This window comes from Brachybacterium massiliense (assembly GCF_900184245.1).
Classification (GTDB): domain Bacteria; phylum Actinomycetota; class Actinomycetes; order Actinomycetales; family Dermabacteraceae; genus Brachybacterium; species Brachybacterium massiliense.
The window spans coordinates 1-114144 of record NZ_FXXB01000003.1 but is presented as its reverse complement, the minus strand read 5'-3'; the positions used below and the strand labels follow the sequence as shown (position 1 = coordinate 114144).

General features: G+C 71.6%; 100 protein-coding genes, 2 pseudogenes and 2 riboswitches (1 of these 104 only partly in view). Of the genes and pseudogenes, 50 read left to right on the top strand and 52 right to left on the bottom strand.

Annotation, left to right across the window (positions count from 1 at the left end; translation table 11 throughout):
- Positions 1-318, top strand: partial view of an OsmC family protein gene (locus tag BN4251_RS00845; RefSeq protein WP_087483410.1) — the 3' portion only. 240 nt of this gene lie to the left of the window's left edge; only the last 318 of its 558 coding nucleotides appear in the window; its start codon lies beyond the left edge, outside the window; the stop codon is at positions 316-318.
- 357 nt (positions 319-675) lie between these two features.
- On the opposite strand, the gene BN4251_RS00840 is transcribed toward BN4251_RS00845, so the two are convergent.
- On the bottom strand, positions 676-1374 hold the full coding sequence (locus BN4251_RS00840) for a DNA alkylation repair protein (RefSeq protein WP_087483288.1): 699 nt from the start codon (positions 1372-1374) through the stop codon (positions 676-678).
- A 64-nt stretch (positions 1375-1438) separates the two neighbouring features.
- Here BN4251_RS00840 and BN4251_RS00835 point away from each other — a divergent pair, with 64 nt between their 5' ends.
- Positions 1439-1789, top strand: coding sequence for an HIT domain-containing protein (locus BN4251_RS00835; protein WP_087483287.1), 351 nt, complete (start codon positions 1439-1441; stop codon positions 1787-1789).
- 7 nt (positions 1790-1796) lie between these two features.
- On the opposite strand, the gene BN4251_RS00830 is transcribed toward BN4251_RS00835, so the two are convergent.
- Complete coding sequence (locus BN4251_RS00830; RefSeq protein ID WP_087483286.1) at positions 1797-2270, bottom strand: GNAT family N-acetyltransferase; 474 nt, start codon at positions 2268-2270, stop codon at positions 1797-1799.
- Positions 2271-2325: 55 nt separating this feature from the next.
- On the opposite strand from BN4251_RS00830, the gene BN4251_RS00825 reads away from it, so the two are divergent.
- The 8 genes from BN4251_RS00825 (at position 2326) to ilvD (ending at position 11345) form a co-directional block, all read left to right on the top strand.
- Positions 2326-3165 carry a spermidine synthase gene (locus tag BN4251_RS00825; protein ID WP_087483285.1) on the top strand — a complete coding sequence of 280 codons (840 nt, stop codon included), beginning with the start codon at positions 2326-2328 and terminating at the stop codon, positions 3163-3165.
- Positions 3166-3235: 70 nt separating this feature from the next.
- Positions 3236-3880 (top strand): DUF6318 family protein, encoded by a 645-nt coding sequence (locus tag BN4251_RS00820; RefSeq protein ID WP_087483284.1) that lies wholly within the window; start codon positions 3236-3238, stop codon positions 3878-3880.
- Positions 3870-4922, top strand: a complete 1053-nt coding sequence (locus BN4251_RS18550; protein ID WP_245810140.1) for a PKD domain-containing protein — start codon at positions 3870-3872, stop codon at positions 4920-4922. The genes BN4251_RS00820 and BN4251_RS18550 overlap by 11 nt, the downstream gene beginning before the upstream one ends.
- A 114-nt stretch (positions 4923-5036) precedes the next feature.
- Positions 5037-5744, top strand: coding sequence for a GntR family transcriptional regulator (locus BN4251_RS00810; RefSeq protein WP_087483283.1), 708 nt, complete (start codon positions 5037-5039; stop codon positions 5742-5744).
- Complete coding sequence (locus BN4251_RS00805; protein ID WP_087483282.1) at positions 5741-7258, top strand: MmgE/PrpD family protein; 1518 nt, start codon at positions 5741-5743, stop codon at positions 7256-7258. Before BN4251_RS00810 ends, BN4251_RS00805 begins: the two co-directional genes overlap by 4 nt.
- Positions 7258-8205 carry a methylisocitrate lyase gene (prpB, locus tag BN4251_RS00800; protein ID WP_087483281.1) on the top strand — a complete coding sequence of 316 codons (948 nt, stop codon included), beginning with the start codon at positions 7258-7260 and terminating at the stop codon, positions 8203-8205. The genes BN4251_RS00805 and prpB overlap by 1 nt, the downstream gene beginning before the upstream one ends.
- 3 nt (positions 8206-8208) lie before the next feature.
- Positions 8209-9375 (top strand): bifunctional 2-methylcitrate synthase/citrate synthase, encoded by a 1167-nt coding sequence (locus BN4251_RS00795; RefSeq protein WP_087483280.1) that lies wholly within the window; start codon positions 8209-8211, stop codon positions 9373-9375.
- Between the two features lie 218 nt (positions 9376-9593).
- Positions 9594-11345, top strand: a complete 1752-nt coding sequence (gene ilvD / locus BN4251_RS00790; RefSeq protein WP_087483279.1) for a dihydroxy-acid dehydratase — start codon at positions 9594-9596, stop codon at positions 11343-11345.
- 108 nt (positions 11346-11453) lie between these two features.
- Here ilvD and BN4251_RS00785 read toward each other — a convergent pair whose 3' ends face one another.
- From BN4251_RS00785 to BN4251_RS00775, 3 genes are all read right to left on the bottom strand, one after another.
- Entirely contained in the window at positions 11454-11831 is a 378-nt protein-coding gene (locus tag BN4251_RS00785) for a hypothetical protein (RefSeq protein WP_140398353.1), read from the bottom strand.
- 74 nt (positions 11832-11905) lie between these two features.
- Positions 11906-12487: an AAA family ATPase gene (locus tag BN4251_RS00780; RefSeq protein ID WP_087483277.1), complete on the bottom strand. Its 582-nt coding sequence runs from the start codon at positions 12485-12487 to the stop codon at positions 11906-11908.
- 29 nt (positions 12488-12516) lie between these two features.
- Positions 12517-13107: a class I SAM-dependent DNA methyltransferase gene (locus BN4251_RS00775; protein WP_087483276.1), complete on the bottom strand. Its 591-nt coding sequence runs from the start codon at positions 13105-13107 to the stop codon at positions 12517-12519.
- A gap of 34 nt (positions 13108-13141) precedes the next feature.
- Between BN4251_RS00775 and BN4251_RS00770 the strand changes: the two genes are divergently transcribed.
- Positions 13142-13909 (top strand): phosphotransferase, encoded by a 768-nt coding sequence (locus BN4251_RS00770; RefSeq protein ID WP_087483275.1) that lies wholly within the window; start codon positions 13142-13144, stop codon positions 13907-13909.
- 56 nt (positions 13910-13965) lie between these two features.
- On the opposite strand, the gene fmdA is transcribed toward BN4251_RS00770, so the two are convergent.
- On the bottom strand, positions 13966-15222 hold the full coding sequence (fmdA, locus tag BN4251_RS00765) for a formamidase (protein ID WP_087483274.1): 1257 nt from the start codon (positions 15220-15222) through the stop codon (positions 13966-13968).
- 415 nt (positions 15223-15637) lie between these two features.
- Between fmdA and BN4251_RS00755 the strand changes: the two genes are divergently transcribed.
- The 4 genes from BN4251_RS00755 (at position 15638) to BN4251_RS00740 (ending at position 18438) form a co-directional block, all read left to right on the top strand.
- Positions 15638-15958: a hypothetical protein gene (locus BN4251_RS00755; RefSeq protein WP_087483273.1), complete on the top strand. Its 321-nt coding sequence runs from the start codon at positions 15638-15640 to the stop codon at positions 15956-15958.
- A gap of 48 nt (positions 15959-16006) precedes the next feature.
- Positions 16007-16411: an SRPBCC family protein gene (locus BN4251_RS00750; protein WP_087483272.1), complete on the top strand. Its 405-nt coding sequence runs from the start codon at positions 16007-16009 to the stop codon at positions 16409-16411.
- Positions 16412-16489: 78 nt separating this feature from the next.
- Positions 16490-17809 carry a sensor histidine kinase gene (locus BN4251_RS00745; protein WP_087483271.1) on the top strand — a complete coding sequence of 440 codons (1320 nt, stop codon included), beginning with the start codon at positions 16490-16492 and terminating at the stop codon, positions 17807-17809.
- Positions 17797-18438, top strand: coding sequence for a response regulator transcription factor (locus tag BN4251_RS00740; protein ID WP_087483270.1), 642 nt, complete (start codon positions 17797-17799; stop codon positions 18436-18438). Before BN4251_RS00745 ends, BN4251_RS00740 begins: the two co-directional genes overlap by 13 nt.
- 31 nt (positions 18439-18469) lie before the next feature.
- On the opposite strand, the gene BN4251_RS00735 is transcribed toward BN4251_RS00740, so the two are convergent.
- On the bottom strand, positions 18470-19069 hold the full coding sequence (locus BN4251_RS00735) for a class I SAM-dependent methyltransferase (RefSeq protein ID WP_087483269.1): 600 nt from the start codon (positions 19067-19069) through the stop codon (positions 18470-18472).
- 174 nt (positions 19070-19243) lie between these two features.
- On the opposite strand from BN4251_RS00735, the gene BN4251_RS00730 reads away from it, so the two are divergent.
- Positions 19244-20467 (top strand): glycosyltransferase, encoded by a 1224-nt coding sequence (locus BN4251_RS00730; RefSeq protein ID WP_087483268.1) that lies wholly within the window; start codon positions 19244-19246, stop codon positions 20465-20467.
- Positions 20464-21255 carry a PIG-L family deacetylase gene (locus BN4251_RS00725; RefSeq protein ID WP_087483267.1) on the top strand — a complete coding sequence of 264 codons (792 nt, stop codon included), beginning with the start codon at positions 20464-20466 and terminating at the stop codon, positions 21253-21255. The genes BN4251_RS00730 and BN4251_RS00725 overlap by 4 nt, the downstream gene beginning before the upstream one ends.
- A gap of 61 nt (positions 21256-21316) precedes the next feature.
- Here BN4251_RS00725 and BN4251_RS00720 read toward each other — a convergent pair whose 3' ends face one another.
- Together BN4251_RS00720 and BN4251_RS00715 are read right to left on the bottom strand one after the other, a co-directional pair.
- Positions 21317-22060: an endonuclease/exonuclease/phosphatase family protein gene (locus tag BN4251_RS00720; RefSeq protein WP_087483266.1), complete on the bottom strand. Its 744-nt coding sequence runs from the start codon at positions 22058-22060 to the stop codon at positions 21317-21319.
- Complete coding sequence (locus tag BN4251_RS00715; protein WP_245810139.1) at positions 22057-23121, bottom strand: ADP-ribosylglycohydrolase family protein; 1065 nt, start codon at positions 23119-23121, stop codon at positions 22057-22059. Before BN4251_RS00715 ends, BN4251_RS00720 begins: the two co-directional genes overlap by 4 nt.
- A gap of 81 nt (positions 23122-23202) precedes the next feature.
- Between BN4251_RS00715 and BN4251_RS00710 the strand changes: the two genes are divergently transcribed.
- From BN4251_RS00710 to BN4251_RS00690, 5 genes are all read left to right on the top strand, one after another.
- A complete protein-coding gene (locus BN4251_RS00710) occupies positions 23203-23997 on the top strand; it encodes a hypothetical protein (protein ID WP_087483264.1) in 795 nt (264 codons plus the stop codon).
- Positions 23998-24074: 77 nt separating this feature from the next.
- A complete protein-coding gene (locus BN4251_RS00705; protein WP_087483263.1) occupies positions 24075-26099 on the top strand; it encodes a M13 family metallopeptidase in 2025 nt (674 codons plus the stop codon).
- A complete protein-coding gene (locus tag BN4251_RS00700) occupies positions 26096-26662 on the top strand; it encodes a hypothetical protein (RefSeq protein WP_087483262.1) in 567 nt (188 codons plus the stop codon). The genes BN4251_RS00705 and BN4251_RS00700 overlap by 4 nt, the downstream gene beginning before the upstream one ends.
- A gap of 51 nt (positions 26663-26713) precedes the next feature.
- A riboswitch (TPP riboswitch) is annotated at positions 26714-26819 on the top strand.
- 45 nt (positions 26820-26864) lie between these two features.
- Entirely contained in the window at positions 26865-27503 is a 639-nt protein-coding gene (locus BN4251_RS00695) for an ECF transporter S component (protein ID WP_087483261.1), read from the top strand.
- Positions 27500-29572: an ATP-binding cassette domain-containing protein gene (locus BN4251_RS00690; protein WP_087483260.1), complete on the top strand. Its 2073-nt coding sequence runs from the start codon at positions 27500-27502 to the stop codon at positions 29570-29572. The genes BN4251_RS00695 and BN4251_RS00690 overlap by 4 nt, the downstream gene beginning before the upstream one ends.
- A 287-nt stretch (positions 29573-29859) precedes the next feature.
- Here BN4251_RS00690 and BN4251_RS00685 read toward each other — a convergent pair whose 3' ends face one another.
- The gene (locus BN4251_RS00685; protein ID WP_087483259.1) at positions 29860-30384 is read right to left on the bottom strand and encodes a GNAT family N-acetyltransferase; all 525 of its coding nucleotides are present in this window, start codon (positions 30382-30384) and stop codon (positions 29860-29862) included.
- Between the two features lie 133 nt (positions 30385-30517).
- On the opposite strand from BN4251_RS00685, the gene BN4251_RS00680 reads away from it, so the two are divergent.
- Positions 30518-30922 (top strand): ankyrin repeat domain-containing protein, encoded by a 405-nt coding sequence (locus BN4251_RS00680; protein ID WP_087483258.1) that lies wholly within the window; start codon positions 30518-30520, stop codon positions 30920-30922.
- 70 nt (positions 30923-30992) lie between these two features.
- Here BN4251_RS00680 and BN4251_RS00675 read toward each other — a convergent pair whose 3' ends face one another.
- From BN4251_RS00675 to BN4251_RS00660, 4 genes are all read right to left on the bottom strand, one after another.
- A complete protein-coding gene (locus tag BN4251_RS00675; protein ID WP_087483257.1) occupies positions 30993-32036 on the bottom strand; it encodes an alpha/beta fold hydrolase in 1044 nt (347 codons plus the stop codon).
- A gap of 12 nt (positions 32037-32048) precedes the next feature.
- A complete protein-coding gene (locus BN4251_RS00670) occupies positions 32049-33107 on the bottom strand; it encodes an Fpg/Nei family DNA glycosylase (RefSeq protein ID WP_087483256.1) in 1059 nt (352 codons plus the stop codon).
- On the bottom strand, positions 33107-33589 hold the full coding sequence (locus BN4251_RS00665; RefSeq protein WP_087483255.1) for a ribose-5-phosphate isomerase: 483 nt from the start codon (positions 33587-33589) through the stop codon (positions 33107-33109). Before BN4251_RS00665 ends, BN4251_RS00670 begins: the two co-directional genes overlap by 1 nt.
- 74 nt (positions 33590-33663) lie before the next feature.
- Entirely contained in the window at positions 33664-34284 is a 621-nt protein-coding gene (locus BN4251_RS00660; protein ID WP_087483254.1) for a mycothiol-dependent nitroreductase Rv2466c family protein, read from the bottom strand.
- Between the two features lie 161 nt (positions 34285-34445).
- Between BN4251_RS00660 and BN4251_RS00655 the strand changes: the two genes are divergently transcribed.
- Together BN4251_RS00655 and BN4251_RS00650 are read left to right on the top strand one after the other, a co-directional pair.
- Positions 34446-36215, top strand: a complete 1770-nt coding sequence (locus BN4251_RS00655) for an ABC transporter transmembrane domain-containing protein (protein ID WP_087483253.1) — start codon at positions 34446-34448, stop codon at positions 36213-36215.
- Entirely contained in the window at positions 36212-38044 is a 1833-nt protein-coding gene (locus BN4251_RS00650; RefSeq protein ID WP_087483252.1) for an ABC transporter ATP-binding protein, read from the top strand. Before BN4251_RS00655 ends, BN4251_RS00650 begins: the two co-directional genes overlap by 4 nt.
- A 14-nt stretch (positions 38045-38058) precedes the next feature.
- Here BN4251_RS00650 and BN4251_RS00645 read toward each other — a convergent pair whose 3' ends face one another.
- The gene (locus BN4251_RS00645; protein ID WP_170931762.1) at positions 38059-39399 is read right to left on the bottom strand and encodes a hypothetical protein; all 1341 of its coding nucleotides are present in this window, start codon (positions 39397-39399) and stop codon (positions 38059-38061) included.
- Positions 39400-39409: 10 nt separating this feature from the next.
- Here BN4251_RS00645 and BN4251_RS00640 point away from each other — a divergent pair, with 10 nt between their 5' ends.
- The 5 genes from BN4251_RS00640 (at position 39410) to BN4251_RS00620 (ending at position 45787) form a co-directional block, all read left to right on the top strand.
- The gene (locus tag BN4251_RS00640) at positions 39410-40696 is read left to right on the top strand and encodes a serine/threonine-protein kinase (RefSeq protein ID WP_170931761.1); all 1287 of its coding nucleotides are present in this window, start codon (positions 39410-39412) and stop codon (positions 40694-40696) included.
- A gap of 281 nt (positions 40697-40977) precedes the next feature.
- Positions 40978-41631 carry a ribonuclease FAU-1 family protein gene (locus BN4251_RS00635; RefSeq protein WP_170931760.1) on the top strand — a complete coding sequence of 218 codons (654 nt, stop codon included), beginning with the start codon at positions 40978-40980 and terminating at the stop codon, positions 41629-41631.
- Positions 41632-41681: 50 nt separating this feature from the next.
- Positions 41682-44231 carry an aminopeptidase N gene (gene pepN, locus BN4251_RS00630; RefSeq protein WP_087483248.1) on the top strand — a complete coding sequence of 850 codons (2550 nt, stop codon included), beginning with the start codon at positions 41682-41684 and terminating at the stop codon, positions 44229-44231.
- A gap of 115 nt (positions 44232-44346) precedes the next feature.
- Positions 44347-45297: a mechanosensitive ion channel family protein gene (locus BN4251_RS00625; protein WP_087483247.1), complete on the top strand. Its 951-nt coding sequence runs from the start codon at positions 44347-44349 to the stop codon at positions 45295-45297.
- A 40-nt stretch (positions 45298-45337) separates the two neighbouring features.
- On the top strand, positions 45338-45787 hold the full coding sequence (locus BN4251_RS00620) for a globin (RefSeq protein ID WP_087483246.1): 450 nt from the start codon (positions 45338-45340) through the stop codon (positions 45785-45787).
- Between the two features lie 15 nt (positions 45788-45802).
- Here the strand turns inward: BN4251_RS00620 and BN4251_RS00615 are convergent, their stop codons facing one another.
- Entirely contained in the window at positions 45803-46333 is a 531-nt protein-coding gene (locus BN4251_RS00615) for an acyl-CoA thioesterase (RefSeq protein ID WP_087483245.1), read from the bottom strand.
- 40 nt (positions 46334-46373) lie between these two features.
- Between BN4251_RS00615 and BN4251_RS00610 the strand changes: the two genes are divergently transcribed.
- A complete protein-coding gene (locus tag BN4251_RS00610) occupies positions 46374-47303 on the top strand; it encodes an acyl-CoA thioesterase (RefSeq protein WP_087483244.1) in 930 nt (309 codons plus the stop codon).
- Positions 47304-47315: 12 nt separating this feature from the next.
- Here BN4251_RS00610 and BN4251_RS00605 read toward each other — a convergent pair whose 3' ends face one another.
- From BN4251_RS00605 to glgP, 6 genes are all read right to left on the bottom strand, one after another.
- A complete protein-coding gene (locus tag BN4251_RS00605; protein ID WP_087483243.1) occupies positions 47316-47972 on the bottom strand; it encodes a thiamine phosphate synthase in 657 nt (218 codons plus the stop codon).
- Complete coding sequence (gene thiM, locus BN4251_RS00600; RefSeq protein ID WP_087483242.1) at positions 47969-48745, bottom strand: hydroxyethylthiazole kinase; 777 nt, start codon at positions 48743-48745, stop codon at positions 47969-47971. Before thiM ends, BN4251_RS00605 begins: the two co-directional genes overlap by 4 nt.
- Positions 48742-50139 carry an MFS transporter gene (locus tag BN4251_RS00595; RefSeq protein ID WP_245810138.1) on the bottom strand — a complete coding sequence of 466 codons (1398 nt, stop codon included), beginning with the start codon at positions 50137-50139 and terminating at the stop codon, positions 48742-48744. The genes thiM and BN4251_RS00595 overlap by 4 nt, the downstream gene beginning before the upstream one ends.
- Positions 50136-51749 (bottom strand): bifunctional hydroxymethylpyrimidine kinase/phosphomethylpyrimidine kinase, encoded by a 1614-nt coding sequence (locus tag BN4251_RS00590; RefSeq protein WP_245810137.1) that lies wholly within the window; start codon positions 51747-51749, stop codon positions 50136-50138. The genes BN4251_RS00595 and BN4251_RS00590 overlap by 4 nt, the downstream gene beginning before the upstream one ends.
- Before the next feature lie 23 nt (positions 51750-51772).
- A riboswitch (TPP riboswitch) is annotated at positions 51773-51866 on the bottom strand.
- 54 nt (positions 51867-51920) lie between these two features.
- Positions 51921-53240 (bottom strand): ABC transporter substrate-binding protein, encoded by a 1320-nt coding sequence (locus BN4251_RS00585; RefSeq protein ID WP_245810136.1) that lies wholly within the window; start codon positions 53238-53240, stop codon positions 51921-51923.
- Positions 53241-53278: 38 nt separating this feature from the next.
- Complete coding sequence (gene glgP / locus BN4251_RS00580) at positions 53279-55843, bottom strand: alpha-glucan family phosphorylase (protein ID WP_087483239.1); 2565 nt, start codon at positions 55841-55843, stop codon at positions 53279-53281.
- A 310-nt stretch (positions 55844-56153) separates the two neighbouring features.
- Between glgP and BN4251_RS00575 the strand changes: the two genes are divergently transcribed.
- The gene (locus BN4251_RS00575; protein ID WP_087483238.1) at positions 56154-57704 is read left to right on the top strand and encodes a hypothetical protein; all 1551 of its coding nucleotides are present in this window, start codon (positions 56154-56156) and stop codon (positions 57702-57704) included.
- A gap of 81 nt (positions 57705-57785) precedes the next feature.
- On the opposite strand, the gene ettA is transcribed toward BN4251_RS00575, so the two are convergent.
- The 3 genes from ettA to BN4251_RS00560 form a co-directional block, all read right to left on the bottom strand.
- On the bottom strand, positions 57786-59468 hold the full coding sequence (gene ettA / locus BN4251_RS00570; protein WP_087483237.1) for an energy-dependent translational throttle protein EttA: 1683 nt from the start codon (positions 59466-59468) through the stop codon (positions 57786-57788).
- A gap of 116 nt (positions 59469-59584) precedes the next feature.
- Positions 59585-60280: an HAD family hydrolase gene (locus BN4251_RS00565; RefSeq protein ID WP_087483236.1), complete on the bottom strand. Its 696-nt coding sequence runs from the start codon at positions 60278-60280 to the stop codon at positions 59585-59587.
- Positions 60277-61410: a YlbL family protein gene (locus BN4251_RS00560; protein WP_245810135.1), complete on the bottom strand. Its 1134-nt coding sequence runs from the start codon at positions 61408-61410 to the stop codon at positions 60277-60279. The genes BN4251_RS00565 and BN4251_RS00560 overlap by 4 nt, the downstream gene beginning before the upstream one ends.
- 117 nt (positions 61411-61527) lie before the next feature.
- On the opposite strand from BN4251_RS00560, the gene BN4251_RS00555 reads away from it, so the two are divergent.
- Together BN4251_RS00555 and BN4251_RS00550 are read left to right on the top strand one after the other, a co-directional pair.
- Positions 61528-63066 carry a zinc-dependent metalloprotease gene (locus tag BN4251_RS00555; protein WP_087483407.1) on the top strand — a complete coding sequence of 513 codons (1539 nt, stop codon included), beginning with the start codon at positions 61528-61530 and terminating at the stop codon, positions 63064-63066.
- On the top strand, positions 63056-63733 hold the full coding sequence (locus tag BN4251_RS00550; protein ID WP_087483234.1) for an NUDIX hydrolase: 678 nt from the start codon (positions 63056-63058) through the stop codon (positions 63731-63733). The genes BN4251_RS00555 and BN4251_RS00550 overlap by 11 nt, the downstream gene beginning before the upstream one ends.
- Here the strand turns inward: BN4251_RS00550 and BN4251_RS00545 are convergent.
- Positions 63691-64302, bottom strand: a complete 612-nt coding sequence (locus tag BN4251_RS00545; protein WP_087483233.1) for a M48 metallopeptidase family protein — start codon at positions 64300-64302, stop codon at positions 63691-63693. The genes BN4251_RS00550 and BN4251_RS00545 overlap by 43 nt on opposite strands.
- A gap of 536 nt (positions 64303-64838) precedes the next feature.
- Here BN4251_RS00545 and BN4251_RS00540 point away from each other — a divergent pair.
- Positions 64839-64997 carry a DUF5679 domain-containing protein gene (locus BN4251_RS00540; RefSeq protein WP_010551122.1) on the top strand — a complete coding sequence of 53 codons (159 nt, stop codon included), beginning with the start codon at positions 64839-64841 and terminating at the stop codon, positions 64995-64997.
- Between the two features lie 116 nt (positions 64998-65113).
- Here BN4251_RS00540 and BN4251_RS00535 read toward each other — a convergent pair whose 3' ends face one another.
- The 3 genes from BN4251_RS00535 to nudC all read right to left on the bottom strand — a co-directional run bounded on the left by BN4251_RS00535 (position 65114) and on the right by nudC (position 68964).
- Positions 65114-65407 carry a WhiB family transcriptional regulator gene (locus BN4251_RS00535; RefSeq protein WP_087483232.1) on the bottom strand — a complete coding sequence of 98 codons (294 nt, stop codon included), beginning with the start codon at positions 65405-65407 and terminating at the stop codon, positions 65114-65116.
- Between the two features lie 320 nt (positions 65408-65727).
- Positions 65728-67854 carry an ATP-dependent DNA helicase UvrD2 gene (locus BN4251_RS00530; protein WP_087483231.1) on the bottom strand — a complete coding sequence of 709 codons (2127 nt, stop codon included), beginning with the start codon at positions 67852-67854 and terminating at the stop codon, positions 65728-65730.
- A gap of 192 nt (positions 67855-68046) precedes the next feature.
- A complete protein-coding gene (gene nudC, locus BN4251_RS00525; protein WP_087483230.1) occupies positions 68047-68964 on the bottom strand; it encodes an NAD(+) diphosphatase in 918 nt (305 codons plus the stop codon).
- 49 nt (positions 68965-69013) lie between these two features.
- Between nudC and BN4251_RS00520 the strand changes: the two genes are divergently transcribed.
- Positions 69014-69973 (top strand): phosphotransferase, encoded by a 960-nt coding sequence (locus tag BN4251_RS00520; protein ID WP_087483229.1) that lies wholly within the window; start codon positions 69014-69016, stop codon positions 69971-69973.
- A 22-nt stretch (positions 69974-69995) separates the two neighbouring features.
- Here the strand turns inward: BN4251_RS00520 and BN4251_RS00515 are convergent, their stop codons facing one another.
- The 3 genes from BN4251_RS00515 to BN4251_RS18540 form a co-directional block, all read right to left on the bottom strand.
- Positions 69996-73229 (bottom strand): ATP-dependent helicase, encoded by a 3234-nt coding sequence (locus BN4251_RS00515; protein ID WP_087483228.1) that lies wholly within the window; start codon positions 73227-73229, stop codon positions 69996-69998.
- A 30-nt stretch (positions 73230-73259) separates the two neighbouring features.
- On the bottom strand, positions 73260-73955 hold the full coding sequence (locus BN4251_RS19025; RefSeq protein WP_483861825.1) for a RecB family exonuclease: 696 nt from the start codon (positions 73953-73955) through the stop codon (positions 73260-73262).
- Positions 73956-75481: 1526 nt separating this feature from the next.
- Positions 75482-76318, bottom strand: a complete 837-nt coding sequence (locus tag BN4251_RS18540; protein WP_245810133.1) for a DEAD/DEAH box helicase — start codon at positions 76316-76318, stop codon at positions 75482-75484.
- Between the two features lie 153 nt (positions 76319-76471).
- Here BN4251_RS18540 and BN4251_RS00505 point away from each other — a divergent pair, with 153 nt between their 5' ends.
- From BN4251_RS00505 to BN4251_RS00490, 4 genes are all read left to right on the top strand, one after another.
- Positions 76472-77134, top strand: coding sequence for a TetR/AcrR family transcriptional regulator (locus BN4251_RS00505; RefSeq protein WP_087483227.1), 663 nt, complete (start codon positions 76472-76474; stop codon positions 77132-77134).
- Positions 77135-77192: 58 nt separating this feature from the next.
- A complete protein-coding gene (locus BN4251_RS00500) occupies positions 77193-77414 on the top strand; it encodes a DUF3107 domain-containing protein (protein WP_087483226.1) in 222 nt (73 codons plus the stop codon).
- Between the two features lie 6 nt (positions 77415-77420).
- Positions 77421-79133, top strand: coding sequence for a metallophosphoesterase family protein (locus tag BN4251_RS00495; RefSeq protein WP_087483225.1), 1713 nt, complete (start codon positions 77421-77423; stop codon positions 79131-79133).
- Positions 79134-79216: 83 nt separating this feature from the next.
- The gene (locus BN4251_RS00490) at positions 79217-80971 is read left to right on the top strand and encodes a DEAD/DEAH box helicase (RefSeq protein WP_087483224.1); all 1755 of its coding nucleotides are present in this window, start codon (positions 79217-79219) and stop codon (positions 80969-80971) included.
- 87 nt (positions 80972-81058) lie between these two features.
- Here the strand turns inward: BN4251_RS00490 and BN4251_RS00485 are convergent, their stop codons facing one another.
- Positions 81059-81943: a PHP domain-containing protein gene (locus tag BN4251_RS00485; protein WP_087483223.1), complete on the bottom strand. Its 885-nt coding sequence runs from the start codon at positions 81941-81943 to the stop codon at positions 81059-81061.
- A gap of 37 nt (positions 81944-81980) precedes the next feature.
- Here BN4251_RS00485 and BN4251_RS00480 point away from each other — a divergent pair, with 37 nt between their 5' ends.
- The 4 genes from BN4251_RS00480 to BN4251_RS00465 are packed head-to-tail and all read left to right on the top strand — an operon-like array spanning position 81981 to position 86630.
- Entirely contained in the window at positions 81981-83522 is a 1542-nt protein-coding gene (locus BN4251_RS00480) for an aminopeptidase P family protein (protein WP_087483222.1), read from the top strand.
- Positions 83519-84871: a magnesium transporter MgtE N-terminal domain-containing protein gene (locus BN4251_RS00475; protein WP_170931758.1), complete on the top strand. Its 1353-nt coding sequence runs from the start codon at positions 83519-83521 to the stop codon at positions 84869-84871. Before BN4251_RS00480 ends, BN4251_RS00475 begins: the two co-directional genes overlap by 4 nt.
- Positions 84872-84873: 2 nt before the next feature.
- Positions 84874-85476 carry a DUF1003 domain-containing protein gene (locus BN4251_RS00470; protein ID WP_087483220.1) on the top strand — a complete coding sequence of 201 codons (603 nt, stop codon included), beginning with the start codon at positions 84874-84876 and terminating at the stop codon, positions 85474-85476.
- Positions 85473-86630 carry a P-loop NTPase gene (locus BN4251_RS00465; protein WP_087483219.1) on the top strand — a complete coding sequence of 386 codons (1158 nt, stop codon included), beginning with the start codon at positions 85473-85475 and terminating at the stop codon, positions 86628-86630. Before BN4251_RS00470 ends, BN4251_RS00465 begins: the two co-directional genes overlap by 4 nt.
- A gap of 73 nt (positions 86631-86703) precedes the next feature.
- Here BN4251_RS00465 and BN4251_RS00460 read toward each other — a convergent pair whose 3' ends face one another.
- Positions 86704-87117 (bottom strand): twin-arginine translocase TatA/TatE family subunit, encoded by a 414-nt coding sequence (locus tag BN4251_RS00460; protein WP_087483218.1) that lies wholly within the window; start codon positions 87115-87117, stop codon positions 86704-86706.
- A 131-nt stretch (positions 87118-87248) separates the two neighbouring features.
- Here BN4251_RS00460 and BN4251_RS00455 point away from each other — a divergent pair, with 131 nt between their 5' ends.
- A complete protein-coding gene (locus BN4251_RS00455) occupies positions 87249-87902 on the top strand; it encodes an O-methyltransferase (protein WP_087483217.1) in 654 nt (217 codons plus the stop codon).
- A 66-nt stretch (positions 87903-87968) separates the two neighbouring features.
- Here the strand turns inward: BN4251_RS00455 and BN4251_RS00450 are convergent, their stop codons facing one another.
- The 4 genes from BN4251_RS00450 to BN4251_RS00430 form a co-directional block, all read right to left on the bottom strand.
- On the bottom strand, positions 87969-88136 hold the full coding sequence (locus tag BN4251_RS00450; protein WP_087483216.1) for a DUF3117 domain-containing protein: 168 nt from the start codon (positions 88134-88136) through the stop codon (positions 87969-87971).
- Positions 88137-88406: 270 nt separating this feature from the next.
- Positions 88407-89234: an LOG family protein gene (locus BN4251_RS00440; protein ID WP_087483214.1), complete on the bottom strand. Its 828-nt coding sequence runs from the start codon at positions 89232-89234 to the stop codon at positions 88407-88409.
- A gap of 16 nt (positions 89235-89250) precedes the next feature.
- Positions 89251-90363 (bottom strand): succinyl-diaminopimelate desuccinylase, encoded by a 1113-nt coding sequence (dapE, locus tag BN4251_RS00435; RefSeq protein ID WP_087483213.1) that lies wholly within the window; start codon positions 90361-90363, stop codon positions 89251-89253.
- Positions 90360-92129 (bottom strand): FAD/NAD(P)-binding protein, encoded by a 1770-nt coding sequence (locus BN4251_RS00430; protein WP_087483212.1) that lies wholly within the window; start codon positions 92127-92129, stop codon positions 90360-90362. Before BN4251_RS00430 ends, dapE begins: the two co-directional genes overlap by 4 nt.
- Positions 92130-92264: 135 nt before the next feature.
- Here BN4251_RS00430 and BN4251_RS00425 point away from each other — a divergent pair, with 135 nt between their 5' ends.
- The 3 genes from BN4251_RS00425 (at position 92265) to BN4251_RS00415 (ending at position 95246) form a co-directional block, all read left to right on the top strand.
- Positions 92265-93155 (top strand): hypothetical protein, encoded by an 891-nt coding sequence (locus BN4251_RS00425; RefSeq protein WP_087483211.1) that lies wholly within the window; start codon positions 92265-92267, stop codon positions 93153-93155.
- A gap of 117 nt (positions 93156-93272) precedes the next feature.
- Positions 93273-94256: a 2,3,4,5-tetrahydropyridine-2,6-dicarboxylate N-succinyltransferase gene (gene dapD, locus BN4251_RS00420; RefSeq protein ID WP_087483210.1), complete on the top strand. Its 984-nt coding sequence runs from the start codon at positions 93273-93275 to the stop codon at positions 94254-94256.
- A gap of 105 nt (positions 94257-94361) precedes the next feature.
- Positions 94362-95246 (top strand): hypothetical protein, encoded by an 885-nt coding sequence (locus tag BN4251_RS00415; RefSeq protein WP_245810132.1) that lies wholly within the window; start codon positions 94362-94364, stop codon positions 95244-95246.
- 42 nt (positions 95247-95288) lie between these two features.
- Here the strand turns inward: BN4251_RS00415 and pflA are convergent, their stop codons facing one another.
- The 6 genes and pseudogenes from pflA to fdxA form a co-directional block, all read right to left on the bottom strand.
- Positions 95289-96140 carry a pyruvate formate-lyase-activating protein gene (gene pflA, locus BN4251_RS00410; protein WP_087483208.1) on the bottom strand — a complete coding sequence of 284 codons (852 nt, stop codon included), beginning with the start codon at positions 96138-96140 and terminating at the stop codon, positions 95289-95291.
- Positions 96141-96144: 4 nt separating this feature from the next.
- Positions 96145-96327, bottom strand: a pseudogene (locus BN4251_RS18835) (glycine radical domain-containing protein); the annotation flags it as partial.
- A gap of 116 nt (positions 96328-96443) precedes the next feature.
- Positions 96444-98558 (bottom strand): pyruvate formate lyase family protein, encoded by a 2115-nt coding sequence (locus tag BN4251_RS00400; RefSeq protein ID WP_087483206.1) that lies wholly within the window; start codon positions 98556-98558, stop codon positions 96444-96446.
- A gap of 189 nt (positions 98559-98747) precedes the next feature.
- Entirely contained in the window at positions 98748-100100 is a 1353-nt protein-coding gene (locus tag BN4251_RS00395; protein WP_087483205.1) for a citrate synthase, read from the bottom strand.
- Positions 100101-100152: 52 nt separating this feature from the next.
- Complete coding sequence (gene dapC, locus BN4251_RS00390) at positions 100153-101307, bottom strand: succinyldiaminopimelate transaminase (protein ID WP_170931757.1); 1155 nt, start codon at positions 101305-101307, stop codon at positions 100153-100155.
- A gap of 9 nt (positions 101308-101316) precedes the next feature.
- Positions 101317-101646 (bottom strand): ferredoxin, encoded by a 330-nt coding sequence (fdxA, locus tag BN4251_RS00385; protein WP_087483203.1) that lies wholly within the window; start codon positions 101644-101646, stop codon positions 101317-101319.
- Positions 101647-101773: 127 nt separating this feature from the next.
- Here fdxA and BN4251_RS00380 point away from each other — a divergent pair, with 127 nt between their 5' ends.
- Positions 101774-102046, top strand: a complete 273-nt coding sequence (locus BN4251_RS00380) for a putative acetyltransferase (protein ID WP_087483202.1) — start codon at positions 101774-101776, stop codon at positions 102044-102046.
- Here BN4251_RS00380 and BN4251_RS00375 read toward each other — a convergent pair.
- The 7 genes and pseudogenes from BN4251_RS00375 to BN4251_RS00345 all read right to left on the bottom strand — a co-directional run bounded on the left by BN4251_RS00375 (position 101985) and on the right by BN4251_RS00345 (position 110710).
- Positions 101985-102566 (bottom strand): CDP-alcohol phosphatidyltransferase family protein, encoded by a 582-nt coding sequence (locus BN4251_RS00375; RefSeq protein WP_087483201.1) that lies wholly within the window; start codon positions 102564-102566, stop codon positions 101985-101987. The two genes, BN4251_RS00380 and BN4251_RS00375, sit on opposite strands and share 62 nt — an antisense overlap.
- Positions 102567-102570: 4 nt before the next feature.
- On the bottom strand, positions 102571-103020 hold the full coding sequence (locus tag BN4251_RS00370) for a hypothetical protein (protein ID WP_245810131.1): 450 nt from the start codon (positions 103018-103020) through the stop codon (positions 102571-102573).
- Between the two features lie 4 nt (positions 103021-103024).
- Entirely contained in the window at positions 103025-104947 is a 1923-nt protein-coding gene (gene typA / locus BN4251_RS00365) for a translational GTPase TypA (RefSeq protein WP_087483200.1), read from the bottom strand.
- A gap of 239 nt (positions 104948-105186) precedes the next feature.
- Positions 105187-107064: a dipeptide ABC transporter ATP-binding protein gene (locus tag BN4251_RS00360; protein WP_087483199.1), complete on the bottom strand. Its 1878-nt coding sequence runs from the start codon at positions 107062-107064 to the stop codon at positions 105187-105189.
- Complete coding sequence (locus tag BN4251_RS00355; protein ID WP_087483198.1) at positions 107061-108017, bottom strand: ABC transporter permease; 957 nt, start codon at positions 108015-108017, stop codon at positions 107061-107063. Before BN4251_RS00355 ends, BN4251_RS00360 begins: the two co-directional genes overlap by 4 nt.
- Entirely contained in the window at positions 108007-108936 is a 930-nt protein-coding gene (locus tag BN4251_RS00350; RefSeq protein WP_087483197.1) for an ABC transporter permease, read from the bottom strand. The genes BN4251_RS00355 and BN4251_RS00350 overlap by 11 nt, the downstream gene beginning before the upstream one ends.
- A gap of 121 nt (positions 108937-109057) precedes the next feature.
- Positions 109058-110710 (bottom strand): annotated as a pseudogene (locus BN4251_RS00345) (peptide ABC transporter substrate-binding protein).
- A 245-nt stretch (positions 110711-110955) separates the two neighbouring features.
- Between BN4251_RS00345 and pgi the strand changes: the two are divergent.
- A complete protein-coding gene (pgi, locus tag BN4251_RS00340; RefSeq protein WP_087483196.1) occupies positions 110956-112650 on the top strand; it encodes a glucose-6-phosphate isomerase in 1695 nt (564 codons plus the stop codon).
- A gap of 120 nt (positions 112651-112770) precedes the next feature.
- Here pgi and BN4251_RS00335 read toward each other — a convergent pair.
- Positions 112771-114144 (bottom strand): MFS transporter (locus BN4251_RS00335; protein ID WP_245810130.1); only part of this gene is annotated, 1374 nt, incomplete at its 5' end.

Sequence of the window (114144 nt, the reverse complement as noted above, 5' to 3'; positions counted from 1 at the left end):
ACCAGCCCGGTGGAGTACGCGCTCGGCGCCCTGGCCGGCTGCCAAGTCGTCGTCTACCGCCTCTATGCCCAGCAGCTCGGCATCACGTTCGACGAGATCACCATCAAGGCCGAGGCCGATCTCGATGCGGCACGACTGTTCGGCGCGGACGAGTCCGTGCGCGCCGGCTTCTCCGAGGTACGGCTGGACATCCAGCTCTCAGGCCCGGAGACCGACGAGCGCTACGAGGAGCTGCGCCAGGCGGTCGACGCCCACTGCCCGGTGCTCGACATCGTCCAGAACCCGACCCCGGTGAAGACCACCGTCACCCGCGCCTGAGCCTCGCCGACGGCGCGGTGGCGCAGCGATCGCCGTCGGCCCCTACCGGTCACGCACCCAGGCGCTGGAACGCCTCCCGCAGGGCGTCATCCAGTTGCATCTCGGAGAGCGGCAGGATGACGCCCTGACGGAATGTGGAGGAGTTGCCGATGGGGGAGGTTGTCGAGGTGGAAGATCCAGTTCTCGCCGACGTGCACGTCTCCGCCCTCTGCGATCCGCACGGGCGTGCCGTGGGCGGCGAAGGCGCGACTCAGGAGGTCTCTGACCCGCTTCCCGTCGGCAGCAGAGAGGAGAGGTTAGTCCGGGTCGGTGTCGCTCTGTGCCATGCCGCGAGTCCCACAGGATTTCGGGCTGCTGTCATCCGGCGTTGGCTCGGCGCACCATCTCGTCGATCCAGAGCGGTGCGAAGGGCGAGGTGCAGCCCGGTGAGGTCGGGTAATCCTTGAGCACTTCCAGGCGCACGCCGATGCCGCGCGCCCGCTCCCGCAGCTGCGGGTTCGTGATGCCGATCTGGGCGAGGCAGGTGTTCATCGCCCATTGCAGGCGTTCCGGCGCCTGCTGCATCTCGCTCTCGATCTGGTCCAGCAGCCCGGACTGGTCGATCCCTTCGGGCCGCTTCACGACCCGGTCGCTGGTCAGGGCCCAGCCGGCGCTGGCGACCACCGGATCCGGATCCGCGAACCACATCTCGCGCAGAGCCTCGCGGTGCGGGCTCTTGAGCACCAGGTAGTTGATCAGCCAGTCGTGGACCTTGGGCGTGCCGGCCGAGCGCAGCATTGCATCGAGCTCATCCTGCGAGTAGTTGCGGGGGCGGGAGATCAGGATCGCGAGCAGCTTCGCGGCAGCGCTCTCCTCCTCCCACAGCGCGCGGGCGAGATCCGGCTGGGCCTTCAGGCGCTTGGCTATGGCGCGGAGCTTGGTGAGGTTCACGGCGTGGGTGTCACCGTGCTTCTGGTTGACCGCGAGGATCTTCGGGTCCTCGAGCGCTTCGAGCTCGGCGAGCACCTCGCGCTTCGCCGTCGCGATCTCCTCTGGGCTCTGCTCGCTGCTCGTCATCGTGTCTCCTCTGTGGTGCTGTCGCTCAGAGCGTACGCCGCGGGCGTGCTGGATGATGTTGTTCATGACCGCACAGGCCACCAGCTACTCGGGCACGGATTTCTACTGCGATGTCGCGATCCCGGATCCGGGCGCGCTCGAGGTGGTGCATGAGGACGGCCTGGTCCTCGCCTATCACCACACCCGGCCGTTCTGGCAGCTGCACATCGTGGTGGTGCCAAAGCGCCACATCGCCTCGTTCACCGCGGCGACAGCGGCCGACGAGCCGGACCTGCGCGCCCTGCTGGAAGTGGTGCAACAGGTGGCACGCGAGGTGGAGCTCGAGCACGGCGCCGCAGCGGTGCTGACGAACCTGGGCACCTACCAGGATTCCAAGCACCTCCACGTGCACGTGCACTCGGGACCGCAGCGCTGAGGCGGGCTCACAGAGGCCGTTTGAGTCCGACGTGGCTGGGGGCGTAGCCGAGTCCGTCGTAGAAGCGCTGGGCGTCGGTGCGGGCGGCATCGGTGGTCAGCTGCGCGAGCTGCGCGCCGTGCTCCCTCCCCCACTGATGGGCCCACTCGAACAGGGCCGTGCCCAGACCGCTGCCCCGCGTCGAGGCGGCGACGCGCACCGCCTCGATCTGGAGCCTGGTGGCCCCGCCCCGGGACAGGGAGGGCAGCAGGGTGAGCTGCATCGTCGCCACGATCTGCTCGGTCTCGTCACGGACGGCGATCAGCAACTGGTTCTCGTCCCGATCGATCCGCTCGAACGCTTGCTCATAGGGTGCGAGGTCTGCGCTCTCGCGCTCACGACCCAGCACGTCGTCCGCCAGCAGCACCACCAGCTGCGGGACATCCTGCGCCTGTGCCCGCAAGATGGTGAAGGTGCGGGTGCCGAGCGTGAGGGTGTGCATGGCTCCATTGTCTGCCCTGGAGGGGTAGGGACCAGGGATGGCACACAATGGCCTCATGACCTCCCGAAACCTTGTACCTGGTGCGCAGCGCAGCGCGCAGCTGAGCTTCTCCGATCAGCCGGCGTGGATCGTGATGGACGAGGTGTCCGGGGGCTGGGCGCTGCAGATCGGCGGTGTGGAGCAGTCCCATGTGGATCTGGAGGATCCGACGCGGATCGTGCACGAGTACCTGCGACGGATGGCCAACGTGCTCGACGAGGCCTGGCCCCACGGCCAGCCCCTGCGGGTCGCGCATCTGGGCGCCGGTGCGCTGACGCTGGCGCGCTACGTGCAGGCGACCCGGCCAGGCTCTGCACAGGTGGTGATCGAGATCGAGCGGGAGCTGCCCACGCTGGTGATGACCGCGCTGCCGATGCCGGGAGGCACCGATCTCGAAGTGGTGATCGGCGATGCCCGTGAGGAGCTCGCCGCGATGGAGGGCCGACGCTTCGACGCGATCGTGCTGGATGTGTTCTCCGGGGAGGAGTCCCCGGCGCATCTGGCCGCGAAGGACTTCTATCTGGAGGCGTTCTCGCACCTGGAGGGCGACGGCATGCTGCTCGTCAATGTGGGGGACGATGCCGGGCAGCGATTCCTCGCCGCGCAGGTGCGGGAGCTCGAGGAGGCGGCCGCGCAGGCCGGCCATTCGGGGGTGTGGACGCTCACCCATGCCTCATTGCTGAGCACTCCGGCCGACGGGAACATGGTGCTGCTGGCCGGTGGGGCGCTCTCCTCACCGCAGATCGAGCAGTGGCGTTCTGCCTGGCTGCAAGCCGGTCCGCACCCCGCAGCAGTGCTGGATCCCGCCGAGACGATCGAGGCGTTCGAGGGCCGCGGTTGTCCACAATCGGGGTGAGCGCGTGGCGACCCTGGGAGTTCCTGGGTAGCGTAACCGTGATCTGACGCACTCCCGGAAGGCACTCCCCATGCCCCGTCGCCTCCTCAGCGCCGCCGCTGCAGGCGCCCTCCTCCTCGTTCTCACCGCATGCGGCGAGGGTGAAGAAGGACCTGTCACCACGGCCCCTCCCGAGATTGGCGTCAACGGTCCCAGCGACGGCGGCGGAGACACGGACCCCAGCGACGGAGGTGGGGACCAGACCGAAGAGCCGACGGCCGACGCACCCGACATCCCGCCACCGGACCCCGCGGACTATGCAGGGATGGACGAGAACACCGAAGACGGCGCAACCCAGGCCTTCCGGTACTACATCGCGATGTCCATGTGGGCGCACCAGACGGGTGACGATTCGATGCTCATGCAACTGCAATCCGATTCATGCAACGGTTGCGGAGTATTGAATGAAGAGTTGCCCGAACTCAAAGAATCAGGCACCTATTGGAGCCCCTTCGAGGTAACAAGTGTAGAAATTACACCTCACCCTTCGAAGAACTTCGACTTCGAGATTGGGTATTCGTTCACGGTTCCTGAACACACGCGACCGGACCCGGAGAGCGGGGAGCCTGTCGAATTTAACCCAATCGAGTACAACACCGTGGGCGGGATGACGTGGGCGACCGAAGGGTGGGTCGTGGGGGGACTCAACTCAAAGTGGGGCCCGGATGTCCACTAAGAAAAACATCGGAAAGTACCGACTAAGCTCTACCACCCTCGCAACCCTTGCCGCAATACTACTGATCGCTTTTCCTTCCGCCGCTATCGCAGGGAAGAGTTACTCAGGCGAATACAATGGCGACGGCCTGGGCGTAGGCGCCGACGACCCACACAGAAAACCCTCCCCGCCAAAAGAACGACCAGAAGATCCCTCGAAGCACCGCGACACCAGCCCAGCGACCTATTACACCTCCCGCATCGTCCCCGTTGGCACTGCCTCAAACTGCACGGAGACCGCCTCCGGCACGACGAACTGCGTGACTGACGAGAATTCGTGCGGATCGACCACGAACTATCAGGTCGGCAACGATGTCGTTGTCGATCCGACAGCCCAGTCAACGTGGGAGAGCGAGGACGACATGGTTCTCGTGCAGACGATCCTCGTGGACACTGAAGCGGAGACCGAAACCCCCCAGGGATACCGTTGCGTCTCCCGCAGCGAGGTGGGAGAGATGACGGAGGAGCCCGTCACCATCACCGTGACCTTGAGCGACTTCAAGTCCATGCCCGTGCAGCCTCTCCAGGCCAACGCCGGCCCCGCCGAAGGCTGGCTTCCGGTGCACATGACGAACGTTCTTCACACAAACCCGGAGACGCAGGAGCTCAACACAGAGCTGCTCGACACTCCGGTCGCCATTCGTGCAACCCCGGTGTCGTTCCACTGGGATCTCGGCGACGGGAACACGATCACCACCACGAACCCGGGCGAGCCCTACCCGTCAGAGCAGGTCTCTGCGACCTACTCCCACGAGGGCTGGTACGACATCACCCTCACCACGACATTCTCCGGTCAGTTCTCCGTCGCGGGCGGAGAGTGGCAGGACATCGACGGCACCATCGAGATCACCTCCGACCCGGTGCCGATCTACTCGAAGTCCCTCGAGTCCAACCTCGTGAACACCGACTCCCCTGTCGATGAGCACGGTGACCCGTGGAAGCCGGAGCGCACCCCGGAGACCGAGGGGCCCAAGGACCCCGACGCACGCCACCGGACGATCTGACAGAACACAGCCTCACCCGTCACTGACATCCGTTCTGTATACGCACCTACGCAGAATCTGCCGAAAGCGCGCGATCCTAAGCACGAACTCCTCGCTTCTGTATACACTCACCTCATGCGTGCCAGTGACCGGGCCTACCGGGCCCTCCGCCAGGAGATCGTCGAAGGCGCCCTTCCTCCAGGAGCAGTGCTCGGGGAGGTCGAGCAGTCCGCACGGCTCGGCCTGTCCCGCACCCCGCTGCGCGAAGCACTCTCCCGGCTCGTCGCCGACGGGCTCGCGGCCCCTGCGACCGGCCGCGGAGTAGTCGTCACCGCGGTCTCCCTCGACGAAGCCCCGCAGCTGTTCGATCTGCGCATCGCCCTGGAGACGCTCGCCGCACGGCGCGCCGCCGAGCAGATCGCTGATCCCGTCGACGGCGACACGACGGGCGAATGCTTCTCAGAGCTCGCCGCCCGCTTCGAACAGGCCACCGCAAAGCTCTCCCAAGGCGAGGACCCCACCGCCTACTACGCGCTGACGGCTCAGCTCGATGCGGCACTCGATGCCGCGAGCGGCAACAGCTACCTCGCCGAATCACTGCGCGGGCTGCGCCTGCACCTGGGACGCCTGCGTCGGCTCGCCCGCAACTCGCCCGCGCGTCTGGCCGCCTCCGCCCAGGAGCATGCCGCGATCGCCCGTGCCATCGCCGCCGGCGACCCTGAGCTCGCCGCGGCCAGCACCGTCGTCCACCTGCATCAGGCTCTCGCTCACCTCCGCAGCGGAGCCCCCGACTCCCCCGACACCACCGACCCTGCCTCGACCCTCCAGGAGAGACCAGCATGAGAGACCACGCAGTCCGCGTCCACCGCTCCGACGAGAACCTGCCCCGCGAGGGCCAGCTGGCCTGGAAGATGGCCCAGGTCGCCATCGATCCGGTCGAGGTCGACGCCGATGTGGAGGAGATGATCATCAACCGGATCATCGACAACGCCTCGGTCGCGGTCGCCTCCCTGAACCGTGCCCCGATCGTCTCGGCCCGTGCTCAGGCGCTCAGCCACCCCGTCTCCACCGGCGGCAAGGGCGGCAGCGTTTTCGGGATCCCTCAGAGCACCTCGCCCGAGTGGGCTGCCTGGGCCAACGGCGTGGCCGTGCGCGAGCTGGACTATCACGACACCTTCCTGGCCGCCGACTACTCCCACCCCGGGGACAACATCCCGCCGATCCTCGCCGTGGCCGAGCACACCGGACGCTCCGGCCGTGACCTGATCCGCGGCATCGCCACCGGCTATGAGCTGCAGGTCGACCTGGTGCGCGCGATCTGCCTACACAAGCACAAGATCGACCACGTTGCCCATCTGGGCCCGTCGGCCGCCGCCGGCATCGGCACCCTGCTGGGCCTGGACGCCGAGATCATCTTCCAGGCGATCGGGCAGGCGCTGCACACCACCACCGCCACCCGCCAGTCCCGCAAGGGCGAGATCTCCACCTGGAAGGCCCACGCCCCCGCCTTCGCCGGGAAGATGGCGGTCGAGGCCGCCGATCGCGCCCTGCGCGGGCAGACCTCCCCCGTCCCGATCTATGAGGGCGAGGACGGCGTGATCGCCTGGCTGCTGGACGGACCGGACGCCCGCTACACGGTGCCGCTGCCGGAGGCCGGCGAGGCCAAGCGCTCCATCCTGGACACCTACACCAAGGAGCACTCCGCGGAGTACCAGGCCCAGGCCTGGATCGACCTGGCCCGCAAGCTGCACCACGAGCACCCCGAGGTCACCGATCCGCGCAACGTCGCCTCGATCCTGATCCGCACCTCCCACCACACCCACTACGTGATCGGCTCTGGCGCGAACGATCCGCAGAAGTACGATCCGACCGCCTCGCGAGAGACTCTGGACCACTCGATCCCGTACATCTTCACCGTCGCCCTGCAGGACGGCGCCTGGCACCACGTGGACTCCTACGCCCCCGAGCGCGCCGCGCGCGAGGACACCGTGGCGCTGTGGCACAAGGTCACCACCGAGGAGGATCCGGAGTGGACGCGCCGCTACCACTCGCTGGATCTCACCGAGAAGGCGTTCGGCGGCGCCGTGGTGATCACGCTGAGCGACGGCACCGTCATCGAGGACGAGATCGCGGTGGCCGACGCCCACCCGCAGGGCGCACGCCCCTTCGCCCGCGAGCAGTACATCGGCAAGTTCCGCAGCCTCGCCGAAGGCCTGGTCGAGCCCGCCGAGATCGACCGCTTCCTCGAGGCCGCCGCGAACCTCTCCGCGCTGCCGGCCGGTGAGCTGGGCCAGCTGAACATCCAGGCCGCGCCCGGCGTGATTGATGTGTCGGCCGGACCGAAGGGCCTGTTCTGATGCTGTCGGCCACCACCACGCCCGCGCAGAAGCGCCAGCAGCTGCGTGCCCTGCTCACCCCGGGGGCGGCGCAGCCGTTCCCCGGGGCGTTCACGCCGCTGTCGGCGAAGCTCATCCAGGAGAAGGGCTTCCCCGGCGTCTACATCTCCGGGGCGGTGATCGCCAACGAGCTGGCGCTGCCCGACGTCGGGCTGACCACGCTCAGCGAGGTCGCCGCCCGGGGCGGGCAGATCGCGCGCTCCACCGATCTCCCCTGTCTGATCGACGCCGATACCGGCTTCGGCGAGCCGATGAACGTGGCCCGCACGATCCAGGAGCTCGAGGATGCGGGCCTTGCCGGCTGCCACATCGAGGACCAGGTCAATCCCAAGCGCTGCGGCCACCTGGACGGTAAGGCGATGGTGGACATCGACACCGCCATCAAGCGGATCCGCGCCGCGGCCGATGGACGGCGCGATGAGAGCTTCCTGGTGATGGCCCGTACCGATCTGCGCGCCACCGACGGGCTCGACGCCGCGATCGACCGGATGAAGGCGCTGGTCGATGCCGGGGCGGATGCGATCTTCCCCGAGGCGCTGAAGGACCTGGGCGAGTTCGAGCAGGTCTGCAACGCCCTGGATGTGCCGGTGCTGGCGAATATGACCGAGTTCGGGAAGTCCGAGCTGTTCACGCGGGAGCAGCTCGCCTCCACCGGCGTGGCGATGGTGATCTACCCGGTCACGCTGCTGCGCAGCGCGATGGGTGCCGCCGAGCGGGTGCTCGAGACGATCCTCGCCGAGGGTACCCAGCAGCCGCGCGTTCCCGAGATGCTCACTCGCGCTCGGCTCTACGAACTGGTGGACTACGAGGGATACAACCGATTCGACGCCTCGGTGTTCAATTTCGAGGTCCCCGCCGCCCATCGCACGCCGCACACGCCCGACACCGACGTCGACCCCCAGGAGTGAGACATGAGCGAGAACAACACCAGCACCGAGATCCGCAAGGGCCTGAACGGGGTCGTCGCTGACGAGTCCGCCATCTCGAAGGTCAACCCCGAGACCAACTCGCTGCTGTACCGCGGCTACCCGGTCCCGCAGCTAGCCGCCACCCAGCCGTTCGAAGCGGTCGCGCACCTGCTGTGGACCGGAGAGCTGCCCGATGAGCAGGAGCTCGCCGCGGCCACCCGTCACGAGCGCAGCCATCGCCAGCTCGCCCCGGAGGTGAAGGCGGCGCTGGACTCGCTGCCGGTCACCTGCCATCCGATGGACTCGGTGCGCACCGCCGTCTCGATCCTCGGGGCGCTGGACCCCACAGCGGAGGACTCATCCCCTGAGGCGGAGCTGGAGAAGGCGAGGTGCCTGTTCGCTCAGCTGCCGGCCGTGGTCGCCTACGAGCAGCGGCGTCGACGCGCCGGTGGCCCCACCGAGCCGATCACCCCGCGCGAGGAGCTCGACTACTCCCAGAACTTCCTGTGGATGACCTTCGGCGAGGAGGCCGCCCCCGAGGTGGTCGATGCCTTCCGCATCTCGATGGTGCTGTACGCCGAGCATTCCTTCAACGCCTCCACCTTCACCGCCCGGGTGATCACCTCGACCCTGTCGGATCTGCACTCGGCCGTGGTCGGGGCGATCGGGGCGCTCAAGGGCTCCCTGCACGGCGGCGCGAACGAGGCCGTGATGCACACCTTCGACGAGCTGGGGATCCGACCTGAGGAGAGCGAGGCCGAGGCGAAGGACCGTGCGAAGGCGTGGATGGAGGACGCGCTCGCGCAGAAGAAGAAGGTGATGGGCTTCGGGCACCGCGTCTACAAGCAGGGCGATTCCCGCGTGCCCACGATGAAGCAGGCGATGGACGCGATGATCGCCCACTTCGAGCGGCCCGAGATCCTGGGGCTGTACCACGGCCTCGAGCAGGCGATGGACGAGGCCAAGGGCATCAAGCCCAACCTCGACTATCCCGCCGGGCCCACTTACCACCTGATGGGCTTCGACACCGAGCTGTTCACGCCGCTGTTCATCGCCGCCCGGGTCACCGGCTGGACCGCGCACGTGATGGAGCAGCGCGCGAGCAACGCTCTGATCCGCCCGCTGTCGCAGTACAACGGGGTCGATGAGCGGCAGGTGCCCGGAGCCTGAGTCCGCACACCCAGGTGCTCCCCTGCCGAGCGCACCGTGAAGAGGACCGATCACGATGAGCCCTCGTCCGTTCACTCAGGTGGCCGTCCACGACGGGGTCCACGGCCGCCACGACCTGAAGTCGGTGCCGTTCGCGCAGACCTGACCCCCGCCGCGTCCGCGGACGTGGCCGGGGTCGGCTCCTTCCCCGGATCGGGGCACGGGCATAGGGTCGGGACATGGACCACGACGACGCACTCGGCACCACGGACCCCGCCCCCGCTGACGCCACCTTCGCCTCACCGGACATCAAGCCCCGCAGCCGCCAGGTCACCGACGGCCTGGGCGCCACCGTCTCGCGCGGCATGCTGCGCGCTGTGGGGATGGGCGATGAGGACTGGGCCAAGCCCCAGATCGGCATCGCCTCCTCCTGGAACGAGATCACGCCCTGCAACCTGTCGCTGGACCGTCTCGCCCAGGCCTCGAAGGAGGGCGTGCACGCCGGCGGCGGCTACCCGCTCCAGTTCGGCACCATCTCCGTCTCCGACGGCATCTCGATGGGGCACGACGGGATGCACTACTCGCTGGTATCCCGCGATCTGATCGCGGACAGCGTCGAGACCGTGATGAGCGCCGAGCGGCTCGACGGCTCGGTGCCCCTGGCCGGCTGCGACAAGTCCCTGCCCGGCATGCTGATGGCCGCCGCACGCCTGGATCTCGCGAGCGTGTTCGTCTACGCCGGCACGATCATGCCCGGCCGCGTGAACCTCTCCACCGGCGAGGAGAAGGACGTGACGATCATCGACGGCTTCGAGGCGATCGGCGCCTGCGCCCGCGGCCTGATGAGCCGTGAGGACGTGGACCGGATCGAGCGCTCGATCTGCCCGGGCGAGGGCGCCTGCGGCGGCTACTACACCGCGAACACCATGTCCACGGTCGCTGAGGCGATCGGGATGTCGATCCCGGGCTCGGCCACTCCGCCGTCGGCCGATCGTCGCCGCGATGCCGATGCCCGCCGCGCCGGAGAGGCCGTGGTGGGGATGCTGCGCCGCGGTCACACCTCCCGCGACATCATGACCAAGGCCGCGTTCGAGAACGCGATCGCGGTGGTGCAGGCCTTCGGCGGCTCCACCAACGCGGTGCTGCACCTGCTGGCGATCGCGCACGAGGCCGACGTCGACCTGACCCTCGAGGACTTCAAGCGGATCGGCGCGAAGGTGCCGCATCTGGCGGATCTGAAGCCCTATGGCCGGTACGTGATGAACGACGTCGACCATGTGGGCGGGATCCAGGTGGTGATGAAGACGCTGCTGGACGAGGGCCTGCTGGACGGCGACTGCCTGACCGTCACCGGCTCCACGATCGCGGAGAACCTCGAGGTGCTCGCCCCGCGCCCGGCCGACGGGAAGGTGCTGCGCCCGGCGAGCGCGCCGATCGCCCCGACCGGCGGGATCACTATCCTGCGCGGCTCTCTCGCCCCGGAGGGCGCGGTGGTGAAGTCCGCCGGGTTCGAGGAGGACGTGTTCGAAGGCACCGCCCGCGTGTTCGAGCGGGAGCAGCACGCGCTCGATGCCCTGAGCGACGGCACCATCACCCACGGGGACGTGGTGGTGATCCGCTACGAGGGGCCCAAGGGCGGGCCGGGCATGCGCGAGATGCTCGCGATCACCGGTGCGATCAAGGGCGCGGGCCTGGGCAAGGACGTGCTGCTGATGACCGATGGTCGCTTCTCCGGAGGCACCACCGGGCTGTGCGTGGGCCACATCGCCCCGGAGGCGGTGGACGGCGGTCCGATCGCCTTCGTGCGGGATGGGGACCGGATCCGTCTGGACGTCTCCACCGGGGCGCTGGACCTGCTGGTCGATGAGGCGGAGCTCGCGCAGCGCCGTGAGGGCTGGGAGCCGCTGCCTCCGAAGTTCACCAAGGGTGTGCTGGGCAAGTACGTCAAGCTCGTGAAGTCCGCCTCGACGGGCGCGATCCTCGGGGACTGAGGGACCTCCCGAGGCCGCGTCCACGCCCGCACTCATCCACGGTGCCGGGGACGTGGGCCGGTCCCGGCATCTGGCGGCGAACACGCTGCGGGCGCTCGGCGATCAAGGTCAAGCGTCCTCCCACTGAGGGTCGTACCAGTACTGGAATCCGATGCTGCCGGGGAAGTTCAGCATCGTCAGCACCGCGGTGATGAGCCCCAGAGCCACACCGCCGGCGGCGAGCCCGCGATGCTCCGGATGCCTCCAGAGGGCATAGCAGCCGATGCCGCACGCCAGGATCGCCAGGACGATCCCCGGCGTGACCGAGAGCGCGTGCACGAAGGGCTGATCCGCCATCGGATGTCCGGCGTTCCAGTCACCCGCTTGCTTCCTCGCCGCGAGCAGCTGACCGCCCACGGAGAGGGCGGCCGCGAGGAGGCCCGCGAGGAAGGAGAGAGCTCCGGACGAGCTGCGCGCCTGCACGGGTCTCGAAGGGGTCGCTTCCATCCATACAGGGTAGAGGGCGGAGCTCCGTTCCACCGAGCTCGGCGCAGAGCACCGTGGCAGACGCATCCACTCTCTCAGCGGGCGAGCAGCGCACGCACAGCAGCGAGGGTCTGCTCGATGCTCCCGCTCGCATCGACCCGTCGAGCCGCAGGCCTCAGCGCGAGCACCTCCTCGATCGAGCGGATCAGCTCCCCCGCCTGCCCGGGGCTCACGAAGCGGTCGTTGCGGGCCTGCTCGGGACGGTCAGGGCGCTCCCGTCGGCGCTGCAATCGCTGGGCGAGAGTGTGCTCGTCGAGGAGCAGAGCCAACTCCACGAACCTGGCCTCGCGTGCGGCGGCGAGCTGCTCGAGCTCGTCCAGGAACGGGATGCGGGCGAGGTACTGGCCGAGCACCACGTCATGGCCGTCGGCCAGGTGCTGGCCGATCATCGCCGTCGCGAGGCGGCGCGCCTGGAGTCCTGAACGCGTCAGGTCCTCGTCCCAGCCGCCGAGTGCGTGCTTGATCGCATCGATGTCCAGCGCGAGGGCGAGGGGGCGCTCCTCGGCGAGCAGGGCGGCGAGGGTGGATTTCCCGCTGCCCGGGGCACCGTTCAGGAGCGTCAGCGTGGGTGCGCGTCTCCTGCGCTCCGTCCGCCGGCTGTTCTCGTTCTCCTCCATGGCAGCTCTCTCCTCTCACCGACGCCGTCTCAGCGCCGCACCGCGCTGATCGACGCATGGGGCCGGGCACCGGGGTCCTGGCGACGTTCCAGGTCGATAATCGTGAACCCCGCCCGCTCGAGCAGCTCCACCATCTGCTCCGCAGGCCAGAACTGCGCGGTGGCCACCGCGTGGTCGAAGGACTCCTGACGGGCGCCGTCGAAGAATCCCAGCAAGAAGCGGCCGGTGGGACGCAGCGCCCCGTGGAGCAGGGCGAGCACGCTGGGAACTTCTTCGGGCGGCAGGTGGATCAGCGAGTACCAGGCCAGGATCCCGCCAAAGGCGCCGTGCTCCTCCTGCAGATCCGCGAAGGATCCCAGCCGGTACTCGGTGCCGGGGTGCTCGCGGCGGGCGATCTGCACGAAGGCGGGCACGGGGTCCACGCCGCAGGCCTCGTGCCCGAGCGCGCTCAGGTGCGCGGTCCAGTGGCCTGGCCCGCACCCGGCATCGAGGATCGGGCCGTCCACCCCTCCACCCCAGGATTCGATGCGCCGGACGTCCTGCAGCGCCATCGCGTCGAGTCTCCCCAACGCGGAGGCGTACTCCTGGGCGCGGTCGCTGTAGGCGTCGAGAGCGGTCATCTCCCGCACCCTACGGCCCGCATATCGTGGGCGTATGGACATCCAGGAGGAACAGCCCCTCGAGGGCGGCAATGCGAGCGGCGCCGTGGTGCGGGTGGGAGCGACCGTGCGCAAGTCCTGGGGGCCGACGACCCCTGCCGTGCACGAGCTGATGCGCACGGTCGCCGCGGCCGGGATCGATGTGCCGGCTCCTCTGGGCCGTGACGAACGGGGCCGACAGATCCTCGAGCACGTCCCCGGGAAGCTCGCGATGGACTCCCCCGCGCTCACGCCGCCGCAGCTCGCGCGGGTGGGCGGACTCATCCGGTCGATCCACGACGCGTGCGAGGGATTCGCGCCGTCGGCCACCGCCCGGTGGGAGCCGTTGCTGCCGGTGCCCGACGGGGCGCCAGATCTGCTCTGCCACGGGGACCTGACCCCGTGGAACCTGGTGCTCGGCGAGCGCTGGGTGTTCATCGACTGGGACGGCGCCGCCCCGAGCACCAGGCTCTGGGATCTCGCCTACTCCGCCCAGGCCTTCACCCTCAACGATCCCGAGGAGGAGCCGCAGCGCTCTGCGCCGCGGCTGCGAGCCTTCGTGGACGGCTACGGCGCCGACGACGCCCTGCGCGCCCGCCTCCCCGCAGCCATGGCCCAGCGTGCCGAGGCGATGCACGAGCTGCTGCAGCGCTCCCATGCCGAGGGCCGGGAGCCGTGGGGCTCGATGTACGTCCAGGGGCACGGCGCGCACTGGCGCGGCGTCGCGGACCATGTCGCCGCGCATCGTGAGGTCTGGGCGCACGCGCTCTCGACGTCCCGCTGATCGCCCGGGGCCCCGCGATGCTCGGCATCACGGGGCCCCGGGCGGCGAAGGACGGTTCAGCTCGCGCTGGCCCGCGGAGCGCCGATGCCCGGATCGATTCTCGGCACCTCCCCCGTGCCGGGGCGGATGTCGATGTCGAAGATGTCCAGCGGGAGGTACACGGTGGCGCAGGCATTGGGGATGTCCACCACTCCCGAGAACCTCCCCTCGATCGGTGCGGCGCCCAGCAGCAGGTAGGCCTGCTCCTTCGACCAGCCGAAGGTCGAGAGGTAGTCGATCGCGTGCAGGCAGGCCCGCTGGTACGCGAGGTGGGAATCCAGGTAGCGCTGCTCGCCGTCGAGGGTCACCGAGGTGCCGGAGAAGGACAGCCACCGGCTGTGCTGGGGCTGGGTGTTGCCCGGCATGAAGATGGCGTTCTCGCTCACGCCGTACTTCTCCATCCCGCCGGGGATGATGTCGACGTGGAGGTCCACGAAGCCGCCCATCTCGATGCCGCCGCAGAAGGTGATCTCACCATCGCCTTGGGAGAAGTGCAGATCGCCCACGGAGAAGTTCGCTCCGTCCACGAACACCGGGTAGAAGATCCGGGTGCCGCGGGTGAGGTTCTTGATGTCCTGGTTGCCGCCGTTCTCGCGCGGCGGGGCGGTGCGGGCGCCTTCTCCGGCGACCCGCTCGTGCTCCTGCTCGGGCAGGCCGCCGAGGATCGCGCCGTGCGGCTCGGGCGGCAGGGCCAGGGGCGGGACGCGCTCGGGATCGGTGGCGATCAGCGCGGCCTCGCGCTGATTCCACCTCTTCAGCAGCTCGGGTGAGGGAGCGGTCCCCATCAGGCCGGGGTGGATCATGCCGGTGAACTCGACGCCGGGCACGTGGCGAGAGGTGGCCTTCTCGCCGTGGAAGTCCCATACGGCCTTGTACGCATCGGGGAACTGGTCGGTGAGGAAGCTGCCGCCGTTGCGCTTGGCGAAGATGCCGGTGTAGCCCCAGCCCTGCCCAGCCAGCGGACCCTCGTCCTCCTGCGGGATGGGTCCCACGTCCAGCAGGTCCACCACGAGCAGGTCACCGGGCTTGGCGCCCTCGATCCGGAACGGGCCGGAGAGGGTGTGCACGGTGTGCATGGGCGCGGTGGCGATGTCCTCGGCGGAGTCGTCGTTCTTGATGTAGCCGTCGAACCATTCGCGGCAGTCCACGCGGAAGGTGTCCCCCGGCCGCACGCTCACCGCGGGCGGGATGTCGGGGTGCCACCGGTTGTGGCCGAGGATCTTCTGATCGGTGAAGGGCTTGGTGGAATCCAGCGGGAACACGTTCGCGGGCATGATCTCTCCTTCCACAGCGATGGCCCCGAGGATCGGGGCGGTCGTGCGTGACGCGGGCGGGGCGGGCGGCGCCGGAGGTGGGCACGCGGTCCACGACGGCGGGTGCGTGGGCGCTGGCCTCGGTGCTCTCGATGAGCTGAGCACGCGCGGAGCCTAGGCGTCCCAGGGCCGGGGAGCTGATCAGCCGGGTGGAGGCTCCTCCGCATTCGGGGCAGGTGGCGCTGCGGTCCGCGGCGGACATCGGCAGCATCAGCTCATGCAGGTGAGAGCTCTCGCAGCGGAACTCGTACAGCGGCACACGAACCTCCGGGTGATCGGTCTCACAACTCCTCTCACCCTAGGCTCTCGTCGGCGGTTCCGCGCAGGGTTCGGGCGAACCGGCTCGACTGTCGCACCCCGTCCCTAGGTTCGCGCCATGGTCTTCTCCGGTCCGACGCTCACGCACCCCGCCTCCGGCGGCACCGCCCTGCACGAGAGGGAGCAGATCCGTGCCCTGCTGCTCGAGCAGCGCCCGGATCTCGAGCAGCGGATGCTGGTGGGTCCGAGCGGAGCGCTGGTGATCCCGCTGCCCGCCGGGGGCAGCATCGAGATCGGCCGGATGCGCCGTCGGGGCAGGGTGCGCTGGGTGGTGGTCTCTCCCTCGGCCGACGGCGCCTCGCTGCGCGAGCCGATAGGTCCCGGCGGGGTGGTGCGCACGGCGCTCGGAGTTCTGCGGGAGAGCGAGGTGCACAGCTGAGCGTGCGGGGCCTCGTCTGCGTGGGTCGCCCCTGCTAGCGTCGCCGTCATGACTGACACCCCTTCCCGCCACCTCTCCATCGTCATCGAGCGCCCCTGGCGCGAGGTGTACGAGTATGCGAGCGATCCTCGGAACCTGCCCCACTGGGCGGCCGGTCTCGCCGGCAGCGAGGTGCAGCGGGAGGTGACGCAGTGGTCGATGAACTCCCCCATGGGCCGGGTGCTGGTCAGCTTCGTGCCCGAGAACGAGTACGGGGTCATGGACCACACCGTCACCCTCCCCAGCGGCGAGTCCACCCTCAACCCGCTGCGCGCGCTGCCGCTCGAGGAGGGACGCTGCGAGGTGGTGTTCACCCTGCGACGCAGCACCATGAGCGAGCAGGAGCTCGAGGAGGACGCCGCCGCCGTCGCCGAGGACCTCGCCCAGCTCAAGGAGATCTGCGAGCAGCGGTGAGAGCTGTCGGGCCAGCCCGACAGCTGCTGGCCCGGTGACCGGATCCTCCGAGCGCGTCTGCGCCGCCACAGTAGGGACATGACCACGATGAGCATGGCGCAGACCGTCGACTCCCCTCCCGCGCAGCGCTGGCCCGTCGGCCGCTGGGCCGCCCGGATCGGGCGCTTCCTCGCCTACGGACTGATCGCCCTGCTGCTGGGCGCGATCGGCTTCTCTCTGGTGATCGCCCTGCTCAGCGCGGGCGCCTCGACGGTGGTGGTCTGGGTGGGCCTGCCGATCCTGGTGCTCGGAGTGCTCACCGCCCGCGGATTCGCGATGGCCGAGCGCGCCCTGCAGTCCTCGATCCTGGGCACCGAGCTGCCCACCCCGGATCCCAAGCCCGTCCCCTCGGGCGCCGGGTGGATGCGGCGCCTGCTGCATCCGCTCACCGATCCGCAGCGCTGGCTGGACTCGCTGTGGGTGCTGGTGAACTTCCTGCTGGTTCTGGTCACCTTCCCGCTCGCACTGGCCTGGACGGTCGGGTCGATCGCGATCATCGGCGGTCCGGCGGCCACCCTGATCCTCGAGCAGGTGCTCCCGGACTCGCAGAACAACGGGCTGGGCGAGCTGCTGGGCGTGCCCGCGGCGCTCGAGCTCCCGGTCGACATCGGCCTGCAGGTCCTGGCGGGGCTCCTGTTCCTGCTCACCGTCGGCCCTGTGGTGCGCGGCCTGACCGCGCTGCACCAGGGCGTGGCGCGCGGCCTGCTCAGCTCCCGCTACGAGGAGCAGCAGCGCCTGGCCCGCACCGAGGAGTCCCGTGCCGCGGGCCGCTCCGCCGAGTCCACGGCGCTGCGCCGCCTCGAGCGGGACCTGCACGACGGACCGCAGCAGCGCCTGGTGCGCGCCTCGATGGATCTCGCCCGCGCCGAAGCCCTCGCCGCGAAGGATCCCGAGCGGGCGATGACCGTCCTGCGTGAGACGCGCGAGCAGCTGGGGGCGACCCTGGATGACCTGCGCCGCCTCTCCCGCGGCATCGCCCCGCCGATCCTGGTGGACCGCGGCCTGACTGCCGCCCTCGCCGAGCTCGCTGCCATCTCCCCCATCCCCGCCACCGTCGACAGTCCCGAGCTGGAGCTGCCCGAGCACGTGGAGATCGGCATCTATTACGTCGTCTCCGAATCGCTCGCCAACGCCGCCAAGCACTCCGGCGCCGAACAGATCCATATCGAGGTGGACCGCATCGGGGATGATGCACGGGTGAGGATCGATGATGACGGGCGCGGCGGCGCCGAGCTGCGCACCGGCGGTGGGCTGGCCGGGCTGGCCGGGCGCGTCGCCTCCCTCGAAGGACGCTTCACGGTGGACTCCCCCGCCGGCCACGGCACCCGGATCGAGGCGGTGCTCCCATGCGCGTCCTGATCGCCGACGACTCGGCGCTGATCCGCGAGGGCCTGCGCCTGGTGCTCGAGGAGGCCGACCACGAGGTGGTGGGCACCGCCGCCACCGGCACCGAGCTCGTGGTGCGGGCCCTCGAGCTGCGGCCGGACCTCGTCATCTCGGACATCCGGATGCCCCCGAGCCACACCGATGAGGGGCTGCGCGCCGCGCAGGAGATCCGCCGCAGCTGGCCCGAGGCGCCGATCGTGCTGCTGAGCCAGTACGTGGTGGTCGGCTACGCGACCGAGCTGATCGAATCCGGGGAGCAGGCCACTGGCTATCTGCTCAAGGACCGTGTGTTCGACATCCGCTCGTTCCTGGAGTCGATCGAGCGGGTCGCCGCCGGGGGCGTGGCGATCGACCCGGACGTGGTGGGCCAGGTGATCTCCTCCCGCAAGCGCACCCCGCTGGACGAGCTCACCCCGCGCGAGCGCGAGGTGCTCGAGCTGATGGGCGAGGGTCTGACCAACGCCGGGATCTCGCAGCGGCTGTTCATCAGCGGCGGCGCGGTCGAGAAGCACACCCAGCGCCTGTTCGCGAAGCTCGGACTGAGCGAGAGTGCGAGCGTGCACCGCCGCGTGACCGCGGTGCTGACGCTGCTGGGGCGCTAGAGGCTCCGCACCCCGAAGGCGCGGTCCGGGCTCAGCGGAGCTTGCGAGCGAGGGTGGTGATGACGTGCCAGCGCTTCTTGTCCGCCAGGAAGCGGCCGTCCTCGTCGCGGACGGAGCGGTCGATCACCTGGAAGCCGCGGAACATCGCGTCGATCTGCTCGAGCGGCAGGGTCGCGACGTCCGGGCGCTCGGCCCAGGAGTCGTTGGTGCCGAAGAAGTCCACCGCCATCACTCCTCCGCGCGGCAGCGCGGCCACCAGCTTCTCCCACACCTGGAGCAGCGCCTCGGGGCCCAGCAGGCCGAGGGTGTAGGTGGAGTAGACGATCTGCGCGGCGGGGAAGCTCTCCACCGCGGCGATGTCGGTGTGGTGGAAGTGCACCGAGCCGGTCATCCGCTCGTTCTCGACGAGGCGGGCGGCCAGGGTGTCATCGCTGTCGTAGGCGTGCACGGTCCAGCCGTGGCGCGCGAACTGAAGGGAGTCGGCGCCGGCGCCGGCGCCGAGGTCGAGGACGGTGCCCGGTTGGCGGGAACCACCGGCCGCTGCGATCGCCTTGGTCACCAGTCGGCGGGCAGGGCGGCCCGCCGCGTGGGCGTTCAATGCAGCCCAGTCCACTTTCTCCGCCGTCTCCATGCATTTCAGGCTCCATCATGTTGATGCCCGTTTCAACTTCCCGTGACGCAGGCCGCGTGAAGTTTCGTCGCGGGCGAACACCGCGGCACCCCGTCGCACTGCGCCATGTGGCAGGGCCCGGGCACGGCAGGCCGCTTGATCGTCCGCATCGCCGGCCCGCCTAGGATGGCGGTCATGGCCTCCACCTCCCTGCGCATCGCCGCGATCTCCCTGCACACCTCCCCGCTCGAGGAGCCGGGAGGTGCGGACGCGGGCGGGATGAACGTGGTGGTGCTCGAGCAGTCGCTCGCGCTCGCCCGGCTCGGCCATCGCGTGGATCTGTTCACCCGCCGCAGCGACTCCGCGGCCCCCGAGGTGGTGCAGATCGCCGACGGGGTGCGGCTGTTCCACCTCGAGGCGGGCCCGGCGACGCCGCTGGCGAAGAGCGCGATGGAGCAGGCGATCTCCCCGTTCCGCGCCTCCCTGCACGCGGTGCTCACCGCGCAGGCGCAGGCAGGCGAGGGCTACCACCTCCTCCACTCCCATCACTGGTTCAGCGGTGTCGCGTCGCTGCCGATCGCACGCGAGCTCGGCATCCCCCACCTGCAGTCCTTCCATTCCGTCGCCGCGCCGGAGGGTGCGAGCACCCTGGATGCCGGAGAGCCCGCGGAGTCCGCCGGGCGCATCCCCGGAGAGCAGTTCGCGGCGACCGGCTCGGATCTGGTGATCGCCGTCTCGGAGGCGGAGGCGCGCACGATCGGTGAGCGCTACGGGGTGCCCGGTGCGCGGCTGACGGTGGTGCGTCCCGGAGTGGACGTGGACCGTTTCCGCCCCTGCCCGGATCTCGCCGAGCGACGTGTGCGCCCCACCTTGCTGTTCACCGCACGTCTGCAGCCGCTCAAGGGCCCGGACCTCGCGCTCGAGGTGCTCGCGCATCTGGATCCGGCGCTCGATGCCCGCCTGATGCTGGCCGGCGGCGTCTCCCAGGACTTCGCGGACTACGCCGAGCAGCTGCGCCAGCTCGCCCGCGAGCTGGGGGTCGAGGACCGGGTCGACGTGGTGGGCTCTCTGGGTCGCGACGAGCTCGCCGAGGCGATGCGCTGCGCCGGGGCGCTGCTGCTGACCAGCTGGTCGGAGACCTTCGGTCTGGTGGCGCTCGAGGCGCAGGCCTCCGGCACCCCGGTACTCTCCTGGCGCTGCGCGGGAGGGGTGCAGGAGGCCGTCGATCCGGGCGGGCTGGTGCTCGAGAGCCGTGACCCCGATGTGTGGGCGGAGGCGCTGCAGTCGTTGCTGGGCGACGCCGACCGTTACGGCGAGGCGGTGCGCTCGGCCCGTGAGTTCGCCTCCTCCCGCACCTGGGAGGCGACCGCCGAGACCCTCGCCGCTCAGTACGCCCGCCTGCTCGAGGAGACCGCATGAGCACCCCCACCGATCCCTGGCAGCTGCTGGAGAGCTCCCGGACCGTGCTCGCGGTCCACGCCCACCCCGATGACGAATCGCTCTCCACCGGAGCGCTGCTGGCCTCCCTCGTGGCGGCTGGAACGCGCGTGGAGCTGGTGACCGCGACCCGCGGCGAGGAGGGAGAGATCGTCCAGGGAGCGATCGGCGCCGAGGATCCGCGCAGCCTCGAGGAGATCCGGGAGACGGAGATCGAGGCGGCCACCGCCGCGCTCGGCCTCGCCGCCAGGCACTGGCTGGGCACGGCGCCCGCCCTCGCACCGGGCGCCGAGCCGCGCCGCTACCGCGACTCGGGCATGCAGTGGGTGCGGGAGGGGCTGGCCGGCCCCTCCGAGTCCGCTGGGCCGGACAGCTTCTCCCGCCGCCCCCTCGAGCAGGCCGCCGGGGACCTGGTCGCGCTGATCGAGCAGGTGCGGCCGGACGTCGTGATCGGCTACGACGACGAGGGCACCTACGGGCATCCGGACCATGTGCGTGCCCATCACGTCACCGCCGAGGCCTGCGCCCGCACCGGCGTGCCGATGCTGGAGGTGGCGAGCGCCGTCCCGCAGGAGCCGGGCGCGACAGAGGACGGGGGCTTCGCGTGGCGAGAGCATCCCGGCGTCGCGCCGACGGTGCTGCAGGCGGTGGACTCCTATCGCACGCAGCTGACCGTGGTGGGTGAGGTGCCGGGCGGGATCGCGATCCGCCACGTGGGCGGCCAGGACGATGTGGTCGCCCTGCGCACGGGGCTGCGGCTGCGACGCTGACCACTGAGCCGCTGACGGCTGCACCGATCGGGCGCTCGATGGCGCGGGGCGCCGCGAGATATCAGAGGGTGACGTCGAGAAGCGTCGGCAGATGATCCGAGGCGCTGGCGAGGCGCTCCTCGGAGACCCGCTGCGTGGAGCGCACCGCATGGGCTCCGCGCACGTGGACGCCCTCGGAGACCAGGATCGCGTCGATCCGCCGATCCGGAGAGGCGGCGGGGAAGGTGTGCTCGGTCTGCGCGGCCGGATCGGTCAGCAGCGGGGACAGCAGGCGCCGGGCGCTGCCCTGCGCGGTCTCGTTGAGGTCGCCGCCCACGATCACCGGGGCGCCGGCGCCGCGCGCGAGCGCCGAGAGGTGCTCGGCGTGCCGCAGGCGGTTGTCCTCCTGCAGCGCGAGGTGGGTCGAGGAGAGCACCGCCGCACCGCCGCCGGGCACCGAGACCCGCACCGCCGCGACACCGCGCGGGTAGGTGGAGTTCAGGTCGCTGAGCTGCTGCGTGACAGGGTGCATGCCGCGCCGGATCACCTGCGCGGCGACCTGCTCGGTGGCGAGGATCGCCAGACCCCGTCCGCCTCGGCCGCCCACCAGGATCCGCCGGTCGATCTGCCGGGCGAACCAGCGCAGCCGGGCGCTGGGCAGCACGAAGCGGGGCGCCTCCTGCAGCAGGAGCACATCCGGCCGCAGGTCCTGGACGGTCTCGATCAGCGCGGCAAGATCACCGCGCAGCTCCCAGACATTCCAGGCCAGGATCCGCAGCTGCCAGCCCTCCTGGCCCGCCGGAGACTGTGCGGGGGCGGCGCTCACGCGCCGACCCCCTCGTCGGCCATCTCGATCATCGGGGCGATCACGCGCTCTACCAGACCCTTGAGCTCGGCGAGGTCATAGCCCGGCCATCCGAACAGGGCGCGGCGCCACTCCGGCGGCACCGCCTTGTAGCCGAGCGCCGCACCGAGCAGCGAACCGGTGATGCAGGTGACGGTGTCGGTGTCGTACCCGGCGCGGGCCGCGGCCTCGAGCGCGGCCACCAGGGCGTCGCGCTGGGCGAACTTCCCCTCCGGGATCGGGGTGATCTGCGAGACCGCCGACCAGGCCGCCTGGAAGGCGCCCACCACCCAGCCGTTGCGCCGGAACATCACGGGCGTGGACTCCTCCGCCTCCGCGATCCTCTCGCCCCACAGCCCGCGCCGCTCCTCGGGCAGGTGCGGCAGTCCCACCCGCACATCGACCTCGCCGGTGACGATCGCGTGGCGCACGGCCAGACCCCACAGAATGCTGGCCTCGATGGTGTCCGGATGCACGTGTGTCAAGCGGCACACCGCCTCGATCGCCTCGACCGCATGCTCCTCGGGAGAGAGCAGGTACGGCAGCACCGAGGCGTGCACGCGCATCAGCGAACCGTTCCCGGCAGAGGCCGGCAGCTCCTCGTGCGCGGAGGCCGCAGCGGCCCGGAAATCCTTGGCGCGCGGGGCGTAGTGGCCGTCCTCGCGGGCCAGCGCCGCGGCGGTGCGCACCACCTGGGAAGTGAGCGTGCCGATGTCCGGAGTACCCAGGGACCACGAGTACCACTCGCGGGCGATGTGGTCCTGCGCGGTCTCGATCCGCAGGTCATGGTCGCCTGCGGAGGCGAGGGAGGCCTCGAGCACCACGATCGCCATCGCGGTCTCGTCGGTCCACTCCCCCGGCTGCCAGTCCAGGACCCCGCCGCCGATCATGTCGATCTCCTCGGAGTCGAGCACCGGCGGCTGGAACTCGTAGGGGGCGCCCAGCGCGTCACCGGCGGCGGCCGCGATGACGGCGCCCAGGGCGCGCTGACGCTGTGCAGCCGACAGGCCCGCGCCGCTGGTGTTCATCGCATCGGTCCTCACGGGACCATGGTTCCACATCAGCGCCGCTCAGCCTCGCTCCGTCCACCCCCGCTACCCTGGTGGGGACCACGAAGGAGCCCCATGACCGACTCGCCCGCGGCGGCCGCGCCGCACCATGACGACCCCCACGACCACACCGGCCACGACCATCCGCCCACCGGCGCGGATCTGGTGAGGGACCTCGTCAAGGGACTGTCGATCCAAGCTCTGCTGATCCCGGTGCTCGGCGTGGTGCTGATCATCGCGATCCTGCCGTTCGCGCCGCTGACCCCGCTGCCGCTGCTGCTGGGCATCGGCCTCGGAGCCGTCCAGCTGATCTCGCTCGTGGCGACCAGCCTGTTCGTCGCCCGCACCCGCAAGCAGCTGGCCGTGAACCCGGGCCTGCTGGCCGTGCGCAGCGTGGTGGACGAGCTGCTGCGCGTCGCCGCGGTGCTGCTGGCACTGCTGATGTGGCCGGCGGATATCCAGTCGCATCTGGGCGTGTGGGTCGGTGCCGGCTGCGCGCTGGTGTGGCTGATCCTCGCCACCGCCCAGACCGTCACCACCCGTCAGCAGATCGCCCGCCCCGGCGAGTGGTCCAAGGAGGCGATCTCCACCCTGCTCTCGCAGCGGGTGGGCGCCCGCTCCACCGTGGTGATGCGTCTGCTCGACGTGGCGGGCACCGTCATGTTCCAGGTCGGCGCGACCGTCCTGGTGGTGTTCTCCCCGGTGCTCGTGGTCGGCACGGCCGTGCTGTCGATCGGCATCGGCCTGTCCACACTCGTGCTGCACCGCCGCCCGCCCGCGGACCGCGCCCGCAGCCCCTGGGCGTACGCACCCTTCGGCCTGGGCCTGCTCACGCTGGCGCTGGCTGTGATGGGTCTGCTCGCCCTCTGACACCGGACCGATCAGCGCAGAGCCGATCTCCCGCCGGATCCCCGGCACCCCCACCGCACACCTCGCAGGAGCCGATGATGACCACTGCCCCCTCCGCACGCCCCTCGGGCCTCTCCCTCGACCAGGTCGACGAGTCCGTCCGGATCCAGGACGACCTGTTCGGCCACGTCAACGGGCGCTGGCTGCGCGAGCATGAGATGCCCGCCGACCGCTCGAGCGACGGCGCCTTCCACGCCCTGCGCGACCTCTCCGAGGAGCGGGTGCGGGAGATCATCGAGGAGGCCGCGGCGGATGCGGCGGATGTCGCCTCGCACAGCGAGCAGGCCCCCACCACCGACCACGGGCGGGTGGGCGCGCTCTACACGATGTTCATGGACACCGAGGCGATCGAGCAGGCCGGCCTCGGCGTGCTCGAGGATCTGCTGGGCACCATTTCGGCGGCCGCAGATCTCCCCTCGATCGTGCGCACCATGGCCGCCCCGGACTCGGGCGCCTCGGCGCTGCTGTCCTACGTCTGGACCGATGATCGCGACTCCACGAACTATCAGGTCAAGATCCACCAGGGCGGGCTGGGGCTGCCGGATGAGTCCTATTACCGCGAGGAGCATTACGCGGAGATCCGCGAGGCCTACATCGCGCACCTGGGCAACCTCGCTCGCCTCGCCGAGCTGCCCGGCCGTGCGGGGCTGCTGTCCGGCAGCGCCGAGGACCTCGCCGCGGCGGTGATGGACTTCGAGACCCGCCTGGCGGCCCGCCACGTGGACGTGGTGCGCCTGCGCGACCGCGAGAAGTCCTACAACCCGATGGATGCCGAGCAGCGACGCGAGCTCGCGCCCTCGTTCCCCTGGGACGCCTTCATCGAGGGCACCGGTGCGCCCGCGCGCGCCTTCGAGGTGGTCTCGGTGGGCCAGCCCGAGTACGTCTCCGCCGCCGCCGAGCTGCTGGCCGGCGAGGACCTCGAGGTGCTGCGCAGCTGGCTCGCGCTGCACGCCGTCTCCTCCTACGCCCCCTACGGTCCGGCCGCCCTGGTCGAGGAGGACTTCGCGTTCTCCGGCCGCGTGCTCTCCGGCGCCGAGGAGCTGCGCGAGCGCTGGAAGCGCGGTGTCGCCTTCGTCGAGGGCACCGTCGGCTTCGCCGTCGGCCGCGAGTATGTGACCCGCCACTTCCCCGCCTCCCACAAGGAGCGCATGACCGTGCTGGTCGAGGCGCTGATGGACGCCTACCGGGAGTCGATCCGGAACCTGCCGTGGATGACTCCCGCCACGCGTCAGAAGGCGCTGGCCAAGCTCGAGAAGTTCACTCCTAAGATCGGGTACCCCGAGGTGTGGCGAGACTACGAGGGCTTCGAGATCGTGCCCGGCGACCTGGTGGCCACCGCCCGCGCCTCGCGCCGCTTCGAGGCGGCCTTCGAGTACGCGAAGGTGGGCGGCCCGATCGACGAGCACGAATGGCACATGACCCCGCAGACGGTCAACGCCTACTACAACCCCGGCCGCAACGAGATCGTGTTCCCCGCTGCGATCCTGCAGCCGCCGTTCTTCGACGCGGAGGCCGACGACGCCGTGAACTTCGGAGGGATCGGCGCGGTGATCGGCCACGAGGTCGGGCACGGATTCGACGACCAGGGCTCGAAGTACGACGGCGACGGCAACCTGGTCTCCTGGTGGACGCCCGAGGACCGTGAGGCCTTTGACGCCCGCGCCGCCCAGCTGATCACCCAGTACTCCGAGCTCTCGCCCCGCGATCTCGATGACACCCACCGCGTCAACGGCGCCCTGACCATCGGCGAGAACATCGGTGACCTGGGCGGTCTGTCGATCGCGGTGAAGGCCTACCTCGCCAGCCACGACGCCGAGGAGGTCGCCGCCGAGATCGACGGCTTCACCGGTCTGCAGCGGGTGTTCTGGTCGTGGGCGACGGTGTGGCGCGGGAAGAACCGCGGTCAGGAGGCGGTGCGCCGCCTGGCCGTGGACCCGCATGCTCCGATGGAGTTCCGCTGCAACACCGTGGTGGGCCACCTCGAGGAGTTCCATGAGGCCTTCGGCGTCGTCGAGGGGGATGCGATGTACCGCGCGCCCGGGGAGCGGGTGACGATCTGGTGAGGCCCGATCCTCCGTTCTACGTGGGGCATACGCGTCCCTCCTCGATCGGCTGGACCCGGATCGGGATCACCGTGCTCAGCGGCGTGGTGCTGGTGGTGCTCATGCATCAGCGTGCCGGCATGCCGGGCGCGGTGGTGCTCGCGGGGCTGTTCGCGGTGCTGACCCTGTGGACCTGGATGGGCCAGTGGACGCGCTTCATCGTGGACGAGCGCGGGCTGACGGTGAGTCTGGGCGGATTCCTGCCGCGCAGGGCCTGGCCGCTCGAGGACTTCCGCACCGTGCAGCTGCGCACTATCCCCCGCTCGCGGGCCGGGGTGACGCTGGGCGGGTTCGGCTGGCGCCGCTCGACGGTGATGGCGGCGAGCCCGGAGGAGCTCACCCCGGTGGGCAAGCGGAAGATCTACACCCTCAGCGATCTGCGTGCCCCGTACCGGGTGCTGGCCACGGGGCCCGGCGAGATGGTGGAGATCATCGGCAAGGGCTCGCGCCACTACCTGATCTCCCCGGTGGATCCGAGGGCGACGGCGGAGGCCGTGGACCAGGCGATCCGGGCGCGCCGCTGAGACGCACGGCACGGCAGGACCTGTTCGCACACGGTAGGCTCTGAGCTCGTCATCCACTGACAGGTGAGCACCGCGTGGTGCTGAGAGTGCGCATCGGGCGCAGACCCTCGAACCTGATCCGGTTTGCACCGGCGTAGGGAGTCGGGATTTCCGCACAGCACCACCGGTGCCGTGTGCCCCTTCCGCTAGGGAAGGAGAAGTGATGACTCGTTTCCGCACCGTGGACCTGCTGGTCACCGTGACGATCGGGGCCGCCTTCGGCGTCGCGTTCCTGGGGTACGGCCAGCTGTACACGCTGATCGGCCCGCTCACCACAGCGTTCAAGCCCGCCGAGGGCCTGCTGGCCGGAGTCTGGTTCCTGCCCGCGCTGCTGGCCGCGCTGATCGTGCGCAAGCCCGGCGCCGCACTGCTGGCCGAGATGATCGCGGCCGTGCTGTCGATGCTGCTGGGCAGCCAGTGGGGCTGGGGCACCGCGATCTCCGGCCTGATGCAGGGCGGCGGCGTCGAGCTGGCCTTCCTGTTGTTCCGCTACCGTCGCTTCACGCTGCCGGTGGCGATCCTGGGCGGCCTGTTCTCGGCCGTGCTCGAGTGGGGCTGGGAGAAGTTCGCCTACTACCAGGAGATGAGCTGGGCCTTCTCCTTCGCGATGCTGGGCTTCTTCCTGCTCTCCGGAGCGCTGCTGTGCGGCGTGCTGGGCTGGGCCGCCACCCGGGCCCTCGCCGCGACCGGGGCGCTGGACGCGATGCCCGTGGGCCGGGAACGGGCTCAGCAGGCTCGGGCCACCGCGACCGGATCCGCTGCGCACTCGGCACCCACGGCGAAGGATGACGCCCGGGCGTGAGCGCTCTGTCCCTGGGCGGGCTCACCTGGCATCCGTACTCCCGCAGCGAGCCCACCCTCCATCATCTCGATCTGGAGATCCCCGCCGGGCAGCGCGTGCTGCTGGCCGGGGCCAGCGGCAGCGGGAAATCCACCGTGCTGCGGGCCCTGGCCGGTCTCCTGGACGAGGAGACCGGGGAGCTGATCGGCACCGCGCCCGGCCCTTCCCGGCCCGGTGAGCGGGGCCTGCTGCTGCAGAACCCCACCGATGCCCTGGTCGCCGCGACTGTCGGCCGGGAGGCGGCCTTCGGGCCGGAGAACGCCGCCCTCCGCCGTGAGGAGATCCAGGCCCGCGTCACCGCCGCGCTCGAGGCGGCGCTGGTGGATCTGGACGCGGACAGGGCCCCGCTCGAGGCCTCCGGCGGCCAGCAGCAGCGGCTCGCGCTCGCGGGCTCCCTCGCGCTCGAGCCCTCGGCGCTGCTGCTGGATGAGCCGACGTCGATGCTGGATGAGGACACTGCGAGCGCGGTGCGCGCCTCGATCCTGGCCGCCGCGCAGGGCCGCACCCTGGTGGTCGCCGAGCACCGCCTGACCCCGTGGCTCGAGCACGTGGATCGACTGGTCGTGCTCGGCGCGCAGGGACGTATCATCGCCGACGGGCCGCCCCGCGAGACCGTGGCCGCCCTCGTGGGCGACCCCGCCGCACCCGCCGGGCAGCATGCCGCGGGTCCTGCCGGGCCGGTGGTCGCCGCACTGCACGCGGTGAGCGCGGAGCGGGGCGGCAGGCCAGTGCTCGAGGGCGTGGACCTCGCGCTGCGCGGCGGGGAGCTGACCGTGATCACCGGGCCGAGCGGCAGCGGCAAGACCACGCTGCTGCGCACACTGCTCGGACTGACCGCCCCCACCGCCGGGAGCGTCGAGCGCCCCGAGCCGGCGCAGATCGCCTTCGTGCCCCAGAACCCCGAGCACTCCTTCGTCGCATCCAGCGTGCGCGCGGAGGTCCTCGCCTCGCCCTGGGCGAGCGATGAGCAGCTCGCCGATCTGCTGCTCGAGCGCGCCGGCCTGACCGCTCTCGCCGGCGCCAACCCCCACACCCTCTCCGGCGGGGAGCAGCGGCGCCTGGCGATCATCGCGGCGCTCGCCCAGGAGCCGAGCCTGCTGGTGCTCGACGAGCCCACGGTGGGTCTGGATACCGCACGTCATGCGGCGGTGCTGGAGCTGCTGGAGGGCGCCCGCCGCGAGGGCCGCGCGATCCTCGCGGCCACCCACGATGCGGTGCTGATCGCCCACGCCGATCGCGAGCATGCGCTCGCGGGCCCCGCCGTGCGGTCCGCCCAGCGCAGCCCCTCACCCGATCGCACCATCGGACCGGTCCCCCGCTCCCGAACAATCCCGGCCGACGCGCTGAACCCGCTGGTGCTGTGCCTGATCGGGATCCTCGCCGCGATCGGTTCCTTCGCGGTCCAGACCTGGCAGGGCGGGCTGCTGGCGCTGCTGCCGATCGTGCTGCTGGCGCCGCTGGCGATCCGTTCCCTGCGCGGCGGCCTGCTGCGGCTGGCACCGATCCTGCTCTCGGCCGCAGGGCTCGCGTGGACCACCGCCCTGCTCGGGGATGCCCCCTCCCTCTCCGGCGAGGCGTGGCTGCTCGGCGCGAAGGAGGCCGCGCGGATCACCGTGTTCGTCGCGCCCGGTGTGCTGGCCCTGGGCAGCGTGGACCCCACCGCGCTGGGCGATGCCCTCGGCGGCCGGCTGCGAGCCCCGGCTCGTGTGGTCGCGGCGTCGGTCGCCGGGCTGATCCGCGCGGGTCACCTGGGCCGGCAGTGGGAGATCATCACCCACGCCCGGATGCTGCGGGGCCTGGGCTCGCGCACCTCCCCACGGATGCTGGCCGGTGCCACCCTGGCCCTGCTGGTCGATGCGCTGCGGGGTGCTCAGCAGCAGGCCCTGGCGATGGATTCGCGCGGCTTCGCGACCGCGAGGACCCGCACCTGGGCCCTGCCCAGCCCGTTGCGCCGCGCGGATCTGCTGGGCGTGGCGATCGCGCTCGGGCTCGCGGTGTGGCCGTGGCTCGCGCAGCTGCTGGTGGGCTGAGCGAGAGGTCCCGCTCCTCGAGATCGCGGATGATCTTGGAGACATCGGGGACGGTCATCCCGTTGACCTCCAGCAGCCCCGGGTAGTCGGACCGCTCCACCCGGTTCAGATGGGCGAGGGTGACGGAGCGCTTGGGGGTCAGCAGATACGCCTCCAGATCCTGATATCCCATGACGCTAATCAGCGACGGATCAGCAGCCACGCCTCCGGGGCCGGACCCGCCAGGGTCAGGATCTCCGGGAACGGGATTCATCTCGCCGTGACGAGCACCGCCGTGGCGAGCACGCTCAGATGGTCCCGTGCGCCGAGGGGGCGCCGTGGCCGGGGCGCAGCACCATCGCCACGTGCTCGATCCCTGCCTCCATGAACAGCCCGCCCACGGTCTCGAAGCCCATCGATCCGTACCACTGCTCGAGGTGAGCCTGGGCGTCGATGCGCACCTCGGCGCCCGGCGCGCTCTCGCGGGCATGCGCGAGGGCCTCCCCCATCAATCGGCGCCCGTATCCGCCACGACGGTGCGCGCCGTCCACGGCGACCCGGCCGATCCGCACGGCGCCGTCGTCCTCGGCGAGCACCCGCAGGTGCGCCACCGGCAGTCCCGGCACGCCCAGCGACGCGGCCTCCGCCCCGGGCAGCTCGAGCCACATCAGGGTGGTGGTGGGGTCGAGGTCCCGGCCGTCCAGATCGGGGTCGGTGGCCCGCTGCTCGAGGGTGAAGACGTCCTGACGGAGCTTGGCGAGCAGGTAGAGGGTGCGGGGGTCGATGTCAGCGAGCGCGGCGCGGCGCACGGCGACGGCGGTGGGTGCAGGCATGGCCGACAGAGTACTGCCGACGCAGCACTGCCGGTGTGCGGGCTCGCGCCCCGCGTGCGCTGTGCACCACTTGGTCGACGTGGGTCGAGGCACGCTGTCCGCGAGCCTGCCCGGCCGGCAGTAGTCTCGTGCCATGAACGAGAACGGGACCACCGCCGCTGACGACGACGCGATCGCGCTGGCCAATTCGATGCTGGATGCCGCGCGCGGCGGCGACAGCGCTCCCCTGCTCGCCCTGATCGAACAGGGCGCCCCCGTGGACCTGCGCGATGCCGCTGGCAACAGCCCGCTGATGCTCGCCGCCTATCACGGCCATGCCGAGCTGGTGGGCGAGCTCGTCGCGCGCGGCGCCGATGTGGACCTCGCCAACGATCGCGGCCAGTCCCCGTTGGCTGGCGTCGCCTTCAAGGGCTTCACCGAGGTGGCCCGGGTGCTGCTGGAGGCCGGGGCGGATCCGGATCTGGGCACGCCCAGCGCCCTGGAGACCGCGAAGTACTTCGAGCGGGCAGAGATCGTCGCGCTCATCGAGTCGCGCTGAGCGAGCTGCGCGAACGCCGAGCGCGCCGCACGAGCGATGAGACGCAGCGGCCAGCCCGGCCGCTGTCAGGTCACTGCCGGCGGCCGAGCACTGCGTCGACCATCCGGGTGACGGCCCGGCACCAGTGCTCGGCCATCACAGGGCCGCCGTGGCCCTCCTCCTCGACGATGACCAGCTCGCTGCCGGGCCAGGCCCGGTGCAGCTCCCAGGCGGTCAGCGCCGGCCCGGAGACGTCCCGTCGGCCGTGGATCAGCACGCCGGGGATCCCGTCCAGCCGGCCCATCCCGCCGAGCAGGCCGCTGCCGGGCGGGGCATCCCAGCGCGTCGCCCAGTCGGCGACGAATCCGTCCTGCGCCCAGTAGTGGGTGACCAGCCGGGCGAAGGCCCGCTCGTGCTCGGTGATCTCCTGCCCTTCGGGCACGGCATGCGCCTGGGCTGGCCCGCCGCCCCCGATGCTGATGTGCGCGTCCTCCCAGGCCATCCAGGCGCGGGCGGCGAGGTCCACGAGGTCCGGGTCCGTGGAGGTGAGCATCCGCCGGTAGGCCTCGACGATCCGGAGCCTGGTCTCGGAGCTGTCGGCGCGGTCGAAGCCCGCGTGCTGCTCGGCGATGCTCGCGAAGGCGTCCCACGCCTCGGGGTAGACCGCCCCGATGCCCTCAGTGATCCAGTCCACCTCGCGGCGCGAGGTGGAGGTGACGGCGAACAGCACCACTCCGAGCACCCGCTCGGGATAGGCCTGGGCGTAGGCGAGGGCGAGCGTGCTGCCCCAGGAGACGCCTTGGACGATCCAGGCCTCGATCCCGAGATGCTCGCGCAGCAGCTCGAGATCCTCGACGAGATGCGCCCTGCTCTGGCCCTCCAGAGCGACCGGGCCCGGCGCACCGACGCCGGGCGTGGAGCGACCTGTTCCGCGCTGGGACATGCCGATGATCCGCGCCCGATCGGCCGGGGAGTTCCTGCGGTAGCCGGGGGTGAGGCGGCCGCCCGGCCCACCATGGAGGTAGAGGGTGGGCACTCCGTCGCGGGTGCCGCTCTCCTCCCAGAAGATCTCGTGCCCCTGCCCGACGGCGAGCATCCCGCTGTGTGTCACCTCGGGTGCCGAGCTGCTGCTCATCCGCGGCCCTTCTCAGGAGGCGAGCGCCCAGGGCGCTGCGGGGTGCTGCCGGGTCCAGTCCGCCCGGCGGCGGCGCGGGGTCTGGCAGCGGGGGCACCAGAACACGGTGCGGGCGGCGAGATCGGCCGAGCGCACGGCGGTGCCGCACAGGCGGCAGGGCAGGGTCTGGCGGTGGTAGACGTAGAAGGAGCGTTCGCGGGAGACGACGTCCGGGTCCTCGTCCCCGTTCTGCCGGGTGCCGCGCGAGCGCTCGACGATCCTCGCCTCGATGTCGCGGTGGGCGGGCTGGGTGGTGACGATCCTGCCGGTGCGGGCGCCGTAGGTCATCAGCGCCACCAGGTCCTCCCACATCTCCTCGAGCATCCCGGTGGACAGCTCGTTGCCGGGTACGAAGGGGTCCAGGCGGGCCCGGAACAGCAGCTCGGCGCGATAGATGTTCCCGATCCCGGCGACGATCTTCTGGTTCATCAGCAGCGCGCCGATCGTGGTGCGGGAGCGGCGCACCGCGTCCACGAAGCGTCGCGGATCCGCATCGGGGCGCAACGGGTCCGGGCCCAGACGGTCCAGCACATCCTGACGGCCTTGGGCGTCGAGGATCTCGCAGGCCGTGGGACCGGTGAGATCCGCGAGCCCGCGCGGCCCGGCCACCCGCAGCCGCACCGTCGGCCGCGGCACGATCCGGCGCCAGTCCGGCGTGCCGGAGCCGCCCTGCGCCGTCTCGTCGTCCCCCTCGGCCTCGAGCGTCTCCTCCTGCTCACCGATGCGCAGGCGCGGTGCGCCGATGGCATGGGCGTCGGCGAAGCCGGGCTCGCCGGCGAAGGTCCAGGAGCCGTACAGGCCCAGATGGATGTGCACGTGCCGCACCACGGGCGAGCCGCGGTCCACGTCATCGGACGGCGCGAAGGGGAGGAACAGGTGCTTGCCGACGGCCTCGGCGCCCAGCAGCACCATGCCGTCCAGCTCGGCTGCTTCCGAGAAGCGTCCCTGCGGGCTCGAGGTCCGCACCCTCTGCCCGCCGAATGCCTGCTCGAAGGCAGCCGCGAGCCGATGGACGGTATGACCCTCGGGCATTACTCGGCAGAGGGAGCGCCGGACTGGTCGTACCCGCCGGTGCGCTCGTACAGGCCCACCAGGTCGATGCGGCGCTGGTGGCGCTCCTCGCCCGAGAAGGGCTCGGCGAGGAAGATGTCGATCAGCGACTCGAGCTCCTCCTCGGTGTGCTGGCGCGCACCGACGGAGATGACGTTGGCGTCGTTGTGCTCGCGGGCGAGGCGTGCGGTGTCCTCGTTCCACACCAGGGCGGCGCGCACACCGGCGACCTTGTTCGCCGCGATCTGCTCACCGTTACCGGAGCCGCCGATCACGATGCCGAGAGACTCCGGATCTGCGACCACGGCCTCGCCCACGTCGGTGCAGAACGGCGGGTAGTCGTCCAGGGCGTCGTACTCGTGGGCGCCGTGGTCGGTGACCTCGTGTCCCTTGCTCTCCAGGACCGCCACCAGGCGGTTCTTCAGCTCGAAGCCGGCGTGGTCGGTGCCGATGTGCACGCGCATGATGTGGGGTCTCGCTTTCGGGCGTTCAGGGATGGGAGGGGCACCGGCTGAGGGCCGGTGGGACTGCAGAGTGCTCAGCTGAGGTCGATGCCGCCGCTGCGCGAGCGCTTGATCTCATAGAAGCCCTCGATCGTGGACAGCGCCTCCATCGCATCCAGCAGCTTCCCGGCGTCCTCACCGCGCGGGGCGGGAGAGATGACGGGGCCGAAATAGGCGGTGCCGGTGCCGAAGGTGATCACGGGGGTGCCCACGTCATCGCCCACCAGGGAGATCGCCCGCTCATGGGAGGCGCGCAGGGCCGTGTCTATCTCGTCGCCGGGGACGTGGTCGTACTTCTCGATCAGGGAGGCGGGCAGCTCGGCATCGGCGAGCGCGAGCTCGGCGGTGCGGCGGCGGTCGGACTTGTCATCGCCCACGTGGAAGCGCTCGCCCCAGGCGGTGTACCAGCGGGAGAAGGCCTCGTTCCCCTCGGCCTCGTCGATCGCGATCGCGAGCCGGGCAGCGCCCCAGGAGTCGTCGATGCTCCGGCGGTAGCCGGGATCCAGATCGCGGCCCTCGTTGAGCACGGACAGCGACATCACCGAGAAGCGGGGAGTGAAGGTGCGCACCTCGGCGGCGTGGTGCAGCCAGCGGCTGGCCATCCAGGCGAAGGGGCAGGCGGGGTCGACGAACAGCTCAGCGGTGCGCTCACTCATGGGGTCTCCTCGACTCGGGGGTGATACCGCCATTCTGTCACCGGTGCGTCCTCGGCGGGCGGCCGTCTGAGAGGCAGTCGGGCGATGTGGTGACCGGGCCGACACCTGTGCTCGGGCTAAAAGCGTTGCGCCGGGCAGGGCGGGAGGGTTGGATCGGTCGAGTGCTTCTCTCCTCCTCCGCGGCCGCCGCGGCTCCCTCCTCCTCTCCGGTCCGTGCTCCGGGGGTGATGCGCTCGATCCTGCGCGGGCATCGGCGGATGCTGGCTGTCGTGCTGCCGCTGGCGACCCTGTCCGAGGGCGTCGAGCTGCTGATGCCGATCGTGCTGGGGCTGATCATCGATCAGGGCATCATGGCCGGCGATCTGCGCCTGACCGTGCTCGGGGCGCTCGGGCTGATCCTGATGCGGATCGTGGGCGCGCTGCTGTGGGTGTTCACCTTCCTGCAGACGCAGAAGGCGTGCATGTTCGAGCGGCACCGCCTGCGGGTGGGGCTCACCGGTGCGGTGCTGGATCCCCGCTCGCGCCGCATCGAGCGGCCCGCCGGGGAGGTGCTCTCGATCGCCACCTCCGATGCGGACAAGGCCTCCGACCTGCTGGACATGCTCACCTGGGTGGTGCCCTCGCTGATCGCGATCCTCGCCGCCGCCGTGTACCTCGCCGCGGCGGATCTCTGGCTGGGCCTGACGATGCTGCTCGGGATCGCGGTGATGGTGGTGGTGATCCGGGTGATCACCCCGACGCTGTCGGCCCGCTACGACGATCAGCAGTCCCAGGCCGCCGAGGCCGCCGCCACCGCGACCGATCTGGTGCACGGGCTGCGGGTGCTGCAGGGCCTCGGGGTGCAGTCCCGCGCCCGGGCCACCTACCGCCGGCGCTCCCGCATCGCGCTGCAGGCCGCTCTCGTCAACGCCCGCTACTCGGGGATCTCCTCCGGGCTGACCACGCTGGTGACCGGGTCGATGCTCGCCGCCGTGGTGGTGCTGGCCGCGCTGCGCACCCTCGACGGCGCCCTCACCCTCGGCGTGCTGATCGCAGTGGTGGGCGTGGCCCGGTACGTGATGGGCATGATGCAGGGCCTGGCCGGCGCCCCCGTGTGGTGGGCGGGCATGTCCACCTCTGCGCGCCGCGTGCGAGATCTGTACACGGATCTGGGACGCGCCGTCGATGACCCCGAGCTCGGCCTGGACGTGCTGACCACTCAGCGCGATGACCGGGGCGAGGGCCGCGGCGCCGCCCAGGGCCGACGCGGCGCGGCCGGCGGCCTGCACCTGCCGCAGCTCAGCGTCGCCGACGGGGAGATCGTCGCGCTCGCCTGCGCCGATGCGGCTGATGCCGAGGCCGTGATCGATGCGGTCAGCGGGCAGGTCGACGGCGGAGCCCGGGTGGGCGAGCAGCCCATCACCCCCGCCGACCGCCTCACTCTGCGCTCCGAGCTGCTGGTCGAACCGCACGTGGTGGACCTCTTCGACGGCACGCTGCGCGCGCAGCTGGCCACCCGCGCGCCGGCCGGCATCGCGCAGGGCGAGGACGATGCCTGGGCCGATCAGGCCCTGCACGCCGCCGGCGCCGATGACCTGCTGCGGATCCTGCCCGAGGGCTATGACACCCGCATCCTGGACCGCGGGGCGAACCTCTCGGGCGGTCAGCGTCAGCGCATCGCCCTGGCCCGGGCCGTGGCGGCCGACGCCCCGGTGCTGGTGCTGCACGACCCGACCACCGCCGTCGACGCGGTCACCGAGCAGAACATCGCCGAGGCGCTGGCCGCGGCACGCCGACGCACCGACCGAGCGACCCTGCTGGTCACCCGTGCCCCGGCGCTGCTGCAGGCAGCCGATCGCGTGGTGTTCGTGCAGGCGGGCGAGATCCGCGGCGAGGGCGTGCACGCGGACCTGATGGAGAACGAGGAGTACTGGGAGGTGGTGCGGCGATGAGCGATCTGGACTGGAAGCGTCCGCTCGAGGACGTGCTGGGCGATGACTCCACCGCCCGCGAGCAGCTGGCCGAGCACGCCCAGCTGCTGCCGATCGCCGACGCCCGCACCTCGCTGCGGTTCATGGGAGCGCGGCTGCGGGAGCACTGGCTCTCGACGCTCGCGACGCTGCTGATCACGGTCGCCGGAGCGGTCGCCGCGGCGATCCTGCCGCGGCTGATCGGCTCGGCCGTGGACGTGGTCGCCGAGGACGGCACGAGCGCCCAGGTGTGGACGCTCGGCGGGCAGATCCTCGCCGTCGGCCTCCTGCAGGCGGTGCTGATGGCGCTGGGCTGGTCGATGATCTCGGCGCTGGGCCAGCGGATCCTCGCCGGGATGCGCGAGGACGTGATCGACCGGGCGCTGGATCTGCCGGCGCAGACCATGGAGCGCACCGGCATCGGTGACGCCCTCTCCCGGGTGGCCGATGACGTGGATGTCGCCGCGCGCGCCGTGAACAACCTGGTGCCGAACCTGATCCAGCTGGGCTTCCTGGTGGTGATCACCCTGGTGGGGATGGCGACCCTGTCCCCCTGGCTGCTGCTGATGGTGGTGATCATCGTGCCGATGTACGTGATCGCCGCGGTGATGTATCTGCGGCGCACCGCCCCCATCTACCGCCGCGAGCGGATCGCGATGGGCGCCCGCGCACAGGGCCTGCTCTCCGCGATCCACGGCATCCCCACCGTGCACGCCTACGGCATCGAGCGCCGCGAGACCCGCCATGTGGCGGTGCTGTCCGAGACCGCCTCGCTGCTGAACATGCGGGTGATGTACCTGGTGGGTCGCCTGGTGGTGGGCCTGAACGTGCCGGAGAACCTGGCGCTGGCGATGGTGCTGCTGCTGGGCTTCGTGATGGTGCAGGTGGGCGGTGCGCCGGTGGGTCTGGTGGCCGCGGCCGGGGTCTACCTGGTCACCCTGTTCTGGCCGATGATGGCGGTCATCTTCAACCTCGACGAGGTGCAGTCGGCGCTCGCGAGCCTGGCGCGGATGGTCGGGGTGATCACCTCGATCGATCCTGCCGCCTCCCCCGGCACCGAGCGCCCCGCCGATGCCTCGATCCGGCTCGAGCAGGTCTCCCACGCCTACACCACCGACGAGGACGGCAACGCGCGGATCATCCTGCATCCGCTGGACCTCGAGATCGCACCCGGAGAGACAGTCTCCCTGGTGGGAGCCTCCGGGGCCGGCAAGTCCACTCTCGCCGCGATCCTCGCCGGCACGCTCGAGCCGCGCCACGGACGGGTGCTGCACGGCGGGGCGGATCTCGCCCATGCCGATCTCGAGGCGGTGCGCTCGCACGCCTCGATCGTGAGCCAGGACGTCCACGTGTTCCGCGGGACGCTGCGCGAGGACCTGCAGCTCGCCGCGCCCCGCGCGGACGATCACGCGCTGCGTGCGGCGCTTCGCCGGGTCGATGCGCTGGCCTGGGTGGACCGCCTGCCCAAGGGCCTGGACACCGAGGTGGGCGAGAAGGGTGCCCGGCTCACCGCCGAGCAGTCCCAGCAGCTGGCCCTGGCCCGGGTCGTGCTGCAGGACCCGTCCGTGCTGATCCTCGACGAGGCCACGGCCGACGAGGGCTCCTCGGGGGCTCGCGTGCTCGAGCGGGCAGCGCTCGAGGTGGCGCGGGGGCGCACCACGATCATCGTCGCGCACCGGCTCTCGCAGGCGAAGGTCGCCGACCGGATCCTGGTGATGGCCGACGGCGCGGTGGTGGAGCAGGGCACGCATGAGCAGCTGGTCGCCCTCGGCGGCCGGTACGCGCAGCTGTGGGAGGCGTGGACGGGCTGAGCCCGCCGGGCCGCTCAGCGGCGGCGCAGCACCAGCACGCCCGCTGCGGCAAGGACCACCGCGAACAGGCCCAGCGCCGCGGCGGCGATCAGCAGCACGGTGCGTGCCACGGGGCTCTCGGCGCTCCAGAGGCCGCCGCCGCTCTGACCCAGCTCGAGCACCGTGCCCTCGGCGGCGTCCTCGGCGGCCTCCCCTTCGAGCTCGAGAGTGAGGATCAGGGTGAGCGGGGCCTCGCCCGCGGGGTCGGCGCCGCTCGCGCGCTGGAGGCGCTGGAGCTGGATCACGTGGGTGCCGGGCAGCCAGGCGCTGCGCACCGAGTCGTGCTCGGAGCCGCGGTTACCGACGTCCACCGGGGCGCGCATCCCGCCGCCGGAGACGGTGCCCGCGCTGCCCGGGCTCCAGGAGCCGCCGCCCACGGTCACCTGGGAGCGGGCCGGGTCGAAGGCCCGCAGCGCGATCGCTCCGGGCTGCTCCTCGGGCACCGAGGTGATCTCGGTGCGCCAGCGCAGTCGCTGCCCCTCGGCCACGTCGATCGCGACCAGCCCGGTCTCGCCCGGCACCAGCTCGATCACGTAGGAGCCGGGCTCCACCTCGGCCGCGCCCTGGAAGGAGCGGCCCAGCTCGAGCGGTTCCGAGCTCTCCGGGGCGGTGGGGGCCGCGGCATCCTCCTCGAGCGGCTCCTCGACCGAGGGTGCGCCACCGCCGATCCCGGCGGGCTGGATCGCGATCTGCACCTCGACCGGCAGGGCGGCGCCCGCCGCCCGGGTGCCCTCGCGGGCCACGCGCACGAACAGCTCGCTGCCGGTGCAGCCGTCGGGGCCGAGCACCTCGGAGACGGCGGCGGTGGTGATCGGCCCGTCCCCGGTGTGGGACTCGCCGATGTCGGTGACGCGCTCGCCGTCGCAGGCGTCGCCGCCGGCGGTGAGGAAGGAGACGTTCACGGCAAGCGGGCTGCGCTCCTCGGGCAGCCCGCCGGGCACGGGCGGTGCGGCGATCGTCGCCGCGGCATGGACCCGCTGACCGTCCTGGACCGCGACCCGGTAGTACTTCACGGTGCCCTCCTGCGAGGGCTCCTCGCCGGCGAGGGCGAAGGAGTCGCGATGGATGCCGGGCTCGACCGACGGCGCCTGGGCGAGCGAGGCCCCGCCCTCGATCTCCAGGCCCTGGGCGCTGTAGGCGTGGGCGGGCGGTGCGATCTCGTCCTCGGGAGCGGCGAGCGCCGCCGGCGCCGCACCCCACAGCGTCAGCGCCACCAGCAGTGCGACGGCGAGCACCGCCGATGGTCCGCGCGGGGTGCGCGTCTCGGCGCGGTCCGTGCGTGCACGGCGAGCCGGTGCGTGGCGGTGTCCTAGCATGACGTCCATCATGTCCGATGTCATCGCCGGCCGCATCGAGCTGCTCGAACCACTCGCCCGAGGAGCCTCGGGCTCGCTGTGGCGCGCCGTGGATCGGCGCTACGGCGCCGTGTGCGCCGCGAAGGTGATGCGCCAGCGCGACGGGGCCGACGTGCTGCGCTTCGTGCGCGAGCAGTCCGTGGGCACCGCGCAGGACCTCGGCCGGCACCCCCATCTGCTGCCGCCCTACACCTGGGTCGCCGAGGACGACACGATCGTGCTGGTGATGCCGCTGGTGCATGGCGGCACCCTGGCCGAGGCGGTCGCGCGCCAGGGGGCGCTGTCCCCCTCCCTCACCGCTCAGCTGCTGCGCCAGCTGCTCGACGCTCTCGCGGCGATGCACGCCTCCCGCTGGGTGCACCGGGATGTGAAGCCCGCGAACCTGCTGCTGGACAGCACCGGTGAGGCCCATCCTCATCTGCTGCTGGCGGACTTCGGGATCGCGCTGCACGAGACGGATGTGCGCCTGACCGAGACCGGTTTCGTGCACGGCACGCCCGGATTCATGGCTCCCGAGGCGCTCGAGGGGGCGGCGCTCTCCTTCGCCCAGGATGTCTGGGCCGCGGCGGCCTGCGCGGTCGAGGCGCTCGCCCCGTCCAGGCCCCGCGAGCGCCCCGCACCGCATGAGCTCGCCGAGCGCGCCGCCCAGGCGATGGCCGGCAGCCCGGACCCGGCCGCGTCCGGCCTGGAGCACCTGCTGCGGGCGATGCTGGACGCCGATCCCCAGCGCCGGCCCGGTGCCGCCGAGGCGCGGGAGGCGATCCCTCTGCTCTCCTCCCCCGCCTCGGACTGGTCCCTCACCGCGCATGGGGAGATGTTCGAGGTGCCGGACCGGATCGGATCCGGCGACGGACGACGCGAGGTGCCGCTGGAGGGCCCGTCGGCGCTCGCGGGACTCGCCCCCGGGCTGCACGAGCGGCTCGACGCGCTGAGCGCGGCGCATCAGGGCCTCTCGCCCGCGCCGCAGCCCTCCGCCGCGAGTGCCGATACCCAGGACACCCAGCCCTCCGCCGCGTCGGCCTCCTCGGCGGCCCCAGTGGTCCCGGCGGTCCCGGGCCCAACCGAGCGCTTCGTCCACCTCCCCACACGCCGTGCCCCGCAGTCCCATGCACCGGCCACTGCGTCGGGCGGGAGCCCCGCCCGGCAGCCTGTCTCCCCCGCACCGGCCGCGCACTCGCACCCCTCTCCCTCTCCCGCCGCGCCCCCGTCGGAGCGACGGAGCCGCAGCCCGCACCCCGCCGCCGCGCCCGCACCCTGACCGGGACGGGCCTGCTGGTCCTGTCCGTGCTGGCCGCTGCCGGGTCCACCTCCCTGTTCTGGCTCGTGCTCAGCTGAACGCAGCGGGCTCCGCCGCCCCTCGCGGGACCGGCGGGGCCGAGCGCGCAGGCCCGCGCACCGGTCGGCGCGCCGCGCACCGTCCGTCGAGGGAGGCGGTATGGTCGCCCCATACGCCTACCCCTTCACGGGCAGAGCAGCCCCGGCCCGGTGGCCGGTCGGTACGGGGCGTCCGTGGAGGCCGATCCGGCCGGGAACCCCACCATGTCTTCCACCCCGCGCTGGTCGCCCGGCGACCAGGTGACCTGGACCTACTACACCCCTCAGCACCCCACCCGCACCGTCCGCCCCGGCACCGTCGTGCTGGACGATGACCGCGGAGTGGTGGTCTGGATCGCGCCCGGCACCGAGGTGCTGCTGCCTGTGCTCGAATCCGGTGCGGCGCTGCGCCGCGCCGGTGACGAGGGCATGTTCACCGCCCCGCGCGTGCAGTCCAAGCAGCTGTGGACCGGCAACGGCATCCTCATGATCGGCCTGCCGGACAAGCCCTACTCGATCTGGCTGTTCTACAAGGACGACGGCTCGCTGGGCTGCTACTACGTCAACCTCGAGACCCCCTACGAGCGCACCGAGGAGGGGGTGCGCACCCGGGATCTGGTGCTCGACCTGGTGGTGCTGCCGCGGCGAGACTGGCACTACAAGGACGAGGACGAGCTCGAGGGCGCCGAGCGCACCGGCTACTTCTCCTCCGAGGAGGTCGAGGGCATCCGCGCCGCCGGCCTCGAGGCCGAGCAGCACATCGCGTCCTGGACCTACCCCTTCTCCGCCGGGTACGAGTACTTCTTCCCGGATCCGAAGTGGCCCGTGCCCGCGCTGCCGGATCATTACAGCTGGGACCTGGACCTCACCAAGCGCTGATCGGGCCCGCATCGCCCGAAAGGTGGGAGGCGGGTGGCAGGATGGAGCCCATGTCCTCCGAGAACCTCACGCGTGACGAGGCCCGCAGCCGTGCCTCGTTCCTCAGCACCGATTCCTACGAGATCCGCCTGGATCTGACCACCGACGAGCGCACCTTCCTCACCGAGACCACGCTGCGCTTCTCCGCCGCCGAGGCCCGGCCCACCTTCGTGGACCTGATCGCCGAGTCCGTGCAGGAGATCGAGCTCAACGGCGAGCTGCTGCCCGATCCCGCCTCCCGCTTCGACGGCGCCCGGGTGCAGCTGCCCGCCCTCGCCGAGGGCGAGAACTCCCTGCGGATCCTGGCGACGGGCCGCTACATGAACACCGGCGAGGGCCTGCACCGCTTCGTCGATCCGGTCGACGACGAGGTGTACCTCTACACCCAGTTCGAGGTCTCCGACGCCCGCCGCATGTTCGCCTGCTTCGAGCAGCCCGATCTCAAAGCCACATATGCGCTGAACGTGACCGCGCCCGCGCACTGGCGGGTCATCTCCAACGCCCCCACCCCTGCTCCGACCCCGGCCGGCGAGGGCACGGCCACCTGGGACTTCGCGCCCACCGAGCGGATGTCCACCTACCTCGTCGCGCTGATCGCCGGGAACTACCAGGGCGGCACCGGCGAGGTCACCACCCGGGACGGCCGCACCATCCCGATGGGCGTGTTCGCGCGCGCCTCCCTCGCCGAGCACGTCGACGCCCAGAACGTCATCGACGTGACCCGCGCCGGCATCGACTTCTACGAGGAGGCCTTCGACCAGGACTTCCCGTTCCGCAAGTACGACCAGGTGTTCGTGCCGGAGTACAACATGGGCGCGATGGAGAACCCCGGCGCCATCACCTATGTCGAAGCGTACGTGTTCCGGTCCGACGTCTCCGATGCGGTGCGCGAGCGCCGCGACCTGACGATCCTCCACGAGCTGGCGCACATGTGGTTCGGTGACCTGGTCACCATGCGCTGGTGGGACGACCTGTGGCTGAACGAGTCCTTCGCCGAGTACGCCTCGACGCTCGCGAGCGCCGAGGCCACCCGCTGGAGCGACTCCTGGACCACCTTCGCGCTCTCCGAGAAGGGCTGGGCGTACCAGCAGGACCAGCTGCCCTCGACCCACCCGGTGGTCGCGGACATGGTCGATCTCGAGGCGGTCGAGACCAACTTCGACGGCATCACCTACGCCAAGGGCGCCTCGGTGCTGCGCCAGCTGGTCGCCTATGTGGGCCGCGAGGAGTTCTTCGCCGGGGTGCGCGCCTACTTCGCCAAGCACGCCTGGGGCAACACGGAGCTGCGCGATCTGCTCGTCGAGCTCGAGGCCACCAGCGGTCGGGACCTCGGCAGCTGGGCGGAGCTGTGGCTGCAGCGCGCCGGGGTGAACACCCTGACCCCGCTGATCGAGCGGGACGAGGACGGCACCGTCACCCGCTTCGCGATCTCCCAGACAGCTCCCGCCGAGCACCTCACGCTGCGCCCGCACCGGCTGCAGGTGGGCGGGTTCTCGCTGCGGGACGGCGCGCTGGTGCGCACCGAGTCCCTCGAGCTGGACGTGGACGGCGACCTCACCGAGGTGCCGGAGCTGGTGGGCAGGCAGGCGGACCTGTGGCTGCTCAACGACGGCGACCTCACCTACGCCAAGGTGCGCCTGGACGAGCAGTCCCTCGCCGTCGCCATGGAGCACCTGCGCGATCTGGACGATCCGCTGGCCCGCACCCTGCTGTGGTCCGCGGCCTGGGACATGGTCCGCGACGGCGAGCTGCCCAGCCGCCGCTACCAGCAGCTGGTGCTCGCGAACATCACCGGCGAGGTCTCCTCCTCCGTGGTGCGCACGCTGCTGCAGCAGCTCGAGACCGTCTCCGGCCCCTACGCAGCCGTGGACCAGCGGGCGCTGCGCACCGAGTCCGCGGCCGATGCGGTGTGGCAGCTCGCCGAGAGCGCCGAGGCCGGCTCCGACGCGCAGCTGCAGTACGTGGAGACCTTCGCGCGCCTGGCCCGCACCCAGGAGCACCGTCAGACCCTCGAGGGTCTGCTCGGCGGCTCCGTGCAGCTGCCCGGACGCGAGATCGACACCGATCTGCGCTGGACGCTGGTGATCTCCCTGGCCGTGCTCGGCGGGATCGACGCCGCGGGCATCGACGAGCAGCTCTCCGCGGATGACACCCAGTCCGGGCGCAAGCACGCCCTGACGGCGAAGGCCGCTCTGCCCACCGAGGTGTCCAAGGCGAAGGCCTGGCGTCGCACGATGGAGAAGGACACGCTGGCCAACGAATCGGTCACCGCGGTGATCCAGGGCTTCCGACGGGTGGTCGACGATTCGCTGCTGGCCCCCTACCGCCAGCGCTACTTCTCGATGATCTCGCAGGTGTGGCAGGAGCGCTCGAACGAGATCGCGACCCGTCTGGTGGGCGGCTACTTCCCGCACTCCTACGGCGGGCAGGGCGTGCTCGACGCCGCCGACCAGTGGCTGGCCGAGGCCGAGGACGCACCGTTCGGTCTGCGCCGCATCATCATCGAGGGCCGCGACACCGTGGCCCGGCAGGAGAAGGTCCGCGCCGCGGACGTCGGCTGATCCTCGCCGGCGGACGCTCGCCCCTCCGACGGGGCCGGGGCGAGGTGCTCACGGTGAGACACCTCGCCCCGGACGTCCCCAGACTTCCGTCGCGCAGGGCGTTATCGTCGAAAGCATGTTGGACGCTCCCCTGGACCCCGGACAGCTGCTGTCCTCCCCCACCACCGACGATGCGCTGAGCCTGATGGACCAGCTGCTGCGCTGGCTGACCTCGAGCGGCGTGAAGGTCGTCGTGATCCTCCTGGCCGCCTCGCTGATCAGCTTCCTGGCCGGATGGTTCCTGCGACGCTTCTTCCGCACCATGGTGCAGTCCGGTTCGAAGATCTCCACCGTCACCGGCACCGTGGTCAGGCGCGATCCCAAGTCGCAGCGGGCCGCCCAGCTGCGCCGCGAGCAGCGCGCGAGCACCCTGTCCACCGTGGCCCGCAACATCGCCCACGTGATGATCTGGGCGGTGGCCTCGGTGATGATCCTCTCCGAGATCGGCGTGGACATCGCCCCGGTGATCGCGAGCCTCGGCGTGGTGGGTCTGGCCGCCGGCATCGGCGCCCAGACCATCATCAAGGACGTGGTCGCGGGCATCGTGATGCTGTTCGAGGACATCGTCGCCGTCGGCGACTGGGTGGACCTCGAGTACGCCGAGGGCACCGTCGAGTCGATCAACCTGCGCGCCACCCAGGTGCGCGGCATCGACGGCGTGCTGTGGACCGTGCGCAATGGCGAGATCATCCGCGTGGGCAACTACGCACGCGGCTTCTCGAACGCCGTGGTGGTGCTCGACATCGACGCCGGCGCCGACGACGAGCAGGTCACCACCGTGCTCGAATCCGTCACCGCCGAGATGGCGAAGGACCCGCAGTGGAAGGACGAGATCCTCTCCCCCGCCGCGATCACCGGCATGCTGGACGTGGATGCGAATCGCTACCAGCGCCGTGTCGTGTTCGAGACGCCCCCGGGTCAGCAGTGGGGCGTCGAGCGCGAGCTGCGCTCCCGCATCCGCACCGGCTTCGCGGAGGCGGAGATCGCCTTCGCCATGCCCCGATTCGTCGAGACCGTCCAGAAGTGACGGCCTCCCACCGCCACCCGAGCATCGGAGAGACCCAGCCATGACCAGCCCCTCGCCCCAGGCCGAGCAGATCAGCTTCTACGAGGCCGTCGGCGGCCACCCCACCTTCGAGGCCCTGGTGGACCGCTTCTACGACGGGGTGGCGGAGGATCCGCTGCTGCATCCGATGTACCCGGAGGAGGATCTCACCGGTGCCCGCTGGCGCCTGTGCGCGTTCCTCGAGCAGTACTGGGGCGGGCCCAAGACCTACGGCGAGCAGCGCGGGCATCCGCGCCTGCGCATGCGCCACGCCCCCTTCCCCGTCTCCCCCGCGGCGCGGGATGCGTGGCTGCACCACATGCGGGTGGCGCTGGACTCCCTCGAGCTAGCACCGCTGCATGAGCAGACCCTGTGGGACTACCTCGAGCGGGCCGCCCACTCGATGATCAACACGGTCGACGGCGGCGAGGCACCCGCCGCCGGGCAGACGATCCCCGACCGGCTCAGCTGAGCGGGCCGGGCCCCGTCAGTCGCGGAATCGCAGGGGCTCCCCGGCGAAGCGCTGCAGCTCATCGCGGGTGGCGGGCTCGAGGCGCACCGGCGTCCCGGACTCCGCATCGATCAGCACCACCACGGTGCGGGCCCGGGCATAGGGTGCGCGGCCCTCGGGATCATCACGGGTGAGCACGAGATAGTCCACGCTCAGGCTCGCCCCGCCGATGCGGGAGAGCCACAGCCGCACCACCACCCCGTCGCGGCGGTGCCCCAGCGGCCGGGCGTACTCGATCCGCTGCGAGGCGATCACGGTGCTGATCTCGGCGCCCGCTCCGCTGACAGGCAGGGCCGCGGGCGGGCGCGGCGCCCCCAGCGCGATCTGCTCGGCAGGGGCCTGCCAGAAGGCGGCGATGCGGGCCTCCTCGAGCAGCCGCACCACCGCGGCGTTGTTCACGTGCCCGTAGGCGTCCAGGTCCGTCCAGCGCACGGGCACGGGGATATCCAGCGCCTGGGAGGGGTGCGGGGTGAGATCGGGTGCATCTGCGATGTGATCGGCTGCCATGGTTCTCATCGTAGGCTCCGCGACCAGTACGATCGGGCGCATGAGCTCTGCGCACACTGACCCGTCGACGATCGCCGCCGGTCTCGTGGATCTGCTGGATCTGCGGGAGATCGCGCCCTTCAGCGAGTTCTCGACCCCGGCCACCGTCGCCGCGTACCAGGGCGAGTCCTCCCCGCAGCCGGGCGGGCACGTGTTCGGCGGGCAGGTGATGGGCCAGGCGCTCACGGCCGTGGGCCGCACCGTCTCCCCGGAGCGGCGCATCCACTCGATGTACTCCTACTTCCTGGCCCCCGGCGATCCCTCGCACCCGATCCGCTTCCAGGTCGATGCGCTGCGCGACGGCGGCTCGTTCTCGGTGCGGCGCGTGCTGGCAACCCAGCCCGGCCGCGAGGCCGATGAGGAGGAGCGCACCATCCTCGCGATGACCGCGTCGTTCCAGGAGAACCAGGACGGTCTCGAGCACCAGGAGCGCGCCCCCGAGGCCCCGGATCCCGAGGGCCTGCCCACCACCGCTCAGGTGCTCGCCGGCATCGACCACCCGGTGGCCCGCTACTGGGGCACCCAGCGCCCGATCGACATCCGCCATGTCACCGATCCGATCTACCTGCGCCCCGATGCCGCCAGCGGCGAGTCGCAGATGGTGTGGATGCGGATGCTCGCCCCGATCGAGGCGGAGCCGCTCACCCATGACGCGATCCTCGCCTTCGCGAGCGACTACACGCCCTTCGAGCCGATCCTGCGCCGCCAGGGGCTCAGCTGGATGACACCGGGACTGCGGATGGCGACGATCAACCACGCCATCTGGTGGCACAAGCACGTCGACACCAACGACTGGCTGCTGTACGTCCAGCGCTCCCCCTCCGCCAGCGGTGGACGCGGTCTGACCCACGGCCAGGTCTTCGACCGCGCCGGGGACCTGGTCGCGACCATCACCCAGGAGGGCATGATCCGGGTCAAGTCGCAGGACTGAGCGGGGCTCCGCTCAGCGAGATGCTCTTCCGCTCTCGAGGGCGGAGACGATCTCCCGTGCGGCGCGTTCTGGATCGTCGGCGTCCATGAGCTCCCTGACCAGCGCGACCCCGGCGATCCCGGTGCGTGCGAGGGAGGGGACGTCCTGGGCCGTGATCCCGCCGATCGCGACCACCGGCAGCCCGGTCTCGGCGACGAGGGACCGGTATCCGTCGACGCCGAGAGGCGTGCGGCCGGAGTCCTTGGTCGGGGTGGGCCGGAACGGACCCGCGCCGACGTAGTCCAGGAGCCCGCGGAGCTCCTCCGCCCTGCGGACCGTCTCCAGCGTCCCCGTGGTCAGTCCGATGATCGCCTCGGGCCCCAGCATCGCGCGGGCCGACGCGACCGGGAGATCGTCCTGCCCCAGGTGTACGCCGTGCACCTCGGCGCCGAGCCTGCGCGCGGCGAACGCGACGTCGGCGCGGTCATCGACCACCACCCGGGCGGAGGGCCGCGCCCGGTGCACGGCGGCGGCCACGGCGCAGGTCAGTTCGAGCAGCTCAGCGGTGCTGGCCTGCTTGTCACGGACCTGGATCATCCCCGCACCGCCTGCCGCGGCCGCTGCGGCGGTCTCCACGGTGCGGCGGCTGGTCCCGGAGGTCACCAGATAGCAGCGCAGGTCCAGGGTCATCGTCCCACCTCGTCCAGTGCGTCCAGCAGGTGCATGCGGAAGGAGCCGGGCCCGGCCGCGCGCTGTGCGGCGCCCTCCCCGGCGAGATCCATCCAGGTCGTCGCGGCGAGCGCGGCGGTGAAGGGATCGGGCTCGACGGCGCGGCAGGCCGCGGTGAGCGCGGCGAGCAGGCAGCCGGTGCCGGTGACGCGGGGCAGCAGCGCCGTGCCGCGCTCCACCCGGGCCCGCCGGGTGCTCGAGAGCACCAGATCGGTGGGCCCGGAGACGGCGACGGCGCCACCGGTGCGGGCCGCGATCGCCTCCGCCGCGCGGTCGGCGTGCTCGGGCACCGCCCGGGAGTCCGCGCCGCGTCCCCCGTGTCCTTCCCCGGCCAGGGCGAGCACCTCGGAGGCGTTGCCGCGCACCACGTCGGGCCGGGACTCGAGCAGGGTGCGCGCCAGGGGGGTGCGCACCGGGGCGATCCCGATCGCGGTCGGGTCCAGCACCCAGGGCCGGGCATCCTGCACCGCGACGGCGACCGTCGCCGGGATGCCGTCCATCGCGTCGGTGCTGAGGGTGCCGAGGTTGATCACGAGCGCGTCGGCGAGCGCGGTCAGGGTGGGCGCCTCCTCGAGGGTCTCGGTCATCATCGGGCGGGCCCCCGCGGCGAGCAGCCCGTCCGCCACGATCCCCATGGAGACAGTGGCGGTGAGGCAGTGCACCAGCGGCTGGCGCCCGCGGACGGCCTCCAGCACGTGCGCCACCGGGGCGAGGTCCGGATCTCTCGGGCTCATCGCGCCGCCTCCGTGAGCGGTGCCGGAGCGTGCTCTCTGATCCCTTCGGCGATGGTGTCGATATCCGCTTCGATGTCCCGCGAGGAGAGCCGGGGACCGAGCACGGCGCCCAGGGCCAGAAGCGATCCGCCGAGCACGATCAGCGTCATCACCGAGCCGTTGCGTCCCAGCAGCGCCTCGAGCCAGGGCAGGTAGAAGGGATAGAGCGCGGGAAGGACCAGGGAGAGGCTGTAGCCCATGCCGTAGCCGGTCGAGCGCACCTCGGTCGGGAACCGTTCGGAGAGGTAGGCGGAGACCGGGCCGTAGGCGGAGACCGTCAGCACCTGCAGCGCGGCCGCGCACAGCGCCGCTCGACCGAAGGACTGCGAGGTGATCGCCAGCCACCACAGGGCCGGCCCGAGCAGCGCTGCGGACATCCCCCAGGCGATGAACAGTGTGCGCCGTCCGGTACGGGTCGAGAGGTGGCCCGCGATCGCCATCACCACGGCCTGGGCGATCGAAGCGATCCCGATCGCCAGGGAGACGCCGGTGGCGGGCAGGCCGGTATCGGTCGCCAGGCGGGCGGTGAGCAGCAGCACGGTGGTGTTCGTCAGCAGCCACAGCCCGGTCATCAGGAGGAACACCTGCCAGAACGCAGAGGCCCAGCGGCCGGTGAGCAGATCACGCAGGCCCGCTCGCGGTCGCGTGGAGGCGGTTCGTGCCCGTCGGTGGAAGACGGGGGCGTCGGTGACCTGGCGGCTGTAGTAGATGAGCATCCCGATCGAGGCGAGCGCTCCGAGGACGAACAGCACTCGCCAGCCCCAGTCGGCGTAGGTGTCCGGGCCCAGGAGCACCAGCAGCATCGCCACCGAGAAGGCGATGCTCGCCTGTGCCCACGGGGCCATCGAGAGGATCAGCCCGCTCATGAGCCCGCGCCGTCGGGGCCGAGACCATTCCATGGCCAGCGGGATCGCGGCGGAGTACTCCCCCGCCACGAAGATCCCGCAGAGGAACCTCAGCACCAGGATCAGGGCGATCGTCCCGGCGCCGAAGATCTCATGGGTGGGCATCGCGGCGATCAGCAGCGCGCAGGCCGCGGTGCCGGCGATCGCGATGCGGGTGGTGCGGGTGCGACCCAGCCTGTCCGAGATGCGCCCGAACACGATCCCGCCGACGGGCCGCCCGAACAGCATCGCCACGACGATCAGGGCGCCGGTCGAGGCGGCCGCCGCGGGCCCGGCGAGCACCACCATCGCCGGGGCGAGGGCGGTCAGCGGCAGGAACACATGGACGTTGTCCACCCAGTTGCCGACCACGCCGGCGCGCAGGGCGGCACGGCCCTCCGGTGGGAGGTGCTCATCGGTGGCCCGGTCGCTCGGGCCCGGGGATCCCGGCAGGATCTGTGCCCCGCTCACAGCGCGCCCTCCAGAACGGTCTCGCGCTGGTCCGCTGCGACCGGTGATGCCAGGCGCAGCGCCTGGTCGAAGAACTCCAGCTCGTGCCGGCATGCACGCAGGTAGGCCTCCACAGCATCGGAGCGCGTCGCCGGGGAGGCGGCAGCGAGCTCCTGCTCGACCTGCTCGAGCGCTCCCTGGGTGGCGATCACGAAGCGCGGGTCACGGTAGGTCTCCAGCCAGTCCGCATAGGGGTGATCGCTCGGGATCGAGGGCAGCATCGCTCCGGTCTGCGCGTACAGCCAGTAGCAGGGCAGCACGGCGGCGACTCCCACGGCACGTTCCTCCCCGAGGGTGGTGGCCAGCAGGAAGTCGGTGTACGCGCTGGTCACCGGGGAGATCCCGATCTGCTCCTGGTCGCCGAGCCGGCCTCGATGCAGTGCGGACTCGACGGTGAGGCAGCTGGCCGCACCGTCGGCCCAGAACACCTGGGCGGCAGGTTCGGTGGAGGCGGCCGAGAGCGCGGCGAGGGCACGGGAGTAGCGGCGCAGGTAGAGCGAGTCCTGGGCGAGGTAGAACGCGAAGGCGCTCGCGGGCAGGCTGCCGTCGACCAGCTGACGCACCAGATCGGATTGCGCGATCTGCTGGGCGAGGTGCTCCCCGGCCCTCCATAGCGCCTGGGTCCACGGCCCGGCCGCGGCGACGGCGGGCGCGGCGGCGGGTTCGCTCGGCGCCGTCGCCGGGAGCGTGGCTCCGAGCACCGCCGGGATCTGGTCCGGGGTCACGAGGACGGGTGGGATGGCGCCCGCCTCGAGCCAGGGGGTGGACTCTCCCGCGGCCTGCAGACGGCGGGCGCGGTGGGCATGGTCCACCGGACCATGCCCGGTCCCCACCCGCAGCGCCTCGCCGTGGGAGATTGCCTCATGCAGCCACTGGGTGGACCAGGCCAGCGCCGCCTGCGGCGACTCACCGCCGCCCAGTCGGGTGGCGAGCGCCGCGGCCAGGGAGCATCCGGTGCCGTGGGTGCTCGTCGAGCTCACGCGCGTCGACGGGACCGGCAGGCGCGTGCCGTCGGGGTCCACCCAGGTGTTGGTGACCTCGGCGGAGTCCAGGTGCCCGGTCTTGACCACGACGGCCACGCCCGTCCGCCGCGCCCATGCCTGCGCCTGCTCGAGAGCGGCCGATTCGTCCTGTGCCCGGGGCTGGCCGGTCAGCCGGGCGAGCTCCTCGATGTTCGGGGTGACCACGCTCGCGCGCTCGCAGAAGGCGATCATGGCCTCTTCCGCCTCCGCCTCCAGGAGGCTGTCCCCGCTGGTCGCGACCATCACCGGGTCCACCACCAGGATCCTCGGCGGGTTCTCCTCGAGCCAGGAGGAGACGGTCTCGATCAGCGCGGCGTTGGCGAGCATGCCGGTCTTGACGGCATCGATCTCGACGTCCTCGCTCACGGCACGCAGCTGCTCGGCGATGAACGGCTCCGGAGGCACGTGGATGCTCCGCACTCCGCGCGTGTTCTGGGCGACGAGGGCGGTCACGGCGCTCATGCCGTACCCGCCTGCTGCGGTGATGGATTTGAGATCCGCGGCGGTGCCGGCTCCCCCGGAGGGGTCGGTGCCGGCGATCGACAGCACTCGCGGAATTCGGGCAGGGTACGACGGAGCCACTGGGACATCCCTTCGCTAGTACGAACTAGATCAGGTTCCACGGGTGTGATCTCAGCGTCGTACGACGCACCCCGTGTCCGCCGCCGAGTATAGACACAGGTCGCGGGCCCCGATGGCGTCGTCCGTCCGGTCTGCCGCTCAGCTCATCGCGTCGCGTGCCGCCTGCTGGGCCTCCGGAAGCGCCTCCTCGGCGGTGGCGTCGCCGCGGAAGACCCCGGCGATGACCTTCAGCGCCCTGCCCGTGGCGATCGCCGAGCGGTCTCCCGTCTCCGGGTGCGCGACGTCCTTCGGCACCTCGAGCTCGGACAGGTCCAGCCCTGCGTCCGACCAGCTCTCGACCCAGGCCTTGCGCAGGTCGCGGTGCGCGGGGATGCCCAGGCGGTTCTCGGCCAGGGGCCGCTGGCCGTCGGCCTCGCCGAGCCAGCGCAGCAGCTCCGCGACCGCCGGTGTGCGGTCCTCGTCCCGCGGCTCGATGCCCACCGCCGCGATCGCATGGGCCAGCGGGCGCGCACCCTCGGGGCCGGCGACGACGGGGTGGATGCCCCATTCGAAGTCGCCGCCGATCTCCTCGGTGAGGGTGTGCAGGTCGTAGGTGCCGGTCTGCAGCAGCCCGAGCTTGCCCTGGAGGAACAGGTTCCGGCACAGCGCCGGATCGCCGACGGTCTCCGTGCCGGAGGGGGCGAGGTGGTCGGCGGCGAGGTCCGCGAGGTACTGCACCGCGGCGATCCCCTCCTCGGAGGCGAAGCTCATGGTGCCCTCCTCGTCCTGCCAGCTGCCGCCCTGGCCGGCGATGAAGGGGCCCAGCACCGCGGTGCGGTCGGGGTGGGCGCTGAAGCCGTAGGTGACTCTGCCGCCGGGATCGAAGCCGTCCTGTCCCGGGTGCAGGCCGCCCCCGTCGACCGTGAGGGCGCGGGCGAGGTCCCGCAGCGGGTCCGAGGACGCCTCGGGGTCGAAGCTCAGCGCGCTCGCGTCCCCCTCGGCGGCGGCGACGAGTCCCTCGTGGGCGACCAGGATGCTGTGCTCCCAGATCTGGGGCACGCCCCACAGACCGTCCTCGAGGCGGTAGAGGTCGGTGGCGACGTCCTCCCACTCGGAGGCGAGGCCCTTGGCCACCTCCCCGATCTCGAGCAGGTGGCCTCCGGCTTGCGCCTGCGCGAAGTTGGCGGTGTTCATCCACAGCACATCCGGCAGGCTCTCCGCGGCGATGTCGAGCGGGAGCTGGGCCCAGTAGTCCTCCCAGGTGAGCACCTCGAGCTCGACCTCGAGGCCGGTGCGCTCGGTGAACTCGGCCAGGGAGTCCTCGTAGGCGGAGGCCGCGGCCTCGCTCCACACCCGCATCCGCAGCACATCGCCCTCCTCGAGCTCCGCAGGCGCTTCGCGCGAGCAGCCGGAGAGCGCTCCGACCCCGGCCATTCCCATCGCAGCGGTGGTGAGCAGGAGCTGGCGGCGGGTCGGCACGGGGTCGGAGCCTTTCGGGACGGGGGCGGCGGAGCCTCTCAGGCGGTGGTGACCAGCCCGAGCTCGGCGCGGGAGGCGAGCACCGGATGCTGCGGGGTGACCCGCACGGTGCAGCCCACCTCGCCGGGAGCGGCGAGCGCGAAGCGCGCGGCCCAGCGGCCGTCCTCCCCGCGCTGCAGCGGGATCAGCTGAGGATCGATGATCTCACCTTCGGCGTCGGTCTCGCCGAGAACCGCCTCGATCAGCACGTCCGTGTCGCGCAGCGCACCGAGCTCGACGTCGGCCACCAGGGTGACCTCGGCGCCGGTGGGGACCGTGCCGGCGTCCACGCCCTCGAGGGACACGGACCGCACGGCGACACCGTGCCAGGCCTGCTGCACCTCGATCTTCCAGGCGGTGAACCGGCTGGCCAGCGCCGGGTCCGCGGTGAAGGCGGTCGCGGCGGAGGCGGCGGGCAGGTACAGGTCGGTGACGTAGTCGCGCACCATCCGGGCGGCGGTGATCTGCGGGGCGACAGTGACCAGCGACGCGCGGACCCTGTTCATCCAGCCGCGCTGCATGCCGCGCGCATCGCGCTCGTAGAACAGCGGCACGATCGACTGCTCGAGGATCTCGTAGAGCGCCTCGGCCTCGATCCGGTCGCGCTCGGCCTGGTCCTGCACCTGGGCGGTGGGGATCGTCCAGCCGGCGACGTCGTCCTTCATCTCGTCCCACCAGCCGTCGGAGACCGAGAAGGTCAGCCCGCCGTTGAGCACGGCCTTCATCCCGGAGGTGCCGGAGGCCTCCTCGGGACGGATCGGGTTGTTCAGCCACACATCCGAGCCGGCGATCAGCACGGAGGCCATACGGATGTCGTAGTCGGGCAGGAACGCGATGCGGTGGCGCACGCCGTGATCGTCGGCGAACTGCACCAGCTGCTGGAGGAACTCCTTGCCGGGGCGGTCCGCGGGGTGGGACTTGCCGGCGATCACGATCTGGACCGGACGCTCCTCGTCCAGCAGGATCCGGCGGAAGCGCTCGGGGTCCGAGAGCATCAGCGTCAGCCGCTTGTAGGTCGAGACGCGACGAGCGAAGCCGATGGTCAGCGCGTTCGGGTCGAGGATGTGGTCGGTCCAGGCGAGCTCGGCCTCGTCGGCACCGCGGCGCAGCCAGGACTGCTTGACATGGTCGCGGGCCATGTCCACCAGGTCCGAGCGCAGGGCGTCACGGGTCTGGGTGAGCTCGTGGTCGGTCAGGGTCGACAGTGCGCTCCAGTCGCTGAGGGAGGAGATGTCCACGTCCCCGAGCGCCTTCTTGTACAGGTCGTCCATGTGCGAGGAGGTCCAGGTGCGGCGGTGCACGCCGTTGGTGACCGAGCCGATCGGCACCTCGGGCACGTCGAAGCCCGGGTAGAGGTCCTGGAACATCCCGCGCGAGACGGCGCCGTGGAGCTTCGCCACGCCGTTGGAGCGCTGGGCGATGCGGAAGCCGAGCTGGGCCATGTTGAAGATGTCCCCGCCCTCCTCGATGCCCAGCGCCAAGGCGGCCTCGACGGGCAGCGAGGGGATCAGGCGGGACAGCCCGCTCTCGTCGGCGTCGAGGTAGCCGCGCAGCTGGGAGGCGTCAAAGCGGTCGATGCCGGCGGGCACGGGGGTGTGGGTGGTGAACACGGTGCCCGCGCGCACCTCGGTGACGGCCTCGGCGAAGCTCGCCCCGTCCGCGATGCGGCGGCCCACGCGCTCGAGGCCCGAGAAGCCGGCGTGCCCCTCGTTGAGGTGGAACACGGTGGGCGAGGGGGCGCCGACGGACCGGGTGTACGCCTCGACGGCGCGCACGCCGCCGATGCCCAGCACGATCTCCTGGACGATGCGGTGCTCGTGGTCGCCGCCGTAGAGGCGGTCGGTGATCTGGCGGGCGGCCTCGTCGTTGCCCTCGACGTTGGTGTCGAGCAGCAGCAGCGGCACGCGGCCCACCTGCGCCTTCCACAGCGCGATGGTGACCTCACGGGCGCCGGGCAGGATGACCTGCACGGTCAGCTGAGCGCCGTCGGCCCCGAGCACGGGCTCCACGGGCAGCTCGGCGGGGTCGTTGTGGCGGTAGCTCTCCTGCTGCCAGCCGCTGCGGTCCAGCGACTGGGAGAAGTAGCCCCACTGGTAGAGCAGGCCGATGCCCACCAGCGGCACGCCGAGGTCCGAGGCGGACTTCAGGTGGTCGCCGGCCAGGATGCCCAGGCCGCCGGAGTAGATCGGCAGGGTCGGGGTCACCCCGAACTCCATCGAGAAGTACGCGATCGAGGAGCCCTCCCCCTCGCCCTGGGCGCCGGGGACGGTGCGCTGGAACCAGCGGCCGGAGTCCATGTAGGTGCGCAGGTCACCCAGCTCCGAGCGCATCTGCGCGAGGAACGCCTCGTCCCGGGCGGCCTCGGCGAGACGTCCTGCCGGGACGCGGGTGAGCATCGCGAAAGGGTTCTCGCCGCTGTCGGCGAAGGCCTGGGCGTCGAGGGTGCGGAACAGGTCGACCGTCTGCCGGCGCCAGGTCCAGCGCAGGTTCAGCGCCAGATCGCGCAGCGGTTCGAGGGCGGCGGGCAGCACGGAGGAGACAGTGATCGTGGAGATCGATTTCATGACCCCACGCTACCCGAACCGAACGGTCGAACTCGCGAGTTCCTTGCGAGAGGTCACCCCTCGCCCCCGCAGAGTTTCCCACCGTGCGACCTGCATGGATGCTCGAAGAGCCGAGGTTCCTCGCATGTCCTCACCAGTGACCGGACGGGTTCTTGCAGGCTCTTTCCGCACTGCCGGGGAGGGCGACGCGCGCCGCTGCCACGCCCGGTGCCCTCCGATGTGCGGCGCGCAGCGCCGCTGCTTGCGACAATGGTCCGGTGCTGTGGGGGACAGCACCCCGGAACGACGATCGAACGCACGGAGGCGCCCGATGGGGAGCGACGCACGCACAGGGGAGATGCCCGCGATCCCGGAGGACACGGTCGACCTCGGGGAGCGGCTGGATCCCGTCCGGACCCTGCTGCGCCGTACCGCCTCCGGGGACCAGCGGGCCGCCGCGGCGCTGGTGGACGTGCTCGGTCCCCGGATCCACGGGCTCACCGTGCACGTGACGGGCTCCTCGGCCCGCGCGGAGAAGCTGACCGTCTCCGTGCTGCGCTCCTGCCTGCGCGATGCCGCCGAGCTCGCGGCGAGCGGTCTGCCCGGCGAGGCGGCGGTGCTGGATCGGGCCCGCCGTGCGGCGGTGGCGACCGACCCCCGCGGCGACGTGCGCTCCCTGGTCGCCCCGGATCTCGCGGACGATCGCACCCGGGATCGCCGCGAGGTGGACGTGATGCGGGTGCTGCTGGAGCTGCCGCCCGCGCAGCGGGCGCTGGTGGAGTCCGCGGCGCAGGGCCGCTTCGCCTACCAGGGGCTCGAACGGCAGCAGGGGGCGATCGTGCTCTCCCAGGCGCTGGACCGCCTGGTCCCCTTCGGCGGGCCGACGGATGTGGAGACCCGGGCGCTGGCCTCCCTCGATGCCCTCGCCCTGGCCGATGCCGGCGAACGCCTGCGCCTGCGGGACCTGACGCGTCAGCCGGAGACCGCCGGGATCCACCGCCACGCGATCGAGGCCGCCGCGCGCCTGACCCTGCTCACCGCGGTCCCGCCCTCGCGGGATCTGCGCACCGCGGTGCTCGAGGGCTTCGCCGCGCGCCCCACCGCCGCCGCCCCGCTGCGGCCCGCCTCTCCCATCGCGCCCGAGCCCGTCTACCGGGGCGACTACGCCACCCCTGTGCTGGGCACCGACTCGCAGCGCCGGGTGGTGGGCCCGCCCGCGATGGCCGGAGGGCTCCACGGTAGTGCGGCGGAGCCGTCGGCCGGTTCGCCGCGCACCCCGAGCTCCGAGGGCGCCCCGCCGCGCGGCACCCCTGAGGGAGCAGGCGCCCCCGCCTTCGCCTTCCGCTCCGTCGACGAGAAGCAGCGCTCCCGCCGCGATCGGCGGCGCGAGCGCCGTCTCGCGAGGCAGCAGGGGCCCTGGCGTGCTCCCTGGATCTCCCGCACGCTCGCGGTGCTCGCGGTGATCACGGCGGTGGTGCTCGGCTCCCTGCTGATGGATGCCCGGCGCCAGCTCGAGGAGTCCGAGGACTTCACCGCCACCTGGGCGCAGCTGAGCATGACCTCCGATGCGGCGCTGGTCTCCGGGATCAGCGACAACGGCACCTGGCAGGCCGTGCTCTCCGCCGACGGCCTCGCGCTGCGTGCCGAGGGGGTCAGCGGATGGGAGGACGAGGTGCTCGAGCTGTGGGGTCAGGACGGGGAGGAGGTCGTGAGCCTGGGCGTGCTCGACCTGGCCGACGACGGCACCATCGAGTTCTCCGCCTCTCAGAGCGCGCAGCGGCTCTTCATCACCCGGGAGATGCCGCCCGGGAGCGGCTCGGGCATGCCCTCGGACCGCATCGTCGCCGAGCTCGATCCGCGCGCCTCCGGGCACGGGGGCTGACCTCGGGCCCGTCCCGCCGCAGGAGAACGCCGCCCCGCTCGCATCGGCGAGCGGGGCGGCGTCCTCTCCGGGCGGTGCCGGTCAGTCGCGGGTGAGGCGACGGTAGGTCACGCGGTGCGGGCGGGCGGCGTCCTCACCCAGGCGCTCGACCTTGTTGCGCTGGTAGGACTCGAAGTTGCCCTCGAACCAGTACCAGTTCGCCGGGTTCTCCTCGGTGCCCTCGTAGGCCAGGATGTGGGTCGCCACACGGTCCAGGAACCAGCGGTCGTGGGAGACGACCACGGCGCAGCCGGGGAACTCCAGCAGCGCGTTCTCGAGCGAGCCGAGGGTCTGCACGTCCAGGTCGTTGGTGGGCTCGTCCAGCAGCAGCACGTTGCCGCCCTGCTTGAGGGTCAGCGCCAGGTTCAGGCGGTTGCGCTCGCCGCCGGAGAGCACCCCGGCCTTCTTCTGCTGGTCAGGGCCCTTGAAGCCGAACTGCGAGACGTAGGCGCGCGAGGGGATCTCGACCTTGCCGACCTGGATGAAGTCGAGCCCGTCGGAGACGACCTCCCAGAGGTTCTTCTCCGGATCGATGTTCTCGCGGTTCTGGTCGACGTAGCTGATCTTCACGCTCTGGCCGACCTTCAGCTCGCCGCCGTCCAGCGGCTCGAGGCCCACCATCGTCTTGAACAGCGTGGTCTTGCCGACGCCGTTGGGGCCGATGACGCCGACGATGCCGTTCGGGGGCAGGGAGAAGGAGAGCCCGTCGATGAGGATCCGCTCACCGAAGCCCTTCTTGAGGTCCTTGCCGTCGATCACCTGGTTGCCCAGGCGCGGGCCCGGCGGGATGGTGATCTCCTCGAAGTCGAGCTTGCGGGTCTTCTCGGCCTCCGCCGCCATCTCCTCGTAGCGGGCCAGGCGCGACTTGGACTTCGCCTGACGGCCCTTGGCGTTCGAGCGCACCCACTCCAGCTCCTCCTTGAGGCGCTTGGCGAGCTTCTGGTCCTTCTTGCCCTGGACCTGGAGGCGCTGCTCCTTCTTCTCCAGGTAGGTGGAGTAGTTGCCCTCGTAGGGGTAGAGGTGGCCGCGGTCGACCTCGGCGATCCACTGGGCCACGTGGTCCAGGAAGTAGCGGTCGTGGGTGACGGCGATGACGGCGCCCTCGTACTGCTGGAGGTGCTGCTCGAGCCAGAGCACGCTCTCGGCGTCGAGGTGGTTGGTGGGCTCGTCCAGCAGCAGCAGGTCCGGCTTCTCCAGCAGCAGCTTGCACAGCGCCACGCGGCGGCGCTCACCACCGGAGAGGTGGGTGACCGGCTCGTCGCCGGGCGGGCAGCGCAGGGCGTCCATCGCCTGCTCGAGCTGGGAGTCGAGGTCCCAGCCATTGGCAGCGTCGATGTCCTCCTGGAGCTTGCCCATCTCGGCCATCAGCGCATCGAAGTCGGCGTCGGGCTCGGCCATCTCCTCGCCGATCGCGTTGAAGCGCTGGACCTTCTTGAACAGCTCGCCCATGCCCTCCTGGACGTTCTCCAGGACGGTCTTGGACTCGTCCAGCGGCGGCTCCTGGAGCAGGATGCCCACGGAGTAGCCGGGGCTGAGGCGGGCCTCGCCGTTGGAGGGCTGGTCGAGCCCCGCCATGATCTTGAGGATGGTCGACTTGCCGGCGCCGTTGGGGCCGACCATGCCGATCTTCGCACCCGGGTAGAAGCTCATGGTGACGTCATCGAGGATGACCTTGTCGCCCACGGCCTTGCGGGCCTTGTACATGGTGTAGATGAATTCAGCCAACTCGTGTTCCTGTTCGGAGAAGGTGGTCGGGGGATGTCCTCGGCGCGCCGCGACGGGCGCCGCTCGAGGGACGTCGCACTGTCCGACTGTACCCGGTGGCGCGCCCCTCCCAGAGGTCAGTCGAGCGGGACTCCCCGCTCGGCGAGGATCCGGCGGGCGAGGGCCGCGCCGTGCTCCTCGGGCGCCGCCCCCTCGGCCTCGCCGTTGCGGGGCCAGTGATGGGCGTCGATGCCGAGCGCACGGGCCGCCTCGACGTTGTCGTGGCGATCGTCGAAGAAGAGCACGGCGGAGGGGATGGACACTCCCCCGGTCTCGTGCGAGAGCACCTCGAGCAGCACCTCGTAGATCTCCGGCTCCGGCTTCACGGCGCGCTCCTCACCGGAGATCACCGCGAAGCTGAACGCCTCGAACCAGTCGGCTCTGCGCACCGCCTCGCCGAAGGCCTCCGAGGCGTTGGACAGCAGCACCATCCGCACGCCGTTGCGGGCGAGGTCGTGGATCAGCTCCCGCGAGCGCGGGTCCATCCGCAGGAAGTACCGGTCATCGGCTCTCTGGAGCTCGGTGACCTCCTCATCGGTGAGCTCCTCGACGCCGACGGACGCCGCGACCGCGCCCCAGTACTCCGGGGCGCTCAGCGCACCGCGGTCATAGGCGGCGCGCTCATGCCACAGGGCGCGGCCGAGCACCTCGGCGTCCCCGCCGAGCAGCTCGTGGACATCGGGCACCGGGTCATGACCCGCGCTGAGCACGCCTCCGTAGTCGAAGACCACGGTGGGCTTCGGGGGCGTGCGGCGGCGGTTGCGCTTGCTCATCGTGCGCTCACGTCCTCACAGGTGGGCAGGCCCTCGGCGCTGCCGGTCTCGGCGATGGTCTCGGTGGCGGTCAGCGCCTCGTCGAAATCGGCGACGGCGACGACCTCGAGCCCTTCGGGCTCGAAGCCGATCACCTGGTCGCAGTTCTCGGCCGGGGCGAGGAAGAACTCTGCCTCGGACTCCTCGGCGCCGACCATCTTCTGGCGGATCCCGCCGATCGGCCCGACGGCACCATCGGTCGAGATGGTGCCGGTGCCGGCGATGCGGTGCCCACCGGTCAGGGCGCCCGGGGTGAGCTGGTCGTAGACGGACAGGGAGAAGATCAGGCCGGCGCTGGGCCCGCCGATGTTCCCCACCGCGATCTGGACATCCATCGGGAACTCGTAGCCGGCCGCGAGCACCACGCCCATGCGCGGCGCGCCGTCGGCCATCTCCGCAGGAACCTCGAGCTCGATCTCGGCTCCGTCGCGGCGCACCGTCATCGGCACGTCCTGGCCCTCGGGGGTGGCGCGGATCAGCGCGCGATAGCCCTCGACGTCGTCGGCCCTCTCCCCCGCGACGGAGACGATCACGTCCCCGCCCTCGAGCGTGCCATCGGCCGGGGCGCCCTCCTCCACGCCCGCGATCATCACCACGGGCTCGTACTCGAGGTCGAGCTCGTCCAGCGCCACGGCGACCGCTCCCTGCTGGGAGGAGCTCATGGCTGCGACGTTGTTCAGCGCGGTCTGCTCGCGGGTCTGCCCCTCGGGGAAGACGGCCTCCTTCGGCATCACCATCTTGGTGCGGTCGAACCAGGCGGCGACGACCTCGACCGGGGTGACCCGGTAGCCGGGGCCCCCGTCCACGGAGACCGTGGTCATCATCAGCGCGCCCTCGGTGGGATGCGTCTCGGCGCCGTCGATGACCAGGATCTCCTCGTCCTCGTACTCGCCGAGCACGTCGATCGCGGGGCCGGGCCGTTCGATGACATAGGGCACCGGCATCAGCGTGCCGCCCAGGATCATCACGCACAGCAGCACCAGGGAGGTCAGCGCCAGCCCCGGCCGTGCGAGCTGCGCATCATCGATGGAGCTCCTGATGAGCGCCCGAGCCCTGCGGGCGCGGGAGGGACGGGAGGGCTGCGGGGTCACCCGGACATTGTGCCCCACCGGGCCCGAGCGCCCGGGGCGGTGGGGACGTGCCCCACAGCACGTCCCCATGTGCGGATCGGTACGCTGGTGGAGTCCCAGACGATGCTGGAGGTGGCCATGAACGATGCCGCGATCCCGGGTGGACCCGGTGGAATGGACGAGGAGGCGCTCAAGCGCTTCCTGAAGGAGACGTTCGGGGACGCGCTCCCCGAGGGCGCGCTGGAGGGTCTGGACCTCTCCGCGCTGGCCCAGCAGGCGAATCTGCCGCAGGACCCGGCCATGCTGCGGGCCGCGGCCGCGCAGATGCAGCACATGTTCGCCGCGCAGGGCGATGACCCCGTGAACTGGCAGATGGCCGAGGACATCGCACGGCGCACCGCCGCCGGACAGGCCGGGATCCCCGGTGGGGAAGCTCCCGCCGGGACGCCGGGCGATCCCACGCCGAGTGAGTCCTCGATCTCCGAGCTGCGCCAGGCCGCCCAGGTGGCGCGCCTGTGGCTGGATCCGGTGATCGCGATCGACGTGCCGGCCACGGAGCTCGGCGTCTACAGCCGCGGCACCTGGCTGCACCGCACCCTGCCGCGCTGGAAGCCGATCGTGGAGCCGGTGGCGAAGTACATGTCCGGCGCGATCGGCGAGGCGATCGCCGCCCAGATGGGTCAGATGGGTGATCTGGGCGCGGGCATGCAGATGCCCGGCGGCGATCCTGCGGCGATGATGGAGCGCATGGGCGGGACCATGTTCGGCGTGCAGTTCGGCCACGCCATCGGGTCCCTGGCCCGTGAGGCGTCCGGCACCACCGATCTGGGGCTTCCGCTGGGACGCGACGCCGAGCCGGCGCTGGTGGCCGCGAACGTCGACGACCTGATCTCCGCGCACTCCCTGGACCCGGGCGCGGCGCGGATCTTCCTGGCGGCCCGCGAGATCGCGCACACGGCGCTGTTCGCGGCCGCACCGTGGCTGGGTAGGGCCCTGTTCTCCGCGATCGAGGATTACTCGCGCGGGATCACCCTGGATCTCGATGCGCTCGACGAGATGGTGCGGGGCCTGGACCTCTCCGATCCCGAGGCGATGCAGGCCAAGCGCCCCGAGGACATGTTCGTCTTCACCCGCCGCGCCTCGCAGGAGCGGGCGCTCGAGGAGCTGGCCACCACGCTCGCGCTGATCGAGGCGTGGGTGGATCACGTGACCACCGAGGCGCTCGAGGGCAAGCTGCCCGATCTCGAGGCGATGCGCGAGGTGCTGCGGCGCCGGCGCGCCTCGGGCGGCCCGGCCGAGCAGATGCTCTCCCAGACCGTGGGCATCGAGCTGCGCCCGCGCCGGGTACGCGAGGCGCGCTCCTGGTGGGAGAGCGTGCTGGCGACCGAGGGCGCCTCCGGTCGCGAGGCGAAGTGGGACCACCCCGATCTGCTGCCCACCGCGGAGGTGCTCTCGGGCACCCCGCAGGCACCCCGCCAGGCCGCCTCCGAGGAGGAGGCGGAGGACCTCGCGCAGGTCTCCCTGCCCGAGGACTTCGACGCCGAGCTCGCGAAGCTGCTCGACGGCGACGGGCACGAGCAGGCCCCGCAGGAGGACGAGCAGGGCGGCCTGCGCCGCCCCGGCGCCGAGGAGGCCGACGGCACGGAGGACTCCCCCGACGGCGACGATGACCGCTGACCGCTCCGAGCGGGTCCCCGCGCAGGTCCACGAGCACGCCCACGCGCAGGTCCACGAGCAGGTGGCCGAAGCTCTGGCCGAGCTGGCGCTGGCCGGCTCTGCGGTCTCCGCGCCGCAGCTGGTGGAGCAGTACCGGCACCTGCTGCGCACGACTCCGCGCGGCCTGCTGCGCGAGGGCGGGCCGCGACATCTGACCGCGAGCGCGATCGTGGTCGATGCCGACGGCGACCACGTGGCGCTCCTGTGGCATCGCAAGGGACGCTTCTGGGTCCAGCCCGGCGGGCACCTCGAGGAGGGCGAGACGAGCCTCGAGCGCGCCGCCCGCCGCGAGGTGGCCGAGGAGATCGGGCTCGAGGAGCTCGAACGGATCGGACCCGGGCCGGCGGTGCTGCATCAGCATGCGCTCGATGCGGCCTTCGGGGCCTGCGCCGAGCACTGGGACGTGCAGTACCTGTTCCGTGCCGCCGCACCCGCGTCTCAGCTTCCCCTCACCGCGAGCGAGGAGTCCCCCGAGGTGCGCTGGGTGCCGTGGCCGCGCACCGGCGAGGGCACGGCCCGTGACGCCTCCGCGCTGCCGGAGGGCACGGTGGCGGATCTGGCCGCGACCCTCGAGGCGCTCGCGCCCTATCTGGCGCGCTGGAGCGGCAGCTCCCCCGCCTCGTCCTGACCGATCACGTCCTCGCCCTCGGGCGGCAGGTGCTTGGCCCAGGAGACCCCGTCGAGGAAGCCCTGCGCCTTCTCGGCCTGCGGGTAGCGCGCCATCAGCGCCTTGAACTCCGGGCCGTGGCCGGGCACGAGCAGATGCACCAGCTCGTGCATCATCACCGAGCGCACCACGTAGTCCGGCATGCCCTGCAGCTGATGGGACAGGCGGATGGTGCCGTCCGAGGGGGTGCACGAGCCCCAGCGCTGGTTCTGCCGCGTGGACCAGGTCACGGAGGTGGGGTGCGCCCGGCCGCCGAGATATGCCTCACTGACCTCTCGCGCCATCTGACGCAGCGAGGCATCGCTGCGGCGCGCCGGAGCTCGCCGGGCCTCCTTCGCGACCAGCTGGTCGACCATCTTCGTCACCCACTGCTTCTCCTCGCGGGCGCTGAACGCGGCGGGGATGGCGATCACGAGGTCCCCGTCGCGGCGCGTGATGGAGACGGTGCGGCGCCGGCGCGCGCTGCGGCGCACCAGCACCCGCTCTCCGCGGGGGCCGAAGACGTGCTCATGGAGGACGAGATCACTCATGGGGACAGCCTGGCACGTCCGATCGACGAGAAAAGTTCATCCACATCTGTGCATCACCAAAGGGCCGGTCAGACCGTCGTGACCGGCGGATCCGATCGTTCCTCCACAGCCGCCCCACCGTCATCGACACTCTGTCCACAGCGGAGACCGAGTTGTCCACAGCGGATCCCCGTCCCTCCTTTGACCCGCCCGGTGCGCAGGCGCTAAGTTTCCCTCCACGTGGGACCCCGGGATAACTAGCAGGACGCACACGGGGAAGGTGCGCGTGGTGCTGAGCGCCCCCGGGGTCCCACGGCCCTCCAGGCCTCACGCCGCCTACGGGGCCTCCGATGTCGGCTCGTCGTGCGCACTTCCTCAGCTCCTCGCAGAGCTCCTTCCACCCGAAGCGCGCGACGGGCCGCCCCGATCGGGCCACATTCCCCCACCTCCGGATTCGTGCACGCCCACCCGCGCCGTTAGAGTGGATCCGGTCCGGACGCCGCGGCGTCAGCTGCGCGTCCGGGATGTCCAACCATGACAAGCAACGAGGAGCGGATATGGCCGACGAGACCTATGCCGGAGAGTTCTACTGCGTCAAGTGCCGTGAGAAGCGAGAGGCCGAGGGCAACGTCGTCGTCTCCAACGGTCGTCGCATGGCCAAGGCCGTGTGCCCGGAGTGCGGCACCAAGCTGAACCGGATCCTCGGCAAGGCCTGAGCCGAGTTCTCCCATCAGGCGATCCGCTCGCGCTGATCGGCCAGATGCCACGAGGGGCGGGGCACCGTGACGGTGCCCCGCCCCTCGTGCGTCGGGGACAGGTCGTGCGGGGCCGCTCACGCGGCGTCCTGCACCGGGTTCTTCCGCGGCCGGCCGCGGCCGCGCTTGACGGCGATGATGCGACCGGAGTCGAAGATCGCGCCGCCCCACACGCCCCAGGGCTCGGCCCGGTCCAGGGCCCCCTGCCGGCACTCCTCGATGAGGGGGCATCCGGCGCACAAGCTCTTGGCCTGCTCCAGATCGGCAGGGCGCTCGGAGAAGAACAGATCGGCGGCGTCCATGTCATGGCACGGCAGCATGCTCGCGGAAGCGACCGCGGGGTTCAGGAAAGTGGTCAGAAGAGTAGTCATCGTCTCGCTGCTCAGAGAATCGTCGGGAAGGACGTGCCCGTGAGGGGCAGGGGTGCGGCGGCGGTGCCGCACCGGCAGCGAGGGAAGGCCTCGTCAGCTCAGGCTGGGCACCGCAGGGGCATTGCCCCGTTCGCGCTGCAGAAGGGAGGGCGCGCCGATCGGGCGCAGGCCGTCTCCTGCGAGATTCCAAGTGCTGTTCACTGAGGCCACCCCCTTTCGTAAGCGCGCGCTCCGGTGTCCCGGACCACGACGTGGACGATTGACAGGGATGACTCTACACCCCTGGACAGATTCGTAGAAGTATTTTTTGACCTGCGGTTTCAGGCCTTCTCGACGTGATCGGTCAGGATCTCGAGCAGCTCGGCGCCGAAGCTCGCGACCTTCCCGGCACCGACGCCGGGCACCTCGAGCAGCTCCTGCTCGGTGCGCGGCGCTCGTTCGGCCACGGCCTCGAGCGCCGCATCGGTGAGGATCGCGTAGGGCGGTGCGCCGCGGCGACGCGCCTCGTCACGGCGCCACGAGCGCAGCTCCGCGAGCAGCCCCGCACCGGCCTGCGAGGGGCAGCCCTCGTGCCGTCCGCGCCGCTGTTCGGCGGGGCTGACCAGTCCCTGCCCGCACACCCGGCATTCCGCGAACACGGTGGCCGAGCGCCGCCCGGTGCGCCGTGCGCCGGCCCCGGGGGAGGTCTTCGGGGAGTCGGGATGCTCGAGCACCCCGTCGAGGAAGCGGGAGGCCCTGCGGGAGCCGCGCGCGCCCGGGGTGCGGGCGGCGGCCCAGCTCACGGTGAGCAGATCCCGCGCCCGGGTGAGGGCGACGTAGAACAGCCGCCGCTCCTCCTCGACCTCGGCCGCGGTCTTCGCCATCGAGATCGGCAGCAGCCCGTCGCTCGCGCCGACCACGAACACCACCGGCCACTCCAGTCCCTTGGCGGCGTGGACCGAGGCCAGGGTCACGCCGTCCACGACGGGCGCGGCCTGCGACTCGGCCCGCTCCTCCAGCTCGCGCACCACCTCCTCCATCGTCGCTCCAGGACGACGGGTGACGGTGTCGGTCAGGCCCACCAGGGCGTTGAGCGAGTCCCAGCGCTCGCGCACCGCACCCGTCGTCTCGGGCGCCTGGGGGGACCAGCCCTGCTGGGAGAGGATGTCGCGGACGGCGCGGGCCGGGTCGATCTGCTCGACGCGCGTGGCGGCGCGCAGAGAGACCATCGCCCGGCGCACCTCCTGTCGCTCGAAGAAGCGGTCCCCGCCGCGCACCAGGTATCCGATGCCGCGGAAGGTGAGCGCCTGCTCGAAGGCCTCGGACTGGCTGTTGGTGCGGAACAGGATCGCGACATCGGAGGCGGGCCTGCCCTCGGCGATCAGCGCCTCGATCCTCTCGGCGACGCCGTCGGCCTCGGCGGGATCGTCGGGGAAGGACTCCACCAGCGGCGGCGGCCCGCTCTCGCGCTGGGAGACCAGGGTGAGGCGGGAGTCGCGGGTGCGGCCCTGGGCGCCGTCCAGCACGGTGTTGGCCATCCGCACGATCTCCGGGGTGGAGCGGTAGTTCCGCTCGAGCCGGATGGTGCGCGCACGCTTGAACTCGCGGCGGAAGTCCAGCAGGTAGGAGGCACGGGCCCCGGCGAAGGTGTAGATGGTCTGGGCGGCGTCGCCCACCACGCACAGATCATCGGAGGTGCCCAGCCACAGGCGCAGCAGGGCGTGCTGGAGCGCGGAGACGTCCTGGTACTCATCGACCACGAAGTGCTTGTACTGGCCGCGGACCTCGCGGGCGACGTCGGCCCGTTCGCTGAGGAAGCCGACCAGGTGCAGCAGCACGTCCTCGAAGTCGATGACCCCGCGTTCCTTCTTCACCTCCTCGTACTGGGTGAGGATGCGGGAGATCGAGCGGGAGTCGAAGCCCGCCACGCCCGGCCGACGGGCCTGCTGCGCGGCCTCCGGATAGGACTCGGGGGTCAGCATGGACACGCGGGACCACTCGACCTCGGCGACGATGTCGCGCAGCGCGGCGCGGTCCACGCTCAGGTGCAGCCGCTGGCAGGCCTCCCCCACCCCGGCGAACTTGTTGGTCAGCAGCTCGGGCATCGGCCCGCCCACCACGCGCGGCCAGAAGTGGCGCAGCTGCCGCAGCGCAGCGGAGTGGAAGGTGCGGGCCTGCACCGCGGGCACACCGAGGTCCCGCAGCCGTGAGCGCATCTCGGCGGCGGCCTTGGCGGTGAAGGTCACCGCGAGCACATGGCGGGGGTTGAGCTGCCCGGTGACCACGCCGTAGGCGATGCGGAGGGTGATCGCGCGCGTCTTGCCGGTGCCGGCGCCGGCGAGCACGCAGATCGGGGCGCCGAAGCTGCTGGCCACCTCGCGCTGCTCGGGATCGAGCGCGGCGAGCAGCGCCTCCGCATCGGTGGGGGCGGGGGCCTCGGCGGCGGGGTCAAGGGCGTGGTCGGTCATCACCGTTCATCCTGCCAGGGAGGTGCGACACCCCGCGGGGGCTGTGGACGGCGGGTGCCTCACACCACCGCCGGCCCCTCCGCGCTGCGCGCACCGGCAGCCCGCCTCAGCACGCAGCGCCCTCTCTCCCGCGCGCAGCGCCCTACTCACCCCCGCGCGCGGCGCCCTCTCACGTCAGCGCAGAGCAGCTTGTCACTTCTGGGCGGAGCGGCCGTACCAGTCGTCGATCAGGGCGCGGCCCATCGAGGCGCTGCCGGGCAGCTGGATCTCGTCGGCCTCGAGCGCGGCGGCGAGCTCCTCGCGAGTGAACCAGCGCGCCTCGGCGATCTCCTCGTCCTGCAGCGTGAGCTCGGCGGAGCCGGCCGCCCAGGCCCGGTAGCCGAGCATCAGCGAGCGGGGGAAGGGCCAGGGCTGGCTGCCCATGTACTCGACCTCCTCCACGATCACGCCGACCTCCTCCCCCACCTCGCGCACCACCGCGTTCTCGAGGCTCTCTCCCGGCTCGACGAAGCCGGCCAGCACCGAGTGGAAGCCGGTGGGGAAGTGCGCGTTGCGGGCCAGCAGCAGGCGGTCCTGCGCGTCGCGGACGGCCATGATCACTGCGGGATCGGTGCGGGGGAACTGCTCCGTGCCGTCCTCGGGGCAGCGCAGCACCCAGCCGGCCATCTCCGCCTCGAGCACGGCACCGCACTGCGGGCAGTGACGCATCGAGCGGTGCCAGAAGCCCATCGCCACCGCCGCGGCGGCGAGGTCGGCGTCGCGCTCATGCAGCCGGTCGGCGATGCGGCGCAGATCGCGCAGGTCCCGCCCGGGATCATCGAGCTCGGGGCTCGGCTCGGGGACCTCGACGCCCAGCACCCGGTATCCCTCGCGCCGGCCCAGCAGCACCAGCGGCTGCCGGGTCCCGCCGCGCGGGTCCTCGGTCTCGAGGGAGGCGTGGAGGGTGCCGTCCTCGTCCTCGCGCAGCGAGACCGCGCCGGCGCGGCTGACCAGGTAGCGCACGTCCTCGCCCGGCTCGAGGATCGTCTCGTCACCGCGCAGCAGCGCATCCCGGTCGGAGCCGAGGAGGGTCAGAGGGGTGCTGAGGTGTGGACCACGGAGCTTCGCCATGCTCCCGAGCCTACGCGGAGCGGCGGGCCCGGGCGGGTACGGTGGACGCGTGCATCGCAACTCCTATTCCCTGGCTGCCCTCGCCGCGGCGGCGGTCCCCGGGCTGATCCCGGTGAGGACCATGCCGATCGCCACCCCGGCCGAGGATCTCGACGTCGCCGGCATCGTGAGCGAGGATGGGCGGCGGGTCATGATCCTCTCCCCCTCCACGACCGCCGCGGGGATCCGTCTCGAGCGCGATCTGAGGGTGACCGATGCGCTCGCCGGCACACCGCTGCGCAGCGTGATCCCGCCGGTGCTCGGATTCGTGAAGCTCTCCGAGGGCGGGCGCTGCGCGGTGACCGAGGCGCCCGCCGGGGTGCCGCTGATGCTCGATGCGCTGCACGAGAGCGCGGAGCTGGCGCGTTCGCTGGGGCAGGTGCTGGCGCGGATCCACACCGTGCCGAGGTACGCCGCCGAGGCGGCCGGGGTGGAGTCCTTCACCCCGGAGGTGCTGCACGCCGAGCACCGTGCACGGATCGAGGCGGCCACGCAGGGCGGGCATCTGCCGGCCGCGGTGGCGCAGCGCTGGGACGCGCTGCTCGAGGACGAGGAGCTGTGGGACTTCACCCCGCAGTTCGTGCACGGGGATCTCTCCGAGGAGAGCCTGTTCATGGCCGGTGACCGGGTGAGCGCGCTGCGTGACTGGTCCTCCTCGAAGGTCGCCGATCCCGCGAGGGATCTGGCGTGGTTGATCTCCTCGCTCGAGCCCGAGCGCTTCGACGACCTCTACGGCGCCTACCGCGAGGAGCTGCCTACCTCGACCCATCCTCGGCTGATGGAGCGGGCGCAGGCGTTGGGTGAGTTCGCGGTGGCCGAGTGGCTCGCCCACGGCCTGGAGACCCAGGATGAGGAGATCGTCGCCGATGCGCGCGGGATGATCGCCGATCTGGATGCGGATCTCGCGCAGCTCGCCCGTGAGGAGGCCGAGCGCGCCTACGAGGAGATGCACTCCCGAGAAGAGGGCTGAACCCCAGCTCCTCCCGCCGGGCTCACCGCCCGGCCAGGCGCTGCGCGATCGTCTCGCGGGAGGGGTGGCGCCGCACCTCGTGGGTCACGCCCTCGGCCACGAAGTGGAAGGCGGTGCGGATCCGAGCCAGCGGCAGCCCGGTGCTCTCATGCCAGGCCAGCCGATACAGCGAGAGCTGCAGCGCCCGCTCGCGCAGCTGCGCCGCGGCGGGCACCCGGCCCGTCTTCCAGTCCACGATGAGCACGCCCTCGCTGCCGTCGGTGCCCTCGGGATCGGCGAAGACGGCATCGATCACGCCGCGTACCGCGATCTCGCCCACCCTGGTGTGGACGGGCTGCTCGACCGCGAGCGGTGAGCGCTGGGCCCATTCGGAGGCGTTGAAGGCCTCCCGCAGGCTGCGGTGGTCCATCTCGCTCCCCTCCCCCGCCTCGGGGTCCTCGAGGTCCACCAGGTCCTCGAGGTCCAGCAGGGTCGCGCTGTCGTAGCGCGATTCGAGCCAGGCGTGGAAGGCGGTGCCGCGGGCCGCGGCCGGTGAGGGCCGGCGCGGCAGCGGGCGCAGCAGGTCGATCGCCGCGGCCTGCGGGTCCTTGGCCTGGTGCACCACCTGGGAGGCGGAGAGCCGGGGCGGCGAGTGCACCAGCGGCGGGGCGGCCTGCTGCTCGAGGTCGGCGACGGCGCGGCGCACCAGCTCCGCGAGCTGAGGATCAGCGGGCTCGGACTGCTCCTGCGCGGCGACCTGCGCCAGCAGCTCAGCGGCGCGTGCCCGGGCCTGCTCCTGCTCTCCGGGCGCCGGGGGCCACTGGGCCTGGGCCCGCTCGCTCTCCAGCGGGTTCTGCTCGGGCACCTCCTGCACGATGCGGAAGCGCTCGGGCACCAGATCGCCGACCTCGGTGAGGTACCGGGAGCGGGGGCGGGCGGAGGTCAGCCCGCTGCGCCAGGCGGCGGAGGTCAGCAGCAGGCGGCGGCGGGCGCGGGTGACCGCGACGTACATCAGGCGCCGGTCCTCCCGCAGCGACTCCTCACCCTGCGCGAAGCGGAACTCCTCGATCAGGCCCTCGGCGTCGACCTGGGTGTCGGCCTCGGCCCAGGCGAGCTCCGGGAGGGTGTCGGCGTCCCCGCGCAGCGCGGTGGGCACCGAGGCCGAGGCGAGCTTGCCCAGCCATCCGTCGCCGGGCACCCGCACCCGGCCCGCCTCGTCGGTCTTCGCGCGTCGCAGGTCGTAGGAGGGGACGGTGCCCTCGGTGAGGCCGGCGACGGCGACCAGGTCCCATTCGAGCCCCTTGGCGGAGTGCATGGTGACGATGGTGACCGCGGCCGGGTCATGCGCGGTCTCGGGGGCGGCGGTGACGGACAGGCCCGCCTCCTCGTCCTCGCTGATCTCGAGCAGGTCGAGGTAGGCGCCGAGCCCGCCGCGGCGTGCGGTGCGGTCGAAGGAGGCCGCGTGGTCGCGGAAGGCCTCGAGGTCGGCGAGGGCCCGGGAGTCGGGCTCGGTCTGCAGCAGGGTGAGGTCCACCTCGAGCAGCCGGGTCGCGGCGGTGACGAGGTCGGGCAGAGGCAGCGGCAGCAGGCGCCGCATCTCCCGCAGGATCTGCTGGATCTGGAGCAGGCGCTCCCGGCCGGGTGCGGACAGGGACCGGCCGGAGGGGTCGGTCCAGTCCACGGGCGGGAGGTCGTCGACCGCGTCCACCAGGGACACGGACTCGACCTCGTCCTGGCCCCCGGGGGTGTCGGACTCGCGGCGCAGCCGTGATCCCATCCGGTCCCGCCAGCGGCCCAGCACCGCGAGGTCGCGGGCGCCGAGGCGGAAGCGGGGCCCGGTCAGCAGGCGCATCAGCGCGTCGCCGCGCCCGGGGTCATGGGCGCATTCGAGCACGGCGCGGACGTCGGCGACCTCGGGCCGGTGCAGGAGCCCGCCGAGCCCCACCACCTCGGCGCTGAGGCCGAGCTCCTCGAGGCCCTCGACCAGTGCGGGGATCTGCCGGCGAGCGCGCACCAGCACCGCGGCGGAGGCCGGCGGCTCGTCCTGGGGGCCCTCCGCGCGCCGCGCGAGGATCCACTGGCCGATGGCGCGCGCCTCGGCGCGCTCGTCGGAGGCCTCGACGATCTCGCAGGCTCCCTCCCCTGCGCCGGGGCGGGCCTGCAGCTCGGGGATGGTCAGGCCCGCATCGGCGCGGCGCAGCGGGGCCGCGAGCCGGTTCGCGACCGAGAGCACCGCCTCGTCGTTGCGCCAGGAGGTGGAGAGGCTGCACTCGAGCACGGGCTGCTCGGGCGTCGCGAAGGCGGTGGCGAAGCCTGCCAGCGAGGCGGCGGAGGCGCCGCGCCAGCCGTAGATCGCCTGCTGCGGATCGCCGACGGCGCACGCGGCGTGGCCGGGACCGAAGAGGTCGGTGAGCATCTGCAGCTGGGCCACGGAGGTGTCCTGGAACTCGTCCAGCAGCACCACCTTGTGCATGCGCCGGGCGAGGGCGCCGGCCGCAGGCACCTCGCGGGCCACGCGGGCGGCGAGGGAGACCTGGTCGGCGAAGTCGAGGGCGGAGGCTTCGGTGCGGATCTGCGCGAAGCGCTCGAGCAGCGGGATCAGGGCCAGGCGGGACTCGAGCGCGCCGAGCACGGAGGCCACGGCCTTCGGGGTGGTGCGGCGGCGTCCCTCGACCTGCAGCGGGATGCCGGAGAGGTGGGAGCGGATCCGCTCGAGGTGCTCGGCCAGCTGGGCGGGGGTGGCCAGGTGGTCCGCGAGCGAGGAGGTCAGCGAGAGCAGCGCGGCGGTGAGCGTCGCCGGGGAGGCCTCGAGGTCGAGCGAGTCGTCCCAGCCCTCGATGATCTCGTGGGCGAGCTGCCAGGAGGCGGAGGTGGACATCATGGTCAGCTCGGGGTCGATCCCGACGGCGAGCGCATGCTCGCGCACCAGGTCCAGGGCGAAGCCGTTGTAGGTGTGGACCACGGGCCGCTGCCCCACCAGGTCATCGCCGCCGCGCGCGAGCCCCGCCGGCAGCGGGAGCCCCTCGCCGCGCAGGGCGGAGGCGAGGGTGGACAGGCGCGCGGAGATCCTCTCGCCGAGCTCGTGCGCCGCCTTGCGGGTGAAGGTCAGTCCCAGCACCTGGCGGGGTTCGACGATCCCGTTGGCGATCAGCCACACCACGCGCGAGGCCATGGTCTCCGTCTTGCCGGAGCCGGCTCCGGCGACCACCAGCATCGGGGCCAGCGGCGCCTCGATCACGCGGGTCTGCTCGGCGGTGGGCGGGGGCTGCTCGAGCAGGGCGGCGTCCGGGTGGGGGCAGAGGCGTGCTCACAGCTGGTCTCCTTCGGGCTGCAGGGGGCAGCTGCTGCGCACGGCGCAGTGCGTGCAGTGGGTGTTGACTCGGGCGGTGACGCGGTCGCCGGAGACCTCGCGGGAGACCTGCTGGACGAGGTCGTCGAACCAGGCGGGGTCCTCGGCGCGGGGCAGCGCGGTCTGGGTGCGCACGGCGGCCTTCTTCCCTCCGGTGCCGACGTACACCAGCTGCGCCCCGTTCAGCCGTGCGGGCGCGTCCTCGCCGAGCTGCTCGTTCAGGGCGCCCTCGCGCACCGCGGCCTGGTAGGCGGCCAGTTGGAGGTCCTGCTCCGCTTTCGCGGCGGTCTTCGCGGCGCGGCCGGACTTGAGGTCCACCACGCGCAGGCCCGTCGCATCGCCCTCGATCCGGTCGATGCTGCCGCGCAGCCGCACCGCCCCGAGCTCGACCTCGAAGGGCGCCTCGACGGCGAGCGGCTCGCCCGCGCCGCGCAGGTGCTCCTCGAGCAGGCGGGCGGCGTCCTCGGCGCGGCGCACGCGGCGACGCCCGGACCAGGTCTCGGTGCCGGGCACGGTGCGCAGCAGGGTGTGCAGCTCGGTGAGCAGGTCCCCCTCGTGCTCCGGCCCGCGGGGGTGGACCTGGGCGAGGTGGTGCAGGGCGGTGCCGATCAGCTGGGCGGGACCGCCGGCGCGGGTGCCGCCGGCGCGCTCCATCAGCCAGGACTGCGGGCAGTCCGCGGCGCGCTCGAGGGCCGAGGGCGAGAGTCGGATCGGGTCCCCGAGCTCGTGCAGCGGCTCGGTGGAGCTGGGGTCCTGGTGGTACCAGCGCCCGGGATCGGTGCCGGGCGCGCCGGCGCGGCCGAGAGCGGTGAGGGCGAGAGCGGCATCGCGCGCCTGTTCAGGGTCCTCGTCCTGCCGCAACCGTGCCCGCAGCGCCGCGACCAGTCGGCGGGCGTCCGGGGCGGGGCCGGGATCGCGCTGGAGGGTCTCGGCGTCGATCCAGGGATCGGCGGCGAGGCCCTCGAGCGCGTCGAACAGCGCCGAGGGCTCGTTGTGCTCGTCCCGGATCGCGGTGACCAGCACTCGGGAACGGGCACGGGCGAGGGCGCTGACGGCCAGGCGCAGCTCATCGGCCACCACCTGCTCACGCTGCAGCGCCCGCAGCGCCTCGGGCTCCGTCGGCGAGTCCGCGCCGCGCCGCGCCCCGGCCCACAGCGAGAGCTCGGCGGCGCCGAACAGGGTCGAGCGGAGCCGCAGATCGGGCCACGCGCCTTCCTGGAGGCGGGCGAGCACGACGGTGTCGCGGTGCTCTCCGGCGAGCTGGGCGGGGGTGAGCACCGCGATGCGGCCGCGGGCCTCGGCGGCGGGGGCGAGGGTGTCCTCCACGACGGCCTGGCCGCGGATCTGCTCGATGAGCTCGCCGGCGCCCGCGCCGGGCCGACGGTCGGTGAGACGCTCCGCCGCGGCGAACAGCTCGAGCAGGGCGTCGAGCCGGGAGGAGGCGAGCCGCGAGCGTGCCCCGTCGACGTCGCCCACGTCGCCGAGCGCGGCACGGCGCCATCCGCCGGCCAAGCCGGAGGCGTCCCAGGCGTGCCAGAGCACCTGCTGGGCGTCGGCCTCCCGGTGCTCGCGCACGGCGCGGATCATCTGGCGCACGCGGTGCACGGGGGCGGCGGCGCGGTCCCGCGCGTCGGGGGCGGGGAGGCCGGGAACCTCGTCCTCGACCAGGGCGCGGGCGAGCAGCTGCTCGCTGGGGGTCTCGCTGTCGGGCTCGGCGTGGCGGTGCGCGGACAGCAGCAGGCGGCGGATGCGGCGCAGCCGGAGGGTGTCGGCGTCGCCGAAGGGACCGCGCAGCAGCTCGGTGGCCACACGCGGGTCCAGCGGGGCGTCCTCGGGAGCCAGCCCGATCTCGAGGATCGTCATCAGATCGGAGACCGCGGCGACCTCGCGCAGCGGCTGGGGCCTGCGCGGGGCACGCACCGGCAGCCCGGTGCGGGCGAGGAGATCGGCGATATCCGCCACGGCGGCGCCCGAGCGGCACACCACGGCCATGTCGTCGTAGGCGATGCCCTCGCGGTGGTGCAGGTCCCGCAGGGCGGAGCCGATCAGGCGGGCCTCGTCCAGGGGGTCCTGCGCGGTCAGGGCCACCAGGCTCCCGGGCTCGGTGCCGCGGGGGCGGCGGGAGCGGGCCGGGGCGCCGGCCAGCGGGAGCCGGCCGCGCAGGGCATCGACCGTGGCGGTCAGGCCCGTGCTCTGGGCGTGCGCCCCCTCGAGCACGATCTCGCTGACCGGGCGCGGCAGCAGCTCCCGCAGCCGGTCGGCGGCGTCGGGGAGGGCGCCGCGAAAGGTGTCCACGGCGGCGTCGGGGCAGGCGCACACGAGCACGCGCGCTCCGGCGGTGGCCAGGGCCGCGACCAGCTCGATGCCGGCGGCGGTGAGGTCCTGGGCGTCATCGACCACGACCGTGCCGAAGGGCGCCGCAGCAGCGCGGCGGCGTCCTGCCAGGCGGGCCGGCCCCGCTCTCGGCCCAGGTCCTCGAGCGCGGCGGGGGTCAGGCCGAGCTCGCCCGCACGGGTGATGAGGTCCCGCAGCTCGGTGCGGAAGCCGGGCAGGGTGCGGGCCCCGGGATCGACGTCCAGGTGCCAGCTCTCGCGCAGGGAGATCAGCTCGGCCAGCAGCGCGTCCTGCTCGGCGCCGGTGACCAGGGTGGGCTCGCCCCGGCCGCGGCGGAGAGAGTCGGCGCGGAGCACGGCGTGGCCGAGCGCGGGAGGGGTCATCGCCCGCACCAGCCCCTGTCCGTGGACGGCGAGCGCGTCCCGCAGTCGGCCGGCAGCGTGCCGGCGCGGGGCCAGCAGCAGGGTGCCCTCGCCGGAGGCCTCGGCGGCGGCCAGCGCGAGCGCGGTGCGGCCGCTGCCCGGCCCGCCGTGGACGAGCACGTCCCCGCCATCCAGGAGGATCTCCGCAGCCCGGCGCTGCTCGTGGTCCAGGGCCTCGTGCGGGAGCACGGCGGGCAGCGCGGCGAGGTCGGGTCCGAGCAGGCGGATGCCCTCCCCCGTGATCGTGCCTGTCCGTCGCATGCCCCCATTCCACCTCACCCACCCGACAGCCGACCTCACCGACCTCACCGACGGGGCATCGGGACGGCGGTAGAGTGGCGGGGATCACGAGGAGTCCCCACGTTGTCCCGCAGCGCCCTCCTCCCGCTGCCGCCCCCATCGGAGGCTGACGCCATGACCACGTCCCCCACGGCGAGGATGCCGCGTGCTCAGCGACGCAGCCAGCTGCTCGAGCTGGCCACGCGCGTGTTCACCGAGAAGGGCTTCCAGGCCACGTCGATGGATGACATCGCCGCCGCCGCCGGTGTCACCAAGCCCGTGCTCTACCAGCATTTCGACTCCAAAGAGTCCCTGTACGTCGAGGTGCTCGACATCATCGCCGAGTCGATGCTCGAGGAGGTCCGCGCCCTGGGCGAGCACGAGGGCGACACCGTCTCCCGCGTGCGCACCGGGCTGCACCGCTTCTACCGCTTCGTGGCGCTGGACAACTCGCTGCGCCTGTTCACGGGCCACGAGGTGATCTCGGAGGTGGTCCAGGAACGGGTGGTGGCGGTGCTGGACCGGCTGGCGCTCGAGCTCGCGGGCGTGCTGATCGCCTCCCGTCAGGTGAGCACGGAGCAGTCCCGCTCCCTGGGGCGGGCGTTCATCGCCGTCGCCCAGACCACCGCGCAGCTGCTGCACGCCGCCGGCGACGAGGCCGAGCGCGAGGAGATCCTCGAGACGATGACCACCACGATGGTGCACGGTCTGACCGGATTCGCGCCGCGCGAGAAGCCCCGTGTCGCCGGGGTTGTGCTGGGGGCGGACACAGGGCCCGCGGCAGTCTCCGACGCGTAGACTTCCAGCGCCACAGCAACGAACGTCCCCGCCCTGCCGGCGGGGGGAAGGTCAGGTCATGGAGATCCGTATCGGCATCCAGCACTCCCCTCGCGAGATCGTGATCGAGTCCGCGGAGAAGCATGATGCGCTGCTCGAGCGTCTCAGCGCCGCGGTCGCCGAGGGCGCCCCGGTCACCCTCGTGGACGACAAGGGCCGCACCGTGCTGATCCCGGGCGCGAAGGTCGCCTATGCGGAGGTCTCCACCGAGGAGCCCCGCCGCGTCGGCTTCCTCGGCTGATCCCCTATGGCCTCTGGAGAGGATCGGCCCCAGGACCGGACCGAGCCCCTCGAGGGTGACGCCGCCGCCGGCACCCCGACGGAGCGGGAGGACGACTCCCCCCCCCGCCGCAGGGCCCTGCGGCGGCGTCGGGCGCGCCTGCTGCACATCACCACCACGGCGGTGGTGGCGGTGCTCGGCGCGATCGTCGGGCTGCTGCTGGTCCCCGCCACCAAGGTGGAGGTCGGGCCTCTCACCGCGAGCGTCCACCTGAGGCCCTCCCTGGCCTCGGAGACGGTGCTCCTGCTGCCTCCCGTGGGCGAGGTCGTGTTCGACTCCCACACCGCACCGGTGCGGATCGAGGCCCGGGTCAAGGGCGTGGACGTCGAGAAGGCCGAGGCCCTGTTCTATGCCGATTCCGGCTTCGCGGAGCTGCAGCGCACCGCCCCCGAGGCGATCACCTCCGCCGCGGCCCTCAATGCCGCGCTGAACGCCCTCTTCGCCGCCGCAGGCGCGGGCCTGGCTGTGGGCCTCACCTTCCGCCGGGTGCGGCGCTCCCTGGCCGCGGCCGGCGGCGCCGTCGCGGTGGTCGGGGCGAGCGTGGGCGCGGCCTCGGTGACGTTCTCGCCCGAGTCGCTGAACCAGCCCAAGTTCGAGGGGCTGCTCTCCCAGGCCGCCTATATCGCGGACCTCGGCCACGGCACCGTGATCGACTACCAGAGCTACCGCGACACGCTCGCCGAGTTCGTGGGCCAGGTCTCCGCCCTCTACATCGCCGCGGACTCCCTGCCGGTGGGGCTGGACCAGGAGAACCTGATCACCGTCCTGCACGTCTCGGACATCCACGACAACCCGCAGGCCTACGACGTGATACGCGAGCTGAACTCGCAGTTCGCGATCGACGTGGTGATCGACACCGGTGACATCGTCTCCTGGGGCACCCCGCTGGAGAACGAGCTGCTGCATTCGATCGGCGGGCTCGACGTCCCCTACGTGTACATCAGCGGCAACCATGACGGGGCCGCCGCGGCCGCGACCATCGAGGCGCAGCCGAACGCGACCGTGGTCGACAACGAGGTGGTCGAGGTCGCCGGGCTGCGCATCGCGGGCATCGGCGATCCCCGCTTCGCGGCCGACGACGACTCCGACGCCGGCGGCTGGCGCGAGGGGGACGAGGCCGTGATCGCCAGCGCGTTCCAGCTCGGCGACACCATCGAGACCCACGACCGGGAGAATCCCGAGGAGCCGGTGGACCTGGCCCTGCTCCACGACCCGACCAAGCCCAAGGGGCTGCTGGGCCGGGTGCCGATGGTGCTGTCCGGGCACATGCACACCTCGAACGTCGAGCTGGACCGGGAGGAGTCCGGCACGGACTGGCTGACCGTCGGCTCGACCGGCGGGGCGCTCGCCTCCGGCGGGGTCGCCCCTGTGCTCCAGGGCGACGACCCGCTCGAGCTGACCGCCCGGATGCTGTACTTCGACAAGGACACCCGGCGCCTGGTCGCCTACGACGACATCGTCATGGGCGGCCTGGGGCTGGTGTCCGTCTCCATCCAGCGCTCCCAGATGCCGGAGGAGGTCCCCGAGCTCGAGGTGCCCGAGGGCGCCGAGACCCCCGAGGGCACGGTGCCCCCGGAGCAGGAGGTCGAGCCCGGCGAGGGCCTGCCTGACGAGGACCGCGTCACCCCCACCGACCCGGTCAGTCCCCTGCCCGAGATGAGCGACGGAGGCCAGGGGTGAGCACCCGCTCGCCCCTGGCCCCGGGCCGGCACAGCCATGGGGGATACCATGGCCGTGCATATCCATGATCAGAGAGTTGAACGGTGCCTGAAACAATCCCGCACACCGACGAGGCCGTGTCGGCCTCCCCCGCCGTCGAGCAGAGCTCCGGCACCTCCGCCCCGACCGAGCCGGAGAAGACCTTCGCCGACTTCGACGTCCGCACGGACATCGTCGAGGCGCTCGCCTCGAAGGGCATCACCACGCCCTTCCCGATCCAGGCGCTGACCCTGCCGGTGGCCCTGCGCGGCCGCGACATCATCGGCCAGGCCAAGACCGGCACCGGCAAGACGCTCGGCTTCGGCATCCCCCTGCTGCAAAACACCGTGGCACCGGGCGAGCCCAACCCGAAGAACCGTGAGATCGGCAGGCCGCAGGCCCTCGTGGTGCTACCCACCCGTGAGCTCGCGGTCCAGGTCGCCAAGGATCTCGAGACCGCCTCGGTCAAGCGCCCCATCCGCATCCTCACCGTCTACGGCGGCCGTGCCTACGAGCCGCAGATCGAGGCGCTCGAGAAGGGCGTGGACGTGGTGGTCGGCACCCCCGGGCGCCTGATCGACCTGATGCGCCAGAAGTACCTGGACCTGTCCCAGGTGCGCACCGCGGTGCTCGACGAGGCCGACGAGATGCTCGACCTCGGCTTCCTCGAGGACATCGAGAAGCTGCTGCAGGCCGTGCCGTCCGAGCGGCAGACGATGCTGTTCTCGGCGACGATGCCCGGCCCGATCATGGCGCTGGCCCGCCGCTTCATGAAGCAGCCCACGCACATCCGCGCCCACGATCCCGGTGACGAGGCCCGCACCAAGGCGGACATCAAACAGGTCGTCTACCGTGCGCACCAGCTCGACAAGATCGAGGTGATGGCCCGCATCCTGCAGGCCCGCGGCCGGGGACTGTCGATCATCTTCATGCGCACCAAGCGCCAGGCAGACCGGGTCGCCGGCGATCTGGCCGATCGCGGCTTCGCGGCCGCGCCGCTGCACGGCGACCTCGGCCAGGGCGCCCGCGAGCAGGCTCTGCGCGCCTTCCGCAACGGCAAGATCGATGTGCTGGTCGCGACCGACGTCGCCGCCCGCGGCATCGACGTCACCGACGTGACCCATGTCGTGAACTGGAACTGCCCGGACGACGACAAGACCTACCTCCACCGCACCGGCCGCACCGGCCGCGCGGGCAAGAAGGGCACCGCGATCACGTTCGTGGACTGGGAGGACCTGGCGCGCTGGGCCCTGATCGCCCGCCAGCTGGGGCTCGAGTCCACCGAGGCGGAGGAGACCTACTCCACCTCCGAGCACCTCTTCACCGATCTCGACATCCCCGTCGAGGCGAAGGGCACGCTGCCCAAGAGCGCGCGCACCCGCGAGGGCCTGGACGCCGAGGAGCTCGAGGACCTCGGCGGTCCCGACACCTCCGGACGCTCCGGGCGCGGCGGCCGTGAGGGCGGTCGCTCCGCAGGCGGTCGCGGCGGCCGTGGCGGAGACAAGCGCGGCGGCGAGGGCCGCGGCGGGCGCGGCGAGGGTCGTGGTGGCCGCGGTCGCGGCGACTCCGCCGAGGGCGAGGCGAGCACCCGCACCGCCGACGCCCCGGCCGACGCCCCGGCCGACGGCGAAGCCGCCCCCGAGCGTCCGCGCCGCTCTCGCCCCCGCTCTCGCACCCGCCGGGTCAACGGCGAGGTGGTCAGCGACTCCGCCGGCACCGACGAGTCCGCCTCCGGCGAGGGACGGCCCCGTCGCCGCCGCTCGCGCGGTGGGCGCGGACGCTCCGGCAACGGACGCGGCGCTGCCCCGCAGCAGGACTGATACCCGCAGCAGCACGGCGGCCCCTGACCTTCCCGGTCAGGGGCCGCCGTGCTGTGTCTGCCTCGTGCCGTGCGCCGGCCTCGGGCCTCAGGGGCGCAGCACTCGGGTGCCGCTCGTGGCCCGGGCCTCGATCTCCTCGAGCACGTGGGGCGCGGTGAGGTGCTCCCCCAGCCGGTTCGGCTTGCCGGTGCCGTGGAAGTCGCTGCCGCCGGTGATCAGCAGATCGTGGCGGCGGGCGAACTCCCCCAGGCGGGCGGTCTCGGTCCCCCCGTGCTCGCGGTGGTCCACCTCGAGGCCGTCCAGCCCCGCCTGCACCATCTGCTCGAGCAGCTCGAGGGGGAGGTCGTCGTCCCGGGTGACGGAGCCGGGATGCGCGAGCACCGAGACCCCGCCCGCCTCGCGGATCGCGCGGACCGCGTCGAGCGGTGAGGGGGCGTAGTAGGGGACGTAGTAGGGGCCCGAGGGCCGCAGCACCTCGGTGAAGGCGGCGGATCGGTCCGGGACCACCCCGGCGGCCACGAGCGCATCGGCGATGTGGGGGCGCCCGATCACCGTGGTGTCGCCCGCCACCTGCGCGGTGACGTCCTCCCAGGTGACCGGATGGTCCGCGGAGATCAGCTCGACCATCCGCCGGGCCCGCTCGATGCGCGAGGCGCGGGCGCGGGCCATCTCCGCGGCCAGCTCGGAGTCCTCGGAGGGGTCCACCAGGAAGGCGAGCACGTGCACGCTGCGGCTCTGGTCCTCGCTCGAGACCTCGATGCCCGGCACGGCGGTGACGCCGCTCGCGGCCACTGCGGCAGGCAGGTCGGGCCAGCCGGCCACGGTGTCGTGGTCGGTCAGGGCCAGCGCGTCCAGCCCCGCGGCACGAGCCTGCGCGAACAGCTCATGGACGCTGGTGGTGCCGTCGGAGCACGTGCTGTGCGAGTGCAGGTCGATGCGCTGGGTGCTTCCGGAGTCGGACCTCTCACTCATAGGTCCAGGGTAGACCGCGCCATGAGAGCATCGTGGTGTGAACACCGAGAACGTCAGTGACACCGACAGCACCACCGGCTCCGACCGGATGAAGGATCTCGCCTCGCGCGGCGACTCCCGCTCGCAGCGGCCCAGCAGCGAGGCCTTCCGCGAGTTCATCTCCTCCGGCTGGGACGAGACCGTCCCGGACGCCGCTCCGCTCGAGTCCGCGCGCTGGACGCCCTCGCGCCGCGATGCGCTCGTGCGCCGTCTGCCCGCCACCCGTCTGGTGCTGCCGGCCGGTGTGCTCAAGGTGCGCTCGAACGACACCGACTACCCCTTCCGCCCGGACACCGCCTTCGCGTACTACACGGGATTGGGCACCGATGAGGAGCCCGACAGCGTGCTCGTGGTCGAGCCCTCCGCCGAGGATCCGGGCACCGCGCAGGCGACGTACTTCTTCCGTCCCCGGGCGGGATTCGACACCAGCGAGTTCTACGCCGATGCCCGCTACGGCGAGATGTGGGTGGGCCGTCGCCCTACCCTCACCGAGGCCTCCCAGCGCCTGGGCGTCGAGGTGCGGCACATCGACGAGCTGCGCGACCACCTGGCCAAGGACGTCGGCGCGCAGCTGTCGCTGAGCATCATGCCGGGCGTGGACGCGGGCATCGAGGCGATGGTCGAGGAGATCCGCGCGCAGAACGGCCTGCCCGGCGGGGACGAGGCCGCCGCCGAGAACGCCGCCCTGAAGGAGGCTGCCAGCGAGCAGCGCCTGCTCAAGGACGAGTACGAGGTCGGCCAGATGCGCAAGGCGGTCGATGCGACCCTGCGCGGCTTCGAGGACGTCATCCGCGAGCTGCCGCGCGCCGTGGGCCATCCCCGCGGCGAGCGCGTCATCGAGGGCGTCTTCGCGGCCACCGCGCGCGCCGACGGCAATGGGGTCGGCTACGACACGATCGCCGCCGCGGGCGATCACGCCTGCACCCTGCACTGGATCCGCAACGACGGCGTGGTGCGCGGGGACGAGCTGGTGCTGATCGACGCCGGGGTCGAGGTCGACTCCCTGTACACCGCCGATGTCACGCGCACCCTGCCCGTCTCGGGCACCTTCTCCCCCACCCAGCGCAAGGTCTACGAGGCGGTGCTCGAGGCCGCCGACGCCGCCTTCGCGGTGGCCCGCCCGGGGCTGCGCTTCCGCGAGCTGCACGCCGCGGCGATGGAGGTGCTCGCCCGCACCCTCGCCGAGTGGGGCCTGCTGCCCGGCACGGCCGAGGAGTCGCTGTCCCCCGAGGGCCAGTGGCACCGCCGCTGGATGCCGCACGGCACCAGCCACCACCTGGGCATGGACGTCCACGACTGCGCGCAGGCCCGCCGCGAGATGTACCTCGATGCGGAGCTCGAGCCGGGGATGGTCTTCACGATCGAGCCGGGGCTGTACTTCAAGGAGAACGATCTGCTGGTGCCCGAGGAGCTGCGCGGCATCGGCGTGCGCATCGAGGATGACGTGCTGGTGACCGCGGACGGGGTCGAGAACCTCTCGGCCGCCGCCCCGCGCCGCGCCGACGACGTCGAGCGCTGGATGGCGGAGCTGCGCCGGTGAGCACCGCTGCGTCGCCGCGCTTCTATGCGGCCCGGCTCGCCGGCACCACTGTCTTCGATCCGATCGGGGACGTGGTGGCGACGGTCCGGGACGTGGTGGTGGTGCCGCAGTCCCGCACCAGCGCACGGGCCGTGGGGCTCGTGGTCGAGGTGTCGGTCAAGCGGCGGGTGTTCCTGCCGATCACGCGCGTCACCTCGATCTCGCCGGGCCAGGTCATCTCCACCGGTGTGCTCAACGTGCGCCGCTTCGAGAAGCGCACTGGCGAGCTGCTGGTGATCGGTGATCTGCTGGATCGTGCGGTGACGCTCAACGACGGCAGCGGCGAGGCGACCGTCCTGGACATCGCCCTGGATCAGGACCGTCACCGGGACTGGAACGTCTCGCGCCTGCACCTGCGCCGGCAGCGCCGGGGCGGGTCGCTGAGCCGCCTGGTCTCCCGGGGGGAGACCGTCACCGTGGAGCTGGGCGAGGTCTCGGGGCTGTACGGCACCCAGGCCGAGCAGTCCGCGCACCTGCTGGCCGCCTCCTACCAGGATCTCAACCCCGCCGACCTCGCCGAGGTGCTCCAGGAGCTCGAGCCCAAGCGCCGCATCGAGCTGGCGGTCGAGCTGGCCGACGAGCGCCTCGCCGACGTGCTCGAGGAGCTGCCCGAGGACATCCGCGTCGAGGTGGTCACCGGGATGGACGCCAAGCGCGCCGCCGACGTGCTGGATGCGATGGATCCCGACGACGCCGCGGACCTGGTCCAGGAGCTGCCCGATTCGGTCGCCTCCCATCTGCTGAGCCTGATGGAGCCCGAGGAGGCGGAGGACGTGCGCCGTCTGCTGGCGTACGACGAGTACACCGCCGGCGGCATGATGACCACGGAGCCGCTGATCGTGGCGCCCGAGACCCCGGTCGCGCACTGCCTGGCGATGATCAGCCGGGAGGAGGTGCATGCCGCGCTCGCCTCGACGGTGCACGTGTGCCGCTCCCCCCTCGAGACCCCGACCGGGAAGCTGCTGGGCATCGTCCACTTCCAGCAGCTGCTGCGCGAGCGCCCGGACCGCCCCGTCGGCGAGATCATCGACGCGGACCGCGTCTCCGTCGAGCCCACGGTGCCGCTGTCCACCGTCACCCGTGAGATGGCGACCTACAACCTGGTCTCGATCCCGGTGACCGATGAGGACGGGCGCCTGCTGGGCGCGGTGACGGTCGATGACGTGCTGGACCACGTGCTGCCCGATGACTGGCGCGAGCAGGACGAGCCGCCCGCGACGACCGGCCAGATCGATCTCTCGGAGATCGCCCGGGCCACCGCGCGCGACGCCGAGGACGAGACCGCGACGGACCGCACGAAGGGAGCGTGAGCATGGCCGAACGCAATCCGGACCCGCTCGACGACCCGGCACCGCGGCGTCGGCCCCTGCTGCGCAATCCGCTGCGCGGGGACGCCTTCGGGCGCGGCGCGGAGGGCTTCGCCCGGATGATGGGCACCCCGGCCTTCCTGGTCGGGATGACCGTCTTCTGTGCGGTGTGGCTGACCTGGAACTCGCTCATGCCCGAGTCCGCGCAGTTCGATCCGCGCGCCCTGAACTTCACGCTGCTGACGCTGATCCTCTCGCTGCAGGCCTCCTACGCCGCGCCCCTGCTGCTGCTGGCCCAGAACCGGCAGGACGACCGCGACCGCGTGCAGGCCGAGCAGGATCGTCAGTCCAACGAGCGCAACCACGCCACCACCGACTTCATCACGCGGGAGATCGCCTCGCTGCGCCTGGCCCTGAACGACGTCGCCACCCGCGACTTCGTGCGCGGCGAGCTGCGTGACCTCCTCGAGGAGCTCGAGGAGCCTCCCGCCCCCGCATCGACCGCCGACGAGCTGCGCACGATCCTCCGCGAGGAGGTCGAGGCGGCGCTTGAGCGCCGTGGGGCGCAGGGCGGTCCCACCTCGCCGAAGGAGCATAACCCGCAGTGAGCACGACCGAGCAGAGCACCCCAGGTCAGGCCGCCGGCGACGAGCGCGTCGCCCAGATCCATGAGGCGCTGAACGGGGTGATCGATCCGGAGATCCACCGCCCGATCACCGAGCTGGGCATGGTCGACTCGGTGACGATCGACGAGGCGGGCACCGCGAAGGTCCACGTGCTGGTGACCATCGAGGGCTGCCCCATGCGCGATCGCATCGAGCGCGAGACCGCCGAGGCCACCGCGACCGTGCCCGGGCTCGCCCGGGTCGAGGTGTCCACCAGCGCGATGACCGAGGAGCAGCGCACAGCGCTGACCACACGGCTGCGCCAGGGGCGACGCCAGATCCCCTTCAACCAGCCCGGCTCGCTCACCCGCATCTTCGCGATCTCCTCCGGCAAGGGCGGGGTGGGCAAGTCCACCGTCACCGCGAACCTCGCCGCGGCGATGGCGGCCGACGGCTTGCGCGTGGGCGTGATCGACGCCGACATCCACGGCTTCTCGATGCCGGGGATGTTCGGGATCACCGAGCAGCCCACGAAGGTCTCGGACCTGCTGATGCCGCCCGAGGCCCACGGGGTCGCGGTGATGAGCATCGGCATGTTCGTGCCCGAGGGGCAGGCGGTGGTCTGGCGCGGCCCGAAGATGCACCGGGCCATCGAGCAGTTCGCCTCCGACGTGTTCTGGGGCGATCTGGACGTGCTCCTGCTGGACCTCCCGCCAGGCACCGGCGACGTGGCGATCTCGGTGGCGCAGCTGCTGCCCAGCGCCCAGATGGTCGTGGTCACCACCCCGCAGCAGTCGGCCTCGAGCGTCGCCGAGCGGGTGGGCTCGCTGTCCACCTCGACGGAGCAGGAGATCGCCGGGGTCATCGAGAACATGTCCGGGCTGACCCTGCCCGACGGCACGGTGATGGACGTGTTCGGCACCGGCGGCGGCGACCGCGTCGCGGCGACTCTCGCCGACGCGGTGGGTCACGAGGTGCCCGTGCTGGGCCGGGTGGGTCTGGACCCGTCGCTGCGCGAGGGCGCGGATCAGGGGGTGCCGCTGGTGGTCTCCGCCCCGGACTCCCCCACCGCGATGGCGCTCAAGGGCGTGGCCCGGGCACTGGTGCGCAAGCCCCGCGGGCTGGGCGGGATGAAGCTGCCTCTCTCCGTGGCCTGAACGGTCCGGGCGGCTGTTCCCCGGCGTCGGCCGTGAGCGGCTCCGCCGGGCGGATGCTCGGACACGGAGCGGCTCAGGTGGCCTCGTCGTCGAACGGGGCGCGCTGGGGCCCTTCGCTCTTCGTCGACTTCCCGGCCTTCGAGCCCTTCTTCGCGGCCGCGCCCGCGGCGGCCCCGCCGGCGGCGATCGAGAGGGAGTCCTTGTCCGGCAGCAGCTCGGAGGGGTCGGTGTCGCCCCAGGCCTCACGGATGATGCGGCGGGGGTCGTACTGGCGCGGATCGTACTTCTTGAGGTCCTCGATGGCGATGCCCATCTCGTCCTCGACCGTGGTGCGCGAGTCATCGACCCAGCGGCGCGCCTGGCGCACCCACTGGATCAGCTGCCGGGTGACATCCGGGAGCCGCTGCGGCCCGACGAACACCAGGAAGACGACCAGCAGGACGACGATCTCCCACCCGCCGAGGCCGAAGAATCCGGTGCCGCCCATTGTCCACCTGTATGTGTCGAAGTCCGCTGAAGCAGTGCCATTATTGCATCGCGGCGCCGGTCCGGGCGTTCAGGGGAGAGAGCTGTCGTAGGATCGGCCAGATCGCACGTGCGAAGGGAGAGGATGCACTGATGTCGTCGGGAAAGGTGGCCGGCTGGGCACATGGTGAGGAGTTCGTCGACGAGACGACCCTCTTCTCCGACGACGGCGTCCTCGCCCGCGCCAGGGAGCGCGGCAGCGAGCTGGGGGCCACCCCGGTGCTCCCGGGCGCCGGCGCGCTGATGCGGGTCCTCGCCGCCGCGGTGCACGCGCGCGCAGCGGTCGAGATCGGCACCGGCAGCGGCGTCGGCTCCCTCTATCTGCTCTCGGGGATGCATCCCGACGGCGTGCTCACCACGATCGATCCCGAGGTCGAGAACCAGCGCGCGGCGCGCGAGGCCTTCGTCGAGGCGGGGATCCGCTCCCCGCGGGTGCGGACCATCGCCGGCCGGCCCCGCGACGTGGTCGGCCGCCTCACCGACCATGCCTACGACCTGGTCAGCTTCCCCGCTCATGCCCCGCACGCGCTGGACCTGCTCGAGCACGCCCGCCGCCTGCTGCGCCCGGGCGGGGTGCTGGTGATCCCCCACGCCCTGTACCACGACCGGGTCGCCGACCCCACCGCGCGCGATGCGACCACCCAGGCGGTGCGGGCGCTGCTGAAGGCGGTCACCGAGTCCGAGGATCTGGTCGCCGTGCTCACCGGCAGCGGCGACGGGGTGCTCGCCGCGGTGCTGCGCGGCTGAGCGCGCCCGCGAACGACGTCAGCCCCGCACCGAACGGTGCGGGGCTGACGTATGGAGCGGTGATTGCTACTTGATGACGCCCTCGAGAGCGTCCCGCAGCTCCTCGGCCTCCGACGCGGCGATCTCGACTACCAGACGGCCGCCTCCCTCGAGCGGAACGCGCATGATGATGCTGCGTCCCTCCTCCACGACTTCGAGCGGACCGTCCCCGGTGCGCGGCTTCATAGCAGCCATCGCGTGCCTCCTTGGTGTGTCACTGTCCTTGCATGGACCCCCGGACGGGACCTCGGGCAGTGCTCGTACGGTGGCCATTATCTCAGGTCTCGGGACCTTTTCGCACGCCGTGCCCGATGAGGCCTCGCAGGGAGCCCGATCCCGTCCCCGATCCGGCCCGTCGCGACCCCCACCATGAGCACCGCGACCACCGCCGCGACGAGCAGCAGGAGCACCACGATGGGGGCCACCGCACTCATCAGCGGGCTCCTTCCCGTGCGCCGCGCGGGCTCACTGCTCGGCCGCCACCTGGCGCACGGCGTCCTCGCGGGCCACGTGCTCCCGCGCCGCCTCCTTGAGGGCCTCGCGCTGGCTCGCGGTCTCCTCCTCCGCGGCCTCGCGCAGCACCTCGAGCGCCTCCTCGGTGGTGTCCACCACGCGCATCAGATCCACGTCCGGCGCGTTGATCATCCCGCCCTCGAGCACGGCGGTGCGCAGCCAGTCCAGCAGGCCCTGCCAGTAGTCGCGGCCCACCAGCACCACGGGGAACATGTCGATCTTGTGGGTCTGCATCAGGCACAGCGCCTCGAACAGCTCGTCGAGGGTGCCGAAGCCGCCCGGCATCACCACGAAGCCGCTGGAGTACTTCACGAACATGGTCTTGCGGGCGAAGAAGTAGCGGAAGTCGACGCCGAGGTCGACATAGTCGTTCATGCCCTGCTCGTAGGGCAGCTCGATCCCGAGGCCCACGGACACTCCCCCGGCCTCCTTCGCGCCGCGGTTGCCGGCCTCCATCACGCCGGGGCCGCCGCCGGTGATCACGGCATAGCCGAGCTCGACGATGCCCTTGGCGAGCTCGACGGTGCCGCGGTAGTAGGGGTCGTCCTGGCCCAGCCGCGCGGAGCCGAAGATGGAGATCGCCGGGCCCAGCTCGGCGAGCGCGCCGAAGCCCTCGACGAACTCGGACTGGATGCGCAGCACCCGCCACGGGTCCGAGTGGACCCACTGCCCGGAGCCGTCCTCCTCCAGGAGGCGCTGGTCGGTGGTGCGGTCCGGTCGCAGGTGTCCGCGCAGCGTGATCGGTCCCTTGCGGTGCTGGAGTCGTTCCTCAGGCGTCATGGGACGAGCGTAGCGGTCAGGGGGTGAGGAATCGGCGCAGTCCCGCCAGCGCGGCCTCGAGGTCCGCGAGCGGGACGTGCTCATCGTCGGTGTGGGCCAGCAGCGGGTCCCCGGGGCCGAAGTTCACCGCCGGGGTGCCGAGCGCGGAGAAGCGGGCCACGTCCGTCCAGCCCTGCTTGGCCGCGAGCGGCACGTCCTGCCCGAGCGCCGCGAGGAAGCTCCGGGCGGCGTCGTCGTCCAGTCCCGGCAGCGCGCCGCCGGCGGCATCGGTGACCACGATCTCGAGATCCAGTCCCGCGAGCACCTCACGCACATGCGCCTCGGCCTGCTCGATCGAGGTGTCCGGGGCGAAGCGGTAGTTCAGCAGGGCGGTGGCCGCATCCGGGATCACGTTGCCGGCGATGCCGCCGGAGATCCCCACCACGTTGAGGCACTCGCGGTACTCAAGGCCGTCGATCACCGCGCGGCGCGCCTGGTAGCCGGCCAGGCGCTCGAGCACCGGGGCGAGGCGGTGGATCGCGTTGTCCCCCACCCAGTCGCGGGCGGAGTGCGCGGCGATGCCGCGGGCGGTGACCTCGAGCTTCATGGTGCCCTTGCAGCCTCCCTCGACCCCGGCCGAGGTGGGCTCGCCCAGGATCGCGAAATCCGCCTCGAGCAGCTCGGGACGCTCTGCGGCGATCCGGGTGAGGGCGTTGTCCGCGGCGGCGACCTCCTCATGGTCGTAGAAGATCCAGGTGAGGTCCACGGGGGCGGCGTCGGCCTCGACGGCGAGCTTGAGCAGCACCGCGACCCCGCCCTTCATGTCGCAGGTGCCACGGCCCACCAGCTCCTCGCGCCCGTCACGGAGGCGGCGGGTGGAGGGGAGGTTGCCGGCGAGCGGGACGGTGTCCAGGTGCCCGGCCAGCAGCACGCGCCGGTCCAGGCCGCGGTGGGTGCGGGCGATGACGGTGTCGCCGTCCCGCAGCACCTCGAGGTGAGGGGCGTACTCGCGCAGCGCCGCCTCGACGGCGTCGGCGAGCGCTCGCTCGTTCCCGGAGACGGATTCGATGTCGACGATCGCGGCGGTGAGCTCGACGATGTCGGCGTGGGGATCGAGGGCGGGGATCGTCTGGGTGCGCATGCGGGTCATCGTGCCATGTCCTCCTCGAGTGCTCCCCCGGCGCGGGCCAGCCGCAGCGCGACCGCCTCGGCGTGGCGCAGCAGCTGGGCGCCCGTGCCCGGCTCGGCGGTGATCGCGGAGCCCGGCTGGGCGGTGCTCACGGGCACTCCGACCATCAGGCGGCGCTCGTGGACGGTGCCGTCGGCGCCGACCGGGGCGTACAGACCGTCCACCGCGATCGAACCGGTCAGCATGCGGCGCCTCGTGCCGCGAGAGGCCCAGGAGTCCTTCTGCACCTCGCCGCGCTCGCGCCAGGCGCCGAGCAGCGCGCTGCGGTAGGCGGGCAGGTCCACCGGCGGCAGATGCGCCTCGAGCACCCCGTCGCACAGCACGGTCTCGCCCTCCGCGCCGTGGACGGCGTAGCGGCCGGCCTCCTCGTCGATGTCCACGTGCATGCGCGGACCGGTGAACTCGAGCAGCCCCGCCTCGCAGAGGGCGAGCACCTGCCGGGCGCGCAGCACGGGCGGGCCCGAGGCCCACGAGGCGAAGGCGTTGCGCAGGTGGCCGTCGATGTCGCGGCGCACGGAGTCAGTGGTGTAGGCACCGAGGTCGGTGAGCCTGTTGACCTGGATCCGCAGGGCGATCAGCACGCGGTAGATCAGCACCCAGGCGGGGTCGGGCTCGGTGGCGGCGCGCAGCGCCTCCTGCAGCACCTCGCGGGTGCTGCGATGGGGGTGGGGGCTCTCCCCGCCGCGACGGCCGAAGGGGAACAGCAGCGCATGCAGCGCCGCATCGTCCGCGAGCTCGTGATGCCCCTCGCGCCGCAGCGCCCGGCGCAGCTCCGCGAACATCAGCGGCATCACGTCGTGCTCATGGTCCACGCCGGCCGAGCGCACCGCGAGCTCGAGCACCCGCTCGCCGGTCAGCACCTCGGGCAGATAGGGCTCGGGCATCTGCGCCCCGAGATCGGGCTTGGGGCGGTAGACCATGCCGGAACGGGAGCCGACCACCAGGCGCGGCTCCTGCCCGCCCGGGAGATAGCGCAGGCCCGAGGGCGCGGTGGGATCGGGCTCGAAGCGTCCCCCCGCGACGGAGGTGAGCATGCCGATCGCGTCGTAGAAGTTCAGGCCCATCCCCTGCACGGCGACCCGCTCCCTGCCCAGCAGGGCGGCGTAGTCCACCTCGAGCGGGTTCGCGGGGCCCAGGTGCACCAGGTCGTGCCGCTCGGCGGCGTCGGCCAGCTGCTGGGAGCGGGGGCCGAGGGCGGTGGGCAGGTGACCGAGCGCGAGGGCGACCGCGTCGGCGCGCAGCACGCGCCCGTCGGAGAGCCGCACCCGCTGGGGGCCGTCGGGCTCGCCCGTCACGTCGACGGCCTCGGCGGCGTGCTCGACGATCCGCAGGCGGGCGGGGTCGGCGTCCTCGTGCGCGGTCGCCAGGACGTGGGCGAGGTAGCGGCCGTGCGCCGCACGCGGTGCGAAGTCGGTGGGGGCGAGGCCCTCGCCTGCGAGGTGATCGGCGAGGGTCACGGTGCGGGGCGAGGGGAGCACGCCGTGGCAGGAGGCGTCGGGGTACATCGTGGTCTGGCAGGTGGTGGTGTTCATCAGCAGCACCTCGGGCTGATCGTGCCGCCACACCGCGCCGCCGCGCCCCACCTGCGGGTCGATCAGGTGCACGGTCAGCGCGCCCTGCCAGGCCGGGCTGTGCGAGGCGGCGACCAGTCGCTCGACGATGGCGGTGCCCCGCGGCCCCGCCCCGATGACGGCGACGGCACGGACGTGATCGGAGGCTGGGCTCATCTCCCCAGTATGGCGCGGGCACGCCCCCGCCATGCACGACCTGCTTCCGCGCCATGCACGACCCGTGGCGCGTGCTCCGCACCCGGCTTTCGTCGCTGCGGCCCCGTCGGCCCGCCGATCTGGGAGCATGTCGCCATGTCGACTCCGCCTCCGCCGCCGAGACATCTTCCCCGCAGCGATCCGTCGATGCCGACGGATCTGTTCGGCGGGCGTCAGGCCGCGCACCTGCGCGCCGTGGTCAACGCCGATCTGCTGCCCGAGGAGCGTGCCTCGGCCGATGCGCTGGTGATGACGGCCTGGCTCTCGGCGGCGCAGCGGGCGCAGTACGCGCCGACGCTCCGCTCGGGCCCGCATCCCGAGGAGTTCGCCCAGCGCCTGGCCGATGAGCGGCGCGTGGTGCTCGAGGAGGGCGCCGATCCGGTGGCCGACGAGCTCGAGTCCGCGGCGCTCGCCGAGCGGGAGGCGCGCCAGGTGCCGCTGCGGATCCTGGAGGGCGTGCTGCTGGCCGTGGCCGCGGGCGCGGTGGTGTGGATGGTGCTCGCGGCTATGGGCGGGGAGGCCCTGCCCGAGGCGATGCTGCCGGGGATCGTGGTGGTGCTCCTGGCCGTGGTGTCCGCCGCCGTGGTGGGCGATGTGGCCACACGCCGAAGGGATCGGTCGCTGCTGGACTGGGCGGTCTCCCGGCCCGGCCAGCTGGGACGAGGGCTGCCGCTGCGGCGACCGCTGCAGGGTGGTTCGGCAGGTCCCGCGGTGGTGCAGTCGCTCGGGCCGGCGCTCCTGGTGGGCTCCGGGGTGCTCGCGATCGTGGGCGGAGCGGCGGTGCTGCTGATCACGCTGATGCTCCGGGAGGACACCGGGGCCGCGGCGCTGGCCCCATGGCTGCTGGGCGGCGGGGCCGCAGCGCTCGTGGTGGCGGTGCTGGCCGTGTACCTGCGCTCGCGACGGCTGCTGCGCCTGGCCCGCCGGGCACGGGCCGCGGCGTGGATCGGGCCGTCGTCGCCGCAGGAGGAGCCTCCCGCCCTCTGACGCCCAGGACTCGGACGGCGAGGCGCTCGATGCTCGAGTGCTGTTCACCGTGGTCGGTGAGCGGTCGCACGTCGAGCAGGGTGAGACGGGCAGCGACGGGGACCATAAAATCTCCCCATGACATCGACGACGCCGCACTCGACCGCCGCGCACGCCTGGGGCATCGGCCTCAGCACCCTGGCCTCCGACGGCTCCGTCCTCGATACCTGGTACCCGGACCCGCAGCTGGGCGAGGCGCCGGCCGCGCCGCAGGACCATCCCCTGCACGCTCAGCTGAGCGCCGCCGCCCGCGCTGACGAGCTGCGCGGCACCAGCCAGAAGGTGGTGGTGCGCGCGATCGAGCTGGCCGCCGCTCCAGCCGATGCGGCCGACGCCTACCTGCGCCTGCACCTGCTCTCCCACCGCCTGGTCCAGCCCAACACGCAGAACCTCGAGGGACTGTTCGGCCTGCTCACCAACGTGGTGTGGACCTCGGAGGGCCCCTGCGCCGTGGCCGGGTTCGAGGAGACGCGCCTGCGCCTGATCGCCGCAGGCCGCACCCCCGCGGTGATGAGCATCGACAAGTTCCCGCGAATGGTCGACTATGTGCTGCCCACCGGGGTGCGCATCGGCGATGCGGACCGTGTGCGCCTGGGCGCGCATCTGGCCGAGGGCACCACGGTCATGCACGAGGGCTTCGTGAACTTCAACGCCGGCACGCTCGGCGCCTCCATGGTCGAGGGCCGCATCTCGCAGGGTGTGGTGGTGGGAGACGGCTCCGACCTCGGCGGCGGAGCCTCCACCATGGGCACCCTCTCCGGCGGCGGCACCGAGCGGGTGAGCATCGGCCGCCGCTCCCTGGTGGGTGCCGAGGCCGGGGTGGGCATCGCGCTCGGCGACGACTGCGTGGTCGAGGCGGGGGTCTACATCACCGCCGGCACCAAGGTGGAGCTGCTCGCGCGGGGCGCCGACGGCTCCGAGCAGACGCGTGTGGTCAAGGCCCGCGAGCTCTCCGGCGCGCCGAACCTGCTGTTCCGTCGCCATTCGCTGACCGGTGCGGTCCAGGCCGTGGCTCGCGAGGGGCGCAGCGTCGAGCTCAACGACGTCCTGCACGCGAACTGACACAGCGCACAGCGCGCAGAGAACAGAGCACGGGGACGAGGGATGGCGACACGCGGCGGCGGGCGATCACGGGGCAGATCCGGGTCGCTCGCGCGCCATGTGGCGGTGCCGCTGGTGATGGTGCTGCTGTTCGCGGGCATCGCGGGCGGCAGCTACGTGGCGCTGCAGCGCTACGGCTCCCCCGCCCATGAGGGCACCTGCGTGGCGACCGGCCTGGGCACCAGTCACCGCTACAGCACCGACCGGGTCGCCAATGCGGCGCTGATCAGCGCGACCGCGGTGGATCGGGGCCTGCCCCCGCGGGCGGCGTCGATCGCGCTCGCGACCGCGTACCAGGAGTCGCAGCTGCAGAACATCGACTACGGCGACCGCGACTCGCTGGGGCTGTTCCAGCAGCGGCCCTCGCAGGGCTGGGGCAGCGAGGCCGAGATCATGGACCCGATCTACGCGACCAACGCGTTCTACGACGTGCTCGAGACGATCCCCGACTACACCAGCGGGGACATCAACGACATCGCCCAGGAGGTCCAGCGCTCGGGCCACCCCGAGGCGTACCGCGATCACGAGACCGAGGGACGGCTGTACGCCTCGGCCCTGACCGGCCAGAGCGGCGCGAACCTGGTGTGCACCCTCGGTGCCGTCGGCGCGACCGTCTCCCCCGAGCAGGTCCGCTCCGAGCTGGAGCGGCAGTTCCCCCGCACCACGCAGTCCGGTCGGCTCACCGCGCGCCTGGACTCCGCCGCCGGCGCCGCCCCGCAGCTGCCCGCCGAGGCGGGGGCGACGGCGCTGGTGATCGATGTCGGCGATGAGTCGCTCGGCTGGGCGGTCGCGAACTGGGCCGTGGCCCGCGCGGCGGATGACGGCGTGGTCCAGGTGTCCTACCGCGGAAGGGTCTGGGACCGCTCCCTGCGCGGCGAGGAGGCGGAGCGCTGGGGAACGGCCGAGGGCGGCGACAGCGACCGCGTGGTGGTGCTGGTCAGCGGGCGCTGAGCGCCCCTGCGGCGCGATCGTCCGCGCCACGGAGCGCTCTGCTCAGTGGACCGTCAGGCCCCGGGCGCGGAACTGCTCGCGCACCCGCTCGACGACCTCCTTCGAGGGCGGCTGGGCGTCGCGGAGCTTGTACTCCATCCCGAGGGTGTCCCACTTGTCCTGGCCCATGTTGTGGAAGGGCAGCACCTCGACCCGCTCGATGACGTCCTTCCAGCGCTCGATGATGTCCGCGACCCGCTCGACGTTCTCCTCGTCGTCGGTCCAGCCCGGCACCACCACGAAGCGCAGCCAGATCGGGGTGCCGCGCCGGGCGAGCCGGTCGCCGAAGTCGATCGTTGGCTGCAGGCGTCGCCCGGTGAGCTTCTGGTAGGACTCCTCGCTGCCGGACTTCACGTCCAGCAGCACCAGATCGACGTCGTCGAGGAAGGCGTCGCCGGCGACCGCGCCCAGGTAGCCGGAGGTGTCGATCGCGGTGTGGATCCCCATCTCCTTGGCCGCGCGCAGCACCTTGCCGGCGAAGGCGGGCTGCATCAGCACCTCCCCACCGGAGAGGGTGATCCCTCCCCCGGTGGCGGTGAACACGCGCCGGTAGCGGCGGATCCGGGCCACGATCTCCTCGAGCTCCACGTCCTGGCCGCGGCGCATCTCCATCGTGTCGGGGTTGTGGCAGTACACGCAACGCAGCGGGCAGCCCGCGAAGAACAGGGTCAGCCGCGTGCCGGGACCGTCGACCGCGGTCACCAGCTCCCAGGAGTGGAGCGAGGCGATGCGGCCCTCACGGATCGCGGCGAGGCGGTCCGAGCGCTCGAGCTCGGCCTCGGCCATGCCCTCCAGCCCCGCGCCCACGCGACGGTTCTCGGCGGGCACGGCCAGCAGGTCGATGCTCGAGGACATGGGCTCAGGCGCCCTGGTGGAAGGTGCGGTCCAGCACGTCCAGCTGCTGCTCGCGCGTGAGCTTGACGAAGTTGACCGCGTAGCCGGAGACCCGCACGGTGAGGTTCGGGTAGTTTTCCGGGTTCTCCATCGCATCCACCAGCGTGTCCTTGTTGAGCACGTTGATGTTGGCGTGGAACAGTCCGGACTCCATGTTGTTCTGCGCGCGGCTGGCCTTCATCGAGGCCAGGCGCTCGGCGTAGGTCGGGGTGGATGAGGTGGTCATGTCCGTCTCCTCGGGGGTGGTGGGGTGTGCTGCCGTGGTCACTGCTCGTCCATCACGAAGCCGGCGTCGAGGATGCCGACGAGGTTCGTGACCTGCTCGTCCTTGGTGCGTCCGAGTCCCTGCGGGGTGATGGTGTTGGTCAGCGAGATGCCGTCGAGCGCGTCGTGGTAGTCGAGCTTGCCCACGCTCAGCATCGAGGCGACCATCCCGTGGGTGTCCGCGCCGTTCTCGGGGTTGGCGCCCGGGGAGAACGGGGTGCCGGCCCGGTGGCCCGAGGGGAAGGAGCCGGTGGCCTTGCCGTAGACCACGTTCGAGGTGATCGTCAGCACCGACTGGGTGGGGATCGCGTCACGGTACATCGGGATCGCCTTGATCTTCTGCATCACGGTATGCACGATCGTCGCCGCGATGTCGTCGGCCCGGTCGTCGTCGTTGCCGTAGCGGGGGAACTCGCCCTCGGTGAGGTAGTCGACCACCAGGCCGCTCTCGTCACGCAACGGGGTGACCGTCGCGTGCTTGATCGCCGAGAGGGAGTCCGCCACGATCGACAGGCCCGCGATGCCGCAGCCCATGGTGCGCACGATCTCGCTGTCGTGCAGCGCCATCTCCATCGCCTCGTAGGCGTAGCGGTCGTGGCTGTAGTGGATGATGTTCAGCGCCTCGACGTAGGTGCCCACCACCCAGTCCAGCATCTCCTCATACTTCTGCCACACCTCGTCGAAGTCCAGCGGTCCCTCGCCGGTGATCGGCGTGAACAGCCCGTCCTCGGTGACCTGCTTCCCGGAGACCTCGTCGCGGCCGCCGTTGATGGCGTACAGCAGGGCCTTCCCGGCGTTGACCCTCGCTCCGAAGAACTGCATCTGCTTGCCCACCTGCATCGGGGAGACGCAGCAGGCGATCGCCGCGTCATCGCCCCAGCGGTCGCGGATCTGCTCGTCGGACTCGTACTGGATCGAGGAGGTCTCGATCGAGATCGCCGAACAGAACTCCTTGTACCCGGCCGGCAGCTGCGGGTCCCAGAAGATGGTGATGTTCGGCTCCGGGGCGGGGCCGAGGTTCCGCAGGGTCTGCAACAGGCGGAACGAGGTCCTGGTGACCTGGGCGCGGCCGTCGGCCGAGAAGCCGGCATCTGACCAGGTGGCCCAGTACGGGTCTCCCGAGAAGATCTGGTCGTAGTCGATGGTGCGCAGGAAGCGGACGATTCGCAGCTTGATCACCAGCGCATCGATGATCTCCTGGGCCTGGCTCTCGTCCAGCACCCCGGCGGCGAGGTCCCGCTCGAAGTACACGTCCAGGAAGGCCGAGAGGCGTCCGATCGACATCGCGGCGCCGTCCTGACTCTTCACCGCGGCAAGGTAGGCCATGTAGGTCCACTGCACCGCCTCCTGGGCGCCGGCGGCGGGGCGGCGCAGGTCCAGGCCGTAGGACTCACCCAGGTGGACGAGCTTCTTCAGCGCCTTGATCTGCTCGGCGTGCTCCTCGCGGTAGCGCGCCCAGTGCTCGGAGAAGGGCTGGTCGGCGACCGCATCCTTGGCGCGCTGCTTGTCCTCGATCAGGGCGTCCGCGCCGTACAGGGCCAGGCGGCGGTAGTCGCCGATGATGCGGCCGCGGCCGTAGGAGTCGGGCAGGCCGGTGATGATGTGGCTCGAGCGGGCGGCGCGGATGCGCGGGGTGTAGATGTCGAAGACGGCGTCGTTGTGGGTCTTGCGGTACTGGGTGAAGATCTTCTTGACGTCCGGATCGATCTCCTTGCCGGCCTCCTTGATGGCGGTCTCGACCATCCTCCAGCCGCCGGCGGGCATCATGGCCCGCTTGAGCGGCACATCGGTCTGGAGGCCGACGATCACGTCGTCGTCCTCGCTGATGTACCCGGCGGGGAAGGCGTCGACGTCGGCGGGCGTGCGGGTGTCGACGTCGAAGACCCGTCGGCGGCGCTCCTCGGAGAGGTAGTGGCGCTCGAGGTGGTCCCACAGCCGCAGCGTCTTCTCGGTGGGGCCGGCGAGGAAGGAGGCGTCACCGGTGTAGGGGACGTAGTTGCGCTGGATGAAGTCGCGCACGTCGATCCGGTCCTGCCACGGTCCGGCGGCGAAACCCTCCCACGCGTCGTGGTGCGCGGCCTCGGTGCCGGGGCGGTCGGTGGTGGCAGTGGACATCGGATCCTCCTCGCTGAGCGGAAGGGCTCCGGTGGTGCGTGCCCTTCTCGGATGCCCTCACCCTAGGCCGCGCGAAGAGCCCGTCCCGGGGCGGAAGGTCCCCCTCGTCGGCGCGGGGAGGAGATCCGGATCACGCTCGGGCCGGAGCGGCATGGGGTCATCCCATGCCCTCCGGTGATCCGAGGGGTCTCAGCCGCGCTTGTCGAGGTCGGCCTGCAGCGCCGCGAGGCGCAGCTCGCTGGTGCCGGTGCGCTCCTGCATCGCCTTGTAGGGGCGCTCGGCGTGGCCGGTGTAGATCTGGCGCGGGCGGCCGATCTTGGTCTCCGGGTCGTGGACCATCTCCTCCCACTGGGCGATCCAGCCCGGGAGACGGCCGATGGCGAACAGGACGGTGAACATCTCCGTCGGGAAGCCGATCGCCTTGTAGATCAGGCCGGTGTAGAAGTCGACGTTCGGGTAGAGCTTGCGCTCGACGAAGTAGTCGTCCTGGAGGGCGATCTCCTCGAGCTTCATCGCGAGCTCGAGGCGCTCGTCGTGGACGCCGAGGCGCTCGAGCACGTCATCGGCGATCTTCTTGACGATGCGGGCGCGGGGATCGTAGTTCTTGTACACCCGGTGGCCGAAGCCCATCAGGCGGATCCCGTCCTCCTTGCGCTTGACCTTCTCCATGAAGTCGCGCGGGTCCATGTTCTCGGCCTGGATCTGGTCGAGCATGTCCATCACCGCGGCGTTAGCGCCGCCGTGGGCGGGGCCCGAGAGGGCGCCGATGCCGGCGGAGATGGAGGTGAACAGGTTCGCCTGGGCGGAGCCCACCAGGCGCACCGCGGAGGTCGAGCAGTTCTGCTCGTGATCGGCGTGGAGGATCAGCAGCTGGTCCATCGCGCGCACAACGACCGGGTCCGCGATGTAGTCCTCGACCGGGAACCCGAAGGTCAGGCGCAGGAAGTTCTCGATCAGCGAGAGGCGGTTGTCCGGGTACAGCAGGGCGTGACCCTGGGCGATGCGGTGCGCGTAGGCGGCCATGGTGGGCAGCTTCGCGAGCAGACGCACGGAGGAGAGCCGGGCCTGCTCCTCGTCGAAGGGATCCAGCGAGTCCTGGTAGAAGGTGGACAGCGCGGAGGTGCCGGCCTGCAGCACCGCCATGGGGTGCGCATCGCGCGGGAAGCTCTCGAACATCCGCTTGAAGCGCTCGTCGAGCAGGGTGCGGTGCTCGACCTGGGCCTCGAAGTTGTCGAGCTGGCCGCGGGTGGGCAGCTCGCCGTTGATCAGCAGGTAGGAGACCTCGAGGTAGCTGGACTTCTCGGCGAGCTGCTCGATCGGGTACCCGCGGTACCGCAGGATGCCCTGGTCACCGTCGATGTAGGTGATCGACGACTTCGCGTTGGCGGTGTTCATGAAGCCGGGGTCGTAGGTGACCTGACCGGTCTCCTTGCGCAGCGGGCCGATCGCGATGCCGGCGTTGCCCTCCACGGCGGGGACGATCGGCAGATCGAGGGACTTCTCCCCCAGGTTCAGCTGAGCAGAGGTCGTCGAGTGATCCATGGGCTCTCCGTTGTGCGTGGTCGGATCGGCAGCGGTGCGGGGCACCGGGGGTTCAGAGGCGCTCGAGGCGCCGGGCGGCGGAGGCGATGCGCTCATCGGTCGCAGTGAGTGCGACCCTCACGAAGGATCCGCCACCGACACCATAGAACATCCCGGGTGCCACCAGGACACCGCTCTCCGCGAGGCGTCCGACACTGATCATCGCGTCCTCGCCGAAGGTGGTCCAGAGGTACAGGCCCGCCTGGGAGCCGTGCACGGTCCCTCCGGCGGCATCCACCGCGGGCTCGAGGATCGCGCGGCGGGCGCGATAGATCTCACGCTGCGCGGCGGGGGCGTCGTCATCGCCGAGGGCGGCGGTCATCGCGATCTGCACCGGGCCGGGCAGCATCATCCCGGCCTGCTTGCGCACGGCCACCAGCTCGCCCACCAGCTCGGGGTCCCCGGCCACGAAGGCCGCGCGGTAGCCGGCGAGGTTGGACTGCTTGGACAGCGAGTACACGGTCAGCAGGCCCTCGAGGGAGCCGCCGTTGACGCGCGGATCGAGCACCGAGGGGACCTCGTCCACGGTCCAGGGCAGCAGCGCGTAGCACTCGTCGGAGGCGACGATGATCCCGCGCTCACGCGCCCAGCGCACGATCGCGGCCAGCTGCGCGGTGCTGAGCACCTCGCCGGTGGGGTTCGAGGGAGAGTTCAGCCACAGCAGGCGCAGGCGGTCCGCGGCCGACGGATCGGGCAGCGCGGCATCGCCGTGCGCGGCGAGCTCCGCCATGTCCAGTGCCAGCGCCTCCGCGCCGACGAAGCGGGCGCCCATGTCATAGGTGGGGTAGGCGATGTGCGGGAAGGCCACCGCGTCCCCCGGCCCGATCCCGAGCTGGAAGGGCAGGTGCGCGACCAGCTCCTTCGAGCCGACGGTGGGCAGCACGCCCTCGACGCCGAGCGTCTCGGGGGCTGCGCGGTGACGGCGCACGAAGTCCACCAGCGCCTCACGCAGCGCCGGGGTGCCGATCGTGGTCGGGTAGCCGGGGCTGTCCGCCGCCGCGGCGAGGGCGCGCTGCACGGAGACGGGGGTGGGATCCACGGGGGTGCCCACGGAGAGGTCCGCGATGCCGTCGGGGTGGGCGGCGGCGCGCTGCTTCGCGGGCGCAAGCGCATCCCACGGGAAGTCGGGCAGGCGCCGGGCGAGGCCCCGGCGCGGGGAGACGGGCACGGCCACGGCTCAGGCCAGGGGGTTGGCCTGCGGGGGCAGGGCCTCGATGATCGCGTGGTCCTTGTCGATCACGCCCATCTTCGCGGCGCCGCCGGGGGCTCCCAGATCGTCGAAGAACTCGACGTTGGCCTTGTAGTACTCGGCCCACACGTCGGGGGTGTCGTCCTCGTAGAAGATCGCCTCGACCGGGCACACCGGCTCGCAGGCGCCGCAGTCCACGCACTCGTCGGGCTGGATGTACAGCATCCGGTTGCCCTCGTAGATGCAGTCCACAGGGCACTCGTCGACGCAGGCGCGATCCTTGACGTCGACGCAGGGCAGAGCGATGACGTACGTCATGAGCGGCTTCCTTCCATCGGGGACCGCCCCATCATCTCATCCCCGCCTCGCCCGGAACGGCCAGGCGGGGCGGCTGAGCACGGAGGTGATCGGATGCACAGGCACCGCGCGCCGGTAGCCTCGAGGGATGAGAGAGAGCGACGGCGAGCGGGTGCGGCCCGGCTGGGCACCCTTCCTCGAGGTGGGGACCCGGGTGGTGCTGCGCTACGCGATCGATCGGGAGAGCTCCCCGCACGGGGAGTCGATGAGCGATGCGCTGGGCACGATCCTCGCGGCCGACGAATCGGTGGTGCGGGTGATGACGCGGCGCGGCGAGGTGGCGGTGCCGCGGGTGCTGGTCATCGGGGCGAAGGAGGTTCCGCCGCCACCGGTGCGTGGGCGGGGGCCCGCCGCGCCCTGAGGATGTAGTCGATGCCGGAGGCGGTGTGCATCGCCACCCCGATCCAGAACAGCACCTGGGCGAGGGGCACCAGGGACGGCATCCAGGCCGCCATGGCGACCAGCACGAACACCGAGCCCATCAGCACGAAGGTGCGGACCTTCCCGAGCCAGGAGACGGAGATCCGCCCGCCGAGGGCGGCCCCGGTGGCCAGGACCGCCATGGCGAGGTCCACCAGCACGATGATCGCCAGCGCGGCCCAGGACAGCAGATCCGCGATCGCGAGGGAGAGCACGATCCCGGCCAGGCCCACCCGATCGGCGATCGGGTCGATGATCGCACCGGTGCGGCTGGTCTGATCCAGCAGTCGGGCCAGGAGCCCGTCGACCCAGTCGGTCGAGGCCCACACCAACAGCAGCACCACCGCGAGGGTGTCCGGGCCGTCCAGCAGGAGCACGCACACCGGTGCCAGCAGCACGAAGCGCAGCAGGGTGACGAGGTTCGGGATCGTCGCCCAGTCCGGTCGCGTCGCAGCGCTCATATGCTCAGCGTGCCCTGCGCGGGCGCCTCGCCGCCAGCGTGACCGCTCCGGCGAACAGGAACGGGATCCCCACACCGAGGCCCTGCACGATCCAGCCCGAGTACTGCGGCACCTCGCCCAGCATCGCGGGCATCAGCACCCCTCCCCCGGCGCTCTGGCCGAGGAAGGGCATCGCCAGCAGCCCCCACAGGCAGCCCAGCACCAGCACGGGCAGTCGGGAGCCCGTGGCGGACCACAGGAACACGCAGGTGACGACCTGGAACAGCGCACCGAACAGCAGCCCGGCGGGGATCTCGACGCCGAGCAGCTCGACCTCGAAGCGGTGGGTGGTGACCAGCATCAGCACCGAGACGACCGTGAGCACCAGGGCCATCACGGCCTGGGTGATCCGGGCGGAGAGGGAGTCCGTGTCCATCCGCGGGGCGGTCCCCTCGGTGCGCTGCTGCGTGCTCACCGACTCACTTCCCCGACTTGGCCTTCGACTGCGAGCGACGGCGCTCGGTGGCGTCCAGGATGACCTTGCGGATGCGGATGATCTCGGGGGTGACCTCGACGCACTCGTCCTCGGCGGTGAACTCGAGGGACTCCTCGAGGGTGAGGCGGCGCGGCGGCACCAGGTTCTCGAAGGAGTCCGACGACGCGGCGCGCATGTTCGTCAGCTTCTTCTCCTTGGTGATGTTGACGTCCATGTCCTCGTTGCGGGAGTTCTCCCCCACGATCTGACCGGCGTACACCTCGGAGGTGGGCTCGACGAAGAAGGAGCCGCGCTCCTGGAGGTTGATCATCGCGAAGGGGGTCACGTTCCCGGCGCGGTCGGCGACCAGGGAGCCGGTGGAGCGGAACTCGATCTCGCCCATCCACGGCTCGTGCCCGTCGGAGTAGGAGGAGGCGATGCCGTTGCCGCGGGTCTCGGTCATGAACCGGGTGCGGAAGCCGATCAGGCCGCGGGCGGGCACCACGAACTCCATGCGCACCCAGCCGGAGCCGTGGTTGCTCATGGTCTCCATGCGGCCCTTGCGCGAGGCCATCAGCTGGGTGACGGTGCCGAGGTACTCCTCGGGCACATCGATGGTCATCCGCTCGACGGGCTCGTGGACCTTGCCGTCGATCTCGCGGGTGAGCACCTTCGGCTTGCCGACGGTGAGCTCGAAGCCCTCGCGGCGCATCTGCTCGACCAGGATCGACAGGGCGAGCTCGCCGCGGCCCTGCACCTCCCAGGCGTCGGGGCGCTCGGTGGGCAGCACCTTGAGCGAGACGTTGCCGACCAGCTCGGAGTCCAGGCGGTCCTTGACCTGGCGGGCGGTGAGCTTGTGGCCCTTGCCGTTCTTGCCCGCGAGAGGGGAGGTGTTGATGCCGATGGTCATGGAGATCGCCGGGTCGTCGATCTCGATCAGGGGCAGCGGGCGGGGATCGTTGAGGTCCGCGAGGGTCTCGCCGATCATGATCTCGGGGATGCCGGCGACCGCGACGATGTCGCCGGGCAGCGCGGCGCGGGTCATCGGCTCGCGCGAGAGGCCCTTGGTCTCCAGCAGCTCGGTGATCTTGACCTGCTTGGTGGTGCCGTCCTGGGTGCACCAGGCGACCTGCTGGCCCTTGGACAGCTCGCCGTTCTTGATACGCAGCAGCGCCAGACGGCCCAGGAACGGGGAGGCATCGAGGTTGGTGACGTGGGCCTGGAGCGGCATCTCGTCGTCGAAGGACGGCGCCGGGATCTGCTCGAGAATGGTCTTGAACAGCGCCTCGACCGTCTCCTCCTCCGGGAGGGTGCCGTCGGCGGGCTGGGTGGTGGTCGCGCGGCCGGCCTTGCCCGAGGCGTAGACGACGGGCACGTCGAGCACGGCGTCCAGGTCGATGTCCTCGATCTCCTCGGCGAGGTCCGAGGCCAGGCCCAGCAGCAGGTCGGTGGCCTCGCCCACGACGGCCTCGATGCGCGCATCGGGACGGTCGACCTTGTTGACCACGAGGATCACGGGCAGCTTCGCCGCGAGCGCCTTGCGCAGCACGAAGCGGGTCTGCGGCAGGGGGCCCTCGGAGGAGTCCACCAGCAGCACCACGCCGTCGACCATCGACAGACCGCGCTCGACCTCGCCGCCGAAGTCGGCGTGGCCGGGGGTGTCGATGACGTTGATGGTGATGCCGTCGGGCTCGCCGATCGCGGCGGCCGAGGGGCCGGTGTACCGGATGGCGGTGTTCTTGGCGAGGATGGTGATGCCCTTCTCGCGCTCCAGCTCACCCGAGTCCATCGCCCGCTCATCGTGCTTGTCACGGTCGCCGAAGGCGCCTCCCTGCGTGAGCATGGCGTCGACCAGGGTGGTCTTGCCGTGGTCGACGTGGGCGACGATGGCGACGTTACGCAGATCGTTGCGGTGCTGGATGGTCATACGCAGGTGCTCGTTTCAGGTTGCGCGGCGGGGCGAGGACCGAGCAGCGCCCGGTCGCACAGCGAGTGCGACCCGCTCCAGGGCCCAGGTGAGTCTATCCGCCTGCGGCTCCCCCGCCAGAGGTCGGCGGGTGAGACCTTCGACGCGCTCCCGGCGGGAGGACTCGCGCCGCAAACGCACGAGCGCCCCACCGACGGCGGTGGGGCGCTCGTACAGGAGGGCCGATGGCGGCGCCTCGCTCAGACGTGTCCGGCGCTCGCGAACGGGTCGATCGGTCCCTCGTCCTCGGAGCCGGGGCCGGTGGCGTCGGTCTGCTCGTCCTCCGGTGCGACCTCGGGGGCGTCCACCTCGATCATCTCCGCGCCCGCGAGCGGGATCGACCCGCCGGGGATCGCGGCGAGCAGGCGCTTGGTGTAGTCCTGCTGTGGGGAGTGGAACACCTCATCGGTGGTGCCCTGCTCGACGACCTTCCCCTTCTCCATCACCAGGGTGCTGTCCGCGATCTGACGGACCACTGCGAGGTCGTGGGTGATGAAGAGATAGGACAGCCCCAGCTCGCCCTGCAGGTCGTTGAGCAGCTCGAGCACCTGGGCCTGGACCAGCACGTCGAGCGCGGAGACCGCCTCGTCGCAGATCACGACCTCCGGGTCCAGGGCGAGGGCGCGGGCGATCGCGACGCGCTGGCGCTGGCCCCCGGAGAGCTCGTTGGGGTAGCGGCGCATCATCTCCGACGGCAGCGCGACCTTGTCCAGCAGGTCCCGCACCTTCGTCTCTCGGCTCTTCGCGTCACCGATGCCGTGCAGGCGCAGCGGCTCCTCGATCGTGCGGAAGATCGAGTACATCGGGTCCAGCGTGCCGTAGGGGTTCTGGAAGATCGGCTGCACGCGTCGGCGCAGCGTCTTCAGCGCCTGGCCCGAGTAGGTGGTGACGTCCTTGCCCTCGAAGAGCACCCGGCCCGAGGTCGGCTCGAGCAGGCGCAGCATCATCTGGGCGACGGTCGACTTGCCCGAGCCGGACTCCCCCACGATCGCGGTGGTGGTGCCGCGCTCGATCTCGAAGGAGACGTCGTCCACCGCGAGGAACGGGGTGGAGCGCCAGGGCACGCTGCCGCGGATCGGGAAGGACTTGGAGAGGTTCTGGACCTGGATCACCGCGTCGGAGGTCGCGCCCTCCGCAGGCGACCGGTCGCCGTCGGCGGAGACGGGATGCTCCTCGTGCGCGTGCTCCCGCGCGCGTTCGCGCACCTCGGCCCGCCTGGCGGCGGAGACCAGGCGCCTGGAGGCGAGCGAGGGCGCTGCGCTGATCAGGCGCCGGGTGTAGGGGTGCTGCGGGTTCTGCAGCAGCTCGCGCGCTGGCCCGGACTCGACGACCTGACCCTTGTACATCACCACCAGGTGCTGGGCCCGCTCGGCGGCCAGGCCGAGGTCGTGGGTGATCAGCAGCACCGCGACGCCGAGCTCCTCGGTGAGGGTGTCGAGATGGTCGAGGATCTGCTGCTGGACGGTGACGTCCAGGGCGCTGGTGGGCTCGTCGGCGACCAGCAGCTTGGGCCGTGCGGCCAGTCCCATCGCGATCAGGGCGCGCTGCTTCATGCCGCCGGAGAACTCGTGCGGGTACTGCTGGGCGCGCCGCTCGGCGTCGGCGAGTCCGGCCTCCTCGAGCAGCTGCACCGTGCGGGTGCGCGCCTCGGCGCCCTTGGCGATGCCGTTCGCGGCGAGGGTCTCCTGGATCTGGGAGCCCACGCGCCACATGGGGTTGAGGTTGCTCATCGGGTCCTGCGGGACCAGACCCACCTGGTCGCCGCGCAGCACCCGGATCTCCTTCTCGGAGACGTGGGTGATGTCGCGGCCCTCGAAGAGGATCTGCCCGCCGGTGATCGAGCCGTTCTTGGCCAGCAGGTGGGCGATCGCCATCGCGGTGGTGGACTTCCCGGAGCCGGATTCGCCGACGATCGCGACGGTCTCCCCGGGGTACACCTCGAGGCTGGCGCTGCGCACGCCCTTCACCAGCCCGCTCGAGGTGGTGAAGGTGATCTCGAGATCGCGGATCTCCAGCAGCGGCTGGGCAGGACCGGCGGTGGAGCCGGCCGGCTCCGGGGTGGTGGCGGTGGTGGTCATCGCTTCCTCGCCTTCGGGTCCAGGGCATCGCGCACCGCGTCGCCGAGCATGATGAAGCTCAGCACGGTGATCGCGAGGGCCACGGACGGGTAGAACAGCATCGACGGCTGGGTGCGCAGCGCGTCCCGGGCATCGGAGATGTCCCCTCCCCAGGACACGGAGCTGGTGGGCAGGCCCACGCCGAGGAACGACAGGGTCGCCTCGGCGACGATGAACACGCCGAGGTTCACGGTGGCGGTGACGATCACGGGGGCGATCGCATTGGGGATCACGTGCTTGAGCAGCACGGAAGAGCGCGAGGCGCCGAGCGCGACGGAGGAGGTCACGAAGTCCTGACTCTTGGTGGAGATCACCGAGCCGCGCATGATGCGCGCGATGTTGGTCCAGCCGAACACGCTCAGCACCAGCACCACGGTCACGACGTTCATCTCGCCCAGTCGGGTCCACACCACGATCGCGCCGAGGATCAGCGGGACCGCGAAGAAGATGTCGGTCACACGGGAGATGACCTCGTCGAACCAGCCGCCGAGGTAGCCGGCGAGCGCACCGATCACGCCGCCGATGAGGGTGGAGCCGATCATCGCGAAGAACCCGATCACCACGGAGGTGCGCGCACCCCAGAAGGTGCGGGCCATGATGTCGTAGCCCTGGCGGGAGGTGCCGAAGGGGTGCTCGGACCCGGGCGGCTGGTTCGCGCGGGACAGATCGCCGAAGCGCGGATCCTGCGAGGTGAACACCTGCGGGAAGGCCGCGACGAACAGCACGAACAGGATCAGCAGCGCCGAGATCACGAAGATCGGGTTGCGGATCAGGTTGTGCAGGGCGTCGCCCCACAGGGAGCGCGGCGCGGTGGTGGTGTCGGCGGCGTCGACGGCCTGCAGCGGGGTCTCCTCCAGCGGGGCGACCCAGTGCTCCGACCTCGGGCGGCGGGAGGGGATGGCATCACTTGGCATAGCGGATCCTCGGGTCGAGCACGCCGTAGAGCACATCCACGACGAGGTTGGACAGCAGGAAGATGATCACCAGGAGCGTCACGAGGGAGACGATCATCGGCGCTTCCCCGGAGATGATCGAGGTGATCAGCAGAGTGCCGATGCCGGGGATGTTGAACACCCGCTCGGTGACGATCGCACCGCCCATCAGGGCGCCCAGGTCCGCGCCGATGAAGGTGACCACGGGGATCAGGGAGTTGCGCAGGATGTGCTTGCCGACCACGCCCTGCCGGGAGAGGCCCTTCGCGGTCGCGGTGCGCACATGATCGGCGGTCGCGGTCTCGGCGATGGAGGTGCGGGTCAGGCGCAGCACATAGGCGAAGGAGACGCCGCCCAGCACGAAGCCCGGCAGCAGCAGGTTCATCCAGGAGGGGTCGCGGCCCACGTTGATCGGCGAGATCCCCAGCTGCAGTCCGAAGACGAACTGGGCGAGGAAGCCGAGCACGAAGGTGGGGGTCGCGATCAGCAGCAGCGAGAGCATCAGCAACGTGGTGTCGATCAGCTGGCCCTTGCGCAGGCCCGAGATCACGCCGGCGATGATGCCGAAGAACGCCTCGACCACGACGGCGATGATCGCGAGCCGGAAGGTGGTGGGGAAGGCGGCGGCGATCTGGTCCCAGATCGGGCGGCCGTTGAAGCCGACGCCGAGATCGAAGGTCAGCACGCTCTTGAGGTACAGCAGCCACTGCACCAGCACCGGCTGGTCCAGGTTGTACTGCTCGCGCAGCTGCTGCTCGACAGCCGGGGAGATCGGCTTGTCGCCGGCCAGGGCGAGGATCGGGTCACCCGAGGTGTAGAACGCCATCAGGTAGACGATCAGGGTGGCGCCGAGGAAGACGGGGATCATCTGCAGCAGGCGCCGCCCGATGTACCAGATCACGTCGATCCCTTTCGCGGTGGGAGGAGGGGCCGTGGGGCCCGGGGCAGCCTGGCGGTGCCAGGCGTGCGACAGCGGGAATCGGGCGGGGCCGATTCCCGCTGTCGCAGGGTATGTCAGCGGATCACTTGGTGATCAGGTGGTACAGCGGCACGGTGTCCCAGCCGTACTCCACATCGGAGACCAGCTCGGAGTAGCCGCCGATGGTGTTCTGGTACCACAGCGGCAGGACCGGCAGGTCCCGCATCAGCAGCGCCTCCGCCTCCTTCCACAGCGCGATCGCGTCCTCCTCGGTCTCGGCGGCGAGGCCGTCTGCCAGGAGCTGATCGAACTCGGGGTTCTTGTAGTCGCCGTCGTTGCTGCCCTTGCCGTCGGCCGCCGCGGTGCCGTAGAGCGGCCCGAGGAAGTTGTAGGCCGAGGGGTAGTCCGCCTGCCAGCCCGAGCGCCAGGTGCCGTCGAGCTCACGGTTGCGGATCTGCTCGCGCATCTCGCCGAAGGCCGCGAACGGGGTGGGCTTCGCCTCGATGCCCAGCACGTTGGTCAGCGAGTTGCAGACCGCCTCGACCCAGTCGGCGTGGGGGCCGTCGGAGTTGTAGGCGAGGGTCAGCGGGCCCTCGAAGGGCTTGATGGCCTCGGCCTCCTCCCACAGGCGCGTCGCCTCGGCCTCGTCGAACTCGAGCACCTCCGCGCCGGGGATGTCGGTCGCACCGCCACCGGGGATCACCGGGGAGACGAAGTCGGTGGCCGGGGTGCGGGTGCCGAAGAACAGGTTGTCGCAGATCGACTGGCGGTCGATCGCCCGGGAGAGGGCCTGGCGGCGCAGCGCACCGGCCTCGCCCTCGAAGTTCGGGTCGTAGCCCGGCAGCGTCATCGACTGGAAGACGGCGCCGGGGGCGTTGACCGCGCGCTCGCCCAGATCCGACTCGAAGGTCTGCAGCGCCGAGCCCGGCAGCTAGTCGACCACGTCGACCTGGTTGGACTGCAGGTCCAGGTACATCGTCTCGGGGTCCTGGTAGACCGTGAAGGTGATGCCGGAGTTCTGCGGGGCGCGTGGGCCGTCGTAGGACTCGTTGGGCACGAGCACGAGCTCCTGGTCGTGGGTCCAGGTCTCGAGCTTGTAGGGACCGTTGGCCAGCGGCATCTCGCCGTAGGCCTCGATGTCGTCGAAGGCCGAGGGCGGCAGCGGCATGTAGGCCGAGTAGCCCAGGCGGGTCGGGAAGTCGGACTGGGGCGAGATCAGGCGCACGGTGAAGGTGCGCTCGTCCACGACCTCGAGGCCGGTCAGGGTCGCGTCCTCGGCGACACCCTCGGCGGAGAGCTCGTCATAGCCCTCGATCGGCTCGAAGAAGTACTGGCCCAGCTGTGCGTTGGCGGCGTTGGCCCCGAAGTTCCAGGCGTTGACGAAGTCCTCGGCGGTGATCGGGGTCGAGCCGTCGGAGTAGGTCAGCCCCTCCCGGATGGTGATGGTCCAGTTCTGGTTGTCCTCGGACTCGATGGACTCGGCGATGTCGTTCTCGGCGGTGCCGTCCGCCGCGTAGTACACGAGCCCGGCGAAGATCATGGTGACGATGCGGCCGCCGCCCACCTCACCCGTGTTCGTGGGGATCAGGGGGTTCTCGGGCTCGGTGGTGTTCGCGTAGATCGGCTCGCCGGTGCCGCCGCCGCCACCGCTGCCGCCGCCGCTGCCTCCGTCGTCGCCGCCTCCGCAGGCGGCGAGGGTCAGTGCTGCTCCGCCTGCGGCGGTGCCGAGCATCATGGATCGGCGTGAGAAGGCCATGGGGACTCCTGAGGGTGAGGGTTCGAGCACCGCACGATCGTTGTGCGGCACCGACCCAGTGTGCACCCTTCTGTGTCAACTGCAATCCACCTGTCGGTAACGCTTAGGTCTCGGCGCATTCACCCCGCAGGTCAGAGCGTTCCGGTCCGTCCGAGAGACGCCCGAGCGACGGCGTCCGACGGCGCGCCGTGCCCGCCACGGCGGCGGAATCGCCACGATCTCGACAAGAGGTGTTCAATGGCCGTATGACTGCTTCGATCTCACCCGACGCCCCCATCGATCCCACCTCGACCGACGCCTGGGCCGAGCTCGAGGCACACCACCTCGACCTCGACGGCTCCCTGCGCGAATGGTTCGATGAGGACCCGCAGCGCGCCGAGCGCTTCACCCACACCGCCGCAGAGCTCCACGTGGACCTCTCCAAGAACCTCATCACCCCCGAGACCTCCGAGCTGCTGCTGCGGCTGGCCCGTGAGGTGGGGGTCGAGGAGCGCCGCGATGCGATGTTCACCGGCGCCCACATCAACACCACCGAGGACCGCGCAGTGCTCCACACCGCACTGCGCCGCCCGGCGGGCTCCTCCCCCTCCCTCACGGTCGACGGCCAGAACATCGACGAGGACGTGCGCGGCACCCTGCACCGTGTCTACGAGTTCGCGGACAAGATGCGCTCGGGCGAGTGGACCGGCGTGACCGGCAAGCGGATCGAGACCGTGGTCAACATCGGCATCGGCGGCAGCGACCTGGGCCCCGTGATGGTCTACGAGGCGCTGAAGCCCCTGGCCCAGGACGGCCTCGAGGCCCGCTTCATCTCGAACATCGACCCCACCGACGCCTACGCCACCACACGCGACCTCGACCCCGAGACCACGCTGGTGATCGTCGCCTCGAAGACCTTCACCACCCTCGAGACCCTCACCAATGCACGCCTGGTGCGGCAGTGGCTGCTGGGCGCGCTGCGGGAGAACGCGGGCCTGACCTCCGAGCAGGAGAAGGAGGCCGTGGCCAAGCACTTCGTGGCCGTCTCCACCGCACTGGACAAGGTCGAGGCCTTCGGCATCGATCCCGCCAACACCTTCGGGTTCTGGGACTGGGTGGGAGGCCGCTACTCGGTGGACTCCGCGATCGGCACGGTGCTCGCGACGGTGCTGGGACCGGACGTCTTCGAGGAGCTGCTGGGCGGCTTCCACGCGATGGACGAGCACTTCCGCACCGCCCCCGCGGCCCAGAACGTGCCGCTGCTGATGGGCATGCTGAACATCTGGAACGTGAACTTCCTCGAGGCGGAGACCCACGCCGTCCTGCCCTACTCGCAGTACCTCCACCGCTTCCCCGCCTACCTTCAGCAGCTCACGATGGAGTCCAACGGCAAGGCGGTGCGCTGGGACGGCTCGCTCGCGACCACCGAGACCGGCGAGGTGTTCTGGGGCGAGCCCGGCACCAACGGTCAGCACGCCTTCTACCAGCTGATCCATCAGGGCAACCGGGTGATCCCGGCGGACTTCATCGCCTTCGCGACCCCGAACCACGCGCTGGCCGACGGCGACCAGGACGTCCACGAGCTGTTCCTGGCGAACTTCTTCGCGCAGACCAAGGCGCTCGCCTTCGGCAAGACCGCCGACGAGGTCCGCGCCGAGGGCACCGAGGGTCCGCTGGTCGCGGCCCGCGAGTTCTCCGGTGACCGTCCCACCACCTCGATCATGGCGCCGAAGCTGACCGCCTCGGTGCTGGGTCAGCTGATCGCGCTGTACGAGCACATCACCTTCGTGCAGGGCGTGGTGTGGGGCATCAACTCCTTCGATCAGTGGGGCGTGGAGCTCGGCAAGCAGCTCGCGAAGGATCTGGCCGGCGCCGTCGCGGGCGATGAGGCCGCGATCTCGGGCGAGGACTCCTCGACCGAGAGCCTGATCCGCTACTACCTCGCCCACCGAGAGGGCTGAGCCCGCCGCGGCCGTCAACCAACGAACAGCCTGCTGGCGAACCACATTTCCATCGGATCCGGTTCGCCAGCAGGCTGTTGCGCTGAGAGTGCGCTGTGAGGCGGCGTCGCAGCACGTCGATCAGGCCAGGTAGTCGACCTCGCGAGTCTCCTTGCCGATCACCAGCGCGACGATCGTGATCACGGCGGCCAGGAGAAGGTAGCCGCCCACCAGCCAGAGCGCGCCGTCCATCGCCTGCCACAGCGCGATCATCGCGTAGGGAGCGGGGGCGGCACCGATCACGGAGGCCATGTTGTAGCTGACGGCGCTGCCGGTGTAGCGCACGTCGGCCTGGAACATCTCCGGCAGGAACGCGGCCATCGGGCCGAAGGTCAGGCCCATCAGGGTGAAACCGAGGATCAGCGCGGCCATCACGCCGACCGTCCCGCCCTGCATCAGCGGCTCGAGCACGAGCCCGAACGCGCCGATCGCGGCGGTGACGCCGAGCAGCAGCTTCCGCCGGCCCATGCGGTCCGCGAGCGGCCCGGAGACCAGGGTGAAGATGCCGAAGAAGACCACGCCGATGATCAGCATGGTGAGGAACTGCGGGCGCTCGTAGCCGAGACCCGGCGCGAAGCCCGCGGCGTCGAACGGTTTGCCGGCCGCCTCGGCGGCGGCGCGGGCGGAGGCCTCGTCGGCCGCGGTGGTGCCGACGACCATGAGGAAGGCCGTCATCAGATAGAACAGCACGTAGGTCGCGACCATCGCGATGGTCGCCAAGACCAGCGGCTTCCAGGCGGTGCGGAACACGCGCGCGATCGGCACCGCAGCGACCCGCTCCTCGTCGAGCACCTTCTGGAACGCCGGGCTCTCCATGAGCTTCAGGCGCACCCACAGCCCCACCACGACCAAGGCGGCGGAGAGCAGGAAGGGCACCCGCCAGCCCCAGGACATGAACTGCTCCTCGGTCAGCTGCAGGCTGAGGATCACGAACAGCACGTTGGAGAGGATGAAGCCGAGCGGGGCGCCCAGCTGCGGGAAGGTGCCGTACAGCGCCCGCTTGCCGGGCGGGGCGTTCTCGGTGGCCAGCAGCGCCGCGCCGGACCATTCCCCGCCCAGGCCGATGCCCTGGCAGAAGCGCAGCAGCACCAGGATCGAGGGGGCGATGATCTCGAAGCCCGGGGTGGAGGCGGTGGGCAGCACGCCGATCAGGAAGGTCGCGATGCCCATCACCAGCAGGCTGGCCACGAGGGTGGTCTTGCGGCCGATGCGATCGCCGTAGTGACCGAAGATCAGCGAGCCCAGGGGCCGGGCGACGAAGGCGACGCCGAAGACGGCGAAGGAGCTCAGCAGCTGGTTCGCGGCGGTCTGTGTGGGGAAGAACAGAGCCGGGAAGACCAGCGAGGCCGCAGTGGCGTAGGCGTAGAAATCGAAGAACTCGATCGTCGTGCCGACCATCGAGGCGGTGATGACGCGTCCGCGGGTGTTGGCGGGGGCGGCGGCGGGCGCCTGAGC

Coding starts and splice junctions, on each gene's coding strand:
- BN4251_RS00355 (WP_087483198.1), bottom strand. CDS start 108,017: ATGCCAAGTGATGCCATCCCCTCCCGCCGCCCGAGGTCGGAGCACTGG.
- BN4251_RS00745 (WP_087483271.1), top strand. CDS start 16,490: ATGACCACGATGAGCATGGCGCAGACCGTCGACTCCCCTCCCGCGCAG.
- BN4251_RS00555 (WP_087483407.1), top strand. CDS start 61,528: ATGAACGATGCCGCGATCCCGGGTGGACCCGGTGGAATGGACGAGGAG.
- BN4251_RS00535 (WP_087483232.1), bottom strand. CDS start 65,407: ATGACTACTCTTCTGACCACTTTCCTGAACCCCGCGGTCGCTTCCGCG.
- BN4251_RS00770 (WP_087483275.1), top strand. CDS start 13,142: ATGGACATCCAGGAGGAACAGCCCCTCGAGGGCGGCAATGCGAGCGGC.
- BN4251_RS00550 (WP_087483234.1), top strand. CDS start 63,056: ATGACCGCTGACCGCTCCGAGCGGGTCCCCGCGCAGGTCCACGAGCAC.
- BN4251_RS19025 (WP_483861825.1), bottom strand. CDS start 73,955: ATGGAGCGCGCCGGCGGCACCCGCGCCGGCGGTCCCGCCCAGCTGATC.
- BN4251_RS00805 (WP_087483282.1), top strand. CDS start 5,741: ATGAGAGACCACGCAGTCCGCGTCCACCGCTCCGACGAGAACCTGCCC.
- BN4251_RS00605 (WP_087483243.1), bottom strand. CDS start 47,972: ATGACCCTGGACCTGCGCTGCTATCTGGTGACCTCCGGGACCAGCCGC.
- BN4251_RS00840 (WP_087483288.1), bottom strand. CDS start 1,374: ATGACGAGCAGCGAGCAGAGCCCAGAGGAGATCGCGACGGCGAAGCGC.
- BN4251_RS00610 (WP_087483244.1), top strand. CDS start 46,374: ATGAGCTCTGCGCACACTGACCCGTCGACGATCGCCGCCGGTCTCGTG.
- BN4251_RS18540 (WP_245810133.1), bottom strand. CDS start 76,318: ATGCGACGGACAGGCACGATCACGGGGGAGGGCATCCGCCTGCTCGGA.
- BN4251_RS00505 (WP_087483227.1), top strand. CDS start 76,472: ATGACCACGTCCCCCACGGCGAGGATGCCGCGTGCTCAGCGACGCAGC.
- BN4251_RS00615 (WP_087483245.1), bottom strand. CDS start 46,333: ATGGCAGCCGATCACATCGCAGATGCACCCGATCTCACCCCGCACCCC.
- BN4251_RS00460 (WP_087483218.1), bottom strand. CDS start 87,117: ATGGGCGGCACCGGATTCTTCGGCCTCGGCGGGTGGGAGATCGTCGTC.
- pepN (WP_087483248.1), top strand. CDS start 41,682: ATGTCCTCCGAGAACCTCACGCGTGACGAGGCCCGCAGCCGTGCCTCG.
- BN4251_RS00625 (WP_087483247.1), top strand. CDS start 44,347: ATGTTGGACGCTCCCCTGGACCCCGGACAGCTGCTGTCCTCCCCCACC.
- BN4251_RS00400 (WP_087483206.1), bottom strand. CDS start 98,558: ATGTCCACTGCCACCACCGACCGCCCCGGCACCGAGGCCGCGCACCAC.
- BN4251_RS00495 (WP_087483225.1), top strand. CDS start 77,421: ATGGCCTCTGGAGAGGATCGGCCCCAGGACCGGACCGAGCCCCTCGAG.
- BN4251_RS00695 (WP_087483261.1), top strand. CDS start 26,865: ATGACTCGTTTCCGCACCGTGGACCTGCTGGTCACCGTGACGATCGGG.
- BN4251_RS00645 (WP_170931762.1), bottom strand. CDS start 39,399: ATGCTAGGACACCGCCACGCACCGGCTCGCCGTGCACGCACGGACCGC.
- glgP (WP_087483239.1), bottom strand. CDS start 55,843: ATGAAATCGATCTCCACGATCACTGTCTCCTCCGTGCTGCCCGCCGCC.
- BN4251_RS00640 (WP_170931761.1), top strand. CDS start 39,410: ATGTCCGATGTCATCGCCGGCCGCATCGAGCTGCTCGAACCACTCGCC.
- BN4251_RS00660 (WP_087483254.1), bottom strand. CDS start 34,284: ATGAGTGAGCGCACCGCTGAGCTGTTCGTCGACCCCGCCTGCCCCTTC.
- BN4251_RS00635 (WP_170931760.1), top strand. CDS start 40,978: ATGTCTTCCACCCCGCGCTGGTCGCCCGGCGACCAGGTGACCTGGACC.
- BN4251_RS00680 (WP_087483258.1), top strand. CDS start 30,518: ATGAACGAGAACGGGACCACCGCCGCTGACGACGACGCGATCGCGCTG.
- dapD (WP_087483210.1), top strand. CDS start 93,273: ATGACATCGACGACGCCGCACTCGACCGCCGCGCACGCCTGGGGCATC.
- BN4251_RS18550 (WP_245810140.1), top strand. CDS start 3,870: ATGTCCACTAAGAAAAACATCGGAAAGTACCGACTAAGCTCTACCACC.
- BN4251_RS00670 (WP_087483256.1), bottom strand. CDS start 33,107: ATGCCCGAGGGTCATACCGTCCATCGGCTCGCGGCTGCCTTCGAGCAG.
- pgi (WP_087483196.1), top strand. CDS start 110,956: ATGACTGCTTCGATCTCACCCGACGCCCCCATCGATCCCACCTCGACC.
- BN4251_RS00530 (WP_087483231.1), bottom strand. CDS start 67,854: ATGACCGACCACGCCCTTGACCCCGCCGCCGAGGCCCCCGCCCCCACC.
- BN4251_RS00545 (WP_087483233.1), bottom strand. CDS start 64,302: ATGAGTGATCTCGTCCTCCATGAGCACGTCTTCGGCCCCCGCGGAGAG.
- BN4251_RS00665 (WP_087483255.1), bottom strand. CDS start 33,589: ATGCGCGTGCACATCGGCACCGACCACGCCGGCTTCGAGCTGAAGAAC.
- BN4251_RS00455 (WP_087483217.1), top strand. CDS start 87,249: ATGTCGTCGGGAAAGGTGGCCGGCTGGGCACATGGTGAGGAGTTCGTC.
- BN4251_RS00675 (WP_087483257.1), bottom strand. CDS start 32,036: ATGAGCAGCAGCTCGGCACCCGAGGTGACACACAGCGGGATGCTCGCC.
- BN4251_RS00685 (WP_087483259.1), bottom strand. CDS start 30,384: ATGCCTGCACCCACCGCCGTCGCCGTGCGCCGCGCCGCGCTCGCTGAC.
- BN4251_RS00450 (WP_087483216.1), bottom strand. CDS start 88,136: ATGGCTGCTATGAAGCCGCGCACCGGGGACGGTCCGCTCGAAGTCGTG.
- BN4251_RS00835 (WP_087483287.1), top strand. CDS start 1,439: ATGACCGCACAGGCCACCAGCTACTCGGGCACGGATTTCTACTGCGAT.
- BN4251_RS00440 (WP_087483214.1), bottom strand. CDS start 89,234: ATGACGCCTGAGGAACGACTCCAGCACCGCAAGGGACCGATCACGCTG.
- pflA (WP_087483208.1), bottom strand. CDS start 96,140: ATGTCCTCGAGCATCGACCTGCTGGCCGTGCCCGCCGAGAACCGTCGC.
- BN4251_RS00375 (WP_087483201.1), bottom strand. CDS start 102,566: ATGAGCGCTGCGACGCGACCGGACTGGGCGACGATCCCGAACCTCGTC.
- typA (WP_087483200.1), bottom strand. CDS start 104,947: ATGACCATCCAGCACCGCAACGATCTGCGTAACGTCGCCATCGTCGCC.
- BN4251_RS00650 (WP_087483252.1), top strand. CDS start 36,212: ATGAGCGATCTGGACTGGAAGCGTCCGCTCGAGGACGTGCTGGGCGAT.
- BN4251_RS00730 (WP_087483268.1), top strand. CDS start 19,244: ATGGCCTCCACCTCCCTGCGCATCGCCGCGATCTCCCTGCACACCTCC.
- fmdA (WP_087483274.1), bottom strand. CDS start 15,222: ATGCCCGCGAACGTGTTCCCGCTGGATTCCACCAAGCCCTTCACCGAT.
- thiM (WP_087483242.1), bottom strand. CDS start 48,745: ATGAGCCCGAGAGATCCGGACCTCGCCCCGGTGGCGCACGTGCTGGAG.
- BN4251_RS00820 (WP_087483284.1), top strand. CDS start 3,236: ATGCCCCGTCGCCTCCTCAGCGCCGCCGCTGCAGGCGCCCTCCTCCTC.
- dapE (WP_087483213.1), bottom strand. CDS start 90,363: ATGACCCGCATGCGCACCCAGACGATCCCCGCCCTCGATCCCCACGCC.
- BN4251_RS00785 (WP_140398353.1), bottom strand. CDS start 11,831: ATGGAAGCGACCCCTTCGAGACCCGTGCAGGCGCGCAGCTCGTCCGGA.
- BN4251_RS00425 (WP_087483211.1), top strand. CDS start 92,265: ATGTCGACTCCGCCTCCGCCGCCGAGACATCTTCCCCGCAGCGATCCG.
- BN4251_RS00735 (WP_087483269.1), bottom strand. CDS start 19,069: ATGGAGACGGCGGAGAAAGTGGACTGGGCTGCATTGAACGCCCACGCG.
- BN4251_RS00750 (WP_087483272.1), top strand. CDS start 16,007: ATGACTGACACCCCTTCCCGCCACCTCTCCATCGTCATCGAGCGCCCC.
- BN4251_RS00360 (WP_087483199.1), bottom strand. CDS start 107,064: ATGACCACCACCGCCACCACCCCGGAGCCGGCCGGCTCCACCGCCGGT.
- BN4251_RS00740 (WP_087483270.1), top strand. CDS start 17,797: ATGCGCGTCCTGATCGCCGACGACTCGGCGCTGATCCGCGAGGGCCTG.
- BN4251_RS00470 (WP_087483220.1), top strand. CDS start 84,874: ATGGCCGAACGCAATCCGGACCCGCTCGACGACCCGGCACCGCGGCGT.
- BN4251_RS00795 (WP_087483280.1), top strand. CDS start 8,209: ATGAGCGAGAACAACACCAGCACCGAGATCCGCAAGGGCCTGAACGGG.
- BN4251_RS00710 (WP_087483264.1), top strand. CDS start 23,203: ATGACCGACTCGCCCGCGGCGGCCGCGCCGCACCATGACGACCCCCAC.
- BN4251_RS00380 (WP_087483202.1), top strand. CDS start 101,774: ATGAGAGAGAGCGACGGCGAGCGGGTGCGGCCCGGCTGGGCACCCTTC.
- BN4251_RS00540 (WP_010551122.1), top strand. CDS start 64,839: ATGGCCGACGAGACCTATGCCGGAGAGTTCTACTGCGTCAAGTGCCGT.
- prpB (WP_087483281.1), top strand. CDS start 7,258: ATGCTGTCGGCCACCACCACGCCCGCGCAGAAGCGCCAGCAGCTGCGT.
- nudC (WP_087483230.1), bottom strand. CDS start 68,964: ATGGCGAAGCTCCGTGGTCCACACCTCAGCACCCCTCTGACCCTCCTC.
- BN4251_RS00705 (WP_087483263.1), top strand. CDS start 24,075: ATGACCACTGCCCCCTCCGCACGCCCCTCGGGCCTCTCCCTCGACCAG.
- BN4251_RS00485 (WP_087483223.1), bottom strand. CDS start 81,943: ATGAGTGAGAGGTCCGACTCCGGAAGCACCCAGCGCATCGACCTGCAC.
- BN4251_RS00725 (WP_087483267.1), top strand. CDS start 20,464: ATGAGCACCCCCACCGATCCCTGGCAGCTGCTGGAGAGCTCCCGGACC.
- BN4251_RS00430 (WP_087483212.1), bottom strand. CDS start 92,129: ATGAGCCCAGCCTCCGATCACGTCCGTGCCGTCGCCGTCATCGGGGCG.
- BN4251_RS00810 (WP_087483283.1), top strand. CDS start 5,037: ATGCGTGCCAGTGACCGGGCCTACCGGGCCCTCCGCCAGGAGATCGTC.
- BN4251_RS00825 (WP_087483285.1), top strand. CDS start 2,326: ATGACCTCCCGAAACCTTGTACCTGGTGCGCAGCGCAGCGCGCAGCTG.
- BN4251_RS00500 (WP_087483226.1), top strand. CDS start 77,193: ATGGAGATCCGTATCGGCATCCAGCACTCCCCTCGCGAGATCGTGATC.
- ilvD (WP_087483279.1), top strand. CDS start 9,594: ATGGACCACGACGACGCACTCGGCACCACGGACCCCGCCCCCGCTGAC.
- BN4251_RS00575 (WP_087483238.1), top strand. CDS start 56,154: ATGGGGAGCGACGCACGCACAGGGGAGATGCCCGCGATCCCGGAGGAC.
- BN4251_RS00775 (WP_087483276.1), bottom strand. CDS start 13,107: ATGACCGCTCTCGACGCCTACAGCGACCGCGCCCAGGAGTACGCCTCC.
- BN4251_RS00565 (WP_087483236.1), bottom strand. CDS start 60,280: ATGAGCAAGCGCAACCGCCGCCGCACGCCCCCGAAGCCCACCGTGGTC.
- BN4251_RS00755 (WP_087483273.1), top strand. CDS start 15,638: ATGGTCTTCTCCGGTCCGACGCTCACGCACCCCGCCTCCGGCGGCACC.
- BN4251_RS00830 (WP_087483286.1), bottom strand. CDS start 2,270: ATGCACACCCTCACGCTCGGCACCCGCACCTTCACCATCTTGCGGGCA.
- BN4251_RS00395 (WP_087483205.1), bottom strand. CDS start 100,100: ATGGATCACTCGACGACCTCTGCTCAGCTGAACCTGGGGGAGAAGTCC.
- BN4251_RS00620 (WP_087483246.1), top strand. CDS start 45,338: ATGACCAGCCCCTCGCCCCAGGCCGAGCAGATCAGCTTCTACGAGGCC.
- BN4251_RS00780 (WP_087483277.1), bottom strand. CDS start 12,487: ATGGAGGAGAACGAGAACAGCCGGCGGACGGAGCGCAGGAGACGCGCA.
- fdxA (WP_087483203.1), bottom strand. CDS start 101,646: ATGACGTACGTCATCGCTCTGCCCTGCGTCGACGTCAAGGATCGCGCC.